Below are 115343 nucleotides of genomic sequence, written 5' to 3'. Positions count from 1 at the left end.
ACAAGTTCCTCAGCGAGCAGCTGGAGGACCTCAAGAAGACCCGGGCCGACCTGCTGCGGGTGGTCAAGGAGGTCGACGAGCGGGTCGAGCAGGTCTTCACCGCCGCGTTCCACGACACCGCGCGGGAGTTCGAGGGCGTCTTCTCGCGGCTGTTCCCGGGCGGGGAGGGCCGTCTGGTGCTCACCGATCCGTCCGATATGCTCACCACCGGCGTGGACGTGGAGGCCAGGCCGCCCGGCAAGAAGGTCAAGCGGCTGTCGCTGCTCTCCGGCGGGGAGCGGTCGCTGACGGCCGTCGCGCTGCTGGTGTCGATCTTCAAGGCGCGGCCCAGCCCGTTCTACGTCATGGACGAGGTCGAGGCCGCGCTCGACGACACCAACCTCCAGCGGCTGATCCGGATCATGGAGGAGCTCAAGGACAGCTCCCAGCTCATCGTGATCACGCACCAGAAGCGCACGATGGAGGTCGCCGACGCGCTGTACGGCGTGTCGATGCAGGGCGACGGTGTCTCGAAGGTCATCAGCCAGCGGCTGGCCTGACCGTTTTCGTCCCTTTTTCTTCCTCCTTTTCCTCTGGTGTGCCGCCAAAAGTGGCGAATGGCATAGTTTCTGTGCGCCTCTGGCGTTCGCACCGAAAGCTTTGGCTTAGGCATAGTTGCCCTTATTGGTTTGGAGGCACTGACACAGGAGCAGAGCGTTGACCACGACCTCCGGTAGTGAGACGGACGCGGCACGAAGGCCCGCGCACCTCACCTACGTCATCTACATCGCCGCCACCGCGGCGATGGGCGGGTTCCTCTTCGGCTACGACAGCTCCGTCATCAACGGCGCGGTCGAAGGCGTCCGTGACAGATTCGACGTCTCCTCGGCCCGGCTCGGCACCGTGGTCGCGATCGCTCTGCTCGGCGCGGCCCTCGGCGCGCTGGTCGCCGGCCGGCTGGCCGACCGCCTCGGCCGGATCCGCGTCATGCAGCTGGCAGCGGCCTTCTTCCTCATCAGCGCCGTCGGCTCCATGCTCCCGTTCACCGTCTGGGACCTGGCGTTCTGGCGCGTCGTGGGCGGGGTGGCCATCGGCATGGCGTCCGTCATCGCCCCGGCCTACATCGCCGAGGTCTCACCCGCCGCCTACCGCGGCCGCCTCGGCTCGTTCCAGCAGGCCGCGATTGTGCTGGGCATCGCCGTCTCGCAGCTGGTGAACTGGGGCATCGTCCGCATCGCCGACGGCGACCAGCGCGGCCCGGTCCTCGGCCTGGAGGCGTGGCAGGTGATGCTCGGCGTCGAGGCGGCGCCCGCGCTGCTGTACGGGCTGCTCACGCTCAACCTCCCCGAGTCGCCGCGCTACCTGGTCCAGCGCGGCCGGCTGCGGCAGGCGCGCGAGGTGCTGGCCTCCGTCGAGGAGCGCGGCAAGGACCTGGACGCCGAGATCGCCGAGATCCAGCAGCGGCTCCAGACCGAGCACCGGCCCAGCTGGCGCGACCTGACGGGCGGGCGCGGCGGACTGCTGCCGATCGTATGGGTGGGCATCGGGCTGTCGCTCTTCCAGCAGCTCGTCGGCATCAACGTGATCTTTTACTACTCCAACTCGCTGTGGCAGTCCGTCGGCGTTGACCCCAACGCGTCGTTCTTCTACTCGTTCACCACGTCGATCATCAACATCATCGGCACGGTCATCGCGATGCTGCTGGTGGACCGGATCGGCCGCAAGCCGCTGGCGCTCGCCGGCTCCGCCGGCATGGCCGTCTCGCTGGGCCTGGCGTGCTGGGCCTTCTCCTACAAGAGCGGCACCGGCGACGACATCCGGCTGCCGGACACGCAGGGCACGGTCGCGCTCGTGGCCGCGCACAGCTTCGTGCTGTTCTTCGCGCTCTCCTGGGGCGTGATCGTCTGGGTGCTGCTCGGCGAGATGTTCCCCAACCGGGTCCGCGCCGCGGCGCTCGGCGTGGCCGCGGGCGCCCAGTGGGTCGCCAACTACGCCATCACCCAGACCTTCCCGCAGCTGTCGGACTGGAACCTCTCCGGCGCCTACGCCATCTACACCGCCTTCGCCCTGCTGTCGATCCCGTTCGTCCTCGCCTGGGTCCCGGAGACCAAGGGCAAGGCGCTGGAGGAGATGGGCTGACCACCGGGCTGACACGGCCGCCGCGAGGGGCGGCGCGGCGGGCGCCGCGCCGTCAGTGATACTTGTGGACGCGCCCAGCCCACGCCCGCGCGCTCGTCACACCTAGGGAACCGATGGACATCCTCATCATCGCCGCAGTCATCGTCGTGGTCGCCGTCCTGGCGGCCGGCGGCCTCGTTATCAGCCGCCGCGGCCGCCAGGCGACGAAGCAGGTACCGCAGACCCGGGAGGGCGCGGGGACTACGGCCGCCCCGCCCGCCGCCGGGACGACCGAGGCGCCCCCCGAGCCGCAGGTGGGCGAGGACGACGGCACCGCGCCGCCCGTCTCCGAAGAACGGCGCACCATCGAGGACGTGACCCCGCCGGACGGCCCGGTGGCGCCGCCCGCGCCCGAGATCGAGGTGCCCGAGCCGTCCGCCGGCCGGCTGGTCCGGCTCCGGGCCCGGCTGGCCCGCTCCCAGAGCTCCCTCGGCAAGGGCCTGCTCACCCTGCTGTCCCGGGAACGGCTGGACGAGGAGACGTGGGAGGAGGTGGAGGACACCCTCCTCACCGCCGACGTCGGCGTCGGCCCCACCCAGGAGCTGGTCGAGCGGCTGCGCGAGCGCGTCCGCGTGCTGGGCACCCGCACGCCCGAGGAGCTGCGCGCCCTGCTCCGCGAGGAGCTGCTGACCCTGGTCGGCACGGACCTCGACCGCACCGTGCACACCGAGGGCGGGGTCTCCGCCGAAGGCGAGGAACGGCCCGCGGTCGTGCTCGTCGTCGGCGTCAACGGCACCGGCAAGACCACCACGACGGGGAAGCTCGCCCGGGTCCTGGTCGCCGACGGCAAGTCCGTCGTCCTCGGCGCCGCCGACACCTTCCGCGCCGCCGCCGCCGACCAGCTCCAGACCTGGGGCGAGCGCGTCGGCGCCCGCACCGTGCGCGGGCCGGAGGGCGGTGACCCCGCGTCCGTGGCGTTCGACGCGGTCCGCGAGGGCATCGCCGAAGCCGCGGACGTCGTGCTGATCGACACCGCGGGGCGGCTCCACACCAAGACCGGGCTGATGGACGAGCTCGGCAAGGTCAAGCGGGTGGTGGAGAAGCAGGGTCCGGTCAACGAGGTGCTGCTGGTCCTCGACGCCACCACCGGGCAGAACGGCCTGGTGCAGGCCCGCGTCTTCGCCGAGGCCGTCAGCATCACCGGCATCGCGCTCACCAAGCTCGACGGCACCGCCAAGGGCGGCATCGTCGTGGCCGTGCAGCGTGAGCTGGGCGTGCCCGTGAAGCTGGTCGGCCTCGGGGAGGGCGCGGACGACCTCGCCCCGTTCGAGCCCGAGGCGTTCGTCGACGCGCTGCTGGCCTGAGGGCCCGCGGCCTTCAGGCCGCCGCGGCCCGGTGGCAGGCCCAGGCCAGCGTGCCGAGGAGCAGCCGGGCGGGCGGGGGCGCGCCCGCCGTCTCCGGCGCCGGTGGCCGCAGCCAGCGGACGGGGCCGAGGCCGCCGTGGGAGGACGGCGGCGCCGTGAGGTAGCTGCCGGGGCCGTACCCCCGGATGTCCAGGGCCGTGCCGTCCCAGCCGGTGCGGTACAGCAGCTGCGGCAGCCGCCGGGCCGCGCCGGGCGCCACGAGGAACCACACCCGTCCGTGCGGCGCCCGCGCCACCGGGCCGAGCGGCACTCCCAGGCGTTCGAGCCGGGGAAGCGCCTGGCGGCCGGCCGCCTCAGGCACCTCGAGCGCGTCGAAGGCCCGGCCGCAGGGCAGCAGCACGGTCGCGCCGGCGGGGCGCGCGCAGGCGTCCGCCCAGATCTCCTGTGTCTCGCCGAGGGCCGTGCCCGCCCCGATGACCAGGCCGGGCGCCAGCGGGTGCGCGCCTGGCGCGGGGCACGCACCGTCGCCGCAGCAGCAGACGGCCCGGGCCCGGCCCAGCGGTCTCCTGGCCCGGGCGCCAGGCACCACGTCCCACCCCCACAGGCCGGTGTACTCGGCGACGGCCAGGGCGCCGGGGGCACGGCTGGCCCGGCGCGGGCGGCGGAGCTCACGGATGCCGCCGATCGTGAAGCCCATGCACTCTCCAACGGGTCCCCGGGGCGCGGGTTACGGCGGGCGGCAGGGCCCGGACGGGCCGGAAAGGAGAGGCGGGGGACAAGGGGGGAGCATGCGCAACTCCGTGCGCCCCCAGCGCGCTTCGCTCCATCCATACGCCGCGCTCTACGAGACAAGTGAAGCGTGTGGAGCGGGCATGAGGTTCCTTCGAGGGGGTGGCGAATGGTGGCGATTGCGGCTTGCCGGTCGTCGTCACCGTGATCGTAGGATTACTTTCGGTGCGTCAGTAAGACACACCGTCAGTTACGTGCTCGAGGGCGAAGGGGCGTGACGATGAGTGGCGATGGCAGCGGGATCACCACCCGGCGCCCCAATGACCGGCTCACCTCGTGGTTCCAGCGCAGCGGCTGGTCCAAGGGCGAGCTGGCCCGGCAGGTGAACCGCCGTGCCCGGCACCTGGGAGCCCACCACATCAGCACCGACACCTCCCGCGTGCGCCGCTGGCTGGACGGTGAGCAGCCCCGCGAGCCGATCCCGCGCATCCTGTCCGACCTGTTCTCCGAGCGCTTCGGCTGCGTCGTCAGCATCGAGGACCTCGGGCTGCGTTCGGCCCGCCAGTCCGCCGCGGTCTCCGGCATCGACCTGCCCTGGGCCGGCCCGCAGACGGTGGCGCTGATCAACGAGTTCTCCCGCAGCGACCTCATGCTCGGCCGCCGCGGCTACCTCGGCACCTCGCTGTCGATGTCCGCGGGGCCCGGCCTCATCGAGCCCATGCAGCGGTGGCTCGTCCCCTCCCCGGCACAGTCCCCGGCCGGGTACGCGGCACCGGCCACGGCTGCATCCCACGGCACGCCCGGCCAGGCCGCTGACCCGGCGGACGGCACCGGCGCCCCGGGGCTGACCGCGCTGTCCCGCCAGCCGGGAGACCGGCCCCGCCGCTCCGGCCCCCTGTCCGGCCCGGAGCTGGAGATGCTTGAGCGCACGACCGCCGAGTTCCGCCGCTGGGACGCCCAGTCCGGCGGCGGCCTGCGGCGCAAGGCCGTCGTCGGCCAGCTGCACGAGGTCACCGACCTGCTGCAGGAGCCTCACCCCGCCCCCGTGCGCCAGCGGCTCTTCCGCGTCACGGCCGAGCTGGCCGAGCTGGCGGGCTGGATGAGCTACGACGTCGGCCTCCAGCCCACCGCCCAGAAGTACTTCGTCCTGGCCCTGCACGCCGCCAAGGAGGCGGGCGACCGGCCGCTGGGGGCGTACATCCTGTCCGAGATGAGCCGCCAGATGATCCACCTGGGCCGCGCCGACGACGCGCTGGAGCTCATCCACCTCGCCCAGTACGGCAGCCGGGACGGCGCGACCGCGCGCACCCGCTCGATGCTGTACGCGATGGAGGCCCGCGCCTACGCCACGCTGGGGCAGCCGCCGCGCTGCCACCGCGCCGTGCGCATGGCCCAGGACGCCTTCGCCGAGATCGAGCCGGGAGAGCCGGAACCGGACTGGATCCGCTTCTTCTCCGAGGCCGAACTGCACGCGGAGACCGCCCACTCCTACCGCGACCTCGCCTACGTGGCCGGGCACAGCCAGTGGTACGTCGCCACCGCCCGCCCGCTGATGGAGCGTGCCGTCGAGCTGTTCGGCCGCGAGTGCGCCCAGGAGGGGGGCGGCGGCCACCGCCGTTCGTATGCACTCAATCTGATCGGCATGGCCACCGTGCACTTCCTGGCGCGGGACGCCGAGCAGGGCGCGGCCTGCGCCGCCCGGGCCGTGGACCTCGCCGGGCAGCTTCGCTCTGAGCGCGTCAGCAACCGGCTGCGGAAGACCTCCGCCACGGCGCTGCGTGACTTCGCCCGGGCCCGCCCGGTGGCCGAGCTGGCCGAGCGCGTGACCCACGAGCTGCCGGAACGACGGGACGCCGCCGCCAGCCAGGCGGTCTGAAGGCTGCCGGCCGGCCCCCTCCCGTCCTTACGTCACCGGCCGCGGCGTCGCGCCGGCGGTCCGGCGCCGCCTCCCCGCGGGCCGCCGGGCGGCGGCGCCGCGGCCGGGCCCGGCCGCACACTCGCCCGGACCCCGCCCCGGCCCCTGCCGGACCCGCCGTACGTGACGGCGGAATCCCCGCCAGTGAAGTGGCCTGGCACAGTACCCGGCCTTTGGTAAAGGAACGATAAACGTCATCCCGGTGTAACACGGGCGCACCCATCGTCACGCTGGCGAAACACGCGCGGCCCCCGGCGGAAACGGTGCTCGGGAAGTCTGGCGCATCATGCCCGACCCCGATCCCGCCCGCACGGGTCGTAAACCCCGAGGAGACGTTCACCTTGGAAGCAGCGAATATCGCCTTTGTTGTGATCAGCGCCGCGATGGTCATGCTGATGACCCCCGGGCTCGCCTTTTTCTACGGCGGCATGGTCCGGGTCAAAAGCGCGCTCAACATGCTCATGATGTCCTTCATCTCGCTGGGCATCATCAGCCTGCTGTGGGTGCTGTACGGCTTCAGCCTGGCCTTCAGCGGGGACAGCGGCGGAATCATCGGTGACCTGGAGGCCGCCGGATTCCCGCAGGACATCTACCTGGTCGACGGCGAACTCGACGGCGCCCTGCTGTCCTTCGCGGTTTTCCAGCTCATGTTCGCCATCCTGACCCCGGCCCTGATGAGCGGCGCCCTCGCCGACCGCGTCAAGTTCGCGAGCTGGGCGCTGTTCATCACGCTGTGGGCCACGGTCGTGTACTTCCCGGTCGCCCACTGGGTCTGGGCTGAGGACGGGTGGCTGTATGACCTGGGCGTGATTGACTTCGCCGGCGGCACCGCGGTCCACATCAACGCCGGCGCCGGAGCCCTCGGGGCCGTCCTCGTCGTCGGCAGGCGCATCGGCTTCAAGAAGGAGCCCATGCGGCCGCACAACCTGCCGATGGTGCTCCTCGGCGCCGCGCTGCTGTGGTTCGGCTGGTTCGGCTTCAACGCCGGGTCGGAGCTCGCGCCGGACGGCACCTCCTCCCTGATGGCCCTCAACACCCAGGTCGCCACGGGCGCCGCCGTCGTCGGCTGGCTCGCCTACGAGCGGATCCGCCACGGCGCGTTCACCACACTCGGGGCCGCCTCCGGCGCGATCGCGGGCCTGGTTGCCATCACGCCGTCCGGTGCGCACGTCAACCCCATGGGCGCCATGCTCATCGGCATCGTCGCGGGCGTCGCCTGCTCCTGGGCCGTGAGCCTGAAGTTCAAGCTCGGCTACGACGACTCGCTCGACGTGGTCGGCGTCCACCTCGTCGGCGGCCTCATCGGCACCCTGATGGTGGGCTTCCTCGCCACCCAGGGCCGGGCGGGCACCGAGCAGTTCGGCAAGCAGGCGCTCGGCGCCGTATCCGTCATGGCGTACTCGTTCGTCGTCAGCTACCTGCTCGCCCTGCTGATCCAGCGCACCATCGGCTTCCGGGCCTCCGAGGAGGAGGAGACCGGCGGTCTGGACCTCGCCTACCACGCGGAGACCGGGTACGACTTCAGCCAGGCCGGCAGCGGTTCCGCCGGCGCCAGCAACGGTGTCCCCGCCCCTGTCGCGGCGGACGTGAAGAAGGTGGACGCATGAAGCTCATCACCGCGGTGATCAAGCCGCACCGGCTCGACGAGGTCAAGGAGGCGCTCCAGGCCTTCGGGGTGCACGGCATGACCGTCACCGAGGCCAGCGGCTACGGCCGCCAGCGGGGCCACACCGAGGTCTACCGCGGCGCGGAGTACACCGTCGATCTCGTGCCCAAGGTGCGCGTCGAGATCCTCGCCGAGGACGCCGACGCCGACCAGCTCATCGACGTCGTCGTCAAGGCGGCCCGCACCGGCAAGATCGGCGACGGCAAGGTCTGGTGCCTCCCGGTGGACACGGCCGTCCGGGTCCGCACCGGGGAGCGCGGACCCGACGCTCTCTGACCACCGACGCCCTGCGCACACGATCTGCGCACGACAGGAAACCGGGGACCGCATGACAGCGGAGACACCAGCCACAACCCGCGCCCAGGCGGACCCCGGCCGCGGCTACGCGGCGGCCCGGCTGCGCCTGCTCACCGCGCCCGGCGGCGCGGGGGCGCTGACCGGGCCGCCGCGCCGCGCGGAACTCGCCCGCCTCACGGACGACTGGCTCGCCGGGCTGCTGGCCGCGGGGCCGCGGCCCACGCGCGTCGCGCTCGTCGCCGTGGGCGGCTACGGCCGCGGCGAACTCTCCCCGCGCAGCGACCTCGACCTGCTGCTCCTGCACGACGGCGGCGCTCCCGCCCGGGAGATCGCGGCGCTCGCCGACCGCCTGTGGTACCCCGTGTGGGACCTCGGCCTGGCACTCGACCACTCCGTGCGCACCCCGCGGGAGGCGCGGGAGACCGCCGCGGCCGACCTGAAGGTCCACCTCGGCCTCCTCGATGCCCGGCATCTCGCGGGGGACGGCACCCTCACCGCCGAACTGCGCACCTCCATCCTGGCCCAGTGGCGCTCCCAGGCCCCCAGGCTGCTGCCCGCGCTGCGCGAGCTCGGCCGTGAGCGCGCCGAGCGCCACGGCGAACTGCCGTTCCTGCTGGAACCCGACCTGAAGGAGGCCCGCGGCGGCCTGCGCGACGCCACCGCGCTGCGCGCCGTCGCCGCCTCCTGGGTCGCCGACGCCCCCCGCCAGGGCCTCGCCGCGGCCCGCAACACCCTGCTGGACGTCCGCGACGCGCTCCAGCTGACCACCGGCCGTGCCACCGACCGCCTGGCCCTGGAGGACCAGGACCAGGTCGCCAAGGCTCTCGGGCTCCTGGATGGCGACGCGCTGCTGCGCCGTGTCTACGAGGCCGCCCGCACCCTGGCCTACGCCTGTGGCGTCACCTGGCGCGAGGTCGGCCGCGTGCTGCGCGCCCGCTCCGCCCGGCGGGGCCTGCGCGGCCTGCTGCCCGGCAGGCCGTCCGGCACCACCGCCAGGGGCCCGGCGCGCACGCCGCTCGCGGAGGGCGTCGTCGAGCAGGACGGCGAGGCGGTACTCGCCCGCACCGCGCGCCCCGACCGCGATCCCGTGCTGCCGCTGCGGGCCGCCGCCGCCGCGGCCCAGGCCGGGCTGCCGCTCGCTCTGCCCGCCGCGCACGCTCTGGCCGCCGCCGCGGAGCTGCCCGTGCCCTGGCCCGCCGAGGCCCGGGAGCAGTTCGTCACCCTGCTCGGCGCCGGCCCCGACACCGTGCCCGTGTGGGAGGCGCTGGAGGCCGCCGGGGTCATTACCCGCCTGCTGCCCGACTGGGAGCGCGTCCGCTGCCGCCCGCAGCGCAACCCCGTCCACCGCTGGACCGTGGACCGGCACCTCGTCGAGACCGCCGTCCATGCCGCCGCGCTCACCCGCCGGGTGAGCCGCCCTGACCTGCTGCTGACCGCCGCCCTGCTCCACGACATCGGCAAGGGCTGGCCCGGCGACCACAGCCGCGCCGGCGAGACCATCGCCCGCGACATGGCCACCCGCATCGGCTTCGGCCCCGCCGACGCCGGTGTCCTGGCCACCCTGGTCCGCCACCACCTGCTGCTCGTCGAGACCGCCACCCGCCGCGACCTCGACGATCCCGCCACGGTGCGTCACGTCGCCGAGGCGGTCGGCACCCCCGGCACCCTCGCCCTGCTGCACGCGCTGACCGAGGCCGACGCCCTCGCGACCGGCCCGGCCGCCTGGTCGGCGTGGCGCGCCCGCCTGGTGGGCGACCTCGTGGCGCGCGTCACCGCGGCCTTCGCCGACGGCGAACAGCCTCCCGCCTCGCCGGGCCGCCCCTCGGTGGCTGCCGAGCGCCTCGCCGTGGAGGCGGTCCGCACCGGCGCTCCCGTCCTCACACTCAAGGCCCGCCCCGAACCCGGAACACCTGCCGGCACCGGACTGGGGCCGGAACCGGTCGGCGCCGAACTCCTCGTCGCGCTGCCGGACCGGCCCGGTGTACTGCCCGCCCTGGCCGGCGTGCTCGCGCTCCACCGCCTGACCGTTCGCACCGCCGGGCTCAGCGGCGCGAACCCGCTCGGCCAGGGCCGGGTACTCCTCCTCGACTGGCGCGTCGCCGCCGAGTTCGGCGCACTGCCCCCGCCCGAGCGCCTCCGCGCCGACCTGGTGCGCGCGCTGGAGGGCTCCCTCGACGTCGCGGGCCGCCTCGCCGAGCGGGAGGCCGCCTACCGCCGCCCCCGCCACCGCCGCGTGGCCCCGCCCCCGCCGCCCCGCGTCACCGTGGCGCGCCCCGGCTCCGAACGGGCCACCGTGATCGAGGTCCGCGCCCAGGACGCTCCGGGCCTGCTCTACCGCATCGGCCGTGCCCTGGAGGGAGCCGGGGTGCGGGTGCGCAGCGCGCACGTCAGCACGCTGGGGGCCAACGCCGTCGACGCCTTCTACGTGACCACCCCCGGCGGCGTCCCGCTGCCGCCTGAGGAGGCCGGCGCGCTGGCGCAGAGCCTCCAGCGGGCGCTGGCCCAGGGCTGAGGATCCGACGCGGGCTGACCGCAACCGCGGCGTGCCGATACGCTGGGGAGCACTGTCACCCACCTACCTGCTGAAGTACCCCGCACCGCAGACGGCGGGGTTGGAGGATTTGCAGCGCCGTGTTCGACACTCTCTCCGATCGCCTTGCGGCGACATTCAAGAACCTCAGGGGCAAAGGCCGGCTGAGCGAGGCGGACATCGACGCCACGGCGCGGGAGATCCGGATCGCCCTGCTCGAAGCCGACGTGGCGCTCCCGGTTGTCCGGTCCTTCATCAAGCAGGTCAAGGAGCGCGCCCTCGGCACCGAGGTCTCCAAGGCCCTCAACCCCGCGCAGCAGGTCATCAAGATCGTCAACGAGGAGCTGATCGGCATCCTCGGCGGCGACACCCGGCGGCTCCGCTTCGCCAAGAACCCGCCGACCGTGATCATGCTCGCGGGCCTCCAGGGCGCGGGCAAGACCACGCTGGCCGGCAAGCTCGGCCTGTGGCTCAAGAGCCAGGGGCACACGCCGCTGCTGGTCGCCTGTGACCTCCAGCGCCCGAACGCCGTCAACCAGCTGACGGTGGTCGCGGAGCGGGCGGGCGTCGGCATCTTCGCCCCGGAGCCCGGCAACGGCGTCGGCGATCCCGTCAAGGTCGCCGAGGACTCCGTGGCCTACGCCCGCGACAAGCAGTACGACGTGGTCATCGTCGACACCGCCGGACGCCTCGGCATCGACGAGGAGATGATGCGGCAGGCCGCCGACATCCGCGACGCTGTCAGCCCCGACGAGGTGCTCTTCGTCGTCGACGCCATGATCGGCCAGGACGCGGTGACGACCGCCGAGGCCTTCCGCGACGGCGTGGGCTTCGACGGCGTGGTGCTCTCCAAGCTCGACGGCGACGCGCGCGGCGGTGCCGCGCTGTCCATCGCGCACGTCACCGGCCGCCAGATCATGTTCGCCTCCAATGGCGAGAAGCTGGACGACTTCGACGCCTTCCACCCCGACCGGATGGCCTCGCGCATCCTGGGCATGGGCGACGTCCTCAGCCTCATCGAGCGGGCCGAGCGCACCTTCAGCCAGCAGGAGGCCGAGAAGCTCGCGAGCAAGCTGGCCAAGGGCCCCAAGGAGTTCACCCTCGACGACTTCCTCTCCCAGATGGAGCAGGTCCGCAAGATGGGCTCGATCTCCAAGCTGCTGGGGATGATGCCGGGGATGGGCCAGCTGAAGGAGCAGATCAACAACCTCGACGAACGCGAGGTGGACCGCACGGCCGCGATCATCAAATCGATGACCCCGGCTGAGCGGGCCGATCCCAAGATCATCAACGGTTCCCGGCGCGCCCGCATCGCGCGCGGTTCCGGCGTGGACGTCAGCGCGGTCAAGGGCCTGGTGGAGCGGTTCTTCGAGGCCCGCAAGATGATGTCCAAGGTCGCCCAGGGCGGCGGCGTCCCGGCGATGCCCGGGATGCCGGGTATGCCGGGTATGCCCGGCATGGGAGGCGGTGCGGCCAGGAAAAAGGGCAAAGCGCAGAAGAAGGCCAAGGGCCGCCGCCGCAGCGGCAACCCGATGAAGCGGCAGGCCGAGGAGCAGGCGGCCGCCCGCCGCCGGGCGGGCGAGAGCGGCGGGAACGGCGAGGTGCCGTTCGAGCTGCCCAAGGAGTTCAAGGACATGCTGCCGCCGCAGTGAACGGCCGCGTATAACGACGGCATTGCGGCCCGGCGGCCGATTCACGCTCAGTGCCCGCCGGGCCGTACTATTCCCGCCATGGCAAAGGCTCCCGTACTCACCCCGCAGGCGGAGGACTTCCCCCGCTGGTACCAGGACGTGATCAACAAGGCCGAGCTCGCGGACAACGGTCCGGTGCGCGGCACGATGGTGATCCGACCGTATGCGTACGGGATCTGGGAGCGGATGCAGCAGGAGCTGGACGCCCGCATCAAGAAGACGGGCACCCGCAACGCCTACTTCCCGCTGTTCATCCCGCAGTCCTACCTGGTGCGGGAGGCCGAGCACGTCGAGGGGTTCGCCCCCGAGCTGGCCGTCGTCACGCACGGCGGCGGCAAGCAGCTGGAGGAGCCGGTCGTCACCCGGCCCACCTCCGAGACGGTCATCAACGAGTACTTCTCCAAGTGGGTCCAGAGCTACCGGGACCTGCCGCTGCGGATCAACCAGTGGGCCAACGTGGTGCGCTGGGAGATGCGGCCGCGGCTGTTCCTGCGCACCAGTGAGTTCCTGTGGCAGGAGGGGCACACGGCCCACGCCAGCTACGAGGAGGCCCGGGACTTCGCCGCGCTCATCCACCGCGAGGTCTACGCCGACTTCCTCGTCAACACGCTCGCCCTCGACGTCGTGCTCGGCCGCAAGACGCCGGCCGAGCGGTTCGCCGGGGCGATCAACACCCTCACCCTCGAGGGCATGATGGGCGACGGCAAGGCGCTCCAGCTGGGCACCAGCCACGAGCTGGGGCAGAACTTCGCCCGTGCCTTCGACACCACCTTCCTGTCCCGCGAGGGCAGCCGCGAGCTGGTCTGGCAGACCTCCTGGGGCGTCTCTACCCGCATGATCGGCGGGCTCATCATGTCGCACGGCGACGACAACGGCCTGCGGGTACCGCCCAGGATCGCGCCGGTGCAGGCCGTGGTCATGGCCGTCAAGGACGACGAGGCCGTGCTGGCCAAGGTGCGCGAGCTGACCGCCGCCCTCCAGGCGGCCGGCGTCAGGGCGGAGGCCGACGACCGCGCCGACGTGCCGTTCGGCCGCCGCGCTGTGGACTGGGAGCTGAAGGGCGTGCCGGTGCGGGTGGAGATCGGCCCGCGCGACCTGGCGGAGGGCACGGCCATGCTCGCCCGGCGCGTTCCCGGCGGCAAGGAGCCGGTCTCGCTCGATGCCGTGCCCAAGCTGCTGCCCTCGGTGCTGGAGGAGGACCAGGCGCTGCTGCTGCGCCAGTCCCGCGAGCGCCGGGAGGCGCGCACCAGCGATGTGCGCACCGTCGAGGAGGCCGTCGAGGCCGCCGCCGCGGGCGGCTGGGCCCGCATCCCGTGGGCCGACCTCGGCCCCGAGGGCGAGGAGCGGCTGGCAGCCGAGGCGGTCTCGGTGCGCTGCCTGGTCGCGGAGGACGGGTCGGTTCCGGGTTCCGATGACGAGCCCGGTACCGTCGCAGTCGTGGGCCGCGCGTACTGAGCGCGCGGCCCTCGGGCCCCCACACCGACAACTGAACACCTTCACACATCCCCCCACACCCCACCCCCCACGCAATCCCTGGCCATCGCCGTTACGGCTCTCTCAGTAGTAGGTGCAAATTCGTGGACTTGACCCGGAATCGGAACACCCGGGGGGACTTGCTCGTTATGCACGACGTGAGCACGACACCACCAGTTCTCGCGGCCGAGCTGGCACACGCGTGGGCCGACATTCAGCGGTACCACCCGGAACTGCCTGACCTGGCCGCTCCGGAATCCCTCATCGGAGAGTCCTCCTCGGCCTGCGGCTCGGAGCTCTCCTTCGAACGACTGCTGCACGAGGCGGTGCACGGCATCGCCGCCGCCCGCGGCGTGCGCGACACCTCACGCGCCGGGCGCTACCACAACCGCCGGTTCCTCGCGATCGCCGAGGAGCTCGGCCTGGACCACACCGAGGACCCGCATCCGTCCAGCGGCTTCTCGCTGGTGACGATGAACAGCGAGACCCGGCAGCGGTACCGGGACACGGCCGAGCGGCTCGCCAGAGCCGTCAAGGCCCACAGCGCGGCCACCGCGACCGACACCAAGCGCAGTTTCCGCGGTCCGGCGGCGCGGCACGGCTCCTCCGGCGGTGGCGTGCGGGTCAAGGCCGTCTGCGAGTGCGGGCGGAACGTCCGCGTCGTGCCGTCGGTCCTGGCCCAGGCGCCGATCGTCTGCGGAGCGTGCAAGAAGCCCTTCACGATCGCGGACAAGATGGCGGTGGCCGCCTCCGCGTGAGGACGGCCCGTCCGGTGCCCAGGCGGCGGTGTGGCACAATGGGCGGCTGAACTCGGCAGTCGTACAGGATCCCTCTCTCCTCCGGCTGACGCGTCCGCCGGGCCCCCGGCGCCGCCCTCCCCACGTGGCATCCCGCGGTGGCCCACTTACGTCAACATCAGGAGACACCACAACCGTGGCAGTCAAGATCAAGCTGAAGCGCCTGGGCAAGATCCGCTCGCCGCACTACCGCATCGTTGTCGCCGACGCCCGGACGCGCCGGGACGGGCGGGCCATCGAGGAGATCGGCCTGTACCACCCGGTGCAGAACCCGTCGCGCATCGAGGTCGACTCCGAGCGCGTGCAGTACTGGCTGGGCGTCGGTGCCCAGCCGACCGAGCCGGTGCTCGCCATCCTCAAGCGCACCGGCGACTGGCAGAAGTTCAAGGGCCTGCCGGCTCCGGCCCCGCTGAAGGAGCCGGAGGCCAAGGCCGACAAGCGCGCGCTCTTCGAGGCGGCGGCCAAGGAGTCGGGCGGGGAGCCGAAGGGTGAGGCCATCACCCCCAAGGCGAAGAAGGCCGACAAGGGCTCCGAGAAGTCCGAGTCCGAGGGCTAAGGGATGCTTGAGGAGGCGGTGGAGCACCTGGTCAAGGGCATCGTCGACCATCCCGAAGAGGTCCAGGTCGCCTCGCGCACGCTGCGCAGAGGCCGCGTGCTCGAGGTGCGGGTGCACCCCGACGACCTCGGCAAGGTGATCGGTCGCAACGGCCGCACCGCCCGCTCGCTGCGCACCGTCGTGGGAGCGCTGGGCGGCAAGAACGTCCGCGTCGACCTGGTCGACGTGGACGAGGTTCGCTGACCGCGCGAGCACGTGACGCGGCCCCCAGGGCAGTGGCCTGGGGGCCGCCGCGCTGACAGCGCCGGCGAGTGCGCCGGGCACGCACAACGGAACGGACACGGAACGGAAGCCGAGTGGAACTCGTCGTCGCGCGCATCGGCCGCGCCCACGGAATCCGCGGCGAGGTGACCGTGGAGGTCAGGACGGACGAGCCGGAGCAGCGCCTCGCACCCGGAGCCGTCCTCGCCACGGATCCGCCGGAGGCCGGCCCGCTGACCATCGCCAGCGGACGGGTGCACAGCGGCCGCCTGCTGCTGCGCTTCGAGGGGGTCACCGACCGCACCGCGGCCGAGGCCCTGCGCAACACCCTGCTGCTGGCCGAGGTGGACCCGGACGAACGCCCCGAGGACCCGGAGGAGTTCTACGACCACCAGCTGATCGGGCTCACCGCCGTCACCACGGCCGGCGCCGAGGTGGGGCGGGTCACCGAGGTCGCCCACCTGCCCGGCCAGGACCTGCTGGTGGTGGCGCGCACCGGGGGAGGCGAGGCGATGGTCCCGTTCGTCCGCGAGATCGTGCCGCATGTGGACCTGGCCGCCGGGCGGGTCGAGATCGACCCTCCGGCCGGGCTGCTCGACACAGCCGGTCCGGCGGGGCCGGCCGCCGACTCCGGGTCCGGGTGACGGCGGTGCGGATCGACGTCATCACGATCTTCCCCGAGTACCTGGAGCCGCTGAACGTCTCGCTCGTCGGCAAGGCGCGGGCCCGGGGCCAGCTCGACGTGCGCGTCCACGATCTGCGCGCGTTCACCCACGACCGGCACCACACCGTGGACGACACCCCGTACGGCGGCGGCCCGGGCATGGTGATGAAGCCGGAGCCGTGGGGCGAGGCGCTGGACGCCGTGCTGGCGTCCGGGGAGCCCGGCGGCGCCGAGCCGGTCATCGTCGTGCCCACGCCCAGCGGACGGCCGTTTACGCAGCCGCTCGCGCAGGAGCTGGCCGGCTGCCGCTGGCTGGTGTTCACGCCCGCGCGCTACGAGGGCATCGACCGGCGCGTCATCGAGGAGTACGGCGCGCGCCTGGACGTGCGGGAGATCTCGATCGGTGACTACGTGCTGGCGGGCGGTGAGGCGCCGGTGCTGGTGATGACCGAGGCCATCGCCCGGCTGCTGCCCGGCGTCCTGGGGAACGCCGACTCCCACCGCGACGACTCCTTCGCGCCGGGTCCCATGGCCGGGCTGCTGGAAGGGCCGGTCTACACCAAGCCGCCGCGGTGGCGCGGCCGTGAGGTGCCCGAGGTGCTGCTGTCCGGTCACCACGGCCGCATCGCCCGGTGGCGGCGTGACCAGGCGCTGCGGCGCACCAGCCGCAACCGGCCCGACCTGATTGAGTCCGCCGACCCGGCTGCCTTCGACCGGCATGATGAGGCGACCCTGGCGGAGCTGGGGTGGGAGCGGGACGCCGGGGGTCGATTTGGGCGGCGGTCGGCCGGCGTGGAAGAATAGGCGGTCGGCTCACGACCGGCGTGCGGCCCTGCCACAGGGGGAGCGACGCCGCCGGGGCGTCTGGGCCGCCACCGATGACCATTCGAACCATTCCGCTGATGACCTGTGGCATCAGCGAAGAGAGCAGCAGGCCATGAACCTCCTCGACAGCGTTGATGCCGCGTCCCTGCGTGACGACATCCCCGCTTTCCGTCCTGGTGACACCGTCAACGTGCACGTGCGCGTCATCGAGGGCAACCGCTCCCGCGTGCAGCAGTTCAAGGGCGTGGTGATCCGCCGCCAGGGCTCTGGTGTCCGGGAGACCTTCACCGTCCGCAAGGTGAGCTTCGGTGTCGGGGTGGAGCGCACCTTCCCGGTGCACACCCCGGTCGTGGAGAAGATCGAGGTCGTCACCCGGGGCGCCGTCCGCCGCGCCAAGCTGTACTACCTGCGCAACCTCCGCGGCAAGGCCGCCAAGATCAAGGAGAAGCGCGAGAGCTGACGGCTGCCGTGGCCTGGCCGGTTACCATCACGGCGTGACCGGATCCGACGAAGAATCGCCCGAGCGCGATCACCGTTCCGCTCCCGAGCCGAGCCGGAGACGGTGGTCGCGCTTCGTGCGTCGGCCGGTGGCGCTGCTGCTCGGCACGCTGCTGCTCACCTCGCTGGTGAGCGCCTTCGTCATCCAGCCCTTCTACATTCCGAGCGGTTCCATGGCGGACACGCTCCACGCCGGGGACCGGGTGTTCGTCAACAAGCTCGCCTACCGCTTCGGCGGCGAGGTGCAGCGGGGCGACGTCATCGTCTTCGACGGCAGCGGGTCGTTCGTCCAGGAAGAGCCGGACCCGGGCCCTCTCGAGGGGCTGCTGCGCACGCTCGGCTCCACGGTGGGGCTCGTGCCCTCGTCGGGGAGCGACTACGTCAAGCGCGTTATCGGCGTCGGCGGCGACCGGGTCCGCTGCTGCGACGCCCAGGGACGCATCGAGGTCAACGGTGAGCCACTCGACGAGTCGTACGTGTATCCGGGGGACAACCCTTCGAACGTCAGGTTTGACATTGAAGTGCCGGAGGGACGGTTGTGGGTGATGGGCGATCACCGTTCTGACTCCGCTGACTCCCGGGAATACCTTGGCGCCCCGGGAGGCGGAACCGTCCCCGAGGACAAGGTGATCGGCCGCGTCGAGTGGATCGGCTGGCCGCCCAGCCGCTGGAGCACGGTGCGGTCTGAGCATGGGTAGACGGGGACAGCGGGGAGCGGCGAGCCGCCACGCCGCGCCCAAGGGCCACCGGCCGGAGCAGCCGGCCGAGCCGCGTCAGACGCTGCGGGGCCCGGGTGAGGGCCGGGCGGACCGGCGGCGTGCGGCGAAGCGGATCAAGCGGCGCAAGCGGCTCCGCGCCACGCGCGAGGTTCCCCTCCTGATCGGCGTGGCGCTGCTGATCGCCCTGGGGCTCAAAACGTTTCTGGTACAGGCGTTCGTCATCCCCTCCGGCTCGATGGAGGAGACGATCCGCATCGATGACCGGGTGCTGGTGGACAAGCTCACCCCGTGGTTCGGCTGGGAGCCGGAGCGCGGGGACGTGGTCGTCTTCGAGGATCCCGGCGGGTGGCTCACGCCCGAGCAGCAGACGGACGGCTCCGGTCCGCCGGTCATCGGCCCGGTGATGGACTTCCTGTCGTGGACCGGGCTGCTGCCCGACGACGACCACCAGGACCTCATCAAGCGTGTGATCGGCGTCGGCGGCGACACGGTGGCCTGCTGTGACGACGAGGGACGGGTGACGGTCAACGGCCACCCGCTGAACGAGCCCTACCTGTACCCCGGGAACCCGCCGTCGCGGATCGAGTTCGAGGTGACGGTGCCCGAGGGACGGATCTTCGTGATGGGGGACCACCGGTCGAATTCGGCCGACTCCCGGTATCACCTGAACGATCCGCATCACGGTACGGTGCCGGTGGGCAACGTCCTGGGCCGGGCGGTCGCCGTGGCCTGGCCGTTCAGTCACTGGCAGACGCTGGACGACGCGGAGGTGTTCGCCGCCGTGCCCGACCCCGGCGCGCCGCGGGCTGGCGCCGAGGGGGTGACCGGGGAGAAGGAAATAGCGGTACTCCCGATTCCTGTGGAACTCCCAGTCGTTATGGGAGTAATGAGCCTGCTGCGGATCGGGGGCAGGCCGAAGCGCGGTGTGAGGAGTGAGCGTGGGGGATGTAGCGGTCGGCGCGCGGTCCGGATCGGGAGAGCCGGACGAGGAGCGCCTTCCCCATGGCGGCGAGGCCACGGGCGGTTCCCCCGGCACTGGCGGCGCTCCGGGGGCCGGCGGCGCCGGCCGGGCCGCGGACGGCGGCGCGGCGGCACCGGGCGGCCCGGGGAGCGAGGGGACCGGTGAGCCGGAGCCTCCTCGCGACGGGAGCGGCGGCGACCCGCAGGGGAACCAGCAGGAGGACGGCCAGGAGGACAGCCAGGAGGACGGCGGCGGCCGTGGCACGAGCAAGAAGAAGCCCCGGTCGTTCTGGAAAGAGCTGCCGGTCCTCATCGGCGTCGCGGTCGTCCTGGCACTGCTGATCAAGACGTTCCTGGTGCAGGCGTTCTCGATTCCCTCCGACTCGATGCAGAACACGCTCCAGCGCGGCGACCGGGTGCTGGTGGACAAGCTCACCCCGTGGTTCGGCTGGGAGCCGGAGCGCGGGGACGTCATCGTCTTCGAGGACCCCGGGGGCTGGCTCGGCGAGGGAACCGGGGGCTCGGGCGGCTTCGGCGCCGCGGTGCAGGACGTGCTCAGCAAGATCGGGCTGATGCCGTCCTCCGAGGAGCAGGACCTGATCAAGCGCGTCATCGCGGTGGGCGGGGACACCGTGGAGTGCAAGGAGAACGGCCCGGTCCTGGTCAACGGCTTGCCGCTCGACGAGAGCGAGTACCTCTACCCGGGAAACACCCCCTGCGGTGACCGGCCGTTCGGGCCCATCACCGTGCCCGAGGGACGGCTGTGGGTCATGGGCGACCACCGGCAGGACTCGCTCGACTCCCGCTACCACCAGAACCTCCCGTACCAGGGGACGGTGTCCGAGGACGACGTGGTGGGGCGCGCCATCGTGATCGCCTGGCCGGTGTCGCGGTGGTCGACGCTTTCCGTGCCCGGCGGCTACGACTCGCTGAGTTCCGCCGCGCCGGCCGCGCTGGGCCTCGCCGGCGCCCTGCCGCTGGTGCTGTGGCGCCGGCGGCGGCTGCTGCGGCGCCTCGAGCAGGGGGAGCCCCAGGAGCGTGCCGCGGCCGCCGAGGTGGCCGAAGCGGACGCCAGGGGCTGACCTGCGGCCCTTCCGCTGGGTAGGGTCACGGGGTGGTCACCGTGATCACCTCGGGAGCGGGAGGGGGCGCCATGAGCGGAGCGCCGGCCGCCGGGTCGCGGCGCGGCAGGGTGCTGTCCGGGGTCGTCATGGCGGTGGGATTCGTGCTCTTCTTCGGCGGCTTCGCGGTGACGGCGCTGCTGTACCAGCCGTTCGCGGTGCCCACGAACTCCATGGCGCCGACGGTCGCGGCGGGCGACCGGGTGCTGGCCGAGCGCATCGGCGGCGACGAGGTACGGCGCGGGGACGTCGTGGTCTTCGAGGACCCCGACTGGGGTGACGCCACCATGATCAAGCGTGTCGTCGGCGTCGGCGGCGACACGGTGGCGTGCTGTGACGGGCGGGGCCGGATCACGGTCAATGGCGAACCGGTGACGGAGGCGTACCTGGACGCCGAGTCCGGCCGTGCCACGCAGGAGTTCGAGTCGGTGGTGCCCGAGGGGGAGCTGTTCCTGCTCGGCGACCACCGCGGGGACTCGCTGGACTCCCGCAGCATGCTGGACGGCTCCGGCGGCGGCAGCGTGCCGCGCGGGGCGGTGTCGGCGCGGGTGGAGGCCGTCGCCTGGCCGCTGGGCCGTGCGGGGCTGCTGGAGCGCCCGGAGGGCTTCGCCGGGCTGCCGGGCGGGATCTCTGAGCGGGGCCCGCTGGGGCCGCTGGTGCTGGCGGTGGCCGGGGGAGCGGTGCTGGTCTTCGGCGCCGGGCTGTACGGCCCCTGCGCCCGCTGGCGTGCCGCCCGCAGGGACCGCCGCGCAGTGCGGGCGTCGCGGGTGGCGCACAATGAGGGAACGCACGGCTGAAGGGGATCACGCCATGAGCGCCGAAGACCTCGAGAAGTACGAGACCGAGATGGAGCTGAAGCTCTACCGGGAGTACCGGGACGTGGTCGGGCTGTTCACGTATGTGATCGAGACCGAGCGGCGTTTCTATCTCACCAACGACTACGAGATGCAGGTCCACTCGGTGCAGGGGGAAGTCTTCTTCGAGGTGTCCATGGCGGATGCCTGGGTGTGGGACATGTACCGGCCGGCCCGCTTCGTCAAGCAGGTGCGCGTGCTCACGTTCAAGGACGTGAACATTGAGGAGCTGAACCGCAGCGAACTCGACCTGCCCGAGGACTCCGGCTTCGGGAGCGGCCGCACCGGCTGAACCTCACCCGGACGGGGGACCGGCGTTCCGCCGGGCGCCAGGTTGTCCACAGATGCGTGCCCCGGGTCCCGCGGGGGCCGCCGGCCCGGCAGGCTGCTGGCCATGACGACCACCGTGCTCGCACTGACTGGGCAGTTCCTCGCGCCCGTCCTGCTCTCCGCCGCCCTGCTGACCGCGCCCGCTGCCGGGCAGCGGGACCAGCAGGAGGGCCAGTGGCCCGTCGCCGGAAGCGGCGGCGGGCGGCCGCTCGTCGCGCGCGGCTTCGAGGCGCCCGCGGCGCCGTGGGCCGCGGGCCACCGGGGCGTGGACCTGGCCGCGGCGCGCGGCGCCCCCGTGCGCGCCGTCGCGGCGGGCACCGTCGTGTTCGCCGGCGAGGTCGCCGGGCGCGGGGTGGTCTCCGTGGAGCTTCCCGGCACGGGCGAGCCGCCGCTGCGCGTTACCTACGAGCCGGTGCTGCCCCAGGTGACCGAGGGAGAGCGGGTGCGGGCGGGCCAGCGCCTGGGCACACTGGGCCCGGACGCGTACCACTGCCCGGTGCCCTGCCTCCACCTCGGGCTGCGCCGCGGCGAGGGGTACCACGACCCGCTCAGCCTGCTGCCGCTGGGGCCGGCGCGGGGCCGGGACGTGCGGCTGCTGCCGGTGACCGGGGTGCCCGAGCCCGGCTGACGGTCAGCCGTGGATGTCGGCCAGCTTGGCGCGGAGCTGGAGGACCGACTTGCTGTGGATCTGGCTGACACGGCTCTCGGTGACGCCGAGGACCTCCCCGATCTCGGCCAGGGTCAGCCCTTCGTAGTAGTAGAGCGTCACCACGGTCTTCTCCCGGTCGGGGAGGGTGTTGACGGCGCGCGCCAGCAGCCGGCGCAGCTCGCGGTCCTCGGCCACCTCGACGGGGTTGTCCGCGGCCGTGTCCTCCAGGGTGTCCATCAGGCTCAGCCGGTCCCCGCCCTCGCCGCCGGCGTGCAGCAGCTCCTCCAGGGCCACCACGTTCGCCAGCGACAGCTGGCTGAAGACGCTGTGCAGCTCCTCCAGGGTGATGCCCATCTCCTGGGCCACCTCGGCCTCGGAGGGGGTGCGGCGCAGCGAGGACTCCAGCGTGGCGTAGGCGCGCTCGAAGGCCCTGGCCTTCTGCCGCACCGAGCGCGGGATCCAGTCCAGCGCACGCAGCTCGTCGATCATGGCGCCGCGGATCCGGGTGATCGCGTAGGTCTCGAACTTGATCGAACGGTCGGGGTCGAACTTCTCGATCGCGTCGATGAGGCCGAACACCCCGGACGAGACGAAGTCCGCCTGGTCCACGTTGGGCGGCAGTCCCACGCTCACCCGGCCCGCCACGTACTTGACGAGCGGGGAGTAGTGCAGGATGAGCTGCTCGCGCAGCCGCTCGTCGCCCGTGCTCTTGTAGGAGTGCCACAGCTCGTCGAGCGAGGTCGGCGGGGCGGGAACCGAGGCGCCCTCCGCCGCGGCCGGTGCTGCGGGAGCCGCGTGCGGAGGCCCGGGGGAGTGCGTTGGCATGCGTCGTCTGAAGCCGTTCTGCCAGGGGCGTGCGAGTCGTGCGGTTCTGGTGCCAGAACCCTGTGAGCGTAGCGTGACTGTAGTGTCGCGGTGCGCATGTGGCGAGCACCCCGTCATGCGCAGATACGTTCCGCTTGCCGCACCGCGGTGTTATGCCAGGGGCGCAGCCGGGAGTGTCGCGCGACGCAACTGCCAGTGCTCGCCCACGCGTTCGACGAACCCGAGGGCGGTCAGCTCGTGCAGCCGGGCCTCGGCGGCTTCCGGGCTGGTGCACGCGTCGCACGCCACCTGCTCCGCGCTCGCCGTGCCCGAGGCGGGCAGCGCGTCGAGCACCGCGGCGGCCGGGGGCGGCAGCAGGTCCCGTGCCACCACCGGCGAAGCCTCCTCGTCGGCCAGCTCACCCATGGCGCCCGCCACCTCGGCCACCTGGCCGGCGTCCGCCACCAGCACCGCGTCCTCCCGCAGCAGCCCGTGCGCCCCCGCCGACAGCCCGGAGGTCACCGGGCCCGGCACCGCCATGACGTGCCGGCCCAGCCGCCGGGCCTGGCGCGCGGTGATCAGCGACCCGCTGCGCGCCGCCGCCTCCACCACCACCGTGCCCCGCGTCAGCGCGGCGATGACGCGGTTGCGCTGCACGAACCGGCCGCGCGTCGGCCGCGCGCCCGGCGGCAGCTCCGTTGCCACCAGGCCGTGCTCGGCGACACGGCGCAGCAGCTCCCGGTGGCGCGCCGGATAGCCCGTGTCCACGCCGCAGGCCAGCACCGCCACCGTCACACCCCCGGCCGCGAGTGCTCCCCGGTGCGCTGCCCCGTCCACGCCGTACGCCGCCCCCGAGACCACCGTCCAGCCGCGCCCCGCCAGCCCCGCGCCCAGATCCGCCGCCACGTGCGCGCCGTAGTCCGTGCACGCCCGCGCGCCGACCACCGCGACCGAGCGCAGGGCCGTGAACCGCAGCGAGCGGGCGCCCCGCACCCACAGGGCCACGGGCCGGAGCGGGCCGAGGTCGTCGAGCTGGCTGGGCCACTCGTGGTCCTCCGGGCACACCAGGCGGCCCCCGAGCCGCGCCACCGCCTCCAGGTCCCGCTCCGGCCGCGCCCCCGCTGCCCGCAGCCGCAGCCCCGCCCACCGCTCGGCGCTGATCCCCGGCGGCCGGACGTCCTCGCACAGCGCCCGCCAGGCCGCCACCGGGCCGCGCTCGGCGAGCCAGCGCCCGACGTGCGCGTCGCCCGGCTCGGTGACCCGCGTCAGCGCCGCCCGCGCGCGCCGGGTCTCCGGCGCGGTCACGGCAGGCTCCCGGCGATCCCGGCGCCCCTCCGCACGCCCGTGCGCAGCTCCAGCGCGGCGTCGACGTCCTCGGCCGTGGGGCGGTCATGTCCCGCCAGGTCGGCCACCGTCCAGGCCACGCGCAGCACCCGGTCAAGCCCCCGGGCGGTCAGCAGGCCCCGCTCCAGATCCTGCTCCGCGCGCAGCAGCGCGCCGGGCGCCGGCGCGAAGCGCGTGCGCAGCTCGTGCCCCGGCACCTCGCCGTTCGTCCGCCAGGGGGTGTCCGCGTACCGCGCGGCGGCGCGCTCGCGCGCGAGCCGCACCCGGCCGGCCACCCGTGCCGTCGGCTCGCCCCGCCCGCCCTGCGACAGCAGCTCCGCGCGCCCCACCGGCTCCACCGGCACCCGCAGGTCCACGCGGTCCAGCAGCGGACCCGACAGCCGCGCCTGGTAGCGCCGGACGGCAGACGGCAGGCACTCGCACTCGCCGCCGGGCGAACCGTGCCGCCCGCACGGGCAGGGGTTGGCGGCCAGCACCAGCAGCACGCGCGCGGGCATCCGCAGGATCCCGGCGGCCCGCGCGACCACCACCTGCCCGGACTCCAGCGGCTGCCGCAGCGCGTCGAGCGCCGGGCCGCTCATCTCCGCCGCCTCGTCGATGAACAGCACGCCGTGGTGCGCCAGGGACACCGCGCCGGGGCGAGGGAAGCCGCTGCCGCCGCCGATCAGGGCGGCCATCGAGGCCGAGTGGTGCGGGGCGCAGAACGGCGCCCGGTCGATCAGCGGACGGCCGGGCGGCAGCGAACCCCCCACCGAGTGAACGGCGGTGACCTCCAGTGCCTCCTGACGGGTGAGCGGCGGCAGCAGACCGGGCAGCCGCTCGGCCAGCATCGTCTTGCCCGCGCCGGGGGCTCCCCGCAGCAGCAGGTGGTGGCGTCCCGCCGCGGCGACTTCCAGCGCCCTGCGGGCCAGGTGCTGCCCCGCGACGTCCGCCAGGTCGGGCTCGGGCCCGCCCGCGCCCGCCAGCCCGCACAGCCCCGGCGGCTGCGGGTGCCCCCACGCCGCGCCCGGCGGCCCCTCCCCGGGCGGCTCCCCGGGCTCCTCCGGCACGGGCTCGCCCGCGAGCAGGGCGATCAGCTGGCGCAGGCTCCGCACGCCCAGCACCGTCATCTCCGGTACCAGGGCAGCCTCCGCCACCGCCGCTTCCGGCACCACCACCCGCCGGTACCCGGCGTCGGCCGCCGCCAGCACCGCGGGTAGCACCCCGCGCACCGGCCGCACCCGGCCGTCCAGTGACAGCTCGCCCACCAGCACCAAGTCCGCGACGGACCGGGGGTCGATCCGCTCGGCTGCCGCCAGCACCCCGCAGGCCACCGCGAGGTCGAAGCCGCTGCCCGCCTTGGGCACGGAGGCCGGGCTCAGCCCGACCGTCAGCTTCTTCTGCGGCCAGTCCGCCCCCGAGTTGACCACCGCCGCCCGCACCCGGTCCCGGCTCTCGCTCAACGACCGGTCGGCCAGGCCCACCAGCGAGAACGACGCCACCCCTGGCTCCAGGTCGGCCTGGACCTCCACCACGACGCCCTCGACGCCGGTGAGGGCCACCGCGCCCGTGCGCGCGAACCCCATCACGCCACCCCCCGCGCGTGCTCCACCACGGGGGCGCCGCGCCCCGGCACCAGCACGCCGACCAGGTCGATCCGCACCCCGCCGGGCGGGGGCGCCCGGTGGACCGCAAGCCACCGCTCGGCCAGCCACAGCTGCGCCAGCCGCCGCAGCCGCGCGGCCTGGCGCGGGCCGAGCCCTGCCATGGGGTGCTGGAAGCACCCCGCCCGCCGGGTCTTCACCTCGCAGACCACCAGGCACGAGGCGTCCGCCGCGACGATGTCGATCTCGCCCGTCCCGCACCGCCAGTTCCGCTCCAGGACGGCCATGCCGGCCTCCCGCAGCCACCGCGCCGCCACCCCTTCACCGAAGCGGCCCAGCGCTCCTCGCGCGTTCATCCGCCCTCACCTCCGTCACTGACTGTGACGAAGCAGGGCGCGCCGCGTGAGAGGCTGTGGACAACTCCGGGCCGGGGCAGGACGGCGTCACCCGTGCGGGTGATGGGCGGGCCGCCGTGGCGGCGCTGCCAGCCGACCGGCGCCCCTGTCGTGGCGCCCCTGCGGTCCCGTACACTTCTGGTGGCGATCCGGGTACCGGATCGACCTCGCATGCCCCGCCATCCGGCGCGGCGGCTGCCGCCGCGGTGCCTGGGTGGACGCGTCACTCGGTCCCCGCGCCGCCTGCCGCCAGGCGGTCCGGGGTATGGCGCGCAGGGGCGTCAGGAGCGCCGGCCAGCCGGCCGGTGCGGACAACCGAGCGTTACAAGGAGAACGGCCATGGCCGTCGTCACGATGCGGGAGCTGCTGGAGAGCGGCGTCCACTTCGGGCACCAGACCCGTCGCTGGAACCCGAAGATGAAGCGCTTCATCTTCACCGAGCGCAACGGCATTTACATCATCGACCTGCTCCAGTCGCTGTCGTACATCGACCGTGCCTACGAGTTCGTCAAGGAGACCGTCGCGCACGGCGGCACCGTCATGTTCGTGGGCACCAAGAAGCAGGCCCAGCAGGCCATCGCCGAGCAGGCCACCCGCGTGGGCATGCCCTACGTCAACCAGCGCTGGCTGGGCGGCATGCTGACCAACTTCTCCACCGTGCACAAGCGTCTCCAGCGCCTGAAGGAGCTGGAGCAGATCGACTTCGACGACGTGGCCTCCTCCGGCCTCACGAAGAAGGAGCTGCTGGTCCTCTCGCGCGAGAAGGCCAAGCTGGAGAAGACGCTGGGCGGCATCCGCGACATGCAGAAGGTGCCGAGCGCGGTCTGGATCGTTGACACCAAGAAGGAGCACATCGCCGTCGGCGAGGCGCGCAAGCTCAACATCCCGGTCGTCGCCATTCTCGACACCAACTGCGACCCCGACGAGGTCGACTACAAGATCCCGGGCAACGACGACGCCATCCGCTCGGTCACGCTGCTGACCCGCGTGATCGCCGACGCCGTCGCCGAGGGCCTCATCGCGCGCTCCGGTGCCGCCGAGGCGAAGGGCGGCGAGAAGCCCGCCGAGCCGCTGCCGGAGTGGGAGCGTGAGCTGCTGGAGCGCGGCGAGGCCGGTGCCGCCGGCGGTGCCGCCGAGGAGAAGCCCGCGGGCGAGGCCGGTGCCGCGGCCGAGCAGCAGCCGTAACGGCACGACCCACTGAAGACTCCGGGAAGAGAATCAACGTAACCATGGCGAACTTCACCGCCGCCGACGTCAAGAAGCTCCGCGAGCTGTCCGGCGCCGGCATGATGGACTGCAAGAAGGCGCTCGACGAGGCCGAGGGCGATGTCACCAAGGCCGTGGAGATCCTGCGCGTCAAGGGCCAGAAGGGCGTGGCCAAGCGCGAGAGCCGCACGGCCGAGAACGGCGCCGTCGTCGCGCTGATCGCCGACGACCACAGCGCCGGCGCGCTCGTCGAGCTGAAGTGCGAGACCGACTTCGTGGCCAAGGGCGACAAGTTCCAGGCCGTCGCCGGCGCCGTCGTCCGGCACGTCTTCGACTCCGCCCCCGAGGACCTTCAGTCGCTGCTCGCCTCGGAAATCGAGCCGGGCAAGAGCGTCAAGGAGTACCTGGACGAGGCCAACGCCACGCTGGGCGAGAAGATCGTCCTCGACCGCTTCGCCCGCTACGCCGGCGGCTACGTCGGCTCCTACCTGCACCGCACCAGCCCCGACCTGCCGCCGCAGGTGGGCGTGCTCGTGCAGTTCGAGCAGGGCCCCGAGGACAAGCTGGCCGAGGCCGCCAAGGACGTCGCGCAGCACGTCGCGGCGTTCAGCCCGCGCTTCCTCGACCGTGACGACGTTCCCGCCGACACGGTGGCCAACGAGCGCCGCATCGCCGAGGCGACCGCCAAGGAGGAGGGCAAGCCGGAGGCCGCTCTGCCCAAGATCGTCGAGGGCCGGGTCAACGGCTTCTTCAAGGAGAACGTGCTGCTGGAGCAGCCGTTCGCCAAGGACAACAAGAAGACCGTGCGGAAGGTGCTCGACGAGGCCGGCGTCACGGTGACCGCGTTCACCCGCTTCCGCGTCGGCGCCTGACACCACCTGCCGCCGCGCCATCGGCGGCCGGACGGGCCCGGGCCCGCTATTGTCGGGTCGCAGACGCCCGGCCGCCGTGCCGTGGCCCGGTGACCGTGGTTGTGACGAGGAGGCCATTGCCAGCAGGGGACGTGCGGATGGAGTGGCGATCCGCTGGCGGTGGCCTCCTCGGTATGTGCGCGAGGAGAGTTCCATGAACCAGGACGACAAGCCCCGCCGTTTCCTGCTGAAACTGTCGGGCGAGGCCTTCGCGGGCAACGGCGGGCTCGGTGTCGATCCCGATATCGTGCACGCCATGGCCCGTGAGATCGGCGCCGTCGTCCGCGACGGCGTCCAGCTCGCCGTCGTGATCGGCGGCGGCAACTTCTTCCGGGGCGCCCAGCTCCAGCAGCGCGGCATGGACCGCGCCCGCTCTGACTACATGGGCATGCTCGGGACCGTCATGAACTGCCTGGCGCTCCAGGACTTCCTGGAGAAGGAGGGCATCGACTCCCGGGTGCAGACGGCCATCACCATGGGCCAGGTCGCCGAGCCGTACATCCCGCTGCGCGCGGTGCGCCATCTGGAGAAGGGGCGCGTGGTCATCTTCGGCGCGGGCATGGGGATGCCGTACTTCTCGACCGACACCACTGCGGCGCAGCGGGCGCTGGAGATCCACGCCGAGGCGCTGCTGATGGGGAAGAACGGCGTCGACGGCGTGTACGACTCCGACCCGGCGAAGAACGCCGACGCCGTGAAGTTCGACGCGCTGGACTACGGCGAGGTCATCACCAGGGACCTGCGGGTCGCCGACTCCACCGCGATCACCCTCTGCCGGGACAACGGGCTCCCGATCCTGGTGTTCGAGCTCCTCGCGGAAGGCAATATCGCCCGCGCGGTAAAGGGTGAGAAGATCGGCACACTCGTGAACAACCAGGGGCGGCGGGCCTGAAGCCGGTCCGCCACAGACATCGAAGCAGGAGCACGTGGTGATCGAAGAAGCCCTCCTCGAGGCCGAGGAGAAGATGGAGAAGACGGTCGTGGTCGCCAAGGAAGACCTGGCCGCGATCCGCACCGGCCGTGCGCACCCGGCGATGTTCAACAAGATCGTGGCCGAGTACTACGGCACCAAGACGCCCATCAACCAGCTCGCCTCCTTCTCGGTGCCCGAGGCGCGCATGGCCGTGGTGACGCCCTTCGACAAGAGCGCGCTGCGCAACATCGAGCAGGCCATCCGCGACTCCGACCTCGGCGTCAACCCGACGAACGACGGGCACATCATCCGGGTGGTGTTCCCCGAACTGACCGAGGAGCGCCGCCGCGAGTACATCAAGGTCGCCCGGGCCAAGGGCGAGGAGGCGAAGATCTCGATCCGCGGCGTGCGGCGCAAGGCCAAAGAGCTCATCGACAAGGCCGTCAAGGACGGCGAGATCGGCGAGGACGAGGGCCGCCGGGGCGAGCGGGAGCTGGACGAGACGACCGCCAAGTACGTGGCGCAGGTGGACGAGCTGCTCAAGCACAAGGAAGCCGAGCTGCTCGAAGTCTGACGGCCGCGGGCAGAGACGCCCCTGCCCTCCGTGCCGCCCTCCGACGAGGACCGAGATCCGAAGAGGACGCTGCGACCCGTGAACGAATCAACCTGGGGCCCGGTCCGGGCCGCCGGCCCCCGGGCCGGCGCATCCTACGCCCACTCCGGTCCGGTGTCCGGTCCGGCGGGTCCGCTGCGCGGCCCGGGCGAGGCGGCGCACACTCAGCCTATGCGTAAGGTGACCGGCACTGGCGGTGAGAAGCGGGACGGCGCCGGGGACGCGGGCTGCGGCCCTGGTGCCCGTACCCGGTCCCGGCGGGCGGGACGCGACCTGCGTGCCGCCGTGGGGGTGGGCGCGGGGCTGGGCGCGGTCGTCGTCGCCTCGCTGTTCGTCTACAAGCCCGTCTTCCTGGGCGTGATAGCGGTCGCCGTGGTGGCCGGGCTCGGGGAGCTGTCCTCGCGCCTGGCGGAGCGCAAGGACATCCGCCTGCCGCTGCCGCCGCTCGCGCTGGGCGGGGCGGCCATGGTCGTGGCCGGGTACGCGGAGGGCGCGCTCGCCGCGTGGCTGGCGACGGCGCTCACCGCGCTCGCCGTGCTGCTGTGGCGGGCGGCGGCGGGGGCGCAGGAGACGTACCTGCGGGACGCCACGGCCGGGGTGTTCGCGCTCTTCTACGTGCCGTTCCTGGCCACCTTCGTGGCCCTGATGCTCGCCGCGGACGACGGCGCCTGGCGCGTGTTCACCTTCCTGCTGCTGACGATCGTCAGCGACACCGGCGCCTACGCCGTGGGCTACCGGCTGGGCCGGACGAAGCTGGCGCCGCGCATCAGCCCGGGCAAGACGCGGGAAGGGCTCGCGGGCGCGGTCACCTTCGCCATGGCGGCGGGTGCGCTGTGTGTGCACTTCCTCATCGACGGCGGCTTGTGGTGGCAGGGGCTGCTGCTCGGCCTGGCGGTCGCGCTCAGCGCGACGCTGGGCGACCTGGGCGAGTCGATGATCAAGCGGGACCTGGGCATCAAGGACATGGGCTCCCTGCTGCCGGGCCACGGCGGGGTCATGGACCGGCTCGACTCGCTGCTGCCGACCGCGCCCGTGGTCTGGCTGCTGCTGCTGGTCTTCACGGGAGCGGGCTGAGCGTTTCCCCGCCGCGTCTGCGACACTGGCGGCATCATGCCTGCACCTGGAGAGCTCACGTTCGTCGCGCCGCGCGGGGCCGCCAAACCCCCGCGCCACCTCGCCGACCTCACCCCCGCCGAGCGCCGCGAGGCGGTCGGGGCGCTCGGTGAGAAGCCGTTCCGCGCCCGGCAGCTGTCGCGGCATTACTTCACGCGGCTGACCAGCGAGCCCGGCGACTGGACGGACATCCCGGCGGCGTCGCGCGGGCGCCTCGCCGATGCCCTGCTGCCGCCGCTGATGAGCGTGGTGCGCCACGTCAGCTGCGACGGCGGCGCCACCCGCAAGACGCTGTGGCGCCTGCACGACGGCACGCTGGTCGAGTCGGTGCTGATGCGCTACCCGGACCGCGTGACGATGTGCGTCTCCTCGCAGGCGGGCTGCGGCATGAACTGCCCGTTCTGCGCCACCGGGCAGGCCGGCCTGGACCGCAACCTGTCCACGGCCGAGATCGTCCACCAGATCATCGACGGCATGCGCGCGCTGCGTGACGGCGAGGTGCCGGGCGGGCCGGCGCGGCTGAGCAACGTCGTGTTCATGGGCATGGGCGAGCCGCTGGCCAACTACCGCCGCGTGCTGGGCGCCATCCGCCGCCTGACGGACGAGGCGCCCGACGGCGCCGGCCTGTCGCAGCGCGGCATCACGGTCTCCACGGTCGGGCTCGTGCCGGCGATGCGGCGCTTCGCCGGTGAGGGGCTGTCCTGCCGCCTGGCCGTCTCGCTGCACGCGCCGGACGACGAGCTGCGGGACACCCTGGTGCCGGTCAACACCCGCTGGAAGGTCCGTGAGGTGCTCGACGCGGCGTGGGCCTACGCCGACGCCTCCGGGCGGCGGGTGTCCATCGAGTATGCGCTGATCCGCGACATCAACGACCAGGAGTGGCGGGCGGATCTGCTGGGACGGCTGCTCAAGGGCCGTGGCGCGCACGTCAACCTGATCCCGCTCAACCCGACGCCGGGCTCGAAGTGGACCGCCTCGCGGCCCGAGGACGAGCGGGCGTTCGTCGCCGCGCTGGAGGCGCACGGCGTACCGGTGACCGTGCGGGACACCCGGGGCCAGGAGATCGACGGCGCCTGCGGGCAGCTCGCTGCCTCCGCCCGGTAGCGGGGCGGGCCGGTTCCCGGCCCGCTGCTATGGTAGAGCCGACCAGAGCCGGACAATCGCACCATCGGAACGCAGGTCGTCCAGCTCGCCCACCACCGTCCACACCGTCTTCGCACACATTCCGACAGGGGAGCGCGGGCAGCGCTGAGAGTGCGGCACCGGCCGCAGACCCTCGAACCTCGCCCAGGTCATGCTGGGTAGGAAGTTCGGAACCGCTCTCGCGGTGCGCCCGTGCCTGCCTCGCCGAGAAAGCAGCAGCATGAAGCGCACCAGCTACCGCGGCGCCCTGGCCGCCGCCCTCACGCTCGGCTTCGCCGCGCCGCTCGCCGCCTGCGGCGGCGGGGACGGCGGGGGAGACGGCGAGGGCTCGGCAAGCCGTGAGGTCACGCTCGTCACCCACCAGTCGTTCGAGGTCTCCGAGGACGTCCTCGACGAGTTCACGCGGCGCACCGGCTACCGGGTCAACGTGCTCCGCGGCGGCGACGCCGGCGTCGTGGTCAACCAGGCGGTCCTCTCCCGGGGCAACCCGCAGGGCGACGTGCTCTTCGGCGTGGACAACACGCTGCTCTCCCGTGCCCTGGACGAGGAGGTGTTCGAGCCGTACCGCGCCGAGGGCCTGGACCGCGTGCCCGAGGAGTACCAGCTCGACGCCGGGGAGCACCGGGTGACGCCCGTGGACACCGGCGACATCTGCGTCAACTACGACCGGGCCTACTTCGCCGAGCACGGCCTGGAACCGCCGCAGACCCTGGACGACCTGGCCGATCCCGCCTACCGCGACCTGCTGGTGGTGCAGAACCCGGCCACCTCCTCGCCCGGGCTCGGCTTCCTGCTGGCCACCGTGGCCGAGTACGGCGAGGACGGCTGGCAGGACTACTGGCGGGACCTGGCCGGCAACGGCGTGGAGGTCACCGAGGGCTGGGACCAGGCGTACAACGAGCGGTTCTCCGGCGCCGCCGGGGGCGCGAACGGCGGCGACCGGCCGCTCGTCGTCTCCTACGCCTCCAGCCCGCCGTCCGAGGTGATCTTCGGCGGCCAGCCGGAGTCCGAGTGGCCCGAGCAGGCCCCGACGGGCGTGGCCACCGGCACCTGCTTCCGCCAGATCGAGTTCGCCGGGCTGCTGGCGGGGGCCGAGAACCCCGAGGGCGGGCGGGCGCTGATCGACTTCCTGCTCAGCGAGGAGTTCCAGGCCGACGTGCCGCTGTCGATGTTCGTCAGCCCGGTCCGCGAGGACACCCCGCTGCCCGAGGCGTTCACGCGCTACGGGGAGCGCGTCGAGGAACCGCTGACCGTCTCCCCGGAGGACATTGCCAGCCACCGCGACGAGTGGATCGACGCGTGGACGTCTCTCGTCCTGCGATAGCCGGCGGCACCCCTCAGGGCAGCGGCCGGGCCAGCGCCGGGGCCGCCCGCGCCCCGCGCCGGACGGCGGTGGTGCGCCTGGCGCTGCTGCTGCCGCCGCTGGCGTTCTTCGCCGTCTTCTTCGCCTACCCGGTCGTGGCGCTCACCGGGCGCGGGCTGCGCGAGGACGGCGCCTGGCGGCTGGGGCGCGCCGCCGAGGTGGTGACCGATCCGGTCACGCTGGACGTGCTGTGGTTCACCGTCTGGCAGGCCGCCGCCTCGACCGGGCTCACGCTGGCGCTCGCGCTGCCCTGCGCGTACGCGGTCGCACGCCTCGACTTCCCGGGCAAGCGGCTGCTGCACGCCGTGGTGGTGGTGCCGTTCGTCATGCCGACCGTCGTGACCGGCGCGGCGTTCCTGGCGCTGCTCGGACGCGGCGGGCTGCTCGACGAGCTGTGGGGGGTGCGGCTGGACGAGAGCGTATGGGCGATCCTGCTGGCCCATGTCTTCTTCAACTACGCCGTCGTCGTCCGCGTCGTCGGCGGCATGTGGGCGCGGCTCGACCCGGGCCAGGAGGAGGCGGCGCGGGTGCTGGGCGCGAGCCGGTTCGCCGCCTGGCGCCGCGTCACGCTGCCCGCGCTGGCGCCGTCCGTGGCGGCCGCGGCGCTGATGGTGTTCCTGTTCACGTTCACCTCCTTCGGCACCATCCAGATCCTCGGCGGGCCGCGCTACGCCACGCTGGAGGTCGAGATCTACCGGCAGACCGCGCTGTTCCTCGACCTGCCGACCGCCGCCGTGCTGACGCTGCTCCAGTTCGCCGCCGTCACCGCCCTGCTGGCCGGGCACGCCGTCCTGGTGCGCCGCACCGAGACCGCGCACCGGCTGGCCGACCCCGACCGCACCGCCCGGCGCCCGCGGGGAGCGGGGGAGCGTGCGCTGCTGGCCGGGGTGCTCGCCAGCGTCGTCGTGCTGCTGCTGGCGCCGCTGGCGGTCCTCGTGGAACGCTCGCTGCGCACCCCGGACGGCTACGGCTTCGGCAACTACCGGGCGCTGGCCTCGCCGGACGGCGGCACGTTCCTCGGTGCGCCCTGGGAGGCCGTCGGCACCTCGCTGCGGTTCGCCGCCGTCGCCACCGTGATCGCCCTAGTCGTCGGCGGCCTGGCCGCGACCGCGCTGTCGGTGCGCGCCGGGCGGCTGCTGCGCGGCATCGACGCCCTGCTGATGCTGCCGCTGGGCACGTCCGCCGTCACCGTCGGCTTCGGCTTCCTGGTGGCGCTGGACGAGCCGCCGCTGGACCTGCGGTCGTCCTGGCTGCTGGTGCCGCTGGCCCAGGCACTGGTCGCCGTGCCGTTCGTGGTCCGCACGCTGCTGCCGCCGCTGCGCGCCATCGACGACCGGCAGCGGCAGGCCGCGGCGGTGCTGGGCGCCTCGCCGGCGCGGGCGTGGTGCGAGGTGGACCTGCCCGTGCTGCGCCGGGGCCTGGTGGTGGCGGCGGGGTTCGCCTTCGCCGTGTCGCTGGGGGAGTTCGGCGCCACCGTCTTCCTGGCGCGCGCCGGCAACCCGACCCTGCCGGTCGCCGTGGCCCAGCTGCTCGGCCGTGCTGGGCAGACCACCTACGGCCAGGCGATGGCGCTGTCCGTGATCCTGGCGCTGCTGTGCGCCGTGACCCTGCTCGCGCTGGAGAGCGTGCGCCCGCGCGGTGCGCTCGCCGGGGCGCGGGCCGGCCGGGAGGTGGCGTAAGGACGATGGCCCTGCTCGAACTCGACGGCGTGCGCGTCAGCTACGGCGACCGCACCGCCCTGGCCGGGGTGAGCCTTCAGGTGGCGGCGCACGAGACCGTGTGCGTCCTCGGGCCCAGCGGCAGCGGCAAGTCCACGCTGCTGCGCGCCGTCGCCGGCCTGGTCCCGGTGACCGCCGGGCAGGTGCGGCTGGACGGCCGCGACCAGGCGCGGGTGCCCGCGCACCGGCGCGGGGTGGGCCTGATGTTCCAGGACCACCAGCTGTTCCCGCAGCGCGACGTCGGCGGCAATATCGCCTTCGGCCTGCGGATGCGGCGCACGCCGCGCGCCGAGACGGAGCGGCGTGTGGCGGAGCTGCTCGACCTGGTCGGCCTGCCCGGCGCCCAGCGCCGCGCCGTGACGGCTCTGTCCGGCGGTGAGCAGCAGCGGGTCGCGCTGGCGCGTGCTCTGGCGCCGGGGCCCCGGCTGCTGATGCTCGACGAGCCGCTCGGCCAGCTGGACCGGACGCTGCGGGAGCGGCTGGTGGTGGAGCTGCGGCAGCTGTTCCAGCGGCTGGGCACGACGGTGCTGGCCGTTACCCACGACCAGGGCGAGGCGTTCGCGCTGGCCGACCGCGTCATCGTGATGCGGGACGGCCACATCGCGCAGGCCGGCACCCCGGCCGAGGTCTGGCGGCGCCCGGCCGACGCGTTCACCGCGCGCTTCCTCGGCTTCCGCAACCTCGCTGAGGCGACGGTGGACGGCCGGGGCGCCGACACGCCCTGGGGCCGTGTGCCCGTGCCCGAGGGCACCCCGCCGGGCCGCGCCACGCTGCTGATCCGCCCCACCGGCATCGCGCTCAGCGGCACCAAGACCGGCGCGGCGGGGCCGGGGCTGCGCTGCGCCGTGCGCGCCCGCACCTTCCGCGGCGACCACGTGGTGGTGCTGCTGGCGCCCGAACGCGGGCCGGAGCTGGAGGCGGCGTGCCCGCCGCACCGCGCCCCGGCCGAGGGCGCCACCGTCCGCGCCGTCATCGACCCGGCCGAGGTCACCACACTGCCCGGCTGACCCGCAGCCGGACGCGGCCGGGCCGGGGCGTATCCCGGTTAGCCGGGTCACAGCGGGGTCACAGCCGGGTCCATGCCTCGCTGAGCACGCCGCGCAGGATCTGCTCGATCTCGTCGAAGACCGCCTGGCCGGCGATGAGCGGCGGGGCGAGCTGGACGACCGGGTCCTCCCGGTCGTCGGCGCGGCAGTACAGCCCGGCGTCGAAGAGCGCCCGGGAGAGGAAGCCGTACAGGACGCGCTCGCGCTCCTCGGCTGTGAAGGTCTCCTTCGTCGCCTTGTCCTTGACCAGCTCGATGCCGTAGAAGAAGCCGGCGCCGCGCACGTCGCCGACGATCGGCAGGTCCTCCAGGCGCCGCAGCGTGGCCAGGAAGGCGCCCTCCTGCTCGCGGACGTGCGCGGTGAGGCCCTCGCGCTCGAAGATGTCCAGGTTGGCCAGGGCCACCGCGCAGGAGACCGGGTGGCCGCCGAAGGTGTAGCCGTGGGGGAACGAGCCGCCGCCGCCGTAGAACGGTTCGGCGATCCGGTCGGAGACGATCGCGGCGCCGAGCGGGGAGTAGCCCGACGTCAGGCCCTTGGCGCAGGTGATGATGTCCGGCTGGTAGCCGTACCGCTCGCAGCCGAACATCGTGCCCAGCCGCCCGAACGCGCAGATGACCTCGTCGGAGACCAGCAGCACGCCGTGCCGGTCGCAGATCTCGCGGACCCGCGCGAAGTAGCCGGGCGGCGGCGGGAAGCAGCCGCCGGCGTTCTGCACCGGCTCCAGGAAGACCGCGGCCACCGTCTCCGGGCCCTCGTCAAGGATGCGCTCCTCGATCTGGTCGGCGGCCCAGCGGCCGAACGCCTCGGGGTCGTCGCCGTGGACGGGGGCGCGGTAGAAGTTGGTGTTCGGCACCTTATGGGCGCTGGGGACCAGCGGCTCGAACGGTGCCCGCAGGCCCGGCAGCCCGGTGAGCGACAGCGCGCCGTGCGTGGTGCCGTGGTAGGCCGTGGCGCGGGATATCACCTTGTGCTTCCCGGGGTTGCCGGTCAGCCGGTGGTAGTGCTTGGCCAGCTTCCAGGCGGTCTCGACGGCCTCGCTGCCGCCGGTGGTGAAGAAGACCTTGTTCAGGTCGCCCGGCGCGTAGTGCGCGACGCGCTCCGCCAGCGCGACGGCCGCGGGGTGGGCATACGACCACAGCGGGAAGTACCCCAGCTCGCGCGCCTGCGCGGCGGCCGCCTCGGCCAGCTCGGCCCGGCCGTGCCCGGCCTGCACCACGAACAGCCCGGCGAGCCCGTCCAGGTACCGCTTGCCTGTTGTGTCCCAGACGTAGACCCCCTCGCCGCGGACGATCACCGGCACCGGCTCCCGCGCGTAGTCCGGCATCCGCGTGAAGTGCATCCACAGGTGGTCGTAAGCGGTACGGGACAGGCTGTCGCTCATGATCGGGTTCCCCATGCGTAGGTCTGCTTGCGCAGCTTCAGGTAGACGAAGCTCTCGGTGGAGCGCACGCCCGGCAGGGTGCGGATCCGCTTGCTGATCATTTCCAGCAGGTGGCTGTCGTCCTCGCAGACGATCTCCACCAGAAGGTCGAACGAGCCCGCGGTGACCACGACGTAGTCCACCTCGGGGATGGCGGCGAGCGCATCGGCGACCGGTTCGACGTCGCCGTCGACGGTGATGCCGACCATGGCCTGGCGCAGGAAGCCGACGGTGAGGGGATCGGTCACCGCGACGATCTGCATCACGCCCTGGTCGATCAGCTTCTGCACGCGCTGCCTGACCGCCGCCTCGGAGAGGCCCACCGCCTTGGCGATGGCCGCGTAGGACCGGCGGCCGTCCTGCTGGAGCTGCTCGATGATCGCCAGGGAGATGTCATCCGGGACCGGGTTGCCGGTCAGGTTCTTCCTCGAGTCGCGGGCCACCCGCGCCACTCTGCCTCAGCCCTCCGCGCCCAGGCAACCACGGCCGGACAGGGCTCCGGCAACCGGATCCGTCGTGTGACGTAACCGAAACCACGGAATCACTTGTTGTGGCGCCTACCGACTGCGAGGATCAGTCGCCGAGATCCGTCGTGACGTCAACTCCGGTATCAGAAAGGGAAGTTCATGCATCCACTCGATGCCGCCGGGCGCTGCGCGCCCGGGTCCCGGGACACCGGGGCGCAGCGCCACGCCATGGCGGATCCCGCCGCCCCGGCCGCGCGGCGTGCCCGGCCCGGTACGGCCGCCGTCCGGGAACCCGCGGCGCGTGACGTGCGGGGGAACGGCCGAATCCGGGCAGCCGGTGGAATTCCTCACGGCGGAACCGGGGCACCGGACAATGAAATGAAAGGTTTCACTGGCGCATTCCAAGAGTTTCCGCGGCTTAAACGTGTTCATTGCCGCACCATCACGGCGGCTTCTGCAGGACGGGCACCGTACGATCTTCGGCACACGCACCACTCAGATCGCACCAGCCCATCCTCATTGTTAGCTTTCCCAAGGAAGGCCACTCCGCCATGGATCTGATTGACGGCATGTCAGCCCCCGTTCGCCGCGCGTGGGTGCGGAGCCTGACAACGGGCCGGGCCGCCATGACCCGACGCAGCCTGCTGCGTGGCTCCGCCCTCGCCGCGTCCGGGGCCGTACTTGCCGCGTGCGGCATTCCCGGAACTGAGTCCGGCGCCGAGGCCGGGGAATCGCGGACGCGCGACTACTCCGAATCCGAGCGAGAGCTGAACTTCAGTAACTGGCCGCTCTACATCGATCAGGACGACGACAACGAGAACGTCCGCCCGACGCTCGAGCGATTTGAGCAAGAAACGGGCATCACCGTCAATTACACCGAAGACATCAACGACAACAACGAGTTTTTCGCCAGGATCAGGCCCCAGCTCGCGGCCGGCCAGGACACCGGCCGCGATCTCATCTGCGTCACCGACTGGATGGCCGGCCGCCTCATCCGCCAGGGCTGGGCCGAGCGGCTGGACCAGATGAACATCCCGAACGCCGTCCGCAACCTCGACGCCCAGTACCGCGTGGCCGCCCACGATGCGGGCCGCCAGTTCTGCTACCCCTGGAGCGCCTTCTCCTGCGTGATCGGCTACAACAAGTCCGTCACCGGGGGCGAGCCCGTCACCTCCGTCTCGCAGCTCCTCGACGACGAGTCGCTGCGCGGCAGCGTCACCCTGCTGACGGAGATGCGCGAGACCACCGGGATGGTGATGCTCGACATGGGCGCCGACGCGTCGGACTTCACCGGGGCGGAGTTCACCGCCGCCATCGAGCGCATCCAGGGCGCCGTGGACAGCGGCCAGATCCGCCGCTTCACCGGCAACGACTACATCAACGAACTCAACTCCGGTGACATCGCCGCCTGCCTGGCCTGGTCCGGCGACCTCATCCAGCTCCGCTACGACAACCCGGACATCGACTTCTACATCCCCGAGGCCGGCTACATCACGCTCACCGACGAGCTGCTCGTGCCCAAGGGGGCCCGGCACCAGGCCAACGCCGAAGCGCTCATCAACTACTACTACCAGCCTGCCGTCGCCGCCGAGCTCGCCGCCTGGATCAACTTCGCCTGCCCCGTGGCCGGCGCCCAGGAGGAGATGCGCGACATCGACCCCGAACTGGCCCAGAACACGCTCATCTTCCCCGACGAGGCCATGGCGGAGCGGGGCGTCCAGTACCGGCTGCTCACCGACGAGGAAGAGACCACCTACGAGGAACAGTTCGCCAGGCTCATCGGCGCCTGACAGCCGAGCGGGCCGTCAGGCGATCACGGACCGCGACCCAAACGACTGCGAGAACCCACCATGACGATCCGGCTCTCCGGCCTCAGCAAGACCTTCGGCGGTACCACCGCCGTGCATCCGCTGGACCTCACCGTCGCCGAGGGGTCCTTCTTCGCCCTCCTCGGGGCCTCGGGGTGCGGAAAGACCACCACGCTGCGCATGATCGCCGGGCTGGAGGAACCCACCACCGGCAGCGTGCTGCTCGGGCAGGACGACATCACCGCCGTGCCGCCGCACCGGAGACCGGTCAACACCGTGTTCCAGCACTACGCGCTCTTCCCCCACCTCACGGTCGAGGACAACGTCGCCTTCGGCCTCCGCAGGCGCGGGGTGAAGTCCGTCAGGCGGCGCGTCAGCCAGATGCTCGACCTCGTCGAGCTCGGCCCGCTGGCGCGCCGCAAGCCCCACCAGCTCTCGGGCGGCCAGCAGCAGCGCGTGGCCCTTGCCCGGGCGCTGATCAACGAGCCGCGCGTGCTCCTGCTCGACGAGCCGCTCGGCGCGCTCGACCTCAAGCTGCGCCGCCAGATGCAGCTGGAGCTCAAGCGCATCCAGACCCAGGTGGGCATCACGTTCATCCACGTCACCCACGACCAGGAGGAGGCCATGACCATGGCCGACACCGTCGCGGTGATGAACGCCGGACGCATCGAGCAGCTGGGGCCGCCCGCCGAGCTGTACGAGCGGCCCCGCACCACCTTCGTCGCCAACTTCCTGGGCACCTCCAATCTCATCGAGACGGTGGTCGCCCGCGCCGCCGGCGAGGACCTGGAACTCAGGGCGGCCGGCGGCACGCTGCGGCTGCCCGCCGGCCGCTGCGCGCTGGCCGCCCCCGCCCCCGGCGACCGCGTGCTGGCCGGCATCCGGCCGGAGAAGATCACCCTGATGCCGGCCGGCCCGGGGGCGGACGTCCCCGCGGGGCACAACCAGCTCACCGGCCGCGTCACCGACGCCAGCTACCTCGGCGTCTCCTGGCAGTACCGCGTCGCCACCCCGGCCGGCCCCGAACTGACGGTCTACGCGCAGAACACCGGGCGCGACCCGCGGCTGGCGCCGGGCGCCGAAGTCGTCGCGCACTGGGACCCGGCGCACACCTTCGGCCTCGACGCCGCCCAGGACGCCGCCGCCGGCACACGGGAGGCCGCCGCATGACCGCCCCCGCCCCGGCGCCCGCCGCCGCCCCGCCGCGCCCCGCGCCGCCGCCCGCCGCGGCCAGACGCCCGCGCCGCCGCGCCGCCGCCCTGTGGCTGCTGCTGCCCGCGCTGCTGTGGCTCGCGCTGTTCTTCGTCGCGCCCGTCGTCTACCAGGCGTCCACCTCGCTGCAGACCGGCTCCCTGGAGGAGGGCTACGAGGTCACCTGGCACGTCGCCACCTACGCCGACGCGCTGGAGCAGTACGGCGAGCACTTCCTGCGGTCGTTCCTCTACGCCGCCGCGGCCACGCTGCTGTGCGTGGTCATCGGCTATCCCGTCGCCTACCTCATCGCCGTCCGCGCCGGGCGCTGGCGGCCCCTGCTGCTCGTGCTGGTGATCGCGCCGTTCTTCACCAGCTTCCTCATCCGCACCATGGCCTGGCGGACGATCCTCTCCGACAACGGGCCGGTCGTCGCCCTCCTGGACCGTCTGCGCGTCCTGGACGTCACCGCCTGGCTGGGGCTGACCACTGACGACCGGGTGCTCGCCACCCCGCTCGCCGTCATCTGCGGCCTCACCTACAACTTCCTGCCCTTCATGATCCTGCCGCTGTACGCCTCACTGGAGCGCCTCGACCCCTCGCTGCGCGAGGCCGCCCGCGATCTGTACGCCACCGGGTCCGTCACCTTCCGCACCGTCACCCTGCCGCTGTCCATGCCGGGCCTGGCGGCGGGCACGCTGCTGACGTTCATCCCTGCCTCCGGCGACTACATCAATGCCCAGCTGCTCGGCTCGCCCTCGGAGCAGATGGTGGGCAACGCCATCCAGCGGCAGTTCCTCCACGTGCTCGACTACCCCACGGCCGCCGCGATGTCGTTCCTCCTCATGGCAGTGATCCTGCTCGCCGTCAGCGTGTACATCCGCCGCGCCGGAACGGAGGAACTCGCCCGATGACCTGGCTGCGCCGCAACGCCGTCGTCCTCGCCGGGCTGCTGGCGACCGGCTACCTGCTGCTGCCCAACGTGGTCGTGCTGGTCTTCTCCTTCAACGACCCGCAGGGCCGCTTCAACTACGAGTGGCATTCCTTCTCCACCAGCGCCTGGCGCGAGCCGTGCGCGGTCGGGGAGATGTGCGACTCGCTCGCCCTGAGCCTGCGGCTGGCGCTGCTGGCCACCCTGATCGCCACTGCCTTCGGCACCCTGGCCGCCTTCGCGCTCGCCCGCTACCGGTTCCGCGGCAAGGGCGCGGCCAGCGCGCTGTTCATCCTGCCGATGGCCATGCCCGAGGTGGTCATGGCCGCCTCCCTGGGCACCCTGTTCCTCAACATGCGCGTCGAGTTCGGTTTCACCACGATCCTCATCGCGCACGTGATGTTCTGCCTCAGCTTCGTCGTGATCGCCGTGCGCGCCCGCCTGATGGGCCTGGACCCGCACCTGGAGGAGGCCGCGCGCGACCTGTACGCCGGGCCGGTGCAGACCTTCTGGCGGGTCACGCTGCCGCTGGCGGCGCCCGGCATCGCCGCCGGCGCCCTGCTCAGCTTCGCGCTGTCCTTCGACGACTTCATCATCACGCAGTTCAACGCGGGGCCGTCCACGGTGACCTTCCCGATGTACGTCTGGGGCGCCGCCCAGCGGGGCACGCCGGTGCAGATCAACGTCATCGGCACGGCCATGTTCCTGCTCGCCGTCGGCATCGTGCTCGTGACGCAGCTGCTCACCGCCCGGCGGCGGGGCGTCAGAGCGCGAGCGTGAACAGCGCCGAGGCCAGCCACACCACCGGCACGAACACCACCAGCAGCGCCGCCACGCGCAGGGCGGCGACGCCGCGCAGCAGCCGGCGGGAGGCGCCCAGCCGCACCAGCAGCGCGGCGGTCTCCGCCCGCGCCGCCCGGGACTCGGCCGCCACCGCCGCGACCGTGCCGGCCGCGCACACCAGCACCACACCCGCACCCAGCGCCCCCGGGCCGCCCAGCACCCCCGGTCCGTCCAGCCGCACCACGGCCAGCAGCGCCGCCGTGGCCGCGGCGAGCGCGCCCAGCGGGCGCCCGGCGCGCCACGCCTCCCGCTGGAGCGTGCGCCCGGCGAGCAGCCGCGGCGCGCCGGGACGGCCCGCCGCCACGGCCCGCCCGCAGGCGTGCACCAGGCCCGGCGCCGAGACGACGAGCCCCGCCGCCAGCAGCAGCCAGCCGCCCGCTACCCCGGCCGTCGCCTCCCCCAGCGTCCCCGGCAGCGGCAGCCCTTCACCCGGCCTCCGGCCGGCGCGGGCACCCAGTGCCACGCCCGCCGTCGCGAGCGCCACGCCCCACGGCAGGCCGGCCGGACCGGGCACCGGCGGGGCGGCCGGGCCGGCGCCCCGGGGCGCGGGCAGCGCGGGCTCCGGGCGCGCGGCGTCGGCCGCCGCGCCCCGGCGCGGCCGGACCGCCAGCGCGCTCGCGGCCGCCGCCGCCAGCGGCACCACCGTGAGCAGCGTCAGCGCGGCGGCCAGCGGCAGCGGGCGCCCGGCGGCGAGCCATCCGGCGTCGCCGCCGCCGACCGGCCCGGCCGGACCGTCGCCGCGCAGGTGCACGAAGACGGCCAGCGCCGCCGCGGACCCGGCCAGGGCCGCCAGCGCCGAGGTCAGGCACGCCAGCACCGGCACCCGGGCCGGTCCCAGCCCGGCCGCCGTGAGGCCGGGCCGGCGCCGCACCACCGGATCGGCCCGCGTCACCGCCATCGCCAGCTGGACGGTCGCCGCCAGCGGCACCGCGCAGCACGCCAGCCGCAGCGCGGCGGCGCCGTTGTCGCCCGGGTGCGCCAGCGCGTACCCAAGCGAGGCGAGCAGCAGGAATCCCACGCCCCCAGCGGCGCCTGCCAGCAGCAGCCGCCGGCACAGCGCCGGGGCGTCCGCGCCCCGGATCAGACGGAGAGTGAGCATGCCGCCGCCCGTACCGCCGGGGTGGCCCGGCCGTCGAGGAGGGAGAACGAACGGTCCGCCAGCGCTGCCACCCCCGGGTCGTGGGTCGCGAGCACGACCGTGATGCCGTGCGAGCGGGCGGCGTTGGTGAGCGTCCGCAGCACCTGCGCGCCCTCCGCCTGCCGCAGCGACGCCGTCGGCTCGTCGGCGAACAGCACGCGCGGCGCGTGCACCAGGGCGCGCGCGACCGCCACGCGCTGCCGCTGCGCCTGCGTCAGCGCCGCCGGCCGCTTGGCCGCGCAGTTCCCCGCGTCGAGCCGCCGCAGCCACTCGTCGGCCGCGCGCCGCGCCCGCCGCTGCCCGGCGCCCGCCAGCAGCAGCGGCAGCGCGGCGTTCTCCCACACCCGCAGCTCGGGCACCAGGTCCGGAACGGCGCCGACCCAGCCGAAGCGGTCGCGGCGCAGCCGCTCCCGCGCGGCGGGCCGCATCGAGTGCACCGGCTGGCTGTTGAACCAGACCTCGCCCGCGTCCGGCACCAGCTGGCCCGACAGGCAGGCCAGTAGCGTCGTCTTGCCGCAGCCGCGCGGTCCCGTGACGGCGAGGATCTCGCCCTGCCGCACCTCCAGCGAGACACCGTCGAGTGCCGGGGTGGGGCCGTGGGCCAGGCGCAGGGCCCGCGCCCAGAGGATGTCGTTGTCGGGTGGGGCCATGGTGTCGGGTGGGGCCATCGGGAGGGCACCTCCGCTCGTTCCGCCAACTTCCCCCGACCGGGTGAACGAGCGGCCGGGGGCAGGGGTCACTGGCGTGCGGCTTATCCGCTTGTCGTGCCCGCGCGCCCCGCGTCCCCTGCCAGCACGCTGGCACAGCGCCCCGCGTCGCGCGCTCCGGGTGGGCCTAATGGGACGCCGGTTCCTCCGGACGGAGGGGACCGGCACCGGCGCGGGGATGAAAACGGGAACGAAAGGGAGGAAATCGTCCGGCCAGTCCCCGGGGGGCACCGGGGCGGAGCGGGAAGGTGCCCGGCCCGGAAGGCGGGAAAACATGCGGCGTGAGCCGTCAGGCAAGAGGATTTCTTTCCGTACCGGCGGAAAACGGCGAGGATCTTTCCGGTTCGTGCCTGTGTCGTCGCGGCGCCGCGGGGCATAGGCTTCTCGGACCACCGACGCCATTCGTCACCGACCGCGGGAGGGTGCCGTGACCATCGACCTGAGCCGGCTGCGCAACTACATCAACGGGGAGTACCGGGACGCCGCCGACGGGCGGACCACCGAGGTGACCGACCCCGTGACCGGCGAGCCGTACGCCTCGGCGCCGCTGTCGGGAGCCGCGGACGTGGACGCCGCCATGTCCGCCGCCGAGGCGGCGTTCCCCGCCTGGCGCGACACCACCCCGGCCGAGCGGCAGCTGGCCCTGCTGCGGATCGCCGACGCCTTCGAGCGCCACGCCGACGAGCTGCTCGCCCTCGAGTGCCGCGACACCGGCAAGCCGCTGGAGCTGACCCGGCAGGAGGAGCTGCCGATGATGCTGGAGCAGATCCGGTTCTTCGCGGGCGCCGCGCGCGTGCTCGAGGGCAAGTCGGCCGGGGAGTACATGGCGGGCATGACGTCCTTCGTGCGCCGCGAGCCCCTCGGCGTGTGCGCCCAGGTCGTGCCGTGGAACTATCCGCTGATGATGGCCGTCTGGAAGTTCGCTCCCGCGCTGGCGGCGGGGAACACCGTGGTCCTCAAGCCCTCCGACACCACCCCCGCCTCCGCCACCTGGGCGGCCGGGCTGATGGGCGAGTTCCTGCCGCCCGGCGTGTTCAACGTGCTGACCGGTGACCGTTCCACGGGGCGGCTGATGGCCGAGCACCCCGTCCCCGCCATGGTCTCCATCACCGGCTCCGTCCGCGCCGGCATGGAGGTCGCCGCCAGCGCGGCCAAGGACCTCAAGCGCGTCCACCTGGAGCTCGGCGGCAAGGCGCCCTGCCTCGTCTTCCCGGACGCCGACCTCGCCGCTGCCGTCGAGGGCATCCGGGACGGCGGGTTCTTCAACGCCGGGCAGGACTGCACGGCCGCCACCCGCGTCCTGGTCCACGAGTCCGTGCACGACGACTTCGTCACCGCGCTCACCAAGGCCGCCGCCGAGGTGAAGACGGGCGACGTCACCGACCCGGACTGCTTCTACGGCCCGCTGAACAACGCCGACCAGCTCGCCCGCGTCTCCGGCTTCGTCGAGCGCCTGCCCGCGCACGCCACCGTCGCCACCGGCGGCCGGCGCGTGGGGGAGCGCGGCTACTTCTACGCGCCGACCGTCGTCACCGGGGTGCGCCAGGACGACGAGATCAGCCAGCACGAGGTCTTCGGCCCCGTCATCACCGTGCAGTCCTTCGCCGACGAGGACGAGGCCGTCGCCTTCGCCAACGGCGTGGAGTACGGCCTGGCGTCCTCGGTGTGGACCCGCGACCACGCCCGCGCCATGCGGCTGTCCCGCGCCCTCGACTTCGGCTGCGTGTGGATCAACACCCACATCCCGCTGGTCGGCGAGATGCCGCACGGCGGCTTCAAGAAGTCCGGGTACGGCAAGGACCTGTCCGCCTACGGCCTGGAGGATTACACCCGCGTCAAGCACGTGATGACCGCGCTGTGACGCCCCTGCGCCGGGGGCCGTGCCGGGCCGGCGCTCAGGCGGCGGCGTGCCCCCGGCGCGCAAGCAGGGCGCGCAGCGCCCCCACCCGGTTGGTGGTGACCGCGTCCACCCCCAGGTCCAGCATCCGGCGCAGGGCCCAGCGGCTGTCGGGGGTCCACACGCCCAGCAGATAGCCGTCCGCCCGGGCGTGCTCCACCGTCTGCCGCGTCACCAGCCCGAAGCGGTAGTTCAGCCACCGCGGGCGCAGCAGCCGGAGCAGCGACGGGCGCGGCAGGGCGGACCGTTTCCACGTCAGCGCGATCTCCGCCTGCGCGTCGGCCTCCCGCACGGCGCGCAGCGCCGCCGGGTCGCCGCAGTAGTACACGCGCCCGGCCGCGCCCGCCTCGTGCACGGCGGCCACCGCCGCCAGCGCCGTCGCGGACGCCCGCTCCGGCAGGTCGATCAGGGTCCGCACGGGCGCGGTGACCGCCAGCGCCTGCGCCAATGTCGGCACCCCGCCGCCGGTGAGGGCCGCCACCTCCCGCGCGGTCAGATCGGCCACGGGCCGGTCGTGGCCCCACAGCCGTTCCAGCGTGGCGTCGTGCACCACGACGGGCACGCCGTCCCGGGTGGCGCGGACGTCGAGCTCGACCGCGTCCGCGCCCGCGGCGATCGCCGAACGGAAGGACGCCAGGGTGTTCTCCCGTGCCGCGTGCGGGTCACCGCGGTGCGCGATGGCCAGCACCGGCCGCCGCGCGCCGCTCATCCCCGCCAGTCCGCGACGTAGGCGTCGATCTCCCGGACCAGCCGCGCCTTGCCCGCGTCGTCGAGGAAGGACGCCCGCACAGCGTTCTTCGCCAGCGCCGCCACGCCGGCCTCGTCCAGGCCGAGGAGACGGGCCGCCACCGCGTACTCGGTGTTCAGGTCGGTGCCGAACATCGGCGGGTCGTCGGTGTTGACGGTGACCGTCACCCCGGCGTCCGCCATCCGCGCTATCGGGTGCTCCTCCAGCGTGCTGACTGCGCGGGTCGCGACGTTCGAGGTCGGGCAGACCTCCAGCGGGATGCCGTGCTCGGCCAGGTGCTCCAGCAGCCGCGGGTCCTGCGCGGCGCTGGTGCCGTGGCCGATGCGCTCCGCGCGCAGCTCGGTGAGCGCGTCCCACACGGTCTGCGGGCCCGTCGTCTCCCCGGCGTGCGGCACGCTCCGCAGCCCCTCGGCGATGGCGCGGTCGAAGAACGGCTTGAACCGGCCGCGGCTGACGCCTTGCTCGGGGCCGCCCAGGCCGAACGCGACCAGCCCCTCGGGCCGGAGATCACAGGCCATGCGCGTCGTCTCCTCGGCCGCGATGTCCCCCTGGACCTCGCCGGGGATGTCGAAGCACCAGCGCAGCACCACCCCCAGCTCCCGCTCGGCAGCCCGCCGGGCGTCCTCGATGGCCTCCAGGAACGCCACGTCGGGGATCCCGCGCCGCACGGACGAGAAGGGTGTCACCGTCAGCTCCGCGTACCGGATCTGCTGCCGGGCCATGTCGCGGGCGATCTCATAAGTGAGCAGCCGCACGTCCTCGGCGTCCCTGATGAGGTCCACGACCGTCAGGTACAGCTCGATGAAGTGGGCGAAGTCGCGGAAGGTGAAGTAGCCGGCGAGCTCGGCCGGGTCCTTCGGCACCGGCGAGTCGGGGTGGCGCGCGGCCAGCTCGGCGACGATGCGGGGAGAGGCGGAGCCGACGTGGTGGACGTGGAGCTCGGCCTTGGGCAGTCCGGCGATGAACGCGGTGAGACCGGGATGTGCGGGACCTGACGAACCAGACAACGAGCCCTCCAGCGACGAGTGTGTCCGGCCCATGGTAGGAGGGGGCGCTGCCCGGCCCGGAGGGTGCGTAAGGTGTGGGCCAACGATCTGGAGGTCCCGTGACGGCTGACCAGGAGCCCAATCCGTTCCGCCCGCCAGAGCCGGACGCCCCCCGGGCCCCCGCCGCGCCGTGGCCGGCCCCGGGCGGCCCGGGCGCGCCCCCGGCGTGGCCCGCCGCGCCGGCCAGCGGCTTCGGCGCCGCCGCGCCGGTGACCGCGCCCGCGGCCGGCGGTTATCCCGGCTGGGGGGCCGTGCCCGCCGCGGGGCCGCGGAACGGCATGGGCACCGCCAGCATGGTGCTGGGCGTCATCGGCGCCTGCCTGTGCTGGACCCTCGTGCTCAGCCCCGTCGCCTTCGTGGTCGCGCTCATCGGCTTCATCCTCGGCCTGGTGGCCCTCGGCCGGGTCCGGCGCGGCGAGGCCACCAACCGCGTCTACGCGCTGAGCGGGACGGTCACCGGCGCCGCCGGCGGCGCGGTCGCGCTGACGCTCTCGGTGTGCCTCGTGATCCTCAGCGCCCGGCCGGCCGCGGTCCAGTCGCACGCGGGCGCCGAGTACCTGGCGGGCGCCGGGGAGCTGGTGCGGTACGAGGACGGGCTGCGCGTCGTCATCGGCGAGCCGGAGCGCATGGCCGCCGACGGCACCGGCGACGCCACGGTCGCCCTGACCGTGGACCTCACCCACCACGGCGAGGAGAGCACCACGCTCACCGGCGGGGAGATCACCGCCTACGCCGACGAGGAGCGGCTGCCCGCGTCCGGCGTCCGGGTGGCGGGCCAGGGGCCGCCGGACCGGCTGCGGCCCGGCGAGACGGTCACCCTCACCTACGCCGTCACCGTGCCGGAGGACGCCGAACGGCTCGGGCTGGACTACGCGCCCAGCGGCGGGCACACCGTGGCGTACTGGGAGTTCGGCCTTCCGGAGGGCAGTGCGCCCCCGGCCGGGCCGGATCCCGGCGGAGAAGGCGGCGGCTCAGGAGGCAGCTCCGGGGGCATCGACGCCTGACCGGGCCCGGCGGAGGGCCGGACGGTGAGGCGGGCCCGGCCGGCCGCTCGCCCCAGGGGGTATGGGGCGGGCGGTACCGGTCCGGAGAAGTAGCACGGAGTCGTGAACCGCTCTCGCTACCGCAGACGACCGTACGGCACGCCGGGCGGCCAGGGAGCAGGAGACGCGGTATCCGCATCACATCCCCACAACCCGCAGCCGGGCATCACACGCTGGCCAGCGCCTCTTCCAGAACGTCCAAGCCCTCCCGCAGCAGCTCCTCGCCGATCACCAGCGGCGGCAGGAACCGCAGCACGTTCCCGTACGTACCGCAGGTCAGGACGAGCAGCCCGGCCCGGTGGCAGGCCGCCGCCACGGCCGCGGTGGCGGCCGGATCGGGCTCCCGCGTGCCGGGGACGACCAGCTCCGCGGCCAGCATGGCGCCGCGGCCGCGCACGTCGCCGATGACCGGGTGCGCCTCGGCCATCGCCCGCAGCCGCGGCTTCATGACGGCCTCGATCTCCCGCGCCCGCGCCGCCAGGTCCAGCGTCCGCATCGTCTCGATGGCGCCCAGGGCGGCGGCGCAGGCCACCGGGTTGCCGCCGTAGGTGCCGCCGAGCCCGCCGGTGTGGGCGGCGTCCATGATCTCCGCCCGCCCGGTCACCGCCGCCAGCGGCAGCCCGCCGGCGATGCCCTTGGCCGTCGTGATCAGGTCGGGGACGAGACCCTCCTCCTCGCAGGCGAACCACCGGCCGGTGCGGCAGAAGCCCGACTGGATCTCGTCGGCGACGAAGACGATGCCGTGCGCGGCGGCGAACTCGGCCACGCGGGGCAGGAAGCCCGGGGCCGGCTCGATGAACCCGCCCTCGCCCAGCAGCGGTTCGACGACGATCGCGGCGGTGTTCTCCGGCCCCACCTCCTTTGTGATCTTGTCGATGACCAGCGCCGCCGCCTCCTCGGCACAGCGTTCCGGACCGCCGGGCCAGCGGTACGGGTAGGCCATCGGCACCCGGTACACCTCGGGCGCGAACGGGCCGAAGCCGTGCTTGTACGGCATGTTCTTGGCGGTCAGCGCCATCGTCAGGTTGGTCCGGCCGTGGTAACCGTGCTCGAAGACCACGACCGCCGGGCGGCCGGTGTGGTAGCGGGCGATCTTCACGGCGTTCTCGACCGCCTCGGCGCCCGAGTTGAGCAGTACCGACTTCTTGGCGTGGTCCCCGGGGGTGACCCTGGCCAGCTCCTCGCAGACCTCGACGTAGCCCTCGTACGGCGCGACCATCGCGCAGGTGTGGGTGAACTGCCCCAGCTGCTCGGTGGCGCGCCGCACCACGGCCTCGGCGCTGTTGCCGACCGAGGTGACCGCGATCCCCGAGCCGAAGTCGATGAACGCGTTGCCGTCCACGTCGAGCAGGATGCCGCCGCCGGCCGCCTGGGCGAACACCGGCAGCACCGTCCCGAGGCCGTCGGCGACGGCGGCGCGCTTGCGCGCCATCAGCGCGCGGGACTTCGGCCCGGGCACCTCGGTGACGAGCCGCCGCCGCTGCGGCAGGGACGGGCCGCCGGCCGGCGCGTCGGGTGCGGTGGGCATTCCGGTGGGGCTCGTGGCGGTCATCGGCGCACTCCTCGTCGCGAAGGGACACGAACAGCGGAACGGAAAAAGGGGGGCAGGAATAAAGCGAACGATATGGAACGAAAGCGGAACAAGAAGGGAGCGAAGGCGGAAAGGAGCTGGTGGGCTGCGAGCGGATCGAGGACACGGACGGGGCGGACCGGAAGGCCGTTACCGGGCCGCTGTCCGCAGGCTAGGGCCCCGCCGCCGCTGCGGGCACGCACCACCACGGCCCACTCGCCGACCCGTTTTGTCCACCGCGGCGGGTAGCCGCCGGCCGGGCGCCTGACGCGCGCCTGGCAACGGGCTCCTCAGCGGTCCAGGGTCGGGACCCGGGACGGGGCGGGGGAGATGCGGCGGCCGTCGCCGCCGAAGACGTAGAGCTGGTCCAGGTCGAGCAGCAGCGGCACCCGCTCGCCCGTGCGGAAGGGGAAGTCGGTGGGCGCGCGCAGCACGATCCCGTCGGCGATCCGGCCGGGTGCCGGCGAGGATGCCGGCAGCTCACGCGGCCGCTCCGGCGCCCCGGCCGCCGGGGCGCCGGGCTGCCGGCCGAACAGCCGCGCCAGCCGCCCGCCGCCGCGGCGGCGGTTGCGGCGCTGCCGGTCCGCCGGGGGCAGCCGCGGCCCCTCCAGGCCGTCCACCTCGGCCGGGCGCGCCCCCGTGCTCACGTGCACCAGCGTCTCGTGCCCCTGGAACTCCACGTGCTCCACGACGCCGTTCAGCAGCGCCTCGCTGGGCCGCATCTCCTCCGGGGACCCGATGCGCGCCGCCTCCGAACGCAGCCCGACGGTGATGTCGCGGCCCATCTGGATGCGCAGCAGCTGGTGGTCGGGGCTCAGCGGCTCGGGCAGCACCAGGCGCTGCTTGCCGAAGTCGATGCTCAGCCGGCCGCCGAGCGGCGCGTTCACCCGGGCCTTGAGGAGGTTGATCCGGGGGGTGCCGACGAACGCCGCCACGAAGACGTTGTCCGGCAGCTGGTACACCTCCCGCGCCGTGCCGGTCTGCTGGAGCACGCCGTCCCGCATCACCGCCACCCGGTGGCCCAGCGACATCGCCTCGGCCTGATCGTGGGTCACGTACACGGTTGTCACGCCCAGATGCCGCGTCAGCGTGGCGATCTCCGTCCGCAGCCGGTTCCGCAGCTTCGCGTCAAGGTTTGACAGCGGCTCGTCCAGCAGGAACGTCTTCGGCCGCCGCACGATCGCCCGTCCCATCGCCACGCGCTGCCGCTCGCCGCCGGAGAGCTGGCCCGGATAGCGGTCGAGCAGGTCCTCGATGCCCAGCATCCGCGCCGCCTCGCCCACGCGCGGCGAGATGTCCGCGTGCGGCGTCTCGATCCGCAGCGGGAAGCCGATGTTCTCCCGGCTCGTCATGTTCGGGTAGAGCGCATAGTGCTGGAACACCATGGCCAGCTGGCGCTCTCCGGGCGGCTTGTGGTTGGCGAGCTCACCGTCGAGGAACAGCTCGCCCGAGGAGATGTCCTCCAGACCCGCGATCATGCGCAGCACCGTCGACTTCCCGCAGCCCGAAGGCCCCAGCAGCACGACGAACTCGCCGGGCTCGATGTCCAGGGACAGCCGGTCGACGGCGACGACGTTCCGCGGGTAGACCTTGGTGACTTCCCGCAGTGAGATGGCGCGTGTCATGACGTTCCGCCCGAGGTCCTCATTGAGCCAGCGGTGGAGCAGGAACGTAGCGCACCGGATGTGGCTTGGGAACGGGTATGGACAGGTTGGTGCGCCGCATATTCGACGGGAATTCGACAGCGGACCGCGCGGCAGCGCCCGGAGGCCGTGCCCGGCCTCACGCTAGATTGGCCGTCGGACCGGTCCGCGGCGGCGCCCCGGCGCTGCACCGCCGACCGCCCGTCAGAAGCATGCCTGGTCAAGGGGGATGGCACCGATGAGCACCGACCGCACCGACGGCGTGCGCGGCGGACCGGCCCAGGCCGCCGCCGGCCCGCCCGTGCCGCCCGCTCCCGGCGCGCCCCCGGCGCCCCGGCAGCCGCCGCCCGACGAGGGGCCGCCCCTGGTCCGCTGGCTGGGCACCCCCCGCCCCGAGGCCAGCCCCGGCGTCTGGCGCGCCGGCCACGTCGCCAAGCCCCCCCAGGACCCGGACCCGATCAGCGACCGCGAGCTGCACGGCGGTGCCCTGCTGGCGCTGCTCACCGGCTGGCTGGTCTGGTCGCTGTGCTGGAACGGCTACGTGCGGGTGTGGCTGTGGCCGCTGGAGTGGGTCTCCTTCGACTTCTGGAACGGCACCACGCTGTGGGTGTCGGCGACCTACGCCTACTACACGGCGTTCGGCGCGCTGCTGGCGTGGGCCTTCGGCCGGATCGGCAACTGGCCCCGGCTGTGGCGCCGCTGGCGGCCGGCGGTGCTGCGCCTGCTGTGCGGGCCGGAGCACCGCGCCGCGCCGATGCCGCGGCGCGCGACCCAGCGCGCGCTGTTCGCCCTCGTCGCGGGGGCCTGGGCGTTCGGGCTCAGCTTCGGCGGCGTGTGGACCTTCTGGCTGGAGCCGCTGTACGCCGTCGTGCCCGACTCGTGGTGGGAGGACGGCGACACCACCGCCTACACCGTCTCCTACAACCTCTATTACGCCGTCTACACCCTCCTGCTGGCGGCGCTCGCCGCCTGGCTGGGCGGCTGGCGCGCCATCTGGCGGCACCACCCGCCGCGCTGGCGCCGCGCCGCCGCGCGCGCCCGCGCCGCCGGGCTCGAAGGCCGCGGCAGTCCCGCCGACTTCACGGAGATGCGCGAGGCCGGCGCCCCCGACGCCGCCGACCGGCTGGCCGCCGAGGCGCGCGAGGGCACGATGAGCGACCTCGATTACGCCCGCATCCAGCGCGCCTGGAGCGAGGTGCGGGCCAGGCCCACCGCCCTGCCGGAGTTCCGCCGCGCCGTCGCCGAGCACGGCGCCGCGGCGTTCTGCCACCCCTCCGGCCACCGCGACCTGGCGGTGCGGACGGCCCAGCACGACCTGCTCACCCGCCAGGTGCGGATCGGCCGGGCCGCCGACGACGAGCGCAACCCGTACGTCTACCGGGGCGAGGACGTCGCGCTGGATCCGGCGGTGCTCGGCACGTCCCTGCTCGCCGTCGGTCCGCCCGGCGCCGGGAAGACCGGCCGGGTCATCCGGCCCGTCACCGAGGCGCTGTGCCTGCACGCGCTCACCGGGCAGGCCGCCGTCGTCGCCGTCGGCACGGCCAGCGCCGCGCTCGGCCCCGACGACGCCTTCGACATCATCGTGCGCGTCGGCGACCCCGCCTCCACCCACCAGCTGGACCTGTACGGCGGCGCCACCGACACCGACGAGGCCGCCGCCCTGCTCGCCGAGGCGCTTGTCGGCGGCACCCGCACCGAGCCGCGCGAGGCCGCCGCCGTGCTGGCGCAGCTGATCGGCCCGTACCACGCCGCCTACGGGCGGCTGCCCGGCGCCGGGGAGCTGCGGGCGCTGCTGGACGGCGCGCCCGCCCCGCTGGCCACGCTCCGCGCCGACCTCGACGCCGCGGGCGCCTACGCCCAGCAGCGGGAACTGGACGCCCGCGAGCGGCAGTCCCAGCGCCCCGACGACCTGGCGCCGCACCTCGCCGACCTGCTCGCGCTGCTCGACCGCGCGGGCTTCGGCCGGGCCGGCGACCGGGCCAGCGGGGCCGCGGACGGACCGCCGCCGCTGTCCCTCGGCGCGCTGGTGCACCCGGTGCGGATCCGCGTGGACCTGCCGCCCACCGGGCACGCCGAAGCCGGCCGCATCCTCACCCGGCTGCTGCTCGCCCAGTTCGCCTCGGCCGTGACCGCCCGGCCCGACCGCTCGGTCTTCGCCTGCCTCGTGCTCGACGACGCCACCGGCGCCGTCACCCCCGGCACGGTGCGGGCCCTGACGCGGCTGCGGCCCGCCAACGCCGGGGCCGTGCTCGCCCTGCGCACCCTGGACGACGTGCCCGCGGCGCTGCGCTCCGGGCTGCTCGGCGCGGTCGGCTGCCGCATGGTGTTCTCCGGGGTCACGACCTGGGACGCCGAGCACTTCGCCCGCGCCTGGGGCACCGAATGGACCGAGGACACCGACATCACCCGCACCCCTGACCGCAGCGGCGGCGCGGTGAAACGCCTCGTGCGCGGCGTGCGGAAGCTGTTCACCGGCCAGGACACGCTGACGGAATCCGTCACCGTGCGCCGGGTGGAACGGGAGCGGTGGTCCGCCTCCGAGCTGGCGCACCGGGTGCCGCCGCGCCACGCCGTGCTGTCCCTGACCACGGTCTCCGGCGAGCCGGGCCCGCCCGTGCTCGTCCGGCTCGGCTGACATCCGGGCCGTCCCGGCGCCCCGGCCGTGGCCGAGAAGCGGCGCCCGGGCTACCGCTCGCATATGCCACCGACGGTACGGTGAAGGCGACGCGCCGTACGTCCGCATCGCCGTGGCGTCCGCATTCCCGTGCCGGACCGACACATCGACAAGGTGGCCCATGCAACCGACGCTCGCCTCGCTTGTGCGGCACTCGTCGCTGGGCCTGCGCGTGCTCTGCGGCCAGGACGCGCTGGACGTCCCCGTGCGGTGGGCGCACGTCAGCGAGCTGACCGACCCGGTGCCGTACCTGGACGGCGGCGAACTCCTGCTGACCACCGGCCTGAAGCTGCCGGCCGCGGACGAGGAGCTGCTGCGCGGCTACACGGCCCGGCTCGCGTCGGCGGGCGTCGTCGGCCTCGGCTTCGGCGTGGGCGTCCACCACCCGGCCACGCCGCCCGCGCTGGTCGAGGCCGCGCGGGCGGCCGGGCTGCCGCTGCTCGAAGTGGCGCCGCGCGTCCCGTTCATCGCCATCAGCAAGGCGGTCTCGGCCGCTCTCGCCGCCGAGCGCTACCGCTCCGTCACCGCGGGCTTCGCCGCCCAGCGCGAACTGACCAGGGCCGCCCTCAGCCCCGGCGGGCCCGCGGCGCTGCTGGAGCGGCTGGCCGCCGCCACGGACGGCTGGGCCGCCCTGTACGACGTCACCGGGAGCGTCACGGCCGCCGCACCCGGCTGGGCGGCGCGCCGCGCGGCGAAGCTGGCCGGCGAGGTGAGGAACCTCGCCGGGCGCACCGCCCCCGCCACCGCCGTCTGCGCCCCGCCCGAACTGCCCGACGAGCGGGTGGAGCTCCAGTCCCTGGGCTCCGGCCCGGTGCCCGGCGCCATCCTGGCCATCGGCACCGCGGAACCGCCCGGCACCAGCCAGCGGTACGCCATCGAGTCGGCCGTCGCCCTGCTGACGCTCCTCACCGAGCGCTCCCGCGCCGTCCAGGCGGCCGAGTCCCGGCTCGGCGCCGCCGTGCTGCGGATGCTGCTCAGTGGCGAGCCGGACCACGCCCGCGCCGTCGCCGGGCAGCTGTACGGCGGGCTGCTCGACGCGCCGGTGCGGGTGGTGCTCGCCGACCCGGGCGAGGACCCCGCCGCCCTGGAGGAGCTGGGCGCGGCCGTGGAGGCCGCCGCCGCCCGCGCCGGCGAGCCGGTGCTGGCCGCCGCCGAGGCCGAACGGCTGGTGCTGCTCGCCGCCGACGGCGGCGCCGCCCTGGCGGCCTGCCTGGACCACGCCCGCCGGGCCGACGGCGGCGACCGCCCCGGCCTGGCGCTGGGCGTCTCCGCGCCGACCGGCCCGGCCACGGCCGACACCGCCTACCGGCAGGCCAGCGAGGCGCTGGCCGTGGCGCGGCGCCGCAGCCGCCCGCTGGTCGAGCACGACGAGGTGACGGCCGGCTCCGTCATCGACCTGCTGGCCGACGACGCGGTGCGCGCCTACGCCGACGGCACGCTGCGCGCCCTGCGCGAGCACGACGCCCGGGGCCGCGGCGACCTGGTGGCCTCGCTGCGGGCCTGGCTGGCGCGGCACGGGCAGTGGGACGCGGCCGCCGCCGACCTCGGGGTGCACCGCCACACGCTGCGCTACCGGATGCGCCGGGTGGAGGAGATACTCGACCGCTCGCTGGACGACCCCGACGTGCGGATGGAGCTGTGGCTGGCCCTGAAGACCAGCAGCGCGACGTGACACCCCGCCCCGCGGCCGCCGCCGTGACCGTCCGCCGCGGGGCGGTTCGCCGTCACGGCCACAACCGGCCGCGCACCACGCCGCGCCGGACAAGACGCGCGGAGCCCGGCGGCCCCTACCGTAAAGGCACGCACCGTCACGAGACGAGGGGACCAACCGCGATGACGACAGCGACCACTCCGAGGCCGTTCTGGCTCGCCGGGCGCCCCGCCACCGGCGAGGGCACCCTCGACGTCACCTCGCCCTGGGACGGCGGCACCCTCGCCTCCGTCAGCGTGCCCACCCCGGCGCAGACCGAGGAGGCGGTGGCCGCGGCCGCCGCCGTCGCGCGGGAGTTCGCCGCCACCCCCGCCTACGAGCGCGCCGCCGCCCTGGACCACGTCCACCGCCGCCTGGCCGAGCGCGCCGAGGAGACCGCCCGCCTGATCAGCGCGGAGAACGGCAAGCCCATCAAGTGGGCGCGGGTGGAGGTCAGCCGCTGCGTGTCCGTCTTCCGCTGGGCCGCCGAGGAGGCCCGCCGCTTCAACGGCGGCAGCGCCCAGCGCCTGGACTCCGAGCCCGGCGGCGCCGGGCGGCTGGCGCTCACCCGCCGGTTCCCGTACGGGCCGGTGCTGGGCATCGCGCCGTTCAACTTCCCGCTCAACCTCTGCGCCCACAAGGTCGCCCCCGCCCTGGCGGCCGGCGCCCCGGTCCTGCTCAAACCGGCGCCCGCCACCCCGCTGTCGGCGCTGCTGCTTGGCGAGCTGCTCGCCGAGACCGGCCTGCCCGCCGGCGCGTGGAGCGTGCTGCCGGTGCCCAACGACGCCATGGCGCCGCTCGTGGCGGACCCGCGCCTGCCGGTGGTGTCGTTCACCGGCTCGGTGCCCGTCGGCTGGTCGATCCGGGATGCCGTGCCCCGCAAGCGGGTCACCCTCGAGCTCGGCGGCAACGGCGCCGCGATCGTCCTGGCCGACTACTCCTCGGACGCCGACCTGGACTGGGCGGCCCAGCGCATCGCCACGTTCTCCAACTACCAGGCCGGGCAGTCCTGCATCTCCGTGCAGCGGGTCATCGCCGACGCCGCCGTCTACGACCGCCTCGTGCCCCGCGTCGTCGCCGCCGTCGAGGCGCTCGTCACCGGCGACCCCGCTGACGAGGCGACGGACGTCGGCCCGCTCATCAGCGAGGACGCCGCCCGCCGGGTGGAGACCTGGGTCAGCGAGGCGGTCGCGCGCGGCGCCCGGGTGCTCACCGGCGGCACCCGCGACGGCGCCAGCTACGCGCCGACGGTGCTGGAGAACGTCCCGCCCGACGCGAAGGTGGCCTGCGAGGAGGTGTTCGGCCCGGTGCTGTCCCTGACCCGCGCCGAGAACGAGGAGGCGGCCTTCGCCGCGGCGAACGACTCGGCGTTCGGCCTCCAGGCGGGTGTGTTCACGCACGACGTGCAGGCCGCCTTCCGGGCGCACCGGGCGCTGGAGGTCGGCGGCGTCATCGTGGGCGACGTGCCGTCGTACCGTGCCGACCAGATGCCGTACGGCGGGGTGAAGGACTCCGGCATCGGCCGCGAGGGTGTGCGGTACGCGATGGAGGACTACACCTACGAGCGGGTCATGGTCCTCACCGGCCTGGAGCTGTAGGGGCGCCTTTGGCCCGGGGCGCGGCCTGCGCGCCCGTGGGCTTCCGCGCCACGATCAGGTCCCGGACGATCGACTGGTCCACCCGGTGGGCGAAGTGCTGGTACGGCTCGGCGTCCACCGGGACCAGGCCGTGCCCGGCGAACAGCTCCGCCAGCTCCTCGCGGCGCGCGACGCGGGTATTCCACGACAGGCCGACCGCGCCGCCGCGCCGCAGCAGCCGCGTCCACACCGGCAGCGCCGACCGCAGCAGCGGCAGCGGGCTGCGGCTGGTGGCGGGCCGGGACTCCGCGCCGCGCGACCGGGCGCCGTGCTGCACGCCGTAGGGCGCGTCGGTCACGATCAGGTCGAAGGAGGCGGGGCGGAAGAAGTCGCCGCTGGCGGTGGTGTCGGCGTGCACCATGGTCACCTCCAGGTGCTCGCCCTTCTTGTACCGCTCCTTGTCCTCAGCGAGCGTCACGTGGAAGCGCCGCCCGAGCGCCCGCCGGTCGCGGCGGACGGTGGCGGTCTGCGCCTGGTGCTTGATCCGGCTCGCGCGCAGCCAGTGGCGCAGGAAGTTCTCGTACGCCTCGAAGCTCCTGCCGTCCCGGTCCACCCCGGCCGCGTGCAGGCCGTACATCAGCGCCTGGTTCAGCGTCGTGCCCCGGCCGCACAGCGGGTCCAGGACACGCAGGCCGCCGGTGAGCAGCCGCTCGGGGCGGTCGGCGGCCACCGCCGTGACGTTCAGCAGCAGCTTGGTGAAGTCCTCGTTGGTCTTGCCCACGTACCGCTGCGTGCTCACCAGGTCGCTGGGGAAGCGGTCCAGGCGCTCCGCCGGGAGCGGCACCAGCCGCGTGCCGTCGTCCTCCAGGCGGAAGAGAGCGTAGAGCGCGGACAGGTTCGCCAGGAAGCCGATGTCCCGCGCGGACAGCTCCTCCGCGCGGAACGTCACGTACTCCGCGCCGCCCAGCACCCTCTCGCTGACGTCCCGCAGCCGCCCGCCGAGCACCGTTTCGTTGAAGGCGAGCAGTTCGGCGCGGGCCAGCGCGGTCGCGGCGCGGGCGTAGACCCGGTTGTGCGAGGGGAGCAGCAGAAAGCCGTAGGTGTTCATCCCGCCGGAGTCTACGGCGTGGCCTGACCGGGGGCCGAAGCGAAGTCCAGCCGGTGCAGCCGCACCGGTCCGCGCAGCGTGACGCGCAGCTCGCGCACGCCCGCGGGCGCGTCCGCCAGCGGGTGGCGGACGGCGTCGTAGACGTACCGGCCGCCGGTGGGGGGCACGGGGACGGCCGCGCGGAAGTCCGTGCCGGGCACCTGGAGGACGACCTCGCCGCGCGGTGCCCCGGCGGGAGCGCCGTCCGGCGGGCCCTCCAGCGCGGCGGTGACCGTGACCTGGTCCGGGCCCGTGCCCAGGTCGCAGCCGCGGAAGACGAGCACGCCCGGCTCGTCCCCGGCGGGGGTGACGGCGTCGCCGTGCTCCCGGGACAGGTCGGTCAGGGCGATGCCGCGGCTGTCGTCGAACCGGCAGGCCAGCAGACCCTCGCGCGCCACGGGCCGGGGCGCGGGCTCGTCACCCGCCACGGTCACCTCCGCCGTGAGGCGGATGTCGGCGCTGGAGGCGCCCGCCTCGATGGCGTAGCGGCCCGGCGGCACGGTCCAGCGGCCGTGTGCCACGTCGTACATGCCCAGCGCCTCGCTCGCGGGCGCCGACAGCGTCACCCGACGCGACTCGCCCGGCGCCAGGTGCACGCGGCGGTGGGCGATGAGCTGGCGGTGCGGGCGCGGCGGGCCGTCGCCGCGGGCCGCCGCGTACAGCTGCACGACCTCGTCGGAGGCGGTCTGGCCGGTGTTGGTGACCGTCAGCGCGGCCTCGACGGTGCCGCCGGGGCCGCCGGCGAGCCGCGCCGTCAGGCCGCGGTAGCCGAACGTGGTGTAGCTCAGGCCGTGGCCGAACGGGTACAGCGGCGTGCCGCCGAAGTACAGGTACGTGCTGCCGCTGGCGATCAGGTCGTAGTCGAGCAGCCCCGGCAGGTCCGCGTCCGAGGCGTACCAGGTCTGCGGCAGGCGGCCGGCGGGGGAGACGTCGCCGCACAGCACGCGCGCCAGGGCGGTGCCCGCGGCCTGCCCGCCGTGCGCGGTCCACAGCAGCGCCGGGAGCGCGGCGTCGGCCTCGGGGACCGCGTACGGGTAGGAGGAGACGAGGACGAGCGCCGTGCGCGGGTTGGCGGCGTGCGCGGCCCGCCACAGGCGGTCCTGGTGCGCGGGCAGCGCCAGGGTGGTGCGGTCCTCGGTCTCGCGGCCGTTGATGTGCGGGTCGTTGCCCGCGACGACGATGACGGCGTCGGCCCCGGCCGCCGCGGCGGCCACCTCTTCCTCGCCGCGCGCCGCCCACTCGACCGTGAAGACCGTGCCCTCCTCGCCCTCGCCGGCGACCTTCAGCACGCCGGCGGCGGCAGTGACGTGGCGGTCCGTGCCCAGATGACGCAGGAGGTGCCCGTCGCCGTGCGGCTCCAGGCGGAAGGTCTCGTGCACGACCCAGCCGCCGGGCTGCGCCGCCGAGGCACGCACCAGGCCGTCCTGGGCCACCGACAGGTAGCGGCCGCCGGGGGCGCGGAGGGTGAGCACGCCGCCGCCCCAGTCGACCATGTCGAACACGCTTGCGACCTCGGCGCCGCCGGCGCCGCCGGGGGCCAGGCGCAGCGGCGGCAGGTCCGTCCGCCCGGCCAGCAGCGCCGGGTCGAGCGCGGCGGTCTCCTCGCGGTCGGCCGCGCCGGCCTCCGGCGGCGCCTGGGGGACGGTCACCCAGCCGGCGTCCGTGCGCAGCCGCACCCGGTCGGTGCCTTCGGCGAAGGTCACCTCCGCGACCGAGGGGTGGGCGCGCAGGCCGGCCAGCGGGCTGACCCGGCGCAGCAGCGAGCCGCTGTACCAGTCGAGCTTCACCTCGTCGGCGAGGAGCCCGACGACGGCGACGCGGGCGCCGGGGCGCAGCGGCAGCAGCCCGTCGTTCTTCAGCAGCACGATGGCCTGCTCCGCCGCTTCGCGCGCCAGCTCCCGGTGCGCGGGGGTGTCGAAGGCCGCGTCGGCGGCGAACGGGTCCGCGTCCGGGTCGAACTCGCCCAGGCGGAACCGCATCGCCAGCAGCCGCGCCGCCGCCGCGTCGATGTCGGCCTCGCTGATCAGGCCGCGCTCCAGGGCGGCGGTCAGCCGGGCCACCGTGGGCGCGGAGTCCTCGCCGTGGTCGGTGAAGCTGTCCACGCCGGCGCGCAGGGCGGCGGCCAGGCCCTCCTCGTGGCTGGGGTAGTAGCCCTGGGAGCCGGCGATGTTGCTGGGCGCGGCGGCGTCGGAGCAGACGACGAGCGGCAGCGGCGTCCAGGTGCGCAGCTCCTCGCGCAGCAGCGGGGAGAGGTGGTTGGGGCGGCCGTTGACGAGGTTGTAGGCGGGCATGACGCCGGCGACCGCGCCGCCGCGCACCGGGCCGCGGAAGGCGGGCAGCTCGTACTCGTGCAGGACGCGGGGGCGCACCGAGGTGGTGGCGGTGTCGCGGCGGGTCTCGTGGTTGTGCGCCAGCCAGTGCTTGAGGACGGGCGCGGTGCGCCAGTAGTGCGGGTGGTCGCCGCGCAGGCCGCGGGTGTAGGCGGTGGCCAGGGCGGCGGTGAGGTGCGGGTCCTCGGCGTAGCCCTCCTCGTTGCGGCCCCACAGCGGATGGCGCAGCAGGTTCACCACCGGCGCCCACACGTTGAGGCCGACGCGCGGCTCGCGGGCGCGCATGGCCCTGACTTCGCGCCCGGTGGCCTCGCCGACGCGGCGCAGCAGGTCGTCGTTCCAGGTGGCGCCGAGCCCGACCGCCTGCGGGAAGACGGTGGCCCGTCCCATCCACGCCACGCCGTGCAGCGCCTCCTGGCCGGTGCGGAAGGCGGGGATGCCCAGGCGCTCAATGGCCGGGGCGTACTGGTGCAGCAGGCTGACGCGTTCGTGGCGCGTCAGCCGGCCGAGCAGGTCGGCGACCCGCTCCTCGACGGGCAGGCGGCGGTCACGGAAGGGGAGCTGTTCGGCGCTCACGTGCGGTTCCTTGCGGGTGGCGGTGGTCGCGGGCGGGAAAGGGGACGGGAAACCGGGCGGGACGCCCGGGAAGGGACGGTCAGCGTACGCCGGGGGCGCCGGGCCCGGGTGGCACACACGAGGGACACGGGTGCGGCACGCGCGGGCCACGCGGTTCGAAGCGCTTCGATGCTGGTTTCCCCCCGGTGTCCTGTCAAGACGCCGGGGGAAAACGCGCCGGTTGGTCCCTGAAGTGACCCAGTTGCGGGGGGAGCTGAGGCGGGCGCGGCAGCGCCCAACTTTCTGGGAACCGGGGGTTGTGCGACCCGCGGCCGGGTCTTAACCTCGGCGCAACATCGAAGCGCTTCGACCACCTCGCACCACGGTCATGCGACGGCGCAGAGCCATGAAGGGTTCATGAAGGGTTGACGCAATGCCGAACTCACGTTCCGGGCCCAGCCGGAGAAGCTTCCTCGCGTCCGCGGCGGTCGCGGCGGCGGCCACCGCCGGCGGGGTGCCGCTGCTGTCCGCCTGCGGTGGCGGCGGCGGTTCCGGCGGCGCCGAGGGCGGCCGGGTCTCCGAGTCGGAACTGGAGTCGATCCTTCCCGCCTACCGCGAGGCCAGCATCTCGGTCGAGCCGGACATCCCCAGCGAGAACGGGTCCAGCCCCGGCTTCACGACGTTCACGCCGGCCAGCGAGCTGGACACCACGGTGCCCAGGCCCCTGGGCAACGGCGGCCGCTTCACTGTCATGTCCCCGCTATGGGGGACGGCGCCCCAGGCGGGCAACGCCTACTGGACGGCGATGGACGAGGCCATCGGCGTGAGCATCGACTGGCAGATCCTGGACGGCAACACCTACGGCGAGCGGCTCAGCGCCGTCCTCGCCGGCAGCGACATCCCCGACCTGGTGGTCGTCCCCGGCTGGGAGCTCGAGGGCCAGATGCACCAGGCCATCAGCAGCCGCTTCGCCGACCTGGGCCCCTATCTCTCCGGCGACGCCGTCCTGGACTACCCCAACCTGGCCGCCATCCCCACCGCCGCCTGGCGCTCGGCCGTCTTCGGCGGCGCTTTGCGCGGCCTGCCCATGCCCCAGCCCGCCCTGGGCGGCGTCGTCCCCTACTACCGTGAGGACATCTTCGAGGCCAACGGCTGGACCCAGCCGCGCAGCGCCCGGGAGTTCTACGACTGGGCGGTGGACGTCACCTCTCCCCGCCAGCGGGTGTGGGCGTGCGAGGACATGAAGTGGACGGCCTTCATCATGTTCGGCGTGCTGCCGGACAAGCCCAGCTACTGGGAGCTGGGCGACAACGGACGGCTCGTCAACCGCTACGAGACCGAGGCCTACCTGGAGGCGCTCGAGTGGGCCCGCAGCCTGTTCGAGGCCGAGGTGGTGCACCCGGACGCCGTATCCGTCACCGGCGACTCGATGCAGCGCTTCGCCGCGGGCGAGTCGCTGGTGCTCAACACCGGCGACGGCTCCTGGTACGGCACCAGCTCGCAGCAGATGGACGTCCACCCGGAGTTCCGGATGAACGCCTTCGACTTCTTCGCCCACGACGGCGGCGACCCCGTGCTGTGGAACCGCAACGGCTCCGGCATCTGGTGCTTCCTCAACCGGAACCTGTCCGAGGACCGGATCCGGGAGGCGCTCCAGATCGCCAACTTCTGCGCCGCGCCATACGGCACCACGGAGAACCGGCTGCGGCTGTTCGGCGTCGAGGGCGAGCACTACCGCGTCGAGGACGGGCTGCCGGTCCGCACCGAGGCGGGCATCCGCGACGTCGTCCCCGACACCTACACATTCATCGCCACCCCCGCCCACACCATCGCCTACCCGGACCTGCCCTGGGTCGTCGAGTACTGGACCGGCTGGCAGCAGCGCAACATGCCCTTCGTGCGCGACCCGCTGTTCCTGGGCCGCCAGATCGCCGAGCCTCCCCGCCTGGCCAACCTCGCCGACAGCTTCGAGGAGCTGGAGGACGACGTCGTCCGCGGCCGCGCCTCGATCCGCGATGTGCGCAACGCCGTCGACGAGTGGCGCCGCAACGGCGGCGACGAGCTGCGCGACTGGTACCAGCGCCTGCTGGAGGAGGACGACCCCGATGGGGACGCCTGACCCCGGCACCGGCCGGGGCACCGCCGTGCCGCCGCCCCGTGACCGCCTTCCGTCACCGGCTTCTGCGAACCCAAGGAGACCGCCGTGTCCGTAAGCACGGTCCCGCGCCCGCCCCTGCCGAGCAAGGGCGGTGACGGCGCGCCGGCGAGCAGCGGACCGGCCGCCCGGCGTCCCCGGCGGCGCCGCGGCCCCCGGCGCGCCGGCGGCATCACGTTCCGCCACAAGCTGCGGCGGGACTACCCGCTGATCCTGATGACGCTGCCCGCGGTGGTGCTGCTCGTCGTCTTCGCGTACGTCCCGATCGCCGGGAACGTGATCGCTTTCCAGTTCTACAGCCCCTACGCCGGCGACGGCTTCTTCGACTCCATGGCCAACAGCGCCTGGATCGGGCTGGAGAACTTCGAGCGGATGCTGGACGACCGCGACTTCTGGAACGCCCTCCAGAACACCCTGGTCTTCTCCGCGTTGCAGCTGGTCTTCTACTTCCCCGTCCCCATCGCCCTGGCGCTGCTGATCAACAGCTTCCTCCACAGCAAGGTCCGCGCCTGGGCCCAGGCGGTGCTGTACCTGCCGCACTTCTTCTCGTGGGTGCTGGTCATCACCGTCTTCCACCAGATCTTCGGCGGCGCCGGCCTGATCGCCCAGCTCGTGCGCGAGAACGAGTGGGGCAACGGCTTCGACCTGATGACCGACCCCGGCTTCTTCAAGTGGCTCGTCACCGCCCAGGTGATCTGGAAGGACGCCGGCTGGGGCATCATCGTCTTCCTCGCCGCCCTGTCCATGATCAACAACGAGCTGTACGAGTCCGCCGCCGTCGACGGCGCCAACCGCTGGCGCCGCATGTGGCACGTGACCCTCCCCGGCCTGCGCCCCGTCATCGCGCTGCTGCTGGTCCTCCAGGTCGGCAACATGCTCACTCTCGGCATGGAGCAGTTCCTCATCCAGCGCAACGCGGTCGGGCCGGGCGCCTCCGAGGTGCTCGACTCCTATGTCTGGGACCGGGGCATCGCCAACGGCGACTTCAGCTACGCGGCTGCCATCGGCATCGTCAAGGGTGTCTTCAGCCTGCTGCTGGTGCTCGCCGCCAACCGGGTCGCCCACGCGATGGGCGAGCAGGGAATCTACAAGAGGCAGTGAGCCATGAGCACCGTCAACAGCGTCCTCACCCGCGACACCGACGACGACAAGGGCAAGCGCCAGCGGCCGGTCTGGGAGGAGAAGCCCACCACCATCGGGCTGGCCGCCAAGGGCGTCATCCTCGGCATCGCCCTGCTCGCGATCCTCTTCCCGGTCTGGATCGTGGCCGTCACCAGCGTCTCCGACGCCGAGACCATCAGCAAGACCGGCGGCCTGGTGGTCTGGCCCGACGGGGTCACGCTGGACGCCTACCGCGAGCTGCTGCGCGGCGGCCAGGTCGCCCGCGCGATGTGGGTGTCCATCGGCGTCACCGTCGTCGGCACCGCCTTCTCCATGGCCGTGTCCGTCCTGGCCGCCTACGGCCTGTCCCGCATGGGCTCGCTGTGGCACCGGCCGCTGCTGATGACGCTGCTGCTCACCATGTTCTTCGGGGGCGCGGGCATCATCCCCACCTACCTGCTGATCCAGACGCTCGGCCTGATGAACACCTACGCGGCGCTCATCCTCCCCATGGCCGTCAACGTCTTCAACATCCTCGTGCTGCGGTCGTTCTTCATGAACGTCGGCCAGGAACTGATCGACAGCGCCCGCATCGACGGGGCGGGGGAGCTGCGGATCCTGCTGACCATCGTGCTCCCGCTCTCCCGCGCCGTGCTCGCGGTCATCTCGCTCTTCTACGCCGTCGCCTACTGGGGCAACTGGTTCGCCGGGTTCCTGTACATCACGGACCAGGAGAAGCTGCCGCTGCAGAACGTGCTCCAGCAGATCGTGCTCCAGCAGCAGCGGCCCACCGGCATGGCCCAGGCCATCGGCACCGGGCAGATCCCCAGCATCGCCGTGCAGACCGCCGTGATGATCATGGCGCTGCTGCCGGTGGCCATCCTGTCGCCCTTCGTCCAGCGGCACTTCAAGAAGGGCATGCTGATCGGCGCCGTGAAGGGGTGAGGCCGGCCGGGCGGGGGAGGCCGGTGCGCCATGATGACTCCGGACGATCCCGCACAGGGATGAACGAGACCGAACGAGCCTGAACGGCTTTGGACGGAGGACGCGGCGATGGCCCGACTGACCGACGCCACGCGGGGACGACTGCTGTTCGGCGGCGACTACAACCCCGAGCAGTGGCCCGAGGAGGTGTGGCACGAGGACGTCCGGCTGATGCGCGAGGCGGGCGTCACCCTGGCGACCGTCGGCGTCTTCTCCTGGGCGACGCTCGAACCCCGCCCCGGCGTCCGGAACTTCGGCTGGCTCGATACCGTGCTCGGCCTGCTCCACGACGCGGGCATCGGCGTCTGCCTGGCCACGCCCACGGCCTCCCCGCCGCCCTGGCTGGGCGCCAGGTACCCCGAGACGCTGCCCCGCGACGAGACGGGCGCCACCGTCTGGTACGGCTCCCGCAACCAGTTCTGCGCCTCCTCGCCCGTCTACCGCGAGCACGCCGCCCGCATCACCGAGGACCTGGCCCGCCGCTACGCCGGCCACCCGGCGCTGCGGATGTGGCACGTCAACAACGAGTACGGCACCGTCTGCTACTGCGACACCAGCGCCCGCCACTTCCGCACCTGGCTCCGCGCGCGCTACCGCACCCTCGACGCGCTCAACGACGCCTGGGGCACGGCGTTCTGGAGCCAGCGCTACGACTCGTGGGAGGAGATCATCCCGCCCCGGCGCGCCCAGTACCTGCACAACCCCGCGCAGCGGCTGGACTTCCGCCGCTTCACCAGCGACGCCCTCCTGGAGTGCTTCACCGCCGAACGGGACATCCTCGCCGCCCACACCCCCGGCATCCCGGTCACCACCAACTTCATGCCGCTGTTCGCCGGGCAGGACGGCTGGCGCTGGGCCGCCGAGGAGGACGTCGTCTCCGTCGACATCTACCCGGACCCCGCCGCGGACCCCTCGGACCTGGCCGGACCCGCCCACGGCGCCCTGGTCGCCGACCTCACCCGCTCCCAGGCCCGCGGCCCGTGGCTGCTGATGGAACAGGCCGCCTCGGCCGTCAACTTCCGCCGCGTCAACCGCCCCAAGCCCGCAGGCCAGATGCGGCAGTGGTCCTACCAGTTCCTGGCCCGGGGAGCGGACGGCCTGTGCTTCTTCCAGTGGCGCGCCTCCCGTCAGGGCAGCGAGAAGTTCCACTCCGCGATGCTGCCGCACGCCGGCGAGCGCTCCCGCACATTCCAGCACGTGCGCGCACTCGGCCACGAGCTGCACACGCTCTCCCCCCGCCTGGCCGGCACCACCGTCCCCGCCGACGTCGCCGTCCTGCACGACTGGCACGCCTGGTGGGCCAGCGAGCAGCCCGGCCGCCCGTCCTCCGATGAGTCCACCGCCTACCCGCGGCTGCTGGCCACCTGGCACCGGGCGCTGTGGGAGCAGAACCTCACCTGCGACTTCGCCCACCCCGAAGCCTCCTACCACGGCTACCGGATGGTGGTCGTCCCGCAGCTGTACCTGATGACCGACGCGGCGCTCGACCGGCTCACCGCCTACGTCCGCGGCGGCGGCACCCTCGTGTGCGGCTTCTTCACCGCCGTCGCCGACGGCGACGACCGGGTGCGGCCCGGCGGCGTGGACCGCCGGCTCCGCGAGCTGCTGGGTCTGGCCACCGTCCACGAGTGGTGGCCGCTCCAGCCGGGCGAGACGGTGCCGCTCGACAACGGCGCCACGGGCAGCGCCTGGAGCGAGGACCTCGAACTCGCCCCGGACGGCGGCCCGTCGGCCCCGGCCGCCGAGATCCTCGCCCGCTACGGCGGCGGCGAGCTGGCCGGGCGCCCGGCCCTGACCCGGGCCCGCCGGGGCAAGGGCACCGCCTACTACGTCTCCACCCTCCCCGACCCGGTGTCGCTGCGCGCCCTGCTCGGCGAGGCGGCGCGGGCCGCCGGGGCCGGGCCGGTGCTGCCGCAGGCCCCCCTGGGCGTCGAGGCCGTCCGCCGGGGCGAGGCCCTGTTCCTCATCAACCACACGCGCCAGCAGGTCACCGTTCCCCTGCACCACCCCCACACCGACCTGCTGACCGGCCGCGCCGTGACCGCCAGCGTCACCCTCGGCCGGCACGGCGTGGCCGTTCTCACCCCCACACCAAAGGAGAACCGCACATGCGCAGAAGGAGTCTCGGCACCCTGATCCTCGCCCCGGCCGTCGCCCTGGCGACGGCCACCGGCCTCACCGCCGGCACCGCCTACGCGCAGGCGTGGCAGAGCTGCGACCAGTGGGGCAGCTGGGAGCCCGGCGACGGCTACATCGTCTACAACAACATCTGGGGCTCCGGCGCCGGAACCCAGTGCATCAGCGCCGAGTCCGGCTCCAGCTGGTCGGTCACCGCCGACCACCCCGACACCGGCGGCATCAAGTCCTACCCCAACTCCACGTGGCCCGTGGGCGAGCCGGTCAGCGAGATCACCACGCTGCGGACTACCTACGACGTCACCGTCCCCGAAGCCGGGGCGTACAACACCGCCTACGACATCTGGGACGAGAACCACGACCACGAGATCATGCTCTGGGTGAACTGGCACGGCCCGGTCGGGCCGCTGGGCACCCAGGTCGGCACCGCCGAACTCGGCGGTCACACCTGGGACATCTACCAGGGCAGCAACGGCAGCAACAACGTCTACTCGTTCCTGCGCCAGGGCGATTCCACGCGGGGCGAGATCGACGTGGTGCCGGTCCTTGGGTGGATCACCGCGCAGGGATGGATGAGCGAGGACACCGTCATCGGCGACGTCCAGCTCGGCTACGAGATCACGTCCTCGCCGGGCGGCCTGACGTTCACGACCAACGACTACACGGTCACCGCCGACTGACGGTGCCGCACACGCGGCACCCCGAGCACCGCCCCCCGCGTCAGCGGGGGGCGGGACCGGTGCTGGACCGGACGGTCAGCCGCGGCGGCAGCAGCTCCAGCCGCTCGCGCTCCGCCGCGGCAGCGCGCGAGCGGCTAGAGCTGCCGCCGCCGTCCAGCTGGCTCATCACCAGGTCCACGGCCCGGCGGCCCATCTCGTCCGCCGGGATCGCCACCGAGGTCAGCGCCACCGACTGCTGCGTGGCCACGCCCTCGGGGCAGACCGCTACCACCGAGATGTCCTCCGGCACCGCCCTGCCCTGCTGGCGCAGCAGGCTCAGCAGCGGGCCGATCGCCGCCTCGTTCTGCACGATCAGCCCTGTCGTCGCGGGCCGTTCGCCGAAGACGCGCGCCAAGGTCCCGGCCACCGACTCGTAGCTGCCCTCGCACGGCCGGTGCAGCACACGCACCCCGAGCGCATCTGCCTGCTCCCGGACACCTTCCAGGGTGCGCTCGGCGAAGCCGGTGTGGCGCTCGTACACCGCCGCCGCCTCGCCGACGACGGCGATGTCACGGTGGCCGAGTCCCGCCAGGTGTTCGACGCACAGCCGCCCGGTAGCGGCGAAGTCGAGGTCCACGCAGGTGAGCTGGCGGGTGTCGGCGGGCAGCCCGATCAGCACCGCCGGCCGCGGCGACTCGCGCACCAGCGGGAGCCGTTCGTCCTCCAGCTCCACGTCCATCAGGATCATGGCGTCGGCCAGCCCGCTGCCGACCACCCGCCGCACCGCCTCGGGCCCCTCCTGGCCCGTCAGCAGCAGCACGTCGTGGTCATGCTCGCGCGCGGCGGTGGCCACGGCGATCGCGATCTCCATCATCACCGGCACGTACATGTCCGTGCGCAGCGGCATCATCAGGGCGATGATGTTGGATCTGCTGCTGGCCAGGGCCCGGGCCCCGGCGTTGGGGTGGTAGCCCAGTTCCCTGATGCTGCGTTCGACGCGCTCCCTGGTCCGCGCCGAGATGGTCCGCTTGCCGCTGAGGACGTAACTCACCGTGCTGGCGGAGACGCCGGCGTGCCGGGCTACCTCGGCGAGGGTGACCATAGAGGACTCCAGGGGGTCAGTGGGGGCCAGGGAGGCGAAGCGCTTCGATGCCGCTCTCGCGGGCATTGCCACGTCTCTGAGTTGGCTAACCGCCAAGACCTTAGACCTACCGATGGTCCGTGTCCAGAAGCGAAATCGAAGCGCTTCGACACCCCTGGCCGGGCTGCCGGCCGCGTCGGCGGGACCCCGCGCGGGCCGGTACGCGGCGCCGCGGAACGGGTACATACCCGGTGCGGTCCTCCGGTTTCTTCCGGCGTTTCCAGGCTTGGCCCGCCGCGGGTTCCCCGCGGCGGTGACGTGAGGAGCGAGGAACGATGACCCCCACCAACGCGGCCCCCGCCGCCCCGGCCGGCCGGCGGGCACGCCAGGCCGCGCGGTCAGCCGGCAACGCCTCCGGGCACGCCCCCGGTTTCGCCAGGGAGCTGTTCCTCGGCAGGCTGCGCGTCGACCTCATCCGCCCCCGCCCGGCCGAGCGCGACCCGGCCGAGGTCCGGCGCGAGGAGATCTTCCTCCACCGGCTGCGCCGCTTCTGCGAGACGCGGCTCGACGGTGACCTCATCGAGCGGGAGGCGCGCGTTCCCGGCGAGGTCATCGACGGGCTGCGCACGCTCGGGGCATTCGGCATGCGCATCGGGCGCGAGTACGGCGGCCTGGGCCTGAGCCACCTCGCCTACTGCCGGGCGCTGGCCCTGGTCGCCTCGGTGAGCCCGGCCGTCGGCGCCCTGCTTGCCGCGCACCAGTCCACCGGCGTGCCGCAGCCGCTGGTGCTCTTCGGCACCGAGGAGCAGCGCGCCGCCTTCCTGCCGCGCTGCGCCCGCGGGGAGATCTCCGCGTTCCTGCTGACCGAGCCCGGCGCCGGATCCGATCCCGCCCGCCTGGCGGCCACGGCCGTGCCGGACGGCGACGGGTACGTCCTCGACGGCGTGAAACTGTGGGCCGCCAACGGCCCGCTCGCCGGCCTGCTCACCGTCATGGCCCGCGTGCCGCCCTCGCCGGGGCACGCGGGCGGCGTCACCGCCTTCGTCGTCGAGGCCCGCTCGCCCGGTGTGACGGTCGAGCACCGCCACGCGTTCATGGGCCTGCGCGGCCTGGCAAGCGGCGTGACGAGGTTCCGCCGCGTGCGCGTGCCCGCCTCCCAGCGCATCGGGCCCGAGGGCGCCGGGCTCACGGTCGCTCTGGCCGCTCTCAGCGCCGGCCGCCTGTCCCTGCCCGCGATGTGTGCGGGCGCCGGGGCCTGGTCGCTGCGGATCGCCCGGGAGTGGTCCGCCGCCCGGGTGCAGTGGGGCAAACCGCTCGCGCGGCACGAGGCCATCGCCGGCAAGGTGTCGTTCATTGCCGCCACGGCCTTCGCGCTCCAGGGCATGGCGGAGCTGACCAGCGAACTGGCGGACGAGACGGCGGAGCCGTCCGCCGGCGGCGGCCGCCGCGACGTCCGCGTCGAGGCGGCGCTGGCCAAGCTCTACGCCAGCGAGATGGCCTGCCGCATCGCCGACGAGCTGGTCCAGATCCGCGGCGGCCGGGGCTACGAGACCCCCGCGTCACTGGCCGCGAGGGGAGAGCGCGGCGTCCCGGCCGAGCGGCTGCTGCGGGACCTGCGCGTCAGCCGCATCCTGGAGGGCCCCAGCGAGATCATGCGGCTCCTCATCGCCCGGGAGGCCATCGGCCCGCACCTGCGCGTCGCGGGCGACCTCGTCTCGCCCGAGGCCACCCTGACCGACAAGCGCCGCGCCGTCGCCGCGGCCGGCGCGTTCTACGCCAGGTGGCTGCCCTCCCTGGCCACCGGACGGGGCCACCTGCCGCTCGGGTACGGCGACTTCCACATCCGCCGCTACCCGGACCTGGCCGCGCACCTGCGCTACGCCGAGCGCGCGGCCCGCCGGCTGGCCCGCTCCACGTTCTACGGCCTGTCCCGCTGGCACGGCCGGCTGGAGGAGCGGCAGGCGTTCCTGGGGCGGGTGGTGGACATCGGCGCCGAGCTGTTCGCCATGGCCGCCGCCTGCGTCCACGCCGAGCGCCTGCGCGGCCGCGAGGAGCACGGCCGCGAGGCGTACGAGCTCGCCGACGCGTTCTGCCAGCAGGCCAGGCGCCGCGTCACCGACCTCTTCCACCACCTGTGGCACCACACCGATGCCACCGACCGCCGCGTCGCCGGGCGGGTGCTCGACGGCGCGTACGCCTGGCTGGAGGAGGGCGTGCTCGACCCGTCCGTCCCCGGGCCGTGGACCGCGCCCGCCGCCCAGAACGCCGCGGACCCTTCGCCGCAGGGGCCGCGGGGGCCGGACCAGCGCGCCTAGCGGGCGCCCGGCACCGCCGGGGCGGGGGTCACCGGCCAGCGGTCTCGGGAGAGAATGGGGGGATGACGGAGAGTCTCCCGCTGCTCGCTGATCCGCACCTGCGCCCGCCCGTCCCCGACGGCCCCCGCGAGGTGGTGATCCTCGGCTCCACCGGGTCGATCGGCACCCAGGCCGTCGACGTCGTGCTGCGCAACCCCGACCGCTTCCGCGTCACGGCCCTGGCCGGCGGCGGATCCCGGCTCGACCTGCTCGCCGGGCAGGCGCACCGGCTCCAGGTGCGGGCCGTCGCCATCGCGCGGGAGGACAAGGCCACCGAACTGCGGGAGACGCTGCGGGCCCAGTACGGCACCGGCCAGCCGCTGCCCGAGATCCTGGCCGGCCCCGACGCCGCCGCCCAGCTCGCCGCCAGCGAATGCCACACCGTGCTCAACGGCATCACCGGCTCCATCGGCCTGGCGCCCACCCTGGCCGCCCTGCGCGCCGGGCGGGTGCTGGCCCTGGCCAACAAGGAGTCGCTGATCACCGGCGGCCCGCTGGTCACCGGCCTGGCGCGCCCCGGTCAGATCGTGCCGGTCGACTCCGAGCACTCCGCGCTGTTCCAGGCCCTGCTCGGCGGCACCCGCGCCGAGGTCGAGCGCCTGGTCGTGACCGCCAGCGGCGGCCCGTTCCGCGGCCGCACCCGCGAGGAGCTCGCCGCCGTCACCCCCGGGGACGCGCTGGCCCACCCCACCTGGGACATGGGGCCCGTCATCACCGTCAACTCCGCCACGCTGGTCAACAAGGGCCTGGAGGTGATCGAGGCCCACCTGCTGTACGGCATCCCCTTCGAGCGCATCGAGGTCGTCGTCCACCCCCAGTCCTACGTGCACTCGATGGTGGAGTTCACCGACGGCTCCACACTCGCCCAGGCCAGCCCGCCCGACATGCGCATGCCCATCGCGCTGGGGCTCGGCTGGCCCGACCGCGTCCCCGGGGCGGCCCCGCCGGTCGACTGGACCCGCGCCCACACCTGGGAGTTCGAGCCCCTGGACACCGATGCCTTCCCCTCGGTGCCGCTGGCCCGCCATGTCGGTAGCCTCGGGGGTACCGCGCCCGCGGTGTTCAACGCGGCCAACGAGGAGTGCGTCGACGCCTTCCTCGCCGGCCTGCTGCCGTTCACCGGGATCGTGGACACCGTCGCCCAGGTCGTCGAGGAGCAGGCGATCCCGGGCTCCGGAACCTCCCTGACCCTGCCGGACGTCCTCGAAGCGGAGACCCGGGCGCGCGCACGCGCCCGCGAGCTGGCCGGCGCTTCCGGCGGCACGGACCGGACGACCACGGAGATGACCGCATGACGTCCCTGATGTTCATCCTCGGCATAATCGTCTTCGTCGTCGGGCTGCTGTTCTCCATCGCCTGGCACGAGCTGGGCCACTACTCCACGGCCCGCATGTTCGGCGTCCGCGTGCCGCAGTTCATGGTCGGCTTCGGCCCCACGATCTGGTCGCGGCAGAAGGGCGAGACCGAGGTCGGCATCAAGGCGATCCCGCTCGGCGGCTACATCCGCATGATCGGGATGTTCCCGCCCGGCGATGACGGGAAGATCCGCAAGCGCTCCACCTCGCCGTTCCGCGGCATGATCGAGGACGCCCGCGCCGCCGCTTTCGAGGAGCTCCAGCCGGGGGACGAGAAGCGGCTGTTCTACACCCGCAAGCCGTGGCAGCGCTTCCTGGTGATGTTCGCCGGGCCCGGCATGAACCTCATCCTCGCGGTCGTCGTCTTCCTCGGCGTCCTGATGGGCTTCGGCATCAACACGCAGACCACGACCGTCGCCACCGTCTCCGAGTGCGTCATCCCGCAGAGCGAGGGCAACCGCGACTGCCGCGAGAGCGACCCCGCCGCCCCCGCCAACGCGGCCGGCCTGCGGCCCGGCGACACCATCACCGCCTTCAACGGCGAGCCCATCGACGACTGGAGCACCCTCCAGCAGCGCATCAGGGACACCACCGGCGAGGCCACCATCACCGTCGAGCGCGACGGTGAGACCCTCCAGCTGCACGCCGAGCTCATAGAGAACCAGGTCGCCAAGACCGACGGCGACGGCGGCTACGTCGAGGGTGAGTACGTCACCGCCGGATTCCTCGGCTTCTCGCCGGCCAGCGGCATCGTCCGCCAGGACTTCCCGCAGGCCGTGGAGCACATGGGCGACATGATGGCCAACGGCCTCGAGGCGCTCCTCAACATCCCCTCCAAGATCCCCGGCCTGTGGGACGCCGCCACCGGCAGCGGCGAGCGCGAACCGGACTCGCCCATGGGCGTGGTCGGCGCTGCCCGGGTCGGCGGCGAGATCTTCACCCTGGACATCCCCGCCAGCCAGCAGATCGCCACGGCCCTGCTCCTGGTTGCCGGCTTCAACCTGTCACTGTTCCTGTTCAACATGCTGCCGCTGCTGCCGCTCGACGGCGGCCACATGGCCGGCGCGCTGTGGGAGTCCGCGCGCCGCGGGCTCGCCCGGCTCCGCAGGCGGCCCGACCCGGGGCCGTTCGACGTGGCCGTGCTGATGCCGTTCGCCTACGTCGTCGCCGCCGTCTTCATCTGCTTCACCCTGCTCGTCCTCGCCGCCGACATCGTCTCGCCGGTGAGCCTGACCGGGTAGCGCCGGGCCGGGGCGGAACCGCGACAGGGCCGCGGCAACGCATCGGCAACGCCGCGGCAAGGGGAGGCGCACGGCCCGCTGGCGCCGTGCCGTAGGCTCAAGCCACTGAAACCGTCCGCACCGTGGGGTTGCACACTCGATGACCGCCATCTCGCTGGGAATGCCGACCGTACCGATGAAGCTGGCCGAGCGCCGTGTCAGCCGGAAGATCCAGGTCGGATCCGTTGCCGTGGGCGGAGACGCCCCCGTCTCCGTGCAGTCGATGACGACGACCCGCACCGCCGACATCGGGGCCACCCTGCAGCAGATCGCGGAGCTGACCGCCTCGGGCTGCCAGATCGTGCGCGTGGCCTGCCCGACCCAGGACGACGCCGACGCGCTGCCGGTGATCGCCCGCAAGTCGCAGATCCCCGTGATCGCCGACATCCACTTCCAGCCGAAGTACGTGTTCGCCGCCATCGACGCCGGATGCGCCGCCGTCCGCGTCAACCCCGGCAACATCAAGAAGTTCGACGACAAGGTCAAGGAGATCGCCGCCGCCGCCTCCGCCGCCGGCACCCCCATCCGCATCGGCGTCAACGCCGGCTCCCTGGACAAGCGGCTGCTCGCCAAGTACGGCAAGGCCACCCCCGAGGCGCTGACGGAGTCCGCCCTGTGGGAGTGCTCCCTGTTCGAGGAGCACGGCTTCACGGACCTGAAGATCTCCGTCAAGCACAGCGACCCCGTCGTGATGATCAACGCCTACCGGATGCTCGCCGAGCGCTGCGACTACCCCCTCCACCTCGGCGTCACCGAGGCAGGTCCCGCGTTCCAGGGCACCATCAAGTCGGCGGTCGCCTTCGGCGCCCTGCTGTCCGAGGGCATCGGCGACACCATCCGCGTCTCCCTGTCCGCGCCGCCGGCCGAGGAGGTCAAGGTCGGCATCCAGATCCTGGAGTCCCTCGGCCTGCGCCAGCGGTCGCTGGAGATCGTCTCCTGCCCGTCCTGCGGCCGCGCCCAGGTGGACGTCTACAAGCTCGCCGAGGAGGTCACCGCCGGGCTGAGCGGCATGAAGGTCCCGCTGCGCGTCGCCGTCATGGGCTGCGTCGTCAACGGCCCCGGCGAGGCCCGCGAGGCGGACCTCGGCGTCGCCTCCGGCAACGGCAAGGGGCAGATCTTCGTCAAGGGCGAGGTCATCAAGACCGTGCCCGAGTCCGAGATCGTCCAGACCCTCATCACCGAGGCCACGCGGATCGCCCAGGAGATGGAGGACGCGGGCGTGGTCTCCGGCGAGCCCGAGGTCTCCGTCAGCTGAGCCGCGCCGGGGTACAGTGCCGGAACCGCCCCCCGCCCGGTGCCCGTCCGACCCCGAAAGCCCGACCGTGCTCACCACCCCGACGATCCGGACGCTGGGCCCCTCCGACCTCAGCGAGGTGCTCGGCGTCCTCGACCAGGACCCGGTCGCCAACGCCTTCGTCACCGCCCGCGTGCTGGACTCCGGGCTCGAACAGCCCCAGCTCGGCGGCCAGCTGTGGGGCTGGTACCAGGACAGCCGGCTCACCTCGCTGTGCTACGCCGGGGCCAACCTCGTGCCCGTCGCGGCGGGCCCGGCGGCCGTGCGCGCCTTCGCCCGCCGCGCCCTGCACGAGGGGCGCGGCTGCTCCTCCATCGTCGGGCCGGCCGGGCCCACCGCGCGGCTGTGGTCGCTGCTCCAGCCGCACTGGGGCCCCGCCCGGGAGGTGCGTGCCCGGCAGCCTCTGATGGCCACCAGCCGCCCTGCACCCGGCGTCACCCCCGACCCGCTGGTGCGGCGCGTGCGCAAGGACGAGATGGACCTGGTGCTGCCCGCCGCCATCGCGATGTTCACCGAGGAGGTCGGCTTCTCCCCGCTGGACGCAGAGGACGGCGGGCTGATCTACCAGGCCCGCGTCGCCGAGACCGTCGGCACCGGACGCTGCTTCGCCCGGGTGGAGGACGGCCGCGTGGTCTTCAAGGCCGAGATCGGCGCCGTCACCCCGCGCACCTGCCAGCTGCAGGGCGTGTGGACCGCGCCCGACCGCCGGGGCGAGGGCCTGGCCACGCGTGGCCTCGCCGCCGTGCTGCGCTTCGCCCTGGCCGACGAGGCGCCGCTGGTGAGCCTGTACGTGAACGACTTCAACGCCCCCGCGCTCGCCGTCTACCGGCGGCTCGGCTTCCGGGAGACCGGCACGCTGATGAGCGTGCTGTTCTGACGCGCCCCGCGGGCGGCCTGCGGCCGCACGGCAGCCGGCCGCCCGCCGCGGGCCCGGCGCGACTTCCCGCGCCTGGCGCGTTAGCCTCCCGGGCATGACACCTTCCGCAGGCCAGGCCGCCTCCGACGCCCACGACGTCGCCGTCGGACCCCTCGATCTCGGTGCCCGCGTCGACGAGGCCCTGGCGGTGCAGGCCCAGGCGTTTGGCCTCACCCCCCAGGAGGTCGCGGTGCGGCGCCACATCGTCCTGCGGCACCTGGCCACCCCCGGTGCCCGCGCGCTCGGCGCCACCTGCCGCGACGGACGCCTCGTCGGCTTCGTCTACGGCATGCCGAACGACCGCCGCCAGTGGTGGTCGACGGTCGTCGAGCCGTACCTGCGGGCCGCCGGGCACGAGTCCTGGCTCGACGACTCGTTCACCATCACGGAGCTGCACGTGCTCCCCGCCTACCAGGCACACGGCATAGGGCGGCGCCTGATCACCGGCCTCACCGACGCCGCGGCCGAGCGGCGCTCGCTGCTCTCCGCTATCGACACCGAAAGCCCGGCCCGCCACCTGTACCGGAAGCTGGGTTACCGCGACCTCGCGCGCCGCGTCCACTTCCCCTCCGCCCCGTCCCCCTACGCCGTGATGGGCGCTCCCCTCCCGCTGCGCCGGCCCTGACCGCACGCCGGGGCAGCGTCACAGCCAGGCGGCGAACTCCAGCAGCATCTCGGCCTCCGCGCGCTGCCCCGCCGCGAGGTGGCGCAGGCCCGACTCCACCGCGCGGAACAGCGACCAGGCCCGCACCCGCTCCGCGTCCGCGTCCACGGACTCCGCCAGCTGCGCCACCCGGCGCCGCGTGATCGCCGCCGCCCCCGGCGAGGCCACCAGGTCGTGCAGGCGGTCGCGGGCCAGCCGCGCCAGGTCGTAGGCCCGCTCGCCCACCACCGGCTCCGGGCCCACCGCCAGCCACGGCGCCCGCTCCGCGTCCGCGGCGAGCACGGCGCCCTGGCGGAAGTCGCCGTGGAGCAGCGCGCGTTCCGCCCCGGCGCCGGGGGCGAGCAGCTCCTCCCGCAGCCGCAGCGCCTCCTCGGCCAGCGGCGCGTACAGGCCGTTCCCGGCCGTGACGCCCACCCGCCGGATCCGCTCCGCCTGGGGCGCGGTCAGCTCCGCCACGGACGGGAACGGGTGCTGTTCGCCCGGCGGCACCCACAGCCGGTGCGCGGTCTCCAGCGCCTCCAGCATCGCCCGCGACTCGGGCAGCGACCGCAGCGACGTCTCGCCGTGCAGCCGCTCCAGCAGCAGCGCCCCCGCCTCCGCGTCCTCCCGCAGGCAGCGCACGGCGCCGCGCCCGTTCCACCGCCGCAGCGCGGCCGCCTCCACGGCGGCCCCGGGCGCGCCGGGGGCGCACAGCTTCAGCGCCGCGCGCTCACCGTCCGCGCACCGCACCAGCACGGTCATGCTCGTCCTGCCACCCGGCTCGGCCACGCGCTCCGGTGTCAGTTCCCAGCGGTCCAGCATGCGGGCGGCCAGCCGCGGCAGCTCCTCAAGCCAGGCGGCCTGCTGCGCTCCCCGCGCCCGCGTCAGCCGCTGCGGTGGCCGCAGCACGGTGTCCGGCGCCATGCCCCTCACCGCCCCTCGGAGCCGGGAGCCATGACGGCCGCGTCCCGTTCGCCGAGGCCGGGGAACGCGACCACCTCGCCGCTCCAGCGGGCCGCCCGCACGGCGGCGTCCCGCAGCGCCTCGGCCGCTGTGCGGCGCGTCTCGCCCTCGGCGGCCTGCACCAGGTCCGCGTAGGCGCCGGCCACGCGGCTCTCCAGCTCGGCCGCCAGCCGCACCGCGTCCCGCTGGTCCGCAACGGCGAACGGAAGGTCGTACGCGGCGGCCGCCGCCACCGGGCTGTCGCCCCGGTCCCGCAGCAGCCGTTCCAGCGCGTTGCGCCGCGAGCGGTGCGCCGCGTATGCCTCCTCGACCTCGCGGCTCCGCTCGTCGCCGAGCCGGCCGCCGACCACGCCGTACCCGTAGACGGCGGCGTGCTCCGCGGCCAGCGCGGCCTGTGCGGCGGCCGTCACCGCCGCCTCGTCCGTCTGCGTCCGACGCGCCGTCCTGCCCATCTCCGCCCTCACGCGCTCGCCTCGCTCAGCAGGTACGCCTGCGCCGAGCCGGCGGCCGCCAGCGACGCCAGGATCCGGGCCGTGTCCGGGGGTGCCGTCACAAGCTCCTGGAACCGGTCGTCCGCCAGCCGCTGTTCTGCCTGCGCGAGCGCGCCGAGCGCCTCGCCGGGCTCCCGGGGCACCCCGGGGACGGGCCCCGCGGGCGCCGCGTCGCCGCCCGGGTCGCGCAGCGCCGCCACATGCGCGGCCGCGGCCTCGCGGAACGGCGCCAGCACACTCTCCAGCCCCGGATGGGCCCGCGCGGTCTCGTCGTACCAGGCCAGCAGCTCGGCGCTGGCGCGTGCGGCCCGCCGCCGCAGGCCCGCGCCCTCCGCCGCGGCCGGTGCCGCCCCGCCGCCGGAGCACCCGGTCAGCGCCCCCGCCACTCCCGCGAGCGCGGCGCCCGCCAGCATCGCGCGTCTCGGCAGTCCGCCACAGCCGCCACCCAGACCAGAGCGCATCGCTTCCCCGTACTTCCGTCGCCGGCTCCACCGTTGGCACCTCGGCGTCCCGCGCGCCGAGGCCCGCACTCGGCCACAGCCACGGCCACAGGATCACCGCCCAGTGAGCGTACCCGCGCGCTCCGCGCATCCCCGTGGCACCCCGCCTCCACGGCGTGCCAGGTCCTCCGCGCGCATCAGCGGGCGCCCGGGCTCACCGCGGTCGGCGCACGCGGTGGCAGGCGCTAGGCTGTTCGCCAGACCGCACGAGAACACGTACCGTCCCGCAGCAGCGCTTACAACAGCACACGCGGCCGAGGAGTCACCCGGATGAGCAGCACGCAGACCGACAGGCTTCGGGAGCTCCTGGAACCACTCGTCCTCGAGCGAGGGCTCGATCTGGAGGAGGTCCGCCTCACCCCGGCGGGCAAGCGCCGCGTGCTGCGCGTGATCGTCGACTCCGACGACGGCGTGGGCCTGGACACCTGCGCCGAGCTGAGCCGGGCCGTGTCCGCGACGCTGGACGACAGCGGCGTCATGGGCGAGACGCCCTACGTGCTGGAGGTCTCCTCCCCGGGAGCCGAGCGCCCGCTCACCCAGCCCCGTCACTACCGCCGTGCCGCCGGCCGCCTCGTCCGCCTCACCCTGCACCAGGGCGGCACGCTCACGGCGCGGCTGGCCAGCGCGGACGACGACGGCATTGACGTGCGGGTGCCGGGGGAGAAGGGCAGCAAGCCCACCGACCGCCGGATCGGCTACGACGAGATCGCCAAGGCACGCGTCGAGATCGAGTTCAACCGCCCTGCCACCGGAGTGCCGCGCCCGGGGGAGCCAGGGGACGAGAGCCAGGAGGAGGCGTAGCCGTGGACATCGACATGAGTGCCCTGCGCGGGCTCGTCAGGGAGAAGGAGATCTCCTTCGACCTGCTCGTGGAGGCGATCGAGGCCGCCCTCCTGATCGCCTACCACCGCACCGAGGGCAGCCGGCGCGATGCCCGCGTCGTCCTCGACCGGGAGAGCGGCCACGTCACCGTCTGGGCCAAGGAGGACGCGGACGACCTGGCGGACGCCGACGGGGCCGAGCCGCGGGAGTTCGACGACACCCCGGAGGGCTTCGGCCGCATCGCCGCCACCACCGCCAAGCAGGTCATCCTGCAGCGGCTGCGCGACGCCGAGGAGGACGTGACCTTCGGCGAGTACGCCGGGCGCGAGGGCGACGTCGTCACCGGCGTCGTGCAGCAGGGCCGGGACCCCCGCAGCGTGCTGGTGGACATCGGCAAGCTGGAGGCGATCCTGCCGCCGCAGGAGCAGGTGCCGGGCGAGGAGTACACCCACGGCTCGCGGCTGCGCTGCTTCGTGGTGCGCGTCACGCGCGGCGCCAAGGGCCCCTCGGTGACGCTCTCGCGCACCCACCCGAACCTGGTGCGCAAGCTGTTCGAGCTGGAGGTCCCGGAGATCGCGGACGGCTCGGTGGAGATCGCCGCCATCGCCCGGGAGGCCGGGCACCGCACCAAGATCGCCGTGCGCTCGCTGCGCCCCGGGCTCAACGCCAAGGGCGCCTGCATCGGCCCGATGGGCGGCCGGGTGCGCAGCGTGATGGCCGAGCTGCATGGCGAGAAGATCGACATCGTGGACTGGTCCGACGATCCGGCGCAGATGGTGGCGAACGCGCTGTCCCCGGCGCGGGTGAGCAAGGTGGACGTCGTGGACGCCGCCGCCCGCTCCGCGCGGGTGACCGTGCCCGACTACCAGCTGTCACTGGCCATCGGCAAGGAAGGTCAGAACGCCCGGCTCGCCGCCCGGCTGACCGGCTGGCGCATCGACATCCGGCCGGACACCGAGCCCGCGGAGCAGCAGGACGCGTGAGGGCCGCCCTGGCGCGGGAACCCGGCCGGGGAGACGCTGGTACAGACGGCCGGGAATACCTGGCGGGGGACAGGTCGTTGCGGGGAGCAGAAGCGTTGCCCCAAGCCGTGGGCGATGCGTGCGGGGAGGTAGAATCTTCAGTGTCTGGCCGGAGGCGAGCGCGAGCCTGCCCTGAACGCACCTGTGTGGGATGCAGACAGCGCGCGCCGAGAGAAGGTCTGCTGCGTGTGGCGCTGGTTGAGGATCGATGTGTCCCCGATCTACGCGGTACGCTGCCCGGTCGGGGCGCGTATGTGCACCCCACTCAGGACTGTGTCGACCTTGCGCTGCGCCGACGGGCGTTCCCCCGGGCCCTCCGGGCCGAAGGGCCGCTGGAGACCGGGGAGCTGCGGCGGGCGGTAGGCCAGGCGGCACCGTAAGACGCGCCGCGCGGAAAGTCCGCGCGGCAGGTACCTCGCGAGTCGGAAGTAGGTCGAGATTGCGATGAGCACTCGATGAGTACGCGATGAGTACGCCCGAGAAGTAGCGAAGGTCCGGCGGACGACCCACCCCGGACCGTAAGGAGCGAAGTGGCTAAGGTCCGGGTATACGAGCTCGCCAAGGAGCTTGGAGTCGAGAGCAAGGTCGTCATGGCCAAACTCCAGGAACTCGGCGAATTCGTTCGTTCGGCGTCCTCCACGATCGAGGCGCCGGTCGTACGCAAACTGACAGACGCATTCAGCAACAACGGCGGCGAGGGCTCCGGCCGCAAGGCGCCGCGCCCCGCGGCACCGGGCGGCAACCGCGCCAAGCCCGCCGCCCCGAAGCCAGGCGCGGGGGCCGCGGCGCCCAAGCCCGCGCCGCGTCCCGGCGCCCCCAAGCCGGGCGCCCCCCGTCCCGCGGCACCGAAGCCGGGCGCGCCCCGTCCCGGGCCCGCGGCGCCGGAGTTCAGCTCGTCGCAGCAGTCCGGCTCCGGCGCGTCCGCGCCGTCGGCGCCGAAGCCGGGCGCGCCGCGCCCCGGCGGTGAGGCCCCGAAGCCGGGCCGTCCGGCTCCCAAGCCGGGCCCGAAGCCGGCCGCGCCCAAGCCGGGCGCCCGCCCCGCGGGCCCGCGCCCGGGCAACAACCCCTTCACGACCAGCGGCTCGACCGGCATGGCCCGGCCGCAGCCCGCGCCGCCCCGGCCCGGCCCCCGTCCCGGCGGCCAGGCGCAGGGCGGTCCGCGTCCTGGCGGCGGCCAGGCGCCCCCGCGTCCGCAGGCGCCGGGTGGCGGCCGCGTCACGCCGGGCAACATGCCGCGTCCGCAGGCGCCGCGGCCCGGTCCCCGGCCGAACCCGGGCATGATGCCGCAGCGTCCGTCGACCGGTGGCCGTCCCGGCGGTCCCGGCGGCCGTTCCCAGGGCGGTCCGCGTCCCGGCGGCGGCTTCGGCGGCCGCGGCGGCGGGCGTCCGGGCGGCTTCGGCGGCCGTCCCGGCGGCGGCGGTGGCCGTCCCGGCGGCGGCGGGCGTCCGGGCGGCTTCGGCGGCCGTCCCGGCGGCCGCGGCGGCACGCAGGGTGCCTTCGGCCGTCCCGGCGGTCCGGCGCGCCGTGGCCGCAAGTCGAAGCGGCAGCGCCGCCAGGAGTACGAGGCGATGCAGGCCCCGTCGATCGGCGGGGTGATGCTGCCGCGCGGCAAGGGCGAGACCATCCGGCTCTCCCGCGGTGCCTCGCTGACCGACTTCGCCGAGAAGATCAACGCCGACCCGGCTTCGCTGGTGCAGGTGATGTTCAACCTCGGCGAGATGGTCACGGCCACGCAGTCGGTCTCCGACGAGACCCTCCAGCTGCTGGGCGAGGAGATGAACTACAAGGTTCAGATCGTCAGCCCGGAGGAGGAGGACCGCGAGCTGCTGGAGTCCTTCGACATCGAGCTGGGGGACGAGGGCAGCGAGGACGAACTGGTCTCGCGGCCCCCGGTGGTCACGGTCATGGGTCACGTCGACCACGGCAAGACCCGCCTGCTCGACGCGATCCGCAAGACCAACGTCACCGAGGGCGAGGCCGGCGGCATCACCCAGCACATCGGCGCCTACCAGGTGTCGCTGAACGTCAACGGCGAGGACCGCAAGATCACGTTCATCGACACCCCGGGTCACGAGGCGTTCACCGCCATGCGTGCCCGCGGCGCCAAGTCCACCGACATCGCGATCCTCGTGGTGGCGGCGAACGACGGCGTGATGCCCCAGACCATCGAGGCGCTCAACCACGCCAAGGCGGCCGACCTGCCGATCGTGGTCGCGGTCAACAAGATCGACCTCCCCGGCGCCGACCCGGCCAAGGTGCGCGGCCAGCTCACCGAGTACGGCCTGGTCGCCGAGGAGTACGGCGGCGACACGATGTTTGTGGACATCTCCGCCCGCCAGGGCACCAACATCGAGGAGCTCCTCGAGGCGGTGCTGCTGACGGCGGACGCCGCGCTCGACCTGCGGGCCAACCCCAACCAGGACGCCCAGGGCATCGCCATCGAGGCGCACCTGGACCGCGGCCGCGGCGCCGTGGCCACCGTGCTCGTCCAGCGCGGCACGCTCCGCGTCGGCGACACGATGGTGGTCGGCGACGCTCACGGCCGGGTGCGGGCCATGCTCGACGACTCCGGGCGCAATGTGACCGAGGCCGGGCCGTCCACGCCCGTCCTGGTGCAGGGTCTGACCAACGTGCCGGGCGCGGGTGACAGCTTCCTGGTGGTCGGCGAGGACCGCACGGCCCGCCAGATCGCCGAGAAGCGCGCCGCCCGTGAGCGGAACGCCGCGTTCGCCAAGCGCAGCCGCCGGGTCTCCATGGAGGACCTGGACAAGATGCTCAAGGCGGGCGAGGTCCAGCAGCTCAACCTCATCATCAAGGGCGACGCCTCCGGTTCGGTCGAGGCCCTGGAGTCCGCGCTCCTCCAGCTGGAGGTCGGCGAGGGCGTCGAGCTGCGGGTCCTGCACCGCGGCGTCGGTGCGGTCACCGAGACCGACATCGGCCTGGCGGCGGGCTCGGACGCCATCGTCCTGGGCTTCAACGTCCGCGCCGAGGGCCGCGCCACGCAGGCGGCCGAGCGCGAGGGCGTCGATGTCCGGTACTACTCAGTCATCTACCAGGCGATCGAGGAGATCGAGGCGGCGCTCAAGGGCAGGCTCAAGCCGGAGTACGAGGAGGTCGAGCTCGGCACGGCGGAGATCCGCGAGGTCTTCCGCTCGTCCAAGCTGGGCAACATCGCGGGTGTCATCATCCGCTCCGGCGAGGTCAGGCGGAACACCAAGGCCCGCCTGGTCCGCGACGGCAGGGTCATCGCGGACAACCTCACCATCGAGGGCCTGCGCCGCTTCAAGGACGACGTCACCGAGATCCGCGAAGGTTTCGAGGGCGGTATCAACCTCGGCAACTTCAACGACATCAAGGTGGACGACATCATCGCCACCTACGAGATGCGGGAGAAGCCGCGCGTGTGACGCGCCCGCGGCACACCTGGCCCGGGCCCCGCTCCGGCGGACTGATATCCGCTGGACGCGGGGCCCGGCGCCCCCGATACGATCATGCGCATGTATACCGGGACGCTGTCCTTTGACCTGCTGCTCGGGGACGTCCGTTCGCTGAAGCAGAAGCGCTCCGTCGTGCGCCCGATCGTGGCGGAACTCCAGCGGAAGTTCTCGGTGAGCGCCGCCGAGGTCGGCGGCCAGGACCTGTACCGCCGTGCCAGGATCGGCCTGGCGGCGGTCTCCGGGGACGCCCACCACCTGTCGGGCGTCCTCGACCAGTGCGAGCGGCTCGTGGCCGCCCGACCCGAGGTGGAGCTGCTGTCAGTGCGGCGGCGGATCCACGGCGACCACGACGAGTAGAGCCAGCCGGACAGGCAACCCGGACAAGCAAGGAGACGGACCAGTGGCCGACAAAGCGCGGGCCAGGAGGCTGGCGGACCTCATCCGCGAGGTGGTCGCGGAGAAACTGCACCGCGACATCAAGGACCCCCGCCTCGGCAGCAGGGTGACCATCACCGACACGCGCGTCACGGGCGACCTGCGGGAGGCGACCGTCTTCTACACCGTCTACGGCGACGAGTCCGACCGCGCGGAGGTCGCGGCCGGGCTGCGCAGCGCCCGGGGCATCCTGCGCTCGGCCGTGGGCGCCGCCGCGGGGGTGAAGCACACGCCGAGCCTGGAGTTCGTCCCCGACGCCCTGCCCGAGACGGCGCGGAACCTGGAGCACCTCTTCGACCAGGCGCGCGAGCGCGACGAGGAGGTGCGGCGGGCGGCGGCCGGCGCCCAGTACGCCGGGGACGCCGACCCCTACGTCACCCCGGCCGGCAGGACGGACAGCGCGGACGACGACTCCGGGGCCGGCCCCGGGGAGGACGCGGACGAGGACGGCACCCGCCGGCAGGACCGGTGAGCCGCGGCAGGACGCAGGGCCCCGACGGGCTGGTCATCGTCGACAAGCCCGCGGGCTTCACCTCGCACGACGTCGTCGCCGTGCTGCGCGGCGTCGCCCGCACGCGGCGCGTCGGGCACGCCGGCACCCTCGACCCGATGGCCACCGGCGTGCTCGTCGTCGGCCTCGGCCGCGCCACCCGGCTGCTGGGCCACCTCGCGCTGACGCGGAAGCGGTACGAGGGCACCATCCGGCTCGGCCAGACCACCGTCACCGACGACGCGGAGGGCGAGGTCACCGCGCGTACCGGTGCCAGGAACGTCGACCCCAAGGCGCTGGCCGCCGCCATGGCGGAGCTGACCGGGGACATCATGCAGGTCCCCGCCGCCGTCAGCGCCGTCAAGATCGACGGCAAGCGTGCCTACCGGCGCGTGCGGCAGGGCCAGGACGTCGACCTGCCGGCGCGGCCGGTCACCGTTTTTGAGTTCTCCCTCACGCAGGTCCGCGAGACCACGGCCCCCGACGGCACCCCCGTCACCGACCTGGACACCACGGTGACCTGCTCGTCGGGCACGTACGTCCGCGCCCTGGCCAGGGACCTGGGCGCCGCGCTCGGCACCGGCGGCCACCTGACAGCCCTGCGGCGTCTGAGCGTCGGCCCGTACCAGCTGAAGGACGCGCACACGCTGGACGAGCTGCGCCAGCGGCTGACGATCCTGCCGCTGGACCAGGCCGCCGCGGCCGCGTTCCCCCGGTGGGACGTCAGTGAGCGGCAGGCGACGCTGCTCGGCAACGGCGTGCGCGTCACCGTGCCGCCGTCGCTGCCGCCGGGGCCGGTCGCCGTGTTCGGCCCGGACGGCCGCTTCATCGCGCTGATCGAGGCGGACGGGGAGCGCGCCAGGAGCCTGGCCGTCTTTGCCTGACAGGGCAGGCGTCGTCCGGCCCGCGCCGGGTGAGGCGGGCGCTCGCCGGGCGCCGGGGTCCGGGTACCGTGGACCGTCGGATCCGGGACCGTGAGGGTCCACGACGACTTCCGAGACTTCAGGCGAGGAGCGAGAAGGTGCACCGCTGGCGTGGTTTGGAGGACGTCCCGGGTGACTGGGGGCACAGCGTCGTCACCATCGGTTCGTACGACGGAGTGCACCGGGGGCACCAGCTGATCGTGGGCCGGGCCGTGGCCCGCGCCCGGGAGCTGGGCCTCGCCACCGTCGTCGTCACCTTTGACCCGCACCCGGCCGAGGTGATCCGGCCGGGGAGCCACCCGCCGCTGCTCGCGCCCCACGAACGCCGGGCCGAGCTGCTGGGCGAGCTGGGCGTCGACGCGGTGCTCGTGCTGCCGTTCACCCCCGACTTCTCGCGGCTGTCGCCGGCCGAGTTCGTGGTGAAGGTGCTGGTCGAGCGGCTGCACGCCCGCGCCGTCGTCGAGGGCCCCAGCTTCCGCTTCGGGCACCGGGCGGCGGGCACCGTCGACACGCTCAGAGAGCTGGGCGAGACCTACGGCTTCGAGGTGACGGTCGTCGACCTGAAGCGGCGTGAGAACGGGGGCGAGCCGTTCTCCTCGACGCTGGCGCGGCGGCTGGTCGCGGCGGGCGACGTCACCGGGGCGGCCGAGGTGCTCGGCCGGCCGCACCGGGTGGAGGGAACGGTCGTGCACGGGGCGCGGCGCGGCCGCGACCTGGGCATCCCGACCGCCAACCTGGACCCCGTGCAGCACTCGGCCATCCCCGGGGACGGCGTCTACGCGGGCTGGCTGACGGCGGACGGGGAGCGGATGCCCGCGGCGATCTCGGTGGGAACCAACCCGCACTTCCACGGCACGCGGCGCACGGTGGAGGCGCACGCGCTCGACCGTACGGACCTCGACCTGTACGGCAAGCACGTGGCCGTCGACTTCCTCGCCTTCCTGCGCGGCCAGGAGACGTTCGCCAGCATGGAGGAGCTGCTCGGCCAGTTCGCCGAGGACCTGCGGCGGGCCAGGGAGCTGACCGCGGACCCGGACCGGGTCCGCGGCTGACACCCCCGGCCGAGAACGTCCCGGCCGGGAGCTCCCCGGCTGGCTCCGCCCTGGCCGCCCGTCGTCAGCCCTGCGGCGGTGGCCAGCCGCCGGGCTGCTGCGGGTAGCCGTAGCCCTGGTCCGGCCGCTGCGGCTGCGGCGGGACCTGCGGCGGCTGCCCCGCCTGTGAGGGCTGCGCGTGGGGCGGCTGGCCCCCCTGCGGATAGCCGGGCTGCGGCTGGGGGTAGCCAGGCTGCTGCGGGTAGCCGTAGCCCTGCGGCCCGGCCTGCCCCGGCAGCGGCGGCGCCACCTGCGGCGGCATCCCGCCGTCCGGCATCCACAGCCCCTGCTCCTGCTGCGCCCGGGCGAAGTCCTCGGCCACCAGCGCGGCGAGGTCGAAGTACGCCTGGCGGGTCTTCGGGCGCAGCAGGTCCAGGTCCAGTTCGGCACCGGCCGCCAGGTGCTCGTCGAACGGGGCGACGATCACGCCGCGGCAGCGGCTCTGGAAGTGCGCCACGATGTCGTCCACCTTGACCATCCGCCCGGTCTCACGCACCCCGGAGATCACGGTCACGCTGCGCTGCACCAGCTCACCGTAGCCGTGCGCGGCCAGCCAGTCCAGGGTGGTGCTCGCGCTGCTGGCGCCGTCCACCGAGGGGGTGGAGACGATGATCAGCTGGTCGGCCAGGTCCAGCACCCCGCGCATGGCGCTGTACAGCAGGCCGGTGCCTGAGTCGGTCAGGATGATCGGGTACTGCTTGCCGAGGACCTCGATGACGCGGCGGTAGTCCGTGTCGTTGAAGGTCGTGGAGATCGCGGGGTCCACGTCGTTGGCGAGAATCTCCAGACCGGAGGGCGCCTGCGAGGTGAACCGGCGGATGTCCATGTAGCTGTGCAGGTAGGGGATGGCCCCGACCAGGTCACGGATGGTGGCGCCGGTCTCGCGGCGGACCCGGCGGCCCAGCGTGCCCGCGTCCGGGTTCGCGTCGATCGCGATGACCTTGTCCTGCCGCTCGCTGGCGAGCGTAGCGCCCAGGGCCGTGGTGGTCGTCGTCTTGCCGACGCCGCCCTTGAGGCTGATGACCGCGATCCGGTAGCAGGACAGCACCGGGGTGCGGATGACCTCTAGCTTCCGCCGCCGCTCCGCCTCGGCCGCCCTGCCGCCCAGCCGGAAGCGTGAACCCGGCTTGCTCGCGGGCTGGGAACGCTGCTTGCGGCGCTTCGTCTGCAGCAGCCGCTCGGAGGACAGCTCGACGGACGCCGTGTAGCCCAGGGCTCCCGGCTGCATCTGCGGGGAGTACTGCTGCGGGTCGGGCCATCCGCCGGTGCGGGGATCCCGCGGCTGCTGGGGGTGCTGGGGCTGCTGCTGCGGCACCGGGCCGGCTCCGGGCTGAGCGGCGGGACCCGCCTGCGGCGGCACCGCGGGCAGCCCCGGCTGGCTCGGCTGCGGCTGCTGCGCCTGCGGCTGGGCCGGCTGCGGCTGCGGCGGCTGGGCGGACCACGGCACGGGCGGCTGTCCCGGCTGTCCCTGCGGCTGTCCCTGCGCAGTGGCGGCGGGAAGCGCGGGAGACGAAGCGGACGACGGGCCGTCCGCGGCCGGCCTCGCGCCCGGCTGGCTCCCCGCCGCCGGGGCGCCGGGACCGGCGGGCCCCGCAGGCTGCTCCGGCTGGGCGGGCGCGGACGACCACGGCCCCGCCTGCGTGGGCTGGCCCTGTGCCGGGAACGGTCCCGCCGGCGGTGCCGGCAGGGCGGGCGGCGCGTCCGCCGGTGCGGGCGGAGCCGGCGATGCCTGCGGCCCCGGCTGCGGCAAGGCACGCAGCATCGTGGTGCCATGCGGCGGCGCGGCGGGCTGCTGCGGCCCGGGCGCCGCGGGCGCCGCGTCCTGCGGTTCCGCCGCGGCACTCCCGGAGGCATCCGGCTCGGTGCCGGGTACGGCATCGCGGGGCTCGCCGGCACCGCTGCCGGGCGCGGGCTCCGCGGACGCTTCCCCGGGCTGGTCATCCTCACCGCTGGCCAAGCCGCCGGACGGTCCGGAGGGAGCACCGGCGTCCTGGGGAGGGCCGCCGGGCGCCGCAGCGGCCCCGAGCTTCACCGTGGCGCCCGAGCTGATCGAGCCGTCGCCCGCGCCGGCCGCGGGCAGTACCGCGGTGGCCGGACTGGCGGCGGGCGGCGGCACGCCGGGGCCCGCGGACGAGTCCTCCTCGCTCGCGGCAGACCCTTCTGCCGCTTCCGGCCGCTCGGCCGCGCCGCTCGGCGCCGCGTCCTCCAGTGCTTCCGCTGCGGCGTCTTCGCTCTTCGCGTCTTCCGGGCCCGCGTCTTTCCGGTCCGCGGGTTCCGGTTCCGAGGGTTCCGCGGCGTCTTCGCCGGTGTCCTGGGACTCGCCCGGGGGCTGTGCCGGGCTCGGGGCCGTGGCCGCCGCCGGCGCGTTCTCCGCCGCCCGGGCAGCGTCCGCTGCGTCCCCTGTGTCCTTTCCGCCCTTACCGTCCTTGGCCTCCTGCGCGTCGGTCACGGCGGACTGGGGTGCCGGCTTTGGTTCCTCTGTCTCCCGCGTCACGATGAAGCCGGGCGGGGTCGGCGGCACGGCCGGGTTGACGCCCTCGCGCGGACCGCTGCCGGGAACCGGGGGCGGCGGGGCCAGCGGCTGCGGCGGCTGGAGCTGGAAGTCGGGCGGCAGCGGCGGCAGCCCGCTGACGGGTCCGCGCGGCGGCACCCGGGGCGGCTCGGGCTTCGGTTCGGGCGCCGGCCCGGTCCGGGCCGCGGCCCCGTCCCCCAGCGCGCGCCGCACGGAGGCCGCCGAGATCTGCATGGTATCGCCGCTCCGCGGCTCCGCTGGCACCGCGTCCTGCGGCTCGCCCGGCTCGCCCGGCTCAGCCGGCTGCCCGGCGGGAGGCGCGGCCGGGCCGGGCGCCGGACTGCTGGGCGGGGCCTGCGGCGGGACGCTGGGCGGGGCCTGCGGCGGCTGCGGTGCGCCGCCCGAGTACCAGGCGGGCGGCGTGTAGTCGATGGTGAACTGTCCGGTGGTCTCCGGTGACTCGGGCTCCTCGTCGAGGAGTTCGTCATCAGGCCGCCTGGCACCGGAGGTGTCTTCCTCGGTGCGGAATCGGTCCTGATCGCTGTTCACGACGCCTCCCGCTGCTGGTCCGGGCTTCCTGGTTCCGCACGTGCCCTCTCCGCGACGCGGACGACGGTCGAGATCCCCCTGTGGTTCCCCTGTGCGGATGCGGATTCACGCCACTGCTGTACGGCACTCCTGCCGCGCCCACCCTCACCCTAATCGCCGCAGACAGAACTCCCCACCCTCCCCGGCGCCCGGCGGTCGCCGCCGCGCGGGAAACCGGGGCAAAACCGGCGGCCGGCGGGAGAATTCAGCCTGCCGGGTCAAGGCGCACGGGATCGCCGAACAGCCCCCGCTCCCCGTCCGTCGGCACCAGGCGGACCAGCTGCCTGGCCTGCCGGGTGCACCACAGCGTCGCGTCCTCGCTGAGCATCGGCAGCGCCTCGGTCCGCTCGGCGGGAAGCATCAGCAGCCGTCCCAGCAGCCGGGCCTCCTCCGGCGACACCCGCTGCACGCCGGCGAGCGACGCCCGCCGCAGCAGCCGCTGCGTGGCCGGGCTGAGGTAGGGCAGCAGCGTGAGCACGGGCTGCCACGGCGCCGCGGTCACCCGGCCCCGGGGCGGACGCGCGCCGCAGTCCCGCACCACCAGCACCGGGTCCGCCACCGTGGCGCCCTGCGGCGGCACCCGCCCCACCTCGTGCAGAGTCAGACGGTCCTCGCCGGGCTGTCCCGCCGCCACCGCCTCGGCCACCTGCGTCCACAGCCGCGGCCTGGCGGTCTCCACCGCCACCCGCACGCCCGTGCCGACCGCGCGGAGCGCCAGCACCTGTGCCGTCCACACCCCGCCGATGAGCACGATCTCGTGGGGCAGCGGATGGTGGAGCCCCAGCACGGCCGGCCGCCCGCCCGGGTCCACACCGACGATCACGCCGTCGTCGCCCAGCGGCAGCGCGTGCCCGTCGAGTGCGGCGCCGGCCATCACGTGTCCGGCGAACGCCCGTGCCCCGCTCACCGGTCCGCCCCCACCGGCAGCGTGGCCAGCAGCCCCGGCACCTGCTCGCGGTCCATGCGTGCCAGGGCGACACCCGCGCCCCGCGCCGTGCTCGTCACGGCCCGGCTCACCTGCCGCAGCTCCCGCTCGCCCCGCCCGGCCACGCGGAGATGCCCCGTCAACGCCACGTCGCCACGCCCGTGGCGCCGGAGCGTCAGACCGAAGGCCGTGGCAAACCCCGGCACGGCCGTCAGCAGGGAGGCCACCGCGGCCAGCGGCGCGCCCTGGCCGGCCGGGTCCCCCAGCGCGGGCCACCGCGCCACCCGGAACGTCGTCTGCCACCGGTCGTCGCACCGCCAGGCCCGTGCGGTCTCCTCGGTCCGCAGCGGCGCGGGCCCGGGCTCGCGCGCCAGCCTGGCCGTGACAGCCGGGTCAGCCCCGGCCGCCGCCGCTACCGACGCCAGCAGCTCGGCCTCCGTCAGCAGCCGCGCCGCCACGCCCGCCCCAGCCAGCCGGCTCGCGAGCTGGGCGCCGGCCCGCAGCAGGCACCGCCGCGCCCCGGTCTCCCCGCCGCCGCGCTCGGCCACGGCGGCCGGGCACAGCTCGGGGTCCAGGCGCAGCGCCACCCAGGTCAGCCGCAGCGCGGGCGGCCCGCCCGCACCGCTCAGCGCGGCGTAGTTCACGCTGGCGACCGAGCGCGCCGGAAGCAGCGGGGTCGGCGCGGGCTGCGCGAACTGCACGCACCGGACGGACTCCAGCACGATGCCGTCCGTCTCCAGCGCCTCGCGCAGCAGCCGCAGCGGCAGGCCACCGTGCCCCGGCGGCTGCCGCAGCGGGGACGTCCGCGAGGGGGCGGTGTCGACGCGCAGCACGACCGTCAGCCCGCCGCCGTCCGCGGCCACGCCGGCCTCGCGCCCGTCCCGCCCCGCAACGGTGCCGGTCCGCAGCCCCGGCACGCACTCCTGCGCCAGTGTCGCGAGCGGGTCCGCCGGACTGCCGTCCGCCGCCGCTCCGGCAGCCAGGGCCGCCTGGCGCCTGCGCCGCCGCAGCCGGCGCGACGCGCCCGCCCGTTCCAGCAGCGACCGCCCGCCGGGCCGTACCACCCCCAGCACGGCGAGCCCGGCGGCGGGCACCGCTCCGGCGCCGAGCCCTGCCGTGCCTCCCGCGGCGTACCCGCACGCCAGGGCGGCCGCCGCCGCCTGTAAGCAGACCAGCGGCCCCAGCAGCGCGGGACCGGCCGACGCCCGCAGCCGCCGCGGCGGCACCGCCGTCGTCACCGTCATCGACCCCCCACATCCTCAGTCGAGTCTGTCAACGGGCATAGTAGAGGCACGCTCTGACAGACCGTCCGGGGAGCCCGCGCAGGCCAGCGGCCCGCGTGCGGGGACGGGCGCGGGAGCGCAGGGGGAGACAGGGGAGAGAAAAGGGGAGGGAACCCAGGGGCATGCCCTCACGCAAGGACGAGCTCAACGCCTATACCTTCGCCAAGCGCCGCACGCTCGCGGCGTTCGTCCAGCCCTCAGCCACCGGGACCGAGGAGAACGCGCCGCGCCCGCTGCGCGCCGTCCTGCCCGGCCTGATCACCGGCGCCCTGATCCTCGCCGGCTTCGGAGCCTGGGGGATGTTACGCCCGGCCGTGCCCGAGGGCTGGGACGAGCCCGGCCGCAACCTCATCCTCGGCAGCGACTCGACCACCCGCTACGTGGTCCTGGAGACCGGCGGCCAGCGGCAGCTGCACCCGGTCCTCAACCTCGCCTCCGCCCGCCTGCTGCTCGATCCCAGCACGTTCGGCATCGTCAGCGTCGACGACGCCGAACTGGACAACGGCGACATCCCCAGGGGCCCCACCCTGGGCATCCCCTACGCCCCGGACCGGCTCCCCGCGCCCGACGACGCGGGCCAGGAGAAGCCGTGGGCCGCGTGCCAGCGGCCCGCCGGCGACGGCGGCGGCACCCAGGGCGCCACGTTCCTGTTCGACACCGACGAGGCCCATCTGGTCGGCGGCCCCTCCCGGCTCACCGGCGGCGAGGCACTCTACGTCCGTGCCCCGGCGGACGACGGCGAGTTCACCGACTACCTCGTGGACGCCACGGGCACCAAGTACGCGCTGGCCGAGACCGGCGACGACGGCGAACTGCTCCGCCGCGTCCTCCTCGGCGACGCCGAGCCGCAGCCCGTCACGGCGGAGTGGCTCGACACGCTGCGCACCGGCTCCCCCATCCGCTTCCCCGACCTGCCCGGCGAGACCGGCGCCCCCGCCGACGTGCCGGGCCTGGACCCGGAGGCGGCCGTGGTCGGCACCGTCCTGACCGCCCCCACCGGCAGCGGCCCGCAGCACTACGTGGTGTACCCCGACGCGGTCGTCCCCGTCTCGGACTTCACCGCCCGCCTGCTGCTGGGCAGCCCCGAGGCCGCCGTCCTCGGCCAGAACGGCGAGGCGCTGCGCGTCGGCGCGCAGGACGTCAGCCCCGCGCCGGACAGCCTGAGCCCCGACGCCGAGAACGACTGGCCCACCCACGCCACCACCCCGGTCGGCGGCAACCGCACCACGCTGTGCTCCGTGCTCCTCGGCGTCGACCCGGAGGACGGCAGCCCGCGCCTGGCCACCTGGGCCGCCCCCGACTACCCGGCCCCGATCGCCAACGAGTCGGCCAGCGCCTACGTCACGCCGGGGTCCGGGCTGCTCTACCGCCAGGTCACCGGCGAACAGGCGGAGGCGGGCACCGTCTACCTCGTCACCGACACCGGACTGCGCCACGGCGTCCAGTCCACCGCCGCCGGGGAGGAGAGCGACGACGCGCGCACCCGCCTCGGCTACGGCGACGTCACCCCCGTGCCCGTGCCCGCCGAGTGGTCGCAGCTGCTGCCTACCGGGCCGCGGCTCGACACCGAGAGCGCGCGGCAGCCGCAGGGGGCGTAGGCACGCGCAGGAAAGGCAGCCACCATGAAGCGACGCTCCTCCGCCGGCGCCGTTGCCACCGCGCTGGCGCTCGCCGCCGCCCTGGCCGTTGTGCCCGCCGCCCCCGCGCGCGCCGACGCGGCGGGCACCTGCACGTTCCCGGCCGAGCCGATCGAGGAACGCCCCTGGTCGCTCCAGCGCCTGCTGCTCGACGAGCTGTGGCGGGACACCAGGGGCGAGGGCGTCGACGTCGCCGTCATCGACAGCGGCGTTGACACGGCAAACCCCCAGCTGGCCGAGGCGGTCGACGCCTCGCGCGGTGCGGACTTCACGCCCGCCGAGCCCGGCCCCGACGCCACCCCGCCCAGCCGCAGCCGCGGCGACGGCACCACCGACACCGTGGGCCACGGCACCAAGGTCGCCGGCATCATCGCCGCCCGCCCCGCCGACGGCTCCGGCTTCGTCGGTATCGCCCCCGGCGCGACCATCATCCCGATCCGGCAGAACGACGAGTACGGCAGCGGTACGGTCAGCTCCCTGGCCCGCTCCGTCGACCACGCCGTCGCCGAGGGCGCGGACATCATCAACATCTCGCAGGACAGTGAGCAGCCGCCCGCCGAAGACTCGGAGCTGGCGCGGGCCATCGCCGACGCGGTGGCCCAGGACGTGCTGGTCATCGCCTCCGTAGGCAACGAGGGCGCCGACGGCCGGGAACGGGAGACCTACCCGGCGGCCTACGACGGCGTGCTGGCGGTCGCCGCCTCGGACCGCAACAATGAGCGTGCCCCGTTCTCCCAGTCCGGGGACTTCGTCGACATCGCCGCGCCGGGCGTGGACATGGTCTCCACCGTGCCCGGCGGCGGGCAGTGCGTCGACCACGGCACCAGCTTCGCCGCCCCCTACGTCGCCGGCGTCGCCGCCCTGCTCCGCGCCAAGCATCCCGACTGGAGCGCGGAACAGGTCGCCACCCACCTGATGCAGACCGCGGAGCGCGCCATCCCCGGCGCCGACGCGGAACTCGGCTGGGGCGTAGTCGACCCCGTCCGGGCGCTGACCGACGACACCGCCGTCCCCGGCACCGCGCCCACGCCCGACGCGGCGGTGCCGCCAGGACCCGCCCCCGACGTTCCTCCGCTGACGGTGGGGGAGACGCACGCGGAACGCGACGAACGGCTCGGCACCTACGCCCTCGTCACGACCGTCCTGGCCGCCGCCACGCTGGCCGGCGCCGCCCTCGTCGTCCGCGACGCCCGGCGCCGCCGGGCGGCCGCGGGCGGCACGGCCCCCGCCGGGAGGACCGGGGGACCGGGCGGAACAGCGGCGCCGTAACGGCGCGCGCTATCGGAGAGATGCGGCGGAGGCAGCCGGCACCGCCAGGCGCCCTATCGCTGCTCCTGCCCGGCCCCGGCGTCCTTCCCGGCCGTCTCCTCGCTCTCCTCGGTGAGGTCGATGTCGAACTCGCCGTCGCGCGCGCCCAGGACGAACGCCTCCCACTCGGCGGCGGTGAACCGCAGCACGGTGTCGGGGTCCTTCGAGTTCCGCATGCCCACGGCCCCGCCGGGCAGATAGGCGATCTCCACCTTCTCGTCCTCGGGGCCGCCGGGCGCGCTCAGCCACTCCACACCCGAAATGTCCAGCGCGTAGAGCTCGTTCTTCTCGCGCTCCTTGCGGGCGGCGATCTCTTCTGGCGTCTCCGTTGAGGCCATCAGACGTGGCTCCTTCCTTGCCTCCCTGCGGCCCCCGGAGCCGGGGCCGCCTGCGGTGATCGTAACGCAGCTCTGCGTCACCGCGCGGGGCTGAGACGGGCCGCGGCCGTCAGAACGTGCGGAGCCACCAGTCGGTGCCCAGCAGCAGCACAAAACCCGTGACCAGCACGGCCATTCCCAGCCGGGTCCGGCCGCGCCTGCTCATCTCGATGACCGAGCCGGAGAGCACGAAGGCCGCGCCGTACAGGCCCAGCGACTGGAGCGACGAACCGTCGCCGAGCTGGATGACCAGCACGACCGCCATGGCCGTCATGGCCACCGCGGCGATCCCCATGCGCAGCCGCCGGGCTTGGCGGGGGGTGAGCGCCTGGCGTGGTGAAGTCACGACAGGAGGATAAGCGTTCCATCCGGGAACCACAGCAGCGGCCGGAGCGTGCAACGTGGCAGGGGGAGCGCCCGAAGACCGCGGCACGGACGGATTCGCCTTGGCATTCCGGTAGTTGACGTGGGTAGCATGACCGCACGGACGCAGCCGGGGGGCACGCGACCGCGGCGCAGGGCGCTGACGTTCAAGGGGAGGGAACACATGCAGGACGACCCCCGCCAGCCGGTAGGGCAGGGCGACCTGACCGTCGAGGAGGAGTCGCTCAGCGACTTCGCGCGGCGACTGGACGACTTATCCCTCAAGCTGGGGGCCTCTGTCGGTTCGCACGAGACTCTGGCGGGCCTGGGCATCACCGCCGCGCAGGCAGGCGGTTCCCTCGCGGAGATGACGAGTCTCACCTCGCGGTACGAGCACGTACTGGAACGCGTGCGCGCCCTGGCCAGAGTCCAGCGTGAGGCTATTGAGGCGCTGGGCATCGCGACCCTTATCTCCGAGCGCGGCTACGAGAACGTCGAAGCGGAGCAGATCGAACGTCTCCGCTCGCTCATGTCCGGCTGGGAGCAGGTCTACACCGCCGGCTCCGACCGCCGTCCGGCGACGACCACTGCGGGCGACCAGCCCGCCGGTGGCGGCGGCGGAGGCGCGCCCATGGCGCTGTAGACGCGCGCGGCGCGTCCAGCCGCGCAGCCCAACGACCGCCATCACCAGGGAGGGATCATGTCCGACGGAACCACGGGGGGCCCCGGCGACCTGCGGGTCGAAGGCGACCCGATCGCACGGCTCCTCAATGAACTCGGCGCGACCATCGAGTTCCTGCGGGGCGACCACAGCCAGCTCACCAGCGTGCTGTCCGACGTGACGGCCGGCTGGCGGGGCGCCGCGGCGACGCAGTTCGCCACCGGTCAGGGCGACGTCAACGTCAACCTCGACCGGCTCATCCAGGCGCTGACCAACCTCCAGGAGCTGGTCCAGATGAGCCGGGACGGCTTCCAGGCCGAGGAAGAGGAGCGCCTGGGCGAGCTGCGGAACGTCACATCCGACCTGCAGAACCTCAACCCGTCCATCCTCAACATCTGACGGCACCACCGAGAGCGAGGGACAACCATGAACATCAACGTCCAGTACAGCGCGCTGGATTCCGGTGCCGAGCGGATGAACACGGTGGCGGGCAACCTCGTCGAACGGCTCGAGACGCTCCAGAGCGGCCTGCGCTCCGTCGCCTCCGGGTGGACCGGTGAGGCGAAGCTGGCGTTCGAGGAGAACATGCGGCTGTTCACCACGGAGCTGGACAAGCTCCGCGTCATCCAGGCCAACACCGCCACCTCGGTGAGCAACGCCAGCGCCGGCTACGCGGCGACGGACCGTTACAACGCCCGGAGGTTCGGCCGCTGAGCCACGCTGCGGCCAGCCCCCACGACAGCCGCCGCACGGTGCCCCGGGCACCGTGCGGCGGCTGCTGTACGCGCCGGCGGCGGGCTGCTACTCCTCAGGCAGCCAGCCCAGCTGGACGAGCGGGGCGCTGCGCCGCCGGGTGGCGAAGACCGCCCGCCCCGGCGGCAGCGGCCGGGCCCGCACGCTGCCGATGATCTCGCCCTCCTTGGGGTCGCCCGACAGCAGCAGGCCCTGCGCCCCCAGATCCCGCATCCGCTGCAGGAACGGATCGAACAGCGCCCGTGAGACACCCGCCGCGTTCCGCGCCACGACGAAGCTGATGCCCACGTCCCGCGCGTAGGGCAGATGCGGCACCAGCTCGTTGAAGGCGTTCTTCGCCACCGACGACACCAGGTCGTGGTCGTCGATGAACACGAACGCCCGCGCGCCCTGCCACCAGCTGCGCGACCGCAGCTCCTGGATGCTGACGTCCTCGCGCGGCGCCCGCCGGGCGAACAGACCAGCCAGCGACGCCATGTCCGTCGTGAACCTGGCCTCGGTGGCCGCGTAGCTGGAGACGTATGCGCTGGGCGCCGTCATCAGCGACCGCCGGAAGTCCGTGATGACGAACCGCGCCTCGTCCGGCCGGTACCGGGCCGCCAGCTGCCGCATCAGCAGCCGCAGCGCCGCGGACTTCCCCGACTCGCTCTCCCCGACGACCAGCAGGAACGGATCCCGGTCGAAGTCGACGTACACGGGCCGCAGATCCGTCTCGCTGATGCCGATCGCCACCGCGTGCGGGGACGGCGGTTCCTCCGCCGGCAGGTCGGCCACGGGCAGCAGCGACGGCAGCATGCGGACCGGCGGCGCCGGCTCCTCCTGGTTCCGCTCCGCCACGGCCTGCACCAGCCGGGCGGTCCCCTCCGCCAGGTCCTCCGCCCGGCCAGCGCCGTCCACGCGCGGCAGCGCCGCCATCCAGTGGAGCTTGTCCGGTGTCTGGCCCCGCCCGGGCAGGCCGAGCGGCACGGCCGCCGCGACCTTGCGGTCGAACTCGGAGTCCAGCGGGTCGCCCAGGCGCAGCTCCAGCCGCGTGGTGAGCTGGTCACGGAGCGCGGGACGCAGCTCCATGTACCGCGAGGCCGTGATCACCAGGTGAACGCCGTACCCGAGCCCGCGCGAGGCGATGTCCGAGACGACCGGCTCCAGCGTCATGTCGTAGTCCTGCTTGAACGCCGCCCAGCCGTCGATCAGCAGGAAGACGTCGCCCCATCGCTCCTCCGGCAGGCGGCCGGCGGCGCGCAGCCGCCGGAACGTCGCCATCGAGTCGATCTCGTGGCGGCGGAAGAGCTCCTCGCGCCGGGCCAGGATCCCCGACACCTCCCCGATGGTGCGGCGCACGCGGTCCGGGTCGAGGCGCGAGGCGATGCCGCCGACGTGCGGCAGGCCCGCCACGGCGGACAGGCCGCCGCCGCCGAAGTCGAGCCCGTAGAACTGCACCTGCCGCGGCGAATGCGTCAGCGCGAAGGAAGCCACCAGGGTCCGCAGCAGCGTCGACTTGCCGGACTGCGGCCCGCCGACCACCAGCATGTGCCCGCCGGCACCGGAGAAGTCGCGGACCAGCGGCTCCCGCCGCTGCTCGAACGGCTTGTCGATGAGCCCCAGCGGCACCGTCAGCCGGCCGTCCCGCCCCGGCGGCTCCTGCCAGTCCGGCAGCAGCTGGTCGAGGGTCGGCGGCGTCTGGAGCGGCGGCAGCCACACCTGGTGCGCCGCGGGGCCCTGGCCCTCCAGGCCGCGGACGATGACGTCCAGGAGCGTGTCGGCCAGCGGATCGTCCCGCAGCTGCCCGGCGCCGTCCGCCCCGTCCGGGGGGGCCTCCGGCCCGCCCGGCTGCCCGGCGCCGCCGGCCGGGACGGGCACCGGCGCCGCCGTGAACAGCACCGGACGCCGGGACGCCACCTGGCCGCCGGGCGGCGGCGCCACCGGCCCGTCGGCCGAGGGCTCCCGGTAGGGACCCGAGACGTACGCCGCCTTGAACCGGGTCATGGTGTCGGTACCCGACTTCAGGATCCCGGACCCCGGCACCTGCGGCAGGTGGTAGGCGTCCGGCGTGCCGATGGCCGTGCGCGACTCGGCCGCGGAGAACGTCCGCAGGCCGATCCGGTACGACAGGTAGGTGTCCAGGCCCTTCAGCCGCCCCTCCTCCAGCCGCTGCGAGGCCAGCAGCAGGTGCACGCCCAGCGACCGCCCGATCCGGCCGATCTGGATGAACATGTCGATGAAGTCGGGCATCGCTGACAGCAGTTCGGAGAACTCGTCGATGACGATGACCAGGGACGGCAGCGGTTCGAGCGGCGCCCCGGCGGCGCGGGCCCGCTCGTATTCGAGGAGACTGGCGTAGTTCCCCGCCGCGCGCAGCAGCTCCTGGCGCCGCTGGAGCTCGCCGCGCAGGGAGTCTCCCATCCGGTCCACCAGCGTCAGGTCGTCCGCCAGGTTGGTGATGACCGCCGAGACGTGCGGAAGGGAGGCCATGCCGGCGAACGTGGCGCCGCCCTTGAAGTCCGCCAGCACGAAGTTCAGCGTCTCCGAGGAGTGCGTCACGGCCAGGCCGAGGACCAGCGTGCGCAGCAGCTCCGACTTGCCGGAGCCGGTGGCGCCGACGCACAGCCCGTGCGGGCCCATGCCCTCCTGCGCCGCCTCTTTCAGGTCCAGCATCACCGGCTGCCCGTCCTCGTCCACGCCGATCGGCACGCGCAGCCGGTCGCCCGCCGCGCGCGGCCGCCAGGCGCGCTCGACGTCCAGCGCCGCCGGATCGCCCAGGCCCAGCAGATCGGCGAAGTCGAGGTTGGCCAGCAGCGGCTCCGTCTCGTCCGCGCCGCCGTCGGTCATCCGCAGCGGCGCCAGCTGTCTGGCCAGCGCCTCCGCCGCGGGCAGCGGCAGCGCGTCTGGTGTCCCCTCGTACGCCAGCCCGTCCGGGGCCTGCAGCCGCAGCGAGCCGGGGCGGCAGAACACTGACAGGCCGGGCCGCGGCGGGCCGTCCTCCCCGGGGGCCACCTCCACCACGGTCACGCCCTGGATGCCCTCCGCCGAGGCGAACACCGAGTCCGGGGGGATGCGCGCCCCGTCCAGCAGCAGCACCACGTGCGGCCGGTCGAGCACCGGCTTGCCGTCGGCCGCGAACCTGCCCCGGCCCTCCAGGCCGTCGGCGAGCTCCCGCTCGGCCTCTGCGACCGAGCCGCAGACCAGGCGGCGGCTGCCCGCCCCGTCCACCGTCTCCAGCTGGACGTGCGGCAGCCACTTCACCCACTCCCACCGGTCGTGCGGCGTCACCACCGCCAGCGTCAGGTCCTCCGGCGAGTGCAGCGCCGCCAGGGAGGCCACCAGCGCCCGTGCCGTGTCGCAGACCACCTCCGCGTCGCCCCGCAGCGTCATCCGGTAGAAGCCCCGCAGCGACACCGCCATCGGCAGCCCGGACACCGTGCCGTGCGTGTCGACGAACCGCGCCAGGGCCCCGGCGGTCAGCGGCTCCAGCTCGTCAACCGGCGCCGTCTCCGGCTCCACCAGCGGCGTCGCCAGCGCGTGGTCGCCCAGCCCCAGCCTCACCTGCCCGAAGTCCGGGTCCGCCGGGCGCCGCTCCCAGACCCGGCTGCCCTCGGCCACCAGCGCCCACAGCTGGTCGGGCGCCGGATGCAGGTACAGCTGCGCCTTCCGCTGGGCCTGTGCGGTCTCCCGCACCTGGGCCCGCACCCGCGCCAGGTACTTCAGGTAGTCCCGGCGCACCTGTGCCAGCTGTCCCTGCGTGCCGCGCCGGAACCGCACCACCATCGCCACGACCATGCCGGCCGTGGACACCAGCATCAGCATGCCCATGATCCGCATGAACGGATGGGCACCCGGCATGAAGAAGAAGACCACTGACGAGCCCATGCCCAGCATGGGCACGACCTGCATCAGCACCCCCTCTTGCGGCCCCTTCGGCAGCTCCGGGGGCGGCTGCAGCCGCACCTCCTCGCCGGGAACCTCCTCGGGTAAGGCCCGTGGCGGGCGCTTCACCACGATCTGGCTCACACGCAACTCCCCCCGCGTGGACGCTCTCGTCGTCTCGCAACGCTGAGCGGATCCTACTGGCGGCCACGGACAGCACGCCCGGTAGGGTGTTCAGCGCAGCCCGTGCCCAAACGCCGTTACGCGCATCTCGTGCGCCCGAGGGGGGAAACGTTTCGTGAGCACGTCAGCGGCCGCGCAGCGGCATGCCCAGAACTCCCGGCACACCAGCCAGGCGGCGGCCCAGCCGGTCCGGTCCGCCACCGGCTTCTGCCGCGTCACCATCGCCGCGCCGGACAGCCGCACCGACGTGGCGCTGCCCGAGGACCTGCCGCTGGCCGATCTGTATCCCGAGATTCTCCGCCTGGCCGGCCAGGCCCCCGAGCCCGGCGCCCCGGTCGGCTACCACCTCGTCCGCCGTGACGGGACGGTGCTCGACGGCACCCGCACCCTCGCCGCCCAGCGCGTCCTGGACGGCGAGGTGCTCGCCCTGCGGCCGTTCGCCGACTCCCTCCCGCCGCCCGTTCACGACGACGTGGCCGACGCCATCAGCGAGGCGGTCACCCACGACCGGCGGCTGTGGAGCGACGCGATGCTGCGCACGGCAGGCCTGGCCGGCGCCGGCGTTCTCGGCGCCCTTACCGCCGCCGTGCTGTGGTTCGCCGGCCCCTCGCCGCGCGAGACCCACGGCGTGCCCGGGGTGGCCGCCGCCGTCTTAAGCCTGCTGCTCACCGCCTTCGCCGCAGTCCGCGCCCGGGTCTACGCCGACAGCGGCGCCGCTGTCGTTCTGGGCCTGGCCGCCCTGCCCAGCGCACTGGTCGCCGGCACCGGTGTGCTCCCGCTGGACGAGGGCCACGGCCCCGGCCGCCTCGAACTGCTCCTCGGCTGTGCCGCCGTGCTGCTGCTCTCGGTGGTCCTCGCGGCCGCCGTGCCGGGCGGCGCGGCCTGGTTCACCGCCGGGGCGTGTGCCGCCGCCACCGGCCTGCTGGCGGCGTTCGGCGCCATCGTCACCGGCGCCCGCCCTCTGGACGCGGCGGCCGTCTGCGCCCCCGTCGCCGTGGGGGCGATTGCCTTCCTCCCCGGGCTCGCCGCCGGGATCGCGCGGCTGCCCGCCGGCTACGCCGCGCCCGCGCCCCCCGGCCCGGGCGGCGCCCCGCCCGCGGGGCCAGCGGGGCCCACGGGCCCCGTCGACGCCGAGCGCGTGGCCGCCCAGGCCCGCCTCGGCCACCGGATCCTGCTCGGCCTCACCGGCGGCTTCGCCGTCCTGGCTGCCACCGCCGTCGCCGTCCTCGGGTTCTCCGGCGGCGAGCGCAGCGGCTACGGCCAGCTGCTCGGCCTCGCGACGGCCTGCGCCCTGCTCACGCGGGCCCGGCTGTTCCGCTATGCCGTCCAGGTGGCGGTCATGCTGGCCGCGGGCCTGGTCTCCCTGGTGCTTCTCGTCCTCGGCTTCGCCCTGCACGGCCCGGCCGGCGGCGACGGCTCCGGCCTGCGCACGCTCTGGCTGGCGACCGCTGTGGCGGCCGGTGCCGCGCTGCTGACCGCCATCGCGCTGCGGGTGCCGAGCCGCGGGCTCAGCCCCTTCTGGGGCCGGGTCTTCGACCTGGTCGAGAGCGCCCTGCTGCTGTCCCTGATTCCGCTGTGCCTGGCGGTGCTCGGCGTGTACGGCGAGGTGCGCGGCCTGACCAGCGGCTGAGCCCGGCGCCGGCCGCACCGCCGCAGGGAGCGGCGATGACCGGAAGGACCGGGAGGGCCGCGAGGATCGGGGGGACGGGGGACGGGGGACGGGGAGATGGAGGAAAGCAGCCTCCACCAGCCGATGTGCCTGGTGATGTCGCGGTGCGGTAGCCTGCGTAGCGGCCGTTTGCGTACGCGCCCCCGGAGTCATCTGGAGGAAGCGCTCAGCGGACCCCGCCTCCCGAGTCGTGGAAGTTCCCCTGTGAAGAAGGTCCAGGGGCACTCGGTGGCTTGATCGTTCACATTCAAGGAGTACGTGTGTCGTCGCTCGACGCCGCTACGAAGCAGAAGATCATTGCCGAGTTCGCCACCAAGGAGGGCGACACCGGCTCCCCCGAGGTCCAGGTCGCGCTGCTCTCGCGCCGCATCTCGGACCTCACCGAGCACCTGAAGACCCACAAGCACGACCACCACTCCCGCCGGGGCCTGCTGCTGCTGGTCGGCCAGCGCCGCCGCCTGCTGCAGTACCTGGCGCGCAAGGACATCCAGCGCTTCCGCACCCTGGTGGACCGGCTCGGCATCCGCCGCGGCGCGGCAGGCGCTCGCTAGCGAGGCGACACAGGGAGCGGCTCCTGCGGGCCGCTCCCTTCGCCGTACCCGCACCGGGTACGGCGCACGTTCCCGGACAGAACCAGGCCGCCCGGGCCCCTGCCTTTGTAGTCTGGTCCCACAAGAGAAGACCGCAGCACGCACGAGATTCCGTGGTAACGGCGGGGCGCCTGTTTACTGCCGCCGGTCCTCGGTAGTGGCCCTCGGGCAGCGCCCCGGGAGCTTCGATCGATGACCGGCCCGTAGGAGGTGCTCCACCACCCCGTTCCGTGGCCCCGTGCGGCACGGAACGCATTCATGAGGAGAACACACAAGGTGGAGAACGAAACCCACTACGCCGAGGCCGTCATCGACAACGGCGCCTTCGGCACCCGCACGATCCGCTTCGAGACGGGGCGCCTGGCCAGGCAGGCCGCTGGCTCCGCCGTAGCTTACCTGGACGACGACACCATGGTGCTGTCGGCCACCACCGTCTCCAAGACGCCCAAAGAGCAGCTGGACTTCTTCCCGCTGACCGTCGACGTCGAGGAGCGCATGTACGCCGCGGGCAAGATCCCCGGCTCCTTCTTCCGCCGCGAGGGCCGCCCCTCCGAGGACGCGATCCTCACCTGCCGCCTGATCGACCGTCCGCTGCGCCCCTCCTTCAAGAAGGGCCTGCGCAACGAGATCCAGATCGTTGAGACGGTCATGGCGCTCAACCCCGAGCACCTGTACGACGTGGTCGCCATCAACGCCGCCTCGTGCTCCACCCAGCTGGCGGGGCTGCCCTTCTCCGGCCCCATCGGCGGCACCCGCGTGGCCCTCATCCGCGGCCAGTGGGTCGCCTTCCCGACCCACACCGAGCTGGAGGAGGCCGTCTTCGACATGGTCGTCGCCGGCCGGGTGCTGCCCGACGGTGACGTCGCGATCATGATGGTCGAGGCGGAGGCCACCGAGAACACCATCGAGCTGATCAAGGGCGGCGCCACCGCTCCCACCGAGGAGGTCGTCGCCGAGGGCCTGGAGGCCGCCAAGCCGTTCATCCGGGTCCTCTGCCGGGCCCAGGCCGACCTGGCCGCCAAGGCGGCGAAGCCGACCGCCGAGTTCCCGCTCTTCCTCGACTACCAGGACGACGTCCTGGAGGCGCTGAGCGCGGCCGTCCGTGACGACCTGGCCCGCGCCCTGACGATCGCGGACAAGCTCGAGCGCGAGGCCGAGCTCGACCGGGTGAAGTCGGTCGCCGCCGAGAAGCTGCTGCCGCAGTTCGAGGGCCGCGAGAAGGAGATCTCCGCCGCGTACCGGGCCCTGACCAAGGAGCTGGTCCGCGAGCGCGTCATCCGCGACAAGGTCCGCATCGACGGCCGCGGCGTCACCGACATCCGCACGCTGGCCGCCGAGGTCGAGGCGATCCCGCGGGTCCACGGCTCGGCCCTCTTCGAGCGCGGCGAGACGCAGATCCTGGGCGTCACCACGCTCAACATGCTGCGCATGGAGCAGCAGCTCGACACCCTCTCGCCGGTGACGCGCAAGCGCTACATGCACAACTACAACTTCCCGCCCTACTCCACCGGCGAGACCGGCCGTGTCGGCTCCCCCAAGCGCCGCGAGATCGGCCATGGCGCCCTCGCCGAGCGCGCCATCATCCCGGTGCTGCCCAGCCGCGAGGAGTTCCCCTACGCGATCCGGCAGGTCTCCGAGGCCCTCGGCTCCAACGGCTCGACCTCCATGGGCTCGGTCTGCGCCTCCACGATGTCGCTGCTCAACGCCGGCGTGCCGCTGAAGGCCCCGGTCGCGGGCATCGCCATGGGCCTGATCTCCCAGGAGATCGACGGTGAGACCCACTACGTGACGCTGACCGACATCCTCGGCGCCGAGGACGCCTACGGCGACATGGACTTCAAGGTCGCCGGCACCCGCCAGTTCGTCACCGCTCTCCAGCTGGACACCAAGCTGGACGGCATCCCCGCCTCCGTGCTCGCCGCCGCCCTGAAGCAGGCGCGTGACGCCCGCCTCCACATCCTGGACGTGATGAGCGAGGCCATCGACGTCCCGGACGAGATGTCGCCGAACGCGCCGCGGATCATCACGGTCAAGATCCCCGTGGACAAGATCGGCGAGGTCATCGGCCCCAAGGGCAAGATGATCAACCAGATCCAGGAGGACACCGGCGCCGACATCACCATCGAGGACGACGGGACGATCTACATCGGCGCCGCCGACGGCCCCTCCGCGGAGGCCGCCCGCGCCACGATCAACGGCATCGCCAACCCGACGATGCCCGAGGTCGGCGAGCGGTACCTGGGCACCGTGGTCAAGACCACGACCTTCGGCGCCTTCATCTCCCTGCTGCCGGGCAAGGACGGGCTGCTGCACGTCTCCCAGATCCGCAAGCTCGCCGGCGGCAAGCGCGTGGAGAACGTGGACGACGTCCTCACCGTCGGCCAGAAGGTCCAGGTCGAGATCGCCGAGATCGACCAGCGCGGCAAGCTCTCGCTGGTACCCGTGCTCGACGAGGAGACCGCCGGCTCCGCGAAGGACGCCGCCGACAAGTGACGCGCGCGCACCGCGGCACGGCCCGCCTCGCCCTCCCGGCGCGGCGGGCCGCGCCCTCCCCGTCCTCCCGCATGTCCGCGGCCACCCGCACCCTCCGGAAGGGCGAGAACGGCGCCGGCACCGTCCGCAAGACCGTGCTGCCCGGGGGCCTGCGCGTGGTCACCGAGTCCGTGCCCACGGTGCGGTCCGTGTCGTTCGGCATCTGGGCCCGGGTCGGCTCCCGTGACGAGACGCCCGCGCTCAACGGCGCCACCCACTACCTGGAGCACCTGCTGTTCAAGGGCACCCGGCGCCGGTCCGCCCTCGACATCTCCGCCGCCATCGACGCCGTCGGCGGGGAGATGAACGCCTTCACCACGAAGGAGTTCACCTGCTACTACGCGCGGGTCCTTGACGCCGACCTGCCGCTGGCCATCGACGTCGTCTCCGACATGCTGACCAGCTCGGTCATCGCGCCGGAGGAGGTCGAGGCCGAGCGTGACGTCATCCTCGAAGAGATCGCCATGACCGAGGACGACCCCAGCGACCGGGTGCACGACCTCTTCGCGCACACCCTCCTCGGTGACAGTCCGCTCGGACGGCCGGTGCTGGGCACCGCGGAGACGGTCAACGGCCTGACCCGTGACCGCATCGCCCGCTTCTACCGGCGCCACTACCAGCCGGACCGGCTGGTGGTCACGGCCGCGGGCAGCCTCGAGCACGACACGGTCGTCCGGCTGGTCAAAGAGGCGTTCGACCGCGCGGGGGCGCTGCCCCGGGACGGCGGCGCCGAGCCAGTGCCGCCGCGCGGCGGCACGCGGGCGATCCGCGCCGCGGGCCGCGTCGAGGTGCTGCGCCGCCGCACGGAGCAGACCCACCTGGTCCTCGGCATGCCCGGCGTCTCGCGCCATGACGAGCGGCGCTGGGCGCTCGGCGTGCTCTCCACCGCCCTGGGCGGTGGCATGAGCTCCCGGCTGTTCCAGGAGATCCGGGAGAAGCGCGGGCTGGCGTACAACGTCTACACGTACACCTCCGGCTACGCCGACTGCGGCATCGCGGGCGTGTACGCGGGCTGCCGCCCCGACCGCCTGAACGAGGTGCTGGCGATCTGCCGTGACCAGCTCGCCGAGGTGGCCGCGAACGGCCTCACCGAGGAGGAGACGCGCCGCGCCATCGGCCAGCTCTCCGGCTCCACCGTGCTGGGCCTGGAGGACACCGGCTCCCTCATGCACCGCCTCGGCAAGAGCGAGCTGTGCTGGGGCGAGCAGCTGTCGGTAGACGGCATGCTGGAGAAGATCGCTGCCGTCACGCCCGACGACGTCCGGCGGGTGGCCGCCGACGTGCTGGGCCAGCGGCCCGCCCTGTCCGTGATCGGGCCGCTGACCGAGCGGCAGGCCGCGCGCCTGTCCGAGTCCGCCGCCTGACGCACCGACCCACTGACGTAAGGGAGTACCCCCGTGACAAGGCTGCGCGTGGCCGTCATCGGCGCCCGCGGGCGCATGGGATCCGAGGCCGTCCGGGCCGTGACCGCCGCCGAGGACATGGAGCTGGTCGCGGCGCTCGGCCGCGGCGACGACCTCCAGACGCTGGTGTCCTCCGGCGCCGAGGTGGCCGTCGAGCTGACGCACCCCGACGCCGTGATGGGCAATCTGGAGTTCTGCGTGCGCCACGGCATCCACGCCGTCGTGGGCACCACCGGCTGGACCGAGGAGCGGCTGGCCGAGGTGCGCGGCTGGCTGTCCGCCTCGCCGGACACGGGCGTGCTGATCGCCCCCAACTTCGGCATCGGCGCCATCCTGGCGATGCGCTTCGCCCAGCAGGCGGCGCGCTTCTTCGAGTCGGCCGAGATCGTCGAGCTGCACCACCCGAACAAGGCGGACGCCCCCAGCGGCACGGCCGTGCGCACCGCGGAGCTGCTGGCCCGGGCCCGCCAGGAGGCCGGGCTGGGCCCGCAGCCTGACGCCACCACGAGCGCGCTGGAGGGGGCGCGGGGCGCCGACGTCTCCGGGGTGCCGGTCCACGCGGTGCGGCTGCGCGGCCTGGTCGCCCACCAGGAGGTCATCTTCGGCGGGGAGGGCGAGACCCTCACCATCCGGCACGACTCCATGAACCGGGCCTCGTTCATGCCGGGCGTGCTGCTCGGCGTGCGCCGCGTGCCCCGCACGCCGGGGCTGACGTTCGGTCTTGAGCACTTCCTCGGTCTGGACGGCTGAGCTGTGGGCGGCAGGACCGGGTACGCGCTGCTGTCGCTGGCGCTGCTGGTCTACCTCGGGCTCGCCGGGCACCGGGGCGTGGTGCTGATCGCCCAGGGCTCCTGGGTGACGGTGTCCTTCGGCATGGCCGTGCTGGTCCTGCCGCTGCTCGGGGCGTGGTTCCTGTGGCGCAGCACCCGCTTCGTGCGGGCGGCGCACCGGCTCGCCCGCGAGCTGGAGGCGGAGGGCGGCCTGCCGGAGGACGACCTGCCCCGCACCCCCAGCGGGCGCGTGGACCGGGACGCCGCCGACGCCCTGTTCGCCCGCCGCCGCGCGGAGACGGAGGCGGCGCCGGACGACTGGCGCAACTGGTTCCGGCTGGCGCTGGCGTACTACGACGCCCGTGACACCCCGCGCGCCCGCAAGGCGATGCAGCACGCCATCAGCCTGCACCGGGCCGGCGCACGCCCGGCGCGCTAGAGGTGCCCGGCCGCGTGTCCCGGAGCGGTCTGGTTCTCCTCGGCCCACGCCTCCAGCACGTCGGCGGCCCGGTCGAAGGCCGCGGGCCGCGCCAGGAAGTCCGCGTTGTGGTCGGTGACCAGCGGCCGCAGCGGCTCGCCGTGCCGCCGTTCGATCTCCACGGCCTGTCCCTGGACGGTGCGCGGCGTGCCGAGCCACTTCACCGGCTGCTGCACCGTGTGGACGCGCGCGATTTCCCGCCAGCGCAGCGTCTGCGTGGTCAGCAGCCCGACCCGGCGCAGGCCCCGTGAGCTGACCCAGATGCCCATGCGCAGCAGGCGCAGCGCGAAGGCGATGGCCAGCACCCCCACGCTCAGCGTGGCGGCCGCGCCGGAGGGCGCGCCCGCCACGGCGATGATGGCGGCGGAGATCAGCACGTAGGCGGCCATCAGCAGCGTCACCGCAGCGGCGGCGACGCGCCAGGGGCCCGGCCGGTAGGGGCGGCGCCAGGCTTCCCTGGCGAGCTGGGCGGAGGCGGACTCCAGTTCGACGGAGCTGGCGTCCTGGTCACCCGCGAGAAAGGCAAGGGGCACGGCTGGTCCTCAGTCGTCTCACAGTGCGGCGGGGCGGCCTCGGCCGAGGCGCGCGGCGCTGTGATCGGTGAGGCTACCGCGTTCAGCGGTTCTCGGCTGCCTCAGGGCCCTCCGGGCGCGGATGGTTCTCGGCGTCAAGCGCGGGTCCGGCCAGAATCAGGGCGCCGACAAGCCCGGAGATCACCACCAGCGCGAGCAGCGCGTTGCCCAGCACGCGGCCGGGCGTCAGCCGTGTCCGCGGCGGTATCACGTCGCTTGCGAAACGGTCCCGCTCGTCCATCGCGGTGCGCTCCCTCCCCTGTCCCCTGAACAATCCCCTGAACAGCCCTCTAACAAAACTATCACCTGAAGAATCCGACTCCCGTCGGCAACGACCGGTTTGCCCGCCGCCGGCCGCCACTGTCAGCGGCGGCTCATAGGGTGGGTCCCGCTTTCACCCGCCACGTGCCTGAAGGGGAACCAGGTGACTGACACGCCCAGCTTCCGCAGCGACGTGACCGTCGAGCTCGTCAAGCACAGCGCCTCCGACACGGACGTGCTCTGGGCAGCGAGGGTCTCGACGGCGGGGGAGAAGTCCCTGGAGGAGATCAGCAAGGACCCGGAGCGCTCCAAGGGGCTGATCAACTTCCTGATGCGCGACCGGCATGGCAGCCCGTTCGAGCACAACTCGATGACCTTCTTCATCAGCGCGCCGATCTTCGTCTTCCGGGAGTTCCACCGCCACCGCGTCGGCTGGTCGTACAACGAAGAGAGCGGCCGTTACCGGGAGCTGCGCCCCGTGTTCTACGTGCCCGGCAAGGACCGGAAGCTGGCGCAGCGGGGCCGCCCCGGCAAGTACGAGTTCGTCGACGGCACGCCCGAGCAGCACGAGCTGGTCGGCAAGGTGCTGGAGGACAGCTACCGGCAGTCCTACGCGGCGTACCAGGAGATGCTCCGCGCGGGGGTCGCCCGCGAGGTTGCCAGGGCGGCGCTGCCGGTCGGCCTGTTCTCCTCGATGTACGCCACGTGCAACGCCCGCTCCCTGATGCACTTCCTCGGCCTGCGCACCCGCCACGAGCAGGCGGCGGTCCCGTCGTTCCCGCAGCGCGAGATCGAGATGATCGGCGAGCGGATGGAGGAGGAGTGGGCCCGGCTCATGCCGCTGACGCATGCCGCCTTCAACGCGAACGGGCGTGTGGCGCCGTAGTCCCGGTCCCGCCTCATCGCCCGGGCGAAGTGTCCGTATTGCACACTTTCGCGACAGTCATCTAAGGTGACGGAACGGACCCGGCGCTGCCTGAACCCCCGAGCAGGCGGTGCCGGGCTCCCTTACTCCCGCGCCCCGAGGGAGCGCGGGCAGCACAGCTGCGAGTAGCGTGGATGCCATGGCTCCGACCTCCACACCGCAGACCCCCTTCGGGCGGATGCTGACCGCCATGGTGACGCCGTTCACGGCGGACGGCTCGCTCGACATCGACGGCGCCCAGCGGCTGGCGGCGCACCTGGTGGACGCAGGTAACGACGGCCTGGTCGTCAACGGCACCACCGGCGAGTCCCCCACGACCAGCGATGCGGAGAAAACCCAGCTCATCGAGGCCGTCGTCGAGGCCGTCGGAGACCGCGCGCACGTGCTGGCCGGGGTCGGGACCAACGACACGCGCCACACCGTCGAGCTGGCGCGCGCCGCCGAGCGGGCCGGTGCCCACGGGCTGCTCGTCGTCACCCCGTACTACAACAAGCCCCCGCAGGAGGGCCTTTACCAGCACTTCACGACGGTGGCCGACGCCACCGGCCTGCCGGTGATGCTGTACGACATCCCCGGCCGCAGCGGCGTTCCGATCACCACCGAAACGATGGTGCGGCTGGCCGAGCACCCGCGCATCGTGGCCAACAAGGACGCCAAGGGCGACCTCGGCCGCGCCAGCTGGGCTATCGCCACGACGGGCCTGGCCTGGTACTCCGGTGACGACATGCTCAACCTGCCGCTGCTGTCTGTCGGCGCGGTCGGTTTCGTCTCCGTCGTCGGCCACGTCGCCACGCCCGAGCTGCGCGCGATGCTGGAGGCGTACACGGGCGGTGACGTCGCCAAGGCCACAGAGATCCACCAGAAGCTTCTGCCGGTCTTCACCGGCATGTTCCGCACCCAGGGCGTGATCACCTCGAAGGCCGCACTCGGCTTCCAGGGACTGCCCGGCGGCCCGCTGCGGCTGCCCCTCGTCGGTCTTACCGAGGAGGAGACCGCGCAGCTGCGGCAGGACCTGTCCATCGGCGGGGTCCAGGTGTGACCCCGCCGCGGGTGAGGCCGCCGGACGCCCGACCCCGACGTCACCGTTGCGGACGGTGATAACTGAATACCGACACTTCGCATACAGTCACGCGCGCCACGCGCCCGGCCACGGGCAGGTGGCGCGCGTGGTCAGGAGAGTCTCTTGAGTCATCCTCACCCAGAACTGGGCCCGCCCCCGAAGCTGCCTGAAGGAGCGCTGCGGGTCACCCCGCTGGGCGGCCTCGGCGAGATCGGCCGGAACATGACCGTCATCGAATTCGGCGGGCGGCTGCTTATCGTCGACTGCGGCGTGCTCTTCCCCGAGGAGGAACAGCCTGGCATCGACCTGATCCTCCCGGACTTCACCACGATCAGGAACCGCCTGGACGACATCGACGGCATCGTGCTGACGCACGGGCACGAGGACCACATCGGCGGCGTGCCGTACCTGCTCCGCGAGCACCCCGACATCCCCCTCATCGGCTCCAAGCTCACCCTCGCGCTGATCGAGGCCAAGCTCCAGGAGCACGGTATCCGCCCGTACACGCTCCAGGTGAGCGAGGGCCACCGGGAGCGGATCGGCCCCTTCGACTGCGAGTTCATCGCGGTCAACCACTCCATCCCGGACGCCCTGGCGGTCGCCATCCGCACTCCCGCGGGCATGGTGGTGCACACCGGCGACTTCAAGATGGACCAGCTGCCGCTTGACGGCCGCCTCACGGACCTGCGCGCCTTCGCCCGGCTGGGCGAAGAGGGCATCGACCTGCTGCTGAGCGACTCGACCAACGCCGAGGTCCCCGGGTTCGTCGCGCCGGAACGCCAGATTTCCGGCGTGCTGGGCCAGGTCTTCGCCAAGGCCGAGAAGCGGATCATCGTCGCCAGTTTCGCCAGCCACGTCCACCGCATCCAGCAGATCGTGGACGCCGCGCAGGAACACGGCAGGAAGGTGGCCTTCGTCGGCCGCTCGATGGTCCGCAACATGGGCATCGCCCGGGACCTGGGCTACCTGCGGGTCCCGGCGGGCACGCTCATCGACCTCAAGAGCCTGGACGACCTGCCGGACAACGAGGTCGTCCTGGTCTGCACCGGGTCGCAGGGCGAGCCGATGGCGGCGCTGTCGCGGATGGCCAACCGGGACCACCAGATCCGGATCGTCGAGGGGGACACGGTCATCCTGGCCTCCTCTCTCATCCCGGGGAACGAGAACGCCGTCTACCGCGTGATCAACGGGCTGACGCGGTGGGGCGCCAACGTGGTCCACAAGGGCAACGCCAATGTCCACGTCTCCGGCCACGCCTCCGCCGGGGAACTGCTGTACTTCTACAACATCTGCCAGCCGAAGAACCTGATGCCGGTGCACGGTGAGTGGCGTCACCTGCGTGCCAACGCCGAACTCGCCGCGATGACCGGTGTGCCGGCGGAGCGGATCGTGATCGCGGAGGACGGCGTCGCCGTCGATCTCATCGACGGCAAGGCGAAGATCGCGGGCAAGGTCCAGGCCGGGTACGTCTACGTCGATGGCCTGTCCGTGGGCGGCGTCACCGAAGCCAACCTCAAGGACCGGCGGATCCTGGGCGACGAGGGGTTCATCTCCGTGTTCGTCGTCGTGGACAGCAGCACCGGCAAGATCGTGAGCGGGCCGAGCATCCACACGCGCGGATCGGGCATCGAGGACTCCGACTTCGCCGAGGTGATCCCCAAGATCGAAGAGGTGCTGGCGCGGTCAGCGCAGGACGGCGTCGTAGAGCCGCACCAGCTCCAGCAGTTGGTGCGCCGGACGGTGGGCCGGTGGGTCTCTGAGACGTACCGCAGGCGGCCCATGATCATGCCCGTCGTCGTGGACGTCTGAGCCCCATCTGCGGGGCGGGGCGCCTCGATTTGCATCCGGGCGCCCCGCTCCAGTACGTTTACGTCACCGCCGAGGCGGGAAGGGCCTCCGGCCCAACCGGCCCGGGTAGGTGGACACT

98 protein-coding genes, 1 pseudogene and 1 riboswitch (1 of these 100 running past the window's edge) are annotated in these 115343 nt (G+C 73.7%); of the genes and pseudogenes, 72 read left to right on the top strand and 27 right to left on the bottom strand.

The window, feature by feature from the left end; all coding sequences use genetic code 11:
* The 3 genes from smc to ftsY form a co-directional block, all read left to right on the top strand.
* Positions 1 to 539, top strand: partial view of a chromosome segregation protein SMC gene (smc, locus tag JK356_RS17215; RefSeq protein ID WP_201869121.1) — the end only. 3028 nt of this gene lie to the left of the window's left edge; the window shows 539 of its 3567 coding nt (coding positions 3029-3567); its start codon lies beyond the left edge, outside the window; it ends in the stop codon at positions 537 to 539.
* A 157-nt stretch (positions 540 to 696) separates the two neighbouring features.
* Positions 697 to 2118: a sugar porter family MFS transporter gene (locus tag JK356_RS17210; RefSeq protein ID WP_201869115.1), complete on the top strand. Its 1422-nt coding sequence runs from the start codon at positions 697 to 699 to the stop codon at positions 2116 to 2118.
* A gap of 113 nt (positions 2119 to 2231) precedes the next feature.
* On the top strand, positions 2232 to 3461 hold the full coding sequence (gene ftsY / locus JK356_RS17205; protein WP_201869113.1) for a signal recognition particle-docking protein FtsY: 1230 nt from the start codon (positions 2232 to 2234) through the stop codon (positions 3459 to 3461).
* 13 nt (positions 3462 to 3474) lie between these two features.
* Here the strand turns inward: ftsY and JK356_RS17200 are convergent, their stop codons facing one another.
* Positions 3475 to 4158: a bifunctional DNA primase/polymerase gene (locus tag JK356_RS17200; RefSeq protein ID WP_201869111.1), complete on the bottom strand. Its 684-nt coding sequence runs from the start codon at positions 4156 to 4158 to the stop codon at positions 3475 to 3477.
* 312 nt (positions 4159 to 4470) lie between these two features.
* Between JK356_RS17200 and JK356_RS17195 the strand changes: the two genes are divergently transcribed.
* From JK356_RS17195 to JK356_RS17110, 18 genes and pseudogenes are all read left to right on the top strand, one after another.
* A complete protein-coding gene (locus tag JK356_RS17195) occupies positions 4471 to 6066 on the top strand; it encodes a hypothetical protein (protein ID WP_201869110.1) in 1596 nt (531 codons plus the stop codon).
* Positions 6067 to 6404: 338 nt separating this feature from the next.
* On the top strand, positions 6405 to 7712 hold the full coding sequence (locus tag JK356_RS17190; RefSeq protein WP_374100667.1) for an ammonium transporter: 1308 nt from the start codon (positions 6405 to 6407) through the stop codon (positions 7710 to 7712).
* Positions 7709 to 8047 carry a P-II family nitrogen regulator gene (locus tag JK356_RS17185; protein ID WP_201869105.1) on the top strand — a complete coding sequence of 113 codons (339 nt, stop codon included), beginning with the start codon at positions 7709 to 7711 and terminating at the stop codon, positions 8045 to 8047. The genes JK356_RS17190 and JK356_RS17185 overlap by 4 nt, the downstream gene beginning before the upstream one ends.
* A gap of 52 nt (positions 8048 to 8099) precedes the next feature.
* Positions 8100 to 10580 (top strand): [protein-PII] uridylyltransferase, encoded by a 2481-nt coding sequence (locus tag JK356_RS17180; protein ID WP_201869101.1) that lies wholly within the window; start codon positions 8100 to 8102, stop codon positions 10578 to 10580.
* A 119-nt stretch (positions 10581 to 10699) separates the two neighbouring features.
* Complete coding sequence (gene ffh, locus JK356_RS17175; RefSeq protein ID WP_201869100.1) at positions 10700 to 12250, top strand: signal recognition particle protein; 1551 nt, start codon at positions 10700 to 10702, stop codon at positions 12248 to 12250.
* A 78-nt stretch (positions 12251 to 12328) separates the two neighbouring features.
* The gene (gene proS, locus JK356_RS17170; RefSeq protein ID WP_201869099.1) at positions 12329 to 13744 is read left to right on the top strand and encodes a proline--tRNA ligase; all 1416 of its coding nucleotides are present in this window, start codon (positions 12329 to 12331) and stop codon (positions 13742 to 13744) included.
* 167 nt (positions 13745 to 13911) lie between these two features.
* Positions 13912 to 14520 (top strand): hypothetical protein, encoded by a 609-nt coding sequence (locus JK356_RS17165; RefSeq protein WP_236671461.1) that lies wholly within the window; start codon positions 13912 to 13914, stop codon positions 14518 to 14520.
* Positions 14521 to 14695: 175 nt separating this feature from the next.
* Positions 14696 to 15115, top strand: a complete 420-nt coding sequence (gene rpsP, locus JK356_RS17160; RefSeq protein ID WP_201869095.1) for a 30S ribosomal protein S16 — start codon at positions 14696 to 14698, stop codon at positions 15113 to 15115.
* Positions 15116 to 15118: 3 nt separating this feature from the next.
* Positions 15119 to 15358, top strand: a complete 240-nt coding sequence (locus tag JK356_RS17155) for an RNA-binding protein (RefSeq protein ID WP_201869093.1) — start codon at positions 15119 to 15121, stop codon at positions 15356 to 15358.
* 113 nt (positions 15359 to 15471) lie between these two features.
* The gene (gene rimM, locus JK356_RS17150; RefSeq protein WP_201869091.1) at positions 15472 to 16020 is read left to right on the top strand and encodes a ribosome maturation factor RimM; all 549 of its coding nucleotides are present in this window, start codon (positions 15472 to 15474) and stop codon (positions 16018 to 16020) included.
* Between the two features lie 5 nt (positions 16021 to 16025).
* Positions 16026 to 16844: a tRNA (guanosine(37)-N1)-methyltransferase TrmD gene (trmD, locus tag JK356_RS17145; protein ID WP_201869089.1), complete on the top strand. Its 819-nt coding sequence runs from the start codon at positions 16026 to 16028 to the stop codon at positions 16842 to 16844.
* Positions 16845 to 16977: 133 nt separating this feature from the next.
* The gene (rplS, locus tag JK356_RS17140) at positions 16978 to 17325 is read left to right on the top strand and encodes a 50S ribosomal protein L19 (RefSeq protein ID WP_201869087.1); all 348 of its coding nucleotides are present in this window, start codon (positions 16978 to 16980) and stop codon (positions 17323 to 17325) included.
* A 34-nt stretch (positions 17326 to 17359) separates the two neighbouring features.
* Positions 17360 to 18061, top strand: a complete 702-nt coding sequence (gene lepB / locus JK356_RS17135; RefSeq protein ID WP_201869086.1) for a signal peptidase I — start codon at positions 17360 to 17362, stop codon at positions 18059 to 18061.
* Positions 18054 to 18761 (top strand): annotated as a pseudogene (gene lepB, locus JK356_RS17130) (signal peptidase I); the annotation flags it as partial. The gene lepB (JK356_RS17135) and the pseudogene lepB (JK356_RS17130), both read left to right, overlap by 8 nt.
* A gap of 259 nt (positions 18762 to 19020) precedes the next feature.
* Positions 19021 to 20124, top strand: coding sequence for a signal peptidase I (gene lepB, locus JK356_RS17125; RefSeq protein WP_201869085.1), 1104 nt, complete (start codon positions 19021 to 19023; stop codon positions 20122 to 20124).
* Between the two features lie 71 nt (positions 20125 to 20195).
* A complete protein-coding gene (lepB, locus tag JK356_RS17120) occupies positions 20196 to 20960 on the top strand; it encodes a signal peptidase I (RefSeq protein ID WP_201869084.1) in 765 nt (254 codons plus the stop codon).
* A 13-nt stretch (positions 20961 to 20973) separates the two neighbouring features.
* Entirely contained in the window at positions 20974 to 21309 is a 336-nt protein-coding gene (locus JK356_RS17115; RefSeq protein ID WP_201869083.1) for a DUF2469 domain-containing protein, read from the top strand.
* Between the two features lie 102 nt (positions 21310 to 21411).
* Positions 21412 to 21975 (top strand): murein hydrolase activator EnvC, encoded by a 564-nt coding sequence (locus JK356_RS17110; protein WP_201869082.1) that lies wholly within the window; start codon positions 21412 to 21414, stop codon positions 21973 to 21975.
* Positions 21976 to 21978: 3 nt separating this feature from the next.
* Here JK356_RS17110 and whiG read toward each other — a convergent pair whose 3' ends face one another.
* The 4 genes from whiG to JK356_RS17090 form a co-directional block, all read right to left on the bottom strand.
* Positions 21979 to 22821, bottom strand: a complete 843-nt coding sequence (gene whiG, locus JK356_RS17105) for an RNA polymerase sigma factor WhiG (RefSeq protein ID WP_201869081.1) — start codon at positions 22819 to 22821, stop codon at positions 21979 to 21981.
* 150 nt (positions 22822 to 22971) lie between these two features.
* Positions 22972 to 24105, bottom strand: a complete 1134-nt coding sequence (gene dprA, locus JK356_RS17100; protein ID WP_201869080.1) for a DNA-processing protein DprA — start codon at positions 24103 to 24105, stop codon at positions 22972 to 22974.
* The gene (locus JK356_RS17095; protein ID WP_201869075.1) at positions 24102 to 25709 is read right to left on the bottom strand and encodes a YifB family Mg chelatase-like AAA ATPase; all 1608 of its coding nucleotides are present in this window, start codon (positions 25707 to 25709) and stop codon (positions 24102 to 24104) included. Before JK356_RS17095 ends, dprA begins: the two co-directional genes overlap by 4 nt.
* On the bottom strand, positions 25709 to 26083 hold the full coding sequence (locus JK356_RS17090; RefSeq protein ID WP_201869074.1) for a YraN family protein: 375 nt from the start codon (positions 26081 to 26083) through the stop codon (positions 25709 to 25711). The genes JK356_RS17095 and JK356_RS17090 overlap by 1 nt, the downstream gene beginning before the upstream one ends.
* 378 nt (positions 26084 to 26461) lie before the next feature.
* Between JK356_RS17090 and rpsB the strand changes: the two genes are divergently transcribed.
* The 9 genes from rpsB (at position 26462) to JK356_RS17045 (ending at position 36109) form a co-directional block, all read left to right on the top strand.
* Complete coding sequence (rpsB, locus tag JK356_RS17085) at positions 26462 to 27307, top strand: 30S ribosomal protein S2 (protein WP_201869072.1); 846 nt, start codon at positions 26462 to 26464, stop codon at positions 27305 to 27307.
* Between the two features lie 44 nt (positions 27308 to 27351).
* Positions 27352 to 28200, top strand: coding sequence for a translation elongation factor Ts (gene tsf, locus JK356_RS17080; protein ID WP_201869071.1), 849 nt, complete (start codon positions 27352 to 27354; stop codon positions 28198 to 28200).
* Positions 28201 to 28393: 193 nt separating this feature from the next.
* The gene (pyrH, locus tag JK356_RS17075; protein ID WP_201869070.1) at positions 28394 to 29131 is read left to right on the top strand and encodes a UMP kinase; all 738 of its coding nucleotides are present in this window, start codon (positions 28394 to 28396) and stop codon (positions 29129 to 29131) included.
* A gap of 37 nt (positions 29132 to 29168) precedes the next feature.
* Positions 29169 to 29726 (top strand): ribosome recycling factor, encoded by a 558-nt coding sequence (gene frr / locus JK356_RS17070; protein ID WP_201869194.1) that lies wholly within the window; start codon positions 29169 to 29171, stop codon positions 29724 to 29726.
* A gap of 78 nt (positions 29727 to 29804) precedes the next feature.
* Entirely contained in the window at positions 29805 to 30839 is a 1035-nt protein-coding gene (locus tag JK356_RS17065) for a phosphatidate cytidylyltransferase (protein WP_201869069.1), read from the top strand.
* A 36-nt stretch (positions 30840 to 30875) separates the two neighbouring features.
* Positions 30876 to 31982, top strand: a complete 1107-nt coding sequence (rlmN, locus tag JK356_RS17060; RefSeq protein ID WP_201869068.1) for a 23S rRNA (adenine(2503)-C(2))-methyltransferase RlmN — start codon at positions 30876 to 30878, stop codon at positions 31980 to 31982.
* A 116-nt stretch (positions 31983 to 32098) separates the two neighbouring features.
* Positions 32099 to 32204: riboswitch (TPP riboswitch) on the top strand.
* A 37-nt stretch (positions 32205 to 32241) separates the two neighbouring features.
* Positions 32242 to 33345 (top strand): thiamine ABC transporter substrate binding subunit, encoded by a 1104-nt coding sequence (locus JK356_RS17055; protein WP_201869067.1) that lies wholly within the window; start codon positions 32242 to 32244, stop codon positions 33343 to 33345.
* Positions 33321 to 35063, top strand: coding sequence for an iron ABC transporter permease (locus JK356_RS17050; protein WP_201869066.1), 1743 nt, complete (start codon positions 33321 to 33323; stop codon positions 35061 to 35063). Before JK356_RS17055 ends, JK356_RS17050 begins: the two co-directional genes overlap by 25 nt.
* 5 nt (positions 35064 to 35068) lie before the next feature.
* Complete coding sequence (locus tag JK356_RS17045) at positions 35069 to 36109, top strand: ABC transporter ATP-binding protein (protein ID WP_201869065.1); 1041 nt, start codon at positions 35069 to 35071, stop codon at positions 36107 to 36109.
* 58 nt (positions 36110 to 36167) lie between these two features.
* Here JK356_RS17045 and JK356_RS17040 read toward each other — a convergent pair whose 3' ends face one another.
* Positions 36168 to 37544 carry an aspartate aminotransferase family protein gene (locus tag JK356_RS17040; protein ID WP_201869064.1) on the bottom strand — a complete coding sequence of 459 codons (1377 nt, stop codon included), beginning with the start codon at positions 37542 to 37544 and terminating at the stop codon, positions 36168 to 36170.
* Positions 37526 to 38020, bottom strand: coding sequence for an Lrp/AsnC family transcriptional regulator (locus JK356_RS17035; RefSeq protein WP_201869063.1), 495 nt, complete (start codon positions 38018 to 38020; stop codon positions 37526 to 37528). Before JK356_RS17035 ends, JK356_RS17040 begins: the two co-directional genes overlap by 19 nt.
* A 566-nt stretch (positions 38021 to 38586) precedes the next feature.
* Here JK356_RS17035 and JK356_RS17030 point away from each other — a divergent pair.
* From JK356_RS17030 to JK356_RS17015, 4 genes are read left to right on the top strand one after another with little or no spacing between them, the layout of a single operon-like run.
* Positions 38587 to 39825, top strand: a complete 1239-nt coding sequence (locus JK356_RS17030) for a spermidine/putrescine ABC transporter substrate-binding protein (RefSeq protein WP_201869062.1) — start codon at positions 38587 to 38589, stop codon at positions 39823 to 39825.
* A gap of 60 nt (positions 39826 to 39885) precedes the next feature.
* Complete coding sequence (locus JK356_RS17025; protein WP_201869061.1) at positions 39886 to 41013, top strand: ABC transporter ATP-binding protein; 1128 nt, start codon at positions 39886 to 39888, stop codon at positions 41011 to 41013.
* Positions 41010 to 41948 (top strand): ABC transporter permease, encoded by a 939-nt coding sequence (locus JK356_RS17020; RefSeq protein ID WP_201869060.1) that lies wholly within the window; start codon positions 41010 to 41012, stop codon positions 41946 to 41948. The genes JK356_RS17025 and JK356_RS17020 overlap by 4 nt, the downstream gene beginning before the upstream one ends.
* Positions 41945 to 42745 carry an ABC transporter permease gene (locus JK356_RS17015; RefSeq protein ID WP_201869059.1) on the top strand — a complete coding sequence of 267 codons (801 nt, stop codon included), beginning with the start codon at positions 41945 to 41947 and terminating at the stop codon, positions 42743 to 42745. Before JK356_RS17020 ends, JK356_RS17015 begins: the two co-directional genes overlap by 4 nt.
* Here JK356_RS17015 and JK356_RS17010 read toward each other — a convergent pair.
* Entirely contained in the window at positions 42729 to 43907 is a 1179-nt protein-coding gene (locus tag JK356_RS17010; RefSeq protein ID WP_201869058.1) for a hypothetical protein, read from the bottom strand. The two genes, JK356_RS17015 and JK356_RS17010, sit on opposite strands and share 17 nt — an antisense overlap.
* The gene (locus tag JK356_RS17005) at positions 43889 to 44614 is read right to left on the bottom strand and encodes an ABC transporter ATP-binding protein (RefSeq protein ID WP_236671459.1); all 726 of its coding nucleotides are present in this window, start codon (positions 44612 to 44614) and stop codon (positions 43889 to 43891) included. The genes JK356_RS17010 and JK356_RS17005 overlap by 19 nt, the downstream gene beginning before the upstream one ends.
* A 466-nt stretch (positions 44615 to 45080) precedes the next feature.
* Between JK356_RS17005 and JK356_RS17000 the strand changes: the two genes are divergently transcribed.
* A complete protein-coding gene (locus JK356_RS17000) occupies positions 45081 to 46514 on the top strand; it encodes a gamma-aminobutyraldehyde dehydrogenase (RefSeq protein ID WP_201869053.1) in 1434 nt (477 codons plus the stop codon).
* A gap of 34 nt (positions 46515 to 46548) precedes the next feature.
* Here the strand turns inward: JK356_RS17000 and JK356_RS16995 are convergent, their stop codons facing one another.
* A complete protein-coding gene (locus tag JK356_RS16995) occupies positions 46549 to 47259 on the bottom strand; it encodes a glycerophosphodiester phosphodiesterase (RefSeq protein WP_201869051.1) in 711 nt (236 codons plus the stop codon).
* Positions 47256 to 48338 carry an adenosine deaminase gene (locus JK356_RS16990; RefSeq protein ID WP_201869049.1) on the bottom strand — a complete coding sequence of 361 codons (1083 nt, stop codon included), beginning with the start codon at positions 48336 to 48338 and terminating at the stop codon, positions 47256 to 47258. The genes JK356_RS16995 and JK356_RS16990 overlap by 4 nt, the downstream gene beginning before the upstream one ends.
* 65 nt (positions 48339 to 48403) lie before the next feature.
* Here JK356_RS16990 and JK356_RS16985 point away from each other — a divergent pair, with 65 nt between their 5' ends.
* Positions 48404 to 49348: a DUF4190 domain-containing protein gene (locus JK356_RS16985; RefSeq protein WP_201869047.1), complete on the top strand. Its 945-nt coding sequence runs from the start codon at positions 48404 to 48406 to the stop codon at positions 49346 to 49348.
* Positions 49349 to 49553: 205 nt separating this feature from the next.
* Here the strand turns inward: JK356_RS16985 and gabT are convergent, their stop codons facing one another.
* Together gabT and JK356_RS16975 are read right to left on the bottom strand one after the other, a co-directional pair.
* A complete protein-coding gene (gene gabT, locus JK356_RS16980) occupies positions 49554 to 50939 on the bottom strand; it encodes a 4-aminobutyrate--2-oxoglutarate transaminase (RefSeq protein WP_236671458.1) in 1386 nt (461 codons plus the stop codon).
* Positions 50940 to 51247: 308 nt separating this feature from the next.
* Positions 51248 to 52582, bottom strand: coding sequence for an ABC transporter ATP-binding protein (locus tag JK356_RS16975; RefSeq protein WP_201869045.1), 1335 nt, complete (start codon positions 52580 to 52582; stop codon positions 51248 to 51250).
* Positions 52583 to 52838: 256 nt separating this feature from the next.
* On the opposite strand from JK356_RS16975, the gene JK356_RS16970 reads away from it, so the two are divergent.
* From JK356_RS16970 to JK356_RS16960, 3 genes are all read left to right on the top strand, one after another.
* Positions 52839 to 55235, top strand: coding sequence for an ATP-binding protein (locus JK356_RS16970; protein ID WP_236671457.1), 2397 nt, complete (start codon positions 52839 to 52841; stop codon positions 55233 to 55235).
* A 160-nt stretch (positions 55236 to 55395) separates the two neighbouring features.
* On the top strand, positions 55396 to 56946 hold the full coding sequence (locus tag JK356_RS16965) for a PucR family transcriptional regulator (RefSeq protein WP_201869043.1): 1551 nt from the start codon (positions 55396 to 55398) through the stop codon (positions 56944 to 56946).
* A gap of 161 nt (positions 56947 to 57107) precedes the next feature.
* Entirely contained in the window at positions 57108 to 58562 is a 1455-nt protein-coding gene (locus JK356_RS16960; protein ID WP_201869042.1) for an aldehyde dehydrogenase family protein, read from the top strand.
* Here JK356_RS16960 and JK356_RS16955 read toward each other — a convergent pair.
* Positions 58543 to 59649 (bottom strand): TRM11 family methyltransferase, encoded by a 1107-nt coding sequence (locus JK356_RS16955; RefSeq protein ID WP_201869040.1) that lies wholly within the window; start codon positions 59647 to 59649, stop codon positions 58543 to 58545. The two genes, JK356_RS16960 and JK356_RS16955, sit on opposite strands and share 20 nt — an antisense overlap.
* Before the next feature lie 11 nt (positions 59650 to 59660).
* Positions 59661 to 62594: a glycoside hydrolase family 3 C-terminal domain-containing protein gene (locus JK356_RS16950; RefSeq protein ID WP_201869039.1), complete on the bottom strand. Its 2934-nt coding sequence runs from the start codon at positions 62592 to 62594 to the stop codon at positions 59661 to 59663.
* A gap of 412 nt (positions 62595 to 63006) precedes the next feature.
* On the opposite strand from JK356_RS16950, the gene JK356_RS16945 reads away from it, so the two are divergent.
* From JK356_RS16945 to JK356_RS16925, 5 genes are all read left to right on the top strand, one after another.
* A complete protein-coding gene (locus JK356_RS16945; RefSeq protein WP_201869038.1) occupies positions 63007 to 64692 on the top strand; it encodes an extracellular solute-binding protein in 1686 nt (561 codons plus the stop codon).
* An 84-nt stretch (positions 64693 to 64776) separates the two neighbouring features.
* Positions 64777 to 65829 (top strand): sugar ABC transporter permease, encoded by a 1053-nt coding sequence (locus JK356_RS16940; protein ID WP_201869037.1) that lies wholly within the window; start codon positions 64777 to 64779, stop codon positions 65827 to 65829.
* A 3-nt stretch (positions 65830 to 65832) separates the two neighbouring features.
* Positions 65833 to 66774, top strand: a complete 942-nt coding sequence (locus JK356_RS16935; RefSeq protein WP_201869036.1) for a carbohydrate ABC transporter permease — start codon at positions 65833 to 65835, stop codon at positions 66772 to 66774.
* A 108-nt stretch (positions 66775 to 66882) separates the two neighbouring features.
* Positions 66883 to 68949: a beta-galactosidase gene (locus tag JK356_RS16930; protein WP_201869034.1), complete on the top strand. Its 2067-nt coding sequence runs from the start codon at positions 66883 to 66885 to the stop codon at positions 68947 to 68949.
* Complete coding sequence (locus JK356_RS16925) at positions 68922 to 69629, top strand: hypothetical protein (RefSeq protein WP_201869033.1); 708 nt, start codon at positions 68922 to 68924, stop codon at positions 69627 to 69629. The genes JK356_RS16930 and JK356_RS16925 overlap by 28 nt, the downstream gene beginning before the upstream one ends.
* Positions 69630 to 69669: 40 nt before the next feature.
* Here the strand turns inward: JK356_RS16925 and JK356_RS16920 are convergent, their stop codons facing one another.
* A complete protein-coding gene (locus tag JK356_RS16920) occupies positions 69670 to 70710 on the bottom strand; it encodes a LacI family DNA-binding transcriptional regulator (RefSeq protein ID WP_201869188.1) in 1041 nt (346 codons plus the stop codon).
* A gap of 314 nt (positions 70711 to 71024) precedes the next feature.
* Here JK356_RS16920 and JK356_RS16915 point away from each other — a divergent pair, with 314 nt between their 5' ends.
* The 6 genes from JK356_RS16915 to JK356_RS16890 all read left to right on the top strand — a co-directional run bounded on the left by JK356_RS16915 (position 71025) and on the right by JK356_RS16890 (position 78513).
* Positions 71025 to 73004 (top strand): acyl-CoA dehydrogenase family protein, encoded by a 1980-nt coding sequence (locus tag JK356_RS16915; protein ID WP_201869031.1) that lies wholly within the window; start codon positions 71025 to 71027, stop codon positions 73002 to 73004.
* 62 nt (positions 73005 to 73066) lie between these two features.
* Positions 73067 to 74338, top strand: coding sequence for a 1-deoxy-D-xylulose-5-phosphate reductoisomerase (dxr, locus tag JK356_RS16910; protein WP_201869029.1), 1272 nt, complete (start codon positions 73067 to 73069; stop codon positions 74336 to 74338).
* The gene (locus JK356_RS16905) at positions 74335 to 75639 is read left to right on the top strand and encodes an RIP metalloprotease (RefSeq protein WP_201869027.1); all 1305 of its coding nucleotides are present in this window, start codon (positions 74335 to 74337) and stop codon (positions 75637 to 75639) included. The genes dxr and JK356_RS16905 overlap by 4 nt, the downstream gene beginning before the upstream one ends.
* Positions 75640 to 75778: 139 nt before the next feature.
* Entirely contained in the window at positions 75779 to 76933 is a 1155-nt protein-coding gene (ispG, locus tag JK356_RS16900; RefSeq protein WP_201869026.1) for a flavodoxin-dependent (E)-4-hydroxy-3-methylbut-2-enyl-diphosphate synthase, read from the top strand.
* A 67-nt stretch (positions 76934 to 77000) separates the two neighbouring features.
* Positions 77001 to 77849 (top strand): DUF4081 domain-containing GNAT family N-acetyltransferase, encoded by an 849-nt coding sequence (locus JK356_RS16895; RefSeq protein WP_201869022.1) that lies wholly within the window; start codon positions 77001 to 77003, stop codon positions 77847 to 77849.
* 94 nt (positions 77850 to 77943) lie between these two features.
* Positions 77944 to 78513, top strand: a complete 570-nt coding sequence (locus tag JK356_RS16890; protein ID WP_201869021.1) for a GNAT family N-acetyltransferase — start codon at positions 77944 to 77946, stop codon at positions 78511 to 78513.
* Positions 78514 to 78531: 18 nt separating this feature from the next.
* On the opposite strand, the gene JK356_RS16885 is transcribed toward JK356_RS16890, so the two are convergent.
* The 3 genes from JK356_RS16885 to JK356_RS16875 are packed head-to-tail and all read right to left on the bottom strand — an operon-like array spanning position 78532 to position 80446.
* Entirely contained in the window at positions 78532 to 79455 is a 924-nt protein-coding gene (locus JK356_RS16885) for an aminoglycoside phosphotransferase family protein (protein WP_201869020.1), read from the bottom strand.
* Positions 79456 to 79460: 5 nt separating this feature from the next.
* Complete coding sequence (locus tag JK356_RS16880; RefSeq protein WP_201869187.1) at positions 79461 to 79946, bottom strand: ferritin-like domain-containing protein; 486 nt, start codon at positions 79944 to 79946, stop codon at positions 79461 to 79463.
* An 8-nt stretch (positions 79947 to 79954) separates the two neighbouring features.
* Entirely contained in the window at positions 79955 to 80446 is a 492-nt protein-coding gene (locus tag JK356_RS16875; RefSeq protein ID WP_236671456.1) for a hypothetical protein, read from the bottom strand.
* A gap of 309 nt (positions 80447 to 80755) precedes the next feature.
* On the opposite strand from JK356_RS16875, the gene rimP reads away from it, so the two are divergent.
* From rimP to JK356_RS16835, 8 genes are all read left to right on the top strand, one after another.
* A complete protein-coding gene (gene rimP / locus JK356_RS16870; RefSeq protein WP_201869018.1) occupies positions 80756 to 81286 on the top strand; it encodes a ribosome maturation factor RimP in 531 nt (176 codons plus the stop codon).
* A gap of 2 nt (positions 81287 to 81288) precedes the next feature.
* Positions 81289 to 82290 carry a transcription termination factor NusA gene (gene nusA, locus JK356_RS16865; RefSeq protein ID WP_201869016.1) on the top strand — a complete coding sequence of 334 codons (1002 nt, stop codon included), beginning with the start codon at positions 81289 to 81291 and terminating at the stop codon, positions 82288 to 82290.
* Positions 82291 to 82430: 140 nt separating this feature from the next.
* On the top strand, positions 82431 to 82709 hold the full coding sequence (locus JK356_RS16860; protein ID WP_201869014.1) for a YlxR family protein: 279 nt from the start codon (positions 82431 to 82433) through the stop codon (positions 82707 to 82709).
* A 150-nt stretch (positions 82710 to 82859) separates the two neighbouring features.
* Positions 82860 to 85736, top strand: a complete 2877-nt coding sequence (gene infB, locus JK356_RS16855; RefSeq protein ID WP_201869012.1) for a translation initiation factor IF-2 — start codon at positions 82860 to 82862, stop codon at positions 85734 to 85736.
* A 90-nt stretch (positions 85737 to 85826) separates the two neighbouring features.
* Entirely contained in the window at positions 85827 to 86123 is a 297-nt protein-coding gene (locus JK356_RS16850) for a DUF503 domain-containing protein (protein WP_201869010.1), read from the top strand.
* Between the two features lie 43 nt (positions 86124 to 86166).
* A complete protein-coding gene (gene rbfA / locus JK356_RS16845; protein WP_201869008.1) occupies positions 86167 to 86673 on the top strand; it encodes a 30S ribosome-binding factor RbfA in 507 nt (168 codons plus the stop codon).
* On the top strand, positions 86670 to 87575 hold the full coding sequence (truB, locus tag JK356_RS16840; protein ID WP_201869005.1) for a tRNA pseudouridine(55) synthase TruB: 906 nt from the start codon (positions 86670 to 86672) through the stop codon (positions 87573 to 87575). Before rbfA ends, truB begins: the two co-directional genes overlap by 4 nt.
* Before the next feature lie 137 nt (positions 87576 to 87712).
* Positions 87713 to 88666 carry a bifunctional riboflavin kinase/FAD synthetase gene (locus JK356_RS16835; RefSeq protein WP_201869003.1) on the top strand — a complete coding sequence of 318 codons (954 nt, stop codon included), beginning with the start codon at positions 87713 to 87715 and terminating at the stop codon, positions 88664 to 88666.
* A gap of 64 nt (positions 88667 to 88730) precedes the next feature.
* Here JK356_RS16835 and JK356_RS22410 read toward each other — a convergent pair whose 3' ends face one another.
* The 3 genes from JK356_RS22410 to eccE all read right to left on the bottom strand — a co-directional run bounded on the left by JK356_RS22410 (position 88731) and on the right by eccE (position 93974).
* On the bottom strand, positions 88731 to 91766 hold the full coding sequence (locus tag JK356_RS22410; RefSeq protein ID WP_307815674.1) for an SCO5717 family growth-regulating ATPase: 3036 nt from the start codon (positions 91764 to 91766) through the stop codon (positions 88731 to 88733).
* Between the two features lie 244 nt (positions 91767 to 92010).
* Positions 92011 to 92712 carry a hypothetical protein gene (locus tag JK356_RS16825; RefSeq protein WP_374100664.1) on the bottom strand — a complete coding sequence of 234 codons (702 nt, stop codon included), beginning with the start codon at positions 92710 to 92712 and terminating at the stop codon, positions 92011 to 92013.
* Positions 92709 to 93974, bottom strand: a complete 1266-nt coding sequence (gene eccE, locus JK356_RS16820; RefSeq protein WP_201869001.1) for a type VII secretion protein EccE — start codon at positions 93972 to 93974, stop codon at positions 92709 to 92711. The genes JK356_RS16825 and eccE overlap by 4 nt, the downstream gene beginning before the upstream one ends.
* Positions 93975 to 94135: 161 nt before the next feature.
* Between eccE and eccB the strand changes: the two genes are divergently transcribed.
* The gene (gene eccB, locus JK356_RS16815; RefSeq protein ID WP_201869000.1) at positions 94136 to 95611 is read left to right on the top strand and encodes a type VII secretion protein EccB; all 1476 of its coding nucleotides are present in this window, start codon (positions 94136 to 94138) and stop codon (positions 95609 to 95611) included.
* A 24-nt stretch (positions 95612 to 95635) separates the two neighbouring features.
* On the top strand, positions 95636 to 96919 hold the full coding sequence (gene mycP, locus JK356_RS16810; protein ID WP_201868998.1) for a type VII secretion-associated serine protease mycosin: 1284 nt from the start codon (positions 95636 to 95638) through the stop codon (positions 96917 to 96919).
* Between the two features lie 53 nt (positions 96920 to 96972).
* On the opposite strand, the gene JK356_RS16805 is transcribed toward mycP, so the two are convergent.
* Together JK356_RS16805 and JK356_RS16800 are read right to left on the bottom strand one after the other, a co-directional pair.
* Complete coding sequence (locus tag JK356_RS16805) at positions 96973 to 97296, bottom strand: DUF397 domain-containing protein (RefSeq protein ID WP_201868996.1); 324 nt, start codon at positions 97294 to 97296, stop codon at positions 96973 to 96975.
* 109 nt (positions 97297 to 97405) lie between these two features.
* Positions 97406 to 97681, bottom strand: a complete 276-nt coding sequence (locus JK356_RS16800) for a hypothetical protein (RefSeq protein ID WP_201868994.1) — start codon at positions 97679 to 97681, stop codon at positions 97406 to 97408.
* 201 nt (positions 97682 to 97882) lie between these two features.
* Here JK356_RS16800 and JK356_RS16795 point away from each other — a divergent pair, with 201 nt between their 5' ends.
* The 3 genes from JK356_RS16795 to JK356_RS16785 are packed head-to-tail and all read left to right on the top strand — an operon-like array spanning position 97883 to position 99073.
* Entirely contained in the window at positions 97883 to 98341 is a 459-nt protein-coding gene (locus tag JK356_RS16795) for a hypothetical protein (protein WP_201868992.1), read from the top strand.
* 57 nt (positions 98342 to 98398) lie between these two features.
* On the top strand, positions 98399 to 98758 hold the full coding sequence (locus JK356_RS16790) for a WXG100 family type VII secretion target (RefSeq protein ID WP_201868991.1): 360 nt from the start codon (positions 98399 to 98401) through the stop codon (positions 98756 to 98758).
* Between the two features lie 27 nt (positions 98759 to 98785).
* Positions 98786 to 99073, top strand: a complete 288-nt coding sequence (locus JK356_RS16785) for a WXG100 family type VII secretion target (protein ID WP_201868989.1) — start codon at positions 98786 to 98788, stop codon at positions 99071 to 99073.
* 87 nt (positions 99074 to 99160) lie between these two features.
* On the opposite strand, the gene eccCa is transcribed toward JK356_RS16785, so the two are convergent.
* Positions 99161 to 103117: a type VII secretion protein EccCa gene (gene eccCa, locus JK356_RS16780; RefSeq protein ID WP_201868987.1), complete on the bottom strand. Its 3957-nt coding sequence runs from the start codon at positions 103115 to 103117 to the stop codon at positions 99161 to 99163.
* A gap of 154 nt (positions 103118 to 103271) precedes the next feature.
* Between eccCa and eccD the strand changes: the two genes are divergently transcribed.
* From eccD to JK356_RS16750, 6 genes are all read left to right on the top strand, one after another.
* Positions 103272 to 104786: a type VII secretion integral membrane protein EccD gene (gene eccD, locus JK356_RS16775; RefSeq protein ID WP_201868979.1), complete on the top strand. Its 1515-nt coding sequence runs from the start codon at positions 103272 to 103274 to the stop codon at positions 104784 to 104786.
* Positions 104787 to 105085: 299 nt separating this feature from the next.
* Positions 105086 to 105376 carry a 30S ribosomal protein S15 gene (gene rpsO, locus JK356_RS16770; protein ID WP_201868975.1) on the top strand — a complete coding sequence of 97 codons (291 nt, stop codon included), beginning with the start codon at positions 105086 to 105088 and terminating at the stop codon, positions 105374 to 105376.
* A 315-nt stretch (positions 105377 to 105691) separates the two neighbouring features.
* Positions 105692 to 107908, top strand: coding sequence for a polyribonucleotide nucleotidyltransferase (locus JK356_RS16765; protein WP_201869183.1), 2217 nt, complete (start codon positions 105692 to 105694; stop codon positions 107906 to 107908).
* Positions 107909 to 107979: 71 nt separating this feature from the next.
* A complete protein-coding gene (locus JK356_RS16760; protein ID WP_201869182.1) occupies positions 107980 to 109311 on the top strand; it encodes a pitrilysin family protein in 1332 nt (443 codons plus the stop codon).
* A 33-nt stretch (positions 109312 to 109344) separates the two neighbouring features.
* Positions 109345 to 110100: a 4-hydroxy-tetrahydrodipicolinate reductase gene (gene dapB, locus JK356_RS16755; protein ID WP_201868971.1), complete on the top strand. Its 756-nt coding sequence runs from the start codon at positions 109345 to 109347 to the stop codon at positions 110098 to 110100.
* A 3-nt stretch (positions 110101 to 110103) separates the two neighbouring features.
* Positions 110104 to 110559 carry a hypothetical protein gene (locus tag JK356_RS16750; RefSeq protein ID WP_201868969.1) on the top strand — a complete coding sequence of 152 codons (456 nt, stop codon included), beginning with the start codon at positions 110104 to 110106 and terminating at the stop codon, positions 110557 to 110559.
* On the opposite strand, the gene JK356_RS16745 is transcribed toward JK356_RS16750, so the two are convergent.
* Together JK356_RS16745 and JK356_RS16740 are read right to left on the bottom strand one after the other, a co-directional pair.
* A complete protein-coding gene (locus JK356_RS16745) occupies positions 110556 to 111131 on the bottom strand; it encodes a hypothetical protein (RefSeq protein ID WP_201868967.1) in 576 nt (191 codons plus the stop codon). The genes JK356_RS16750 and JK356_RS16745 overlap by 4 nt on opposite strands.
* 82 nt (positions 111132 to 111213) lie before the next feature.
* Complete coding sequence (locus JK356_RS16740) at positions 111214 to 111411, bottom strand: hypothetical protein (protein WP_201868966.1); 198 nt, start codon at positions 111409 to 111411, stop codon at positions 111214 to 111216.
* Positions 111412 to 111594: 183 nt separating this feature from the next.
* Here JK356_RS16740 and thyX point away from each other — a divergent pair, with 183 nt between their 5' ends.
* From thyX to JK356_RS16725, 3 genes are all read left to right on the top strand, one after another.
* Positions 111595 to 112317, top strand: a complete 723-nt coding sequence (thyX, locus tag JK356_RS16735) for an FAD-dependent thymidylate synthase (RefSeq protein ID WP_201868965.1) — start codon at positions 111595 to 111597, stop codon at positions 112315 to 112317.
* Positions 112318 to 112495: 178 nt separating this feature from the next.
* Positions 112496 to 113395 (top strand): 4-hydroxy-tetrahydrodipicolinate synthase, encoded by a 900-nt coding sequence (gene dapA / locus JK356_RS16730; protein WP_201868964.1) that lies wholly within the window; start codon positions 112496 to 112498, stop codon positions 113393 to 113395.
* A 144-nt stretch (positions 113396 to 113539) separates the two neighbouring features.
* On the top strand, positions 113540 to 115225 hold the full coding sequence (locus tag JK356_RS16725; protein ID WP_201868961.1) for a ribonuclease J: 1686 nt from the start codon (positions 113540 to 113542) through the stop codon (positions 115223 to 115225).
* Positions 115226 to 115343: the final 118 nt, after the last annotated feature.

The organism is Streptomyces sp. 7-21 (assembly GCF_016741785.1).
Taxonomy (GTDB): domain Bacteria; phylum Actinomycetota; class Actinomycetes; order Streptomycetales; family Streptomycetaceae; genus Streptomyces.
The sequence above is the reverse complement of the archived record's forward strand: the minus strand, read 5'-3'. Positions and strand labels throughout refer to the sequence as shown.

Bases quoted from the DNA above. Each gene is read 5' to 3' on its own strand.
- JK356_RS17155 (WP_201869093.1), top strand. From the start codon at position 15,119: ATGCTTGAGGAGGCGGTGGAGCACCTGGTCAAGGGCATCGTCGACCAT.
- JK356_RS17010 (WP_201869058.1), bottom strand. From the start codon at position 43,907: ATGCTCACTCTCCGTCTGATCCGGGGCGCGGACGCCCCGGCGCTGTGC.
- lepB (WP_201869084.1), top strand. From the start codon at position 20,196: ATGAGCGGAGCGCCGGCCGCCGGGTCGCGGCGCGGCAGGGTGCTGTCC.
- JK356_RS16760 (WP_201869182.1), top strand. From the start codon at position 107,980: ATGTCCGCGGCCACCCGCACCCTCCGGAAGGGCGAGAACGGCGCCGGC.
- tsf (WP_201869071.1), top strand. From the start codon at position 27,352: ATGGCGAACTTCACCGCCGCCGACGTCAAGAAGCTCCGCGAGCTGTCC.
- JK356_RS17165 (WP_236671461.1), top strand. From the start codon at position 13,912: ATGCACGACGTGAGCACGACACCACCAGTTCTCGCGGCCGAGCTGGCA.
- JK356_RS17025 (WP_201869061.1), top strand. From the start codon at position 39,886: ATGACGATCCGGCTCTCCGGCCTCAGCAAGACCTTCGGCGGTACCACC.
- ispG (WP_201869026.1), top strand. From the start codon at position 75,779: ATGACCGCCATCTCGCTGGGAATGCCGACCGTACCGATGAAGCTGGCC.
- dapA (WP_201868964.1), top strand. From the start codon at position 112,496: ATGGCTCCGACCTCCACACCGCAGACCCCCTTCGGGCGGATGCTGACC.
- JK356_RS16850 (WP_201869010.1), top strand. From the start codon at position 85,827: ATGTATACCGGGACGCTGTCCTTTGACCTGCTGCTCGGGGACGTCCGT.
- JK356_RS17115 (WP_201869083.1), top strand. From the start codon at position 20,974: ATGAGCGCCGAAGACCTCGAGAAGTACGAGACCGAGATGGAGCTGAAG.
- JK356_RS16880 (WP_201869187.1), bottom strand. From the start codon at position 79,946: ATGGGCAGGACGGCGCGTCGGACGCAGACGGACGAGGCGGCGGTGACG.
- JK356_RS16990 (WP_201869049.1), bottom strand. From the start codon at position 48,338: ATGGGCCGGACACACTCGTCGCTGGAGGGCTCGTTGTCTGGTTCGTCA.
- JK356_RS16970 (WP_236671457.1), top strand. From the start codon at position 52,839: ATGAGCACCGACCGCACCGACGGCGTGCGCGGCGGACCGGCCCAGGCC.
- JK356_RS16920 (WP_201869188.1), bottom strand. From the start codon at position 70,710: ATGGTCACCCTCGCCGAGGTAGCCCGGCACGCCGGCGTCTCCGCCAGC.
- JK356_RS16905 (WP_201869027.1), top strand. From the start codon at position 74,335: ATGACGTCCCTGATGTTCATCCTCGGCATAATCGTCTTCGTCGTCGGG.
- JK356_RS17045 (WP_201869065.1), top strand. From the start codon at position 35,069: ATGGCCCTGCTCGAACTCGACGGCGTGCGCGTCAGCTACGGCGACCGC.
- JK356_RS17185 (WP_201869105.1), top strand. From the start codon at position 7,709: ATGAAGCTCATCACCGCGGTGATCAAGCCGCACCGGCTCGACGAGGTC.
- JK356_RS16790 (WP_201868991.1), top strand. From the start codon at position 98,399: ATGTCCGACGGAACCACGGGGGGCCCCGGCGACCTGCGGGTCGAAGGC.
- rplS (WP_201869087.1), top strand. From the start codon at position 16,978: ATGAACCTCCTCGACAGCGTTGATGCCGCGTCCCTGCGTGACGACATC.
- JK356_RS16925 (WP_201869033.1), top strand. From the start codon at position 68,922: ATGCGCAGAAGGAGTCTCGGCACCCTGATCCTCGCCCCGGCCGTCGCC.
- JK356_RS16955 (WP_201869040.1), bottom strand. From the start codon at position 59,649: ATGAACACCTACGGCTTTCTGCTGCTCCCCTCGCACAACCGGGTCTAC.
- JK356_RS16945 (WP_201869038.1), top strand. From the start codon at position 63,007: ATGCCGAACTCACGTTCCGGGCCCAGCCGGAGAAGCTTCCTCGCGTCC.
- JK356_RS17055 (WP_201869067.1), top strand. From the start codon at position 32,242: ATGAAGCGCACCAGCTACCGCGGCGCCCTGGCCGCCGCCCTCACGCTC.
- JK356_RS17200 (WP_201869111.1), bottom strand. From the start codon at position 4,158: ATGGGCTTCACGATCGGCGGCATCCGTGAGCTCCGCCGCCCGCGCCGG.
- JK356_RS17020 (WP_201869060.1), top strand. From the start codon at position 41,010: ATGACCGCCCCCGCCCCGGCGCCCGCCGCCGCCCCGCCGCGCCCCGCG.
- JK356_RS16890 (WP_201869021.1), top strand. From the start codon at position 77,944: ATGACACCTTCCGCAGGCCAGGCCGCCTCCGACGCCCACGACGTCGCC.
- whiG (WP_201869081.1), bottom strand. From the start codon at position 22,821: ATGCCAACGCACTCCCCCGGGCCTCCGCACGCGGCTCCCGCAGCACCG.
- JK356_RS17095 (WP_201869075.1), bottom strand. From the start codon at position 25,709: ATGGGGTTCGCGCGCACGGGCGCGGTGGCCCTCACCGGCGTCGAGGGC.
- JK356_RS17030 (WP_201869062.1), top strand. From the start codon at position 38,587: ATGGATCTGATTGACGGCATGTCAGCCCCCGTTCGCCGCGCGTGGGTG.
- JK356_RS16975 (WP_201869045.1), bottom strand. From the start codon at position 52,582: ATGACACGCGCCATCTCACTGCGGGAAGTCACCAAGGTCTACCCGCGG.
- JK356_RS16795 (WP_201868992.1), top strand. From the start codon at position 97,883: ATGCAGGACGACCCCCGCCAGCCGGTAGGGCAGGGCGACCTGACCGTC.
- pyrH (WP_201869070.1), top strand. From the start codon at position 28,394: ATGAACCAGGACGACAAGCCCCGCCGTTTCCTGCTGAAACTGTCGGGC.
- JK356_RS16740 (WP_201868966.1), bottom strand. From the start codon at position 111,411: ATGGACGAGCGGGACCGTTTCGCAAGCGACGTGATACCGCCGCGGACA.
- JK356_RS16885 (WP_201869020.1), bottom strand. From the start codon at position 79,455: ATGGCGCCGGACACCGTGCTGCGGCCACCGCAGCGGCTGACGCGGGCG.
- JK356_RS16965 (WP_201869043.1), top strand. From the start codon at position 55,396: ATGCAACCGACGCTCGCCTCGCTTGTGCGGCACTCGTCGCTGGGCCTG.
- gabT (WP_236671458.1), bottom strand. From the start codon at position 50,939: ATGACCGCCACGAGCCCCACCGGAATGCCCACCGCACCCGACGCGCCG.
- JK356_RS17110 (WP_201869082.1), top strand. From the start codon at position 21,412: ATGACGACCACCGTGCTCGCACTGACTGGGCAGTTCCTCGCGCCCGTC.
- JK356_RS17005 (WP_236671459.1), bottom strand. From the start codon at position 44,614: ATGGCCCCACCCGACACCATGGCCCCACCCGACAACGACATCCTCTGG.
- JK356_RS17090 (WP_201869074.1), bottom strand. From the start codon at position 26,083: ATGAACGCGCGAGGAGCGCTGGGCCGCTTCGGTGAAGGGGTGGCGGCG.
- JK356_RS17040 (WP_201869064.1), bottom strand. From the start codon at position 37,544: ATGGGGAACCCGATCATGAGCGACAGCCTGTCCCGTACCGCTTACGAC.
- dxr (WP_201869029.1), top strand. From the start codon at position 73,067: ATGACGGAGAGTCTCCCGCTGCTCGCTGATCCGCACCTGCGCCCGCCC.
- proS (WP_201869099.1), top strand. From the start codon at position 12,329: ATGGCAAAGGCTCCCGTACTCACCCCGCAGGCGGAGGACTTCCCCCGC.
- rlmN (WP_201869068.1), top strand. From the start codon at position 30,876: ATGCCTGCACCTGGAGAGCTCACGTTCGTCGCGCCGCGCGGGGCCGCC.
- eccE (WP_201869001.1), bottom strand. From the start codon at position 93,974: ATGACGGTGACGACGGCGGTGCCGCCGCGGCGGCTGCGGGCGTCGGCC.
- JK356_RS16875 (WP_236671456.1), bottom strand. From the start codon at position 80,446: ATGCGCTCTGGTCTGGGTGGCGGCTGTGGCGGACTGCCGAGACGCGCG.
- rimP (WP_201869018.1), top strand. From the start codon at position 80,756: ATGAGCAGCACGCAGACCGACAGGCTTCGGGAGCTCCTGGAACCACTC.
- JK356_RS16785 (WP_201868989.1), top strand. From the start codon at position 98,786: ATGAACATCAACGTCCAGTACAGCGCGCTGGATTCCGGTGCCGAGCGG.
- ftsY (WP_201869113.1), top strand. From the start codon at position 2,232: ATGGACATCCTCATCATCGCCGCAGTCATCGTCGTGGTCGCCGTCCTG.
- mycP (WP_201868998.1), top strand. From the start codon at position 95,636: ATGAAGCGACGCTCCTCCGCCGGCGCCGTTGCCACCGCGCTGGCGCTC.
- JK356_RS16930 (WP_201869034.1), top strand. From the start codon at position 66,883: ATGGCCCGACTGACCGACGCCACGCGGGGACGACTGCTGTTCGGCGGC.
- JK356_RS17180 (WP_201869101.1), top strand. From the start codon at position 8,100: ATGACAGCGGAGACACCAGCCACAACCCGCGCCCAGGCGGACCCCGGC.
- JK356_RS16805 (WP_201868996.1), bottom strand. From the start codon at position 97,296: ATGGCCTCAACGGAGACGCCAGAAGAGATCGCCGCCCGCAAGGAGCGC.
- JK356_RS16995 (WP_201869051.1), bottom strand. From the start codon at position 47,259: ATGAGCGGCGCGCGGCGGCCGGTGCTGGCCATCGCGCACCGCGGTGAC.
- JK356_RS16915 (WP_201869031.1), top strand. From the start codon at position 71,025: ATGACCCCCACCAACGCGGCCCCCGCCGCCCCGGCCGGCCGGCGGGCA.
- JK356_RS17195 (WP_201869110.1), top strand. From the start codon at position 4,471: ATGAGTGGCGATGGCAGCGGGATCACCACCCGGCGCCCCAATGACCGG.
- rpsB (WP_201869072.1), top strand. From the start codon at position 26,462: ATGGCCGTCGTCACGATGCGGGAGCTGCTGGAGAGCGGCGTCCACTTC.
- eccB (WP_201869000.1), top strand. From the start codon at position 94,136: ATGCCCTCACGCAAGGACGAGCTCAACGCCTATACCTTCGCCAAGCGC.
- JK356_RS16960 (WP_201869042.1), top strand. From the start codon at position 57,108: ATGACGACAGCGACCACTCCGAGGCCGTTCTGGCTCGCCGGGCGCCCC.
- JK356_RS17015 (WP_201869059.1), top strand. From the start codon at position 41,945: ATGACCTGGCTGCGCCGCAACGCCGTCGTCCTCGCCGGGCTGCTGGCG.
- JK356_RS16935 (WP_201869036.1), top strand. From the start codon at position 65,833: ATGAGCACCGTCAACAGCGTCCTCACCCGCGACACCGACGACGACAAG.